A 113,090-nucleotide genomic window follows, 5' to 3' on the forward strand; every position below is an offset into this window, starting at 1 on the left:
GGTCGGCGGGCCCGCGCCGGTACCGTTCCGGCGCGCGGGGCGCGCCGGGGCGGCGGGCTCAGCGGCGCCCGCCCGGTCAGCTGCGCCAGGGCCGCCGTCACCTCGGTGAACTCAGCCAAGTGCCGCGCGCACGGACCGCACCGCGCGACATGCTCCGCGCAGCACAGTGCGTCGTACGGCTCCAGCACGCCCAGCGCGTAGGCGCCCACAGCGTCGTGCCGCTCCGCCGGTGCCATCGGTCGTTTCCCTCGCTCCCGTAATCGCCCCCTCGCCCCCTCCTCCGACCCGTACGTACCGTGACCGCTTCTCGCTCAAAGGGCGCCCGCCTACACTCCGCACCATGCTGCGCGTACTGGCCGTCGACGACGAAGAGCCCGCCCTGGAGGAGCTGCTCTACCTGCTGCGCTCCGACCGTCGCGTCCGCAGCGCGGAGGGGGCCACCGACGCGACGGAGGCGCTGCGCCGCATCGGCCGCGCCCTGGAGGCGGGCCCCGACGGCGAGGACGCCATCGACGTCGTCTTCCTGGACATCCACATGGCGGGGCTGACCGGGCTGGACGTCGCCCGGCTGCTGGCCGGGTTCGCCAAGCCGCCGCTCGTCGTGTTCGTCACCGCCCACGAGGGCTTCGCCGTGCAGGCGTTCGACCTGAAGGCGGTCGACTACGTCCTCAAGCCCGTCCGCAAGGAGCGCCTCGCGGAGGCGGTCGGCCGGGTCAGCGACCTGGCCGAGCCCGCGCCCGCCGGCACGGTCGCCGAGCAGATCCCCGTCGAGCTCGGCGGCGTCACCCGGTTCGTGCCGGTCGACGACATCGCGTACGTCGAGGCGCAGGGCGACTACGCGCGCCTGCACACCGACGGGGGCAGCCACCTCGTCCGTATCCCGTTGTCCACGCTGGAGGAGCGGTGGGCGGCGCGCGGCTTCGTACGGATCCACCGCCGCCACCTCGTCGCACTCGGCCGCATCGACGAACTCCGGCTGGACGGCGGCGCCACCACCGTCCGGGTCGGCAGCGCCGAACTGTCCGTCAGCCGCCGCCACGCCCGCCAACTGCGCGAGCTGCTCATGCGGAACGTCGGAAGCTGACCGTTCGACGCGCTGGAGCGTGAGCCGCGCACCCTGCGCGCCCTTTCCGGGCCTGGCCGAGCCGGCCCGGAGGAGGTCGCCGCACCGCCGGGCGCTGGGCCGACGTCCTGCACGAGATCCGCGAGGCCGCCCACGGCCTCGTCGGGCCGCGCACCGCGGCCGCCCCGGAGCCGGCGTTCCGCATGGCCGAGGAGTCGTACGTCGAGCTGGAGATCGCGCTGAGCGGCGCCCCGCGCACGGAGTGAGCCACCCCCCGCACCATCGGCGAGCCACCCCTATCACCAGGACGACAATCGGCCTATCTCTGGGCGGGGTATCTGCGTAAACTCCACCACCCGAGCCACCAGAGCCCCCTCACCACCGGACACCGATGTCTCCCGAGCCGCCGCCCACGCGCCGCCCCCGGCGCCAGACCGTCACCGGAGTGCCACGCTCCGGCCGCCGGCCGCCGGGCCACGCGCCCGCCCGCTCGGAGATCAGCGAGCAGACCACCCTCGGCCACACCTACGTCCGGTCACTGATGCGCAGCCAACTGCGCGCCGCGCTCTCCGCGCTCGCCACCCTCGCTCTGCTCGTCGGCTCCCTGCCGCTGCTCCTCACCCTGCCCGGGGCGCTCGCCCCGGACGGCCCGGCCCTGTCGCCGGAGCCGTTCGTCTGGGCCGCCCTCGGCGTCGCCGTCCACCCCGTCATGTGGCTCATCGCCCGCTGGTACGTACGCCGGGCCGAGCGCAACGAGCGCGAATTCACCGGCCTCGTCGAAGGCAGGTGAGCCACGCCGGTGAACCAGACCTACGCGGTGGCGGCGGTCACCGTCGTCGTCCTCGCCACCGTCCTCATCGGCTCCCTCGGCCTGCGCATCTCCCGCACGACCTCCGACTTCTACGTCGCCTCACGCACGGTCAAGCCCGCCCTCAACGCCGCCGCGATCAGCGGCGAGTACCTCTCCGCCGCCTCCTTCCTCGGCATCGCGGGCCTCGTCCTCCTCCAGGGCCCCGACATGCTCTGGTATCCCGTCGGCTACACCGCCGGATACCTCGTCCTCCTGGTCCTCGTCGCGGCCCCGCTGCGCCGCTCCGGCGCGTACACCCTCTCCGACTTCGCCGAGGCCCGCCTGGAGTCGCAGCAGGTCCGCCGCCTCGCCAGCCTCCTCGTCGTCGGCATCGGCTGGCTCTACCTGCTGCCCCAGCTCCAGGGCGCCGGGCTCACCCTGGAGATCCTCACCGGCGCCCCCGGCTGGGTCGGCGGCCTCCTCGTCGCCCTCGTCGTGACCGGGGCCGTCGCCGCGGGCGGCATGCGCAGCATCACCTTCGTCCAGGCGTTCCAGTACTGGCTCAAGCTGACCGCGCTGCTGGTCCCCGCCCTGTTCCTGGTCACCGCCTGGCTCGCGGACGACGCGCCGCGGGCCCGGTTCGACGCGCCCGCCCTCTTCCGCGAGCACACCGCCGTACGCGTCGACGACACGGTCCGCGTAGCGATCGACGCACCGCTGACCCTGACGGTCTCCGGCCGCGTCGACGCGACCGCGTACGACGGGGATCGGGTGACACTCGGCGAGGGCCTCCACCGCGTCGAGGCCGGCACGACCCTCGGCTTCCCGCCCGGCGCCCATGTGCCGGAGCGCGCCGCCGAGGCCGGCGACCCGCTCGGCTGGTCCCGCTCCCTGGCGGGCGGCCACGACGGACACCGGCTGTACGCCACGTACGGGCTGATCCTCGCGACGTTCCTCGGCACCATGGGGCTGCCGCACGTCGCCGTACGCTTCTACACCAGCCCCAACGGCCGCGCCGCTCGCCGCACCACGCTCGTCGTCCTCGGCCTGGTCGGCGCGTTCTACCTGCTGCCTCCCGTGTACGGCGCGCTCGGGCGGATCTACGCCCCCGAACTGGCCCTGACCGGCGCCTCCGACGCGGCCGTGCTCGTCCTCCCGGACCGGGTCGTGGGCGGGCTCGCCGGCGAGCTGCTGGGTGCGCTGCTGGCGGGCGGCGCGTTCGCCGCGTTCCTGTCGACGGCGTCCGGGCTGACCATGTCGGTCGCCGGCGTGCTCACGCAGGACGTGCTGCCCTCGCGTGGGGTGCGCCACTTCCGGCTGGCCACCCCGATCGCCATGGCCGTGCCGCTGGCGCTGAGCGTCGTGGCCACGAAGGTGCCGGTAGCGGACGCGGTGGGGCTGGCGTTCGCGGTGTCGGCGTCGTCGTTCTGCCCGCTGCTCGTACTGGGCATCTGGTGGCGCGGGCTCACCCCGCCGGGCGCCGTCGCGGGGCTCCTCACGGGCGGGGGCGCCGCGCTCACGGCCGTCATGGCCACCCGGGCGGGGCTCGCCCCCGACGGCTGGCCGCACACCCTCATGGCGTGGCCCGCCGTGTGGTCGGTGCCGCTCGCCTTCCTCACCATGATCGTCGTCTCCCTGGCCACCCGCCGCCACATCCCACCCGGCACCCCGGCCATCCTCGCCCGCCTGCACCTTCCCGAAGACCTGATGACCACCCGCCTCCACCCGGAAGGAGCCGAACGATGAGGCCCCGCAGGAGGAGGCCGGGCCCGCTCAGGCCGGGTACGGCGACGAAGCCCGCGGTGGCACCCGGCGCGGTGCCGTGGCACGGCGGGACGGCGGTCGGCGGGGTGCGGGCCGGTGCGACGGTGCCCGGTACCGCATCGCCCGGCGCGTGGGGCGGGGGGCCGTGGTGAGTGGGACGCTGCTGGCCGCGCTGGCCGCTACCGGGACGTTGTTGCTCGCCGCCGGGTTCGCGCTCGGGCGGCTGGCCGGGCGGCGCGGCGGGCGCGACGGGCTCGACTTCGGGACGCCCGTCGAGCGGGCGACGTTCCACACGCTGCACACCGCGTCCCTCGCCGCCCCGCCCCTGCGCGCGGGGCTCACCGAGGAGACCGCCCGGAAGGCCGCCCGCAGGCTGCGCCCCCTCCTCGGTACCGAGGCGCTCGCGCTCACCGACCGGACGGCCGTGCTCGCCTGGGACGGGCCGGGCGGCGCCCACCACACCGAGCAGGTCATGGAGCGGGTCGCCGAGGTCCTCGACTCCGGCCGGGGGCAGAGCGTACGGGCCGAGTGCGCCGCCCCCGGCTGCCCCCTGCGCTGGGCCGTCATCGCCCCGCTGACCGGCGAGGAGGGCGTCCTCGGCGCGCTCGTCGCCCACGGGTCCCACGAGTCGGCCGTCCTCGTGCGCGCCGCGACCGAGGTGGCCCGCTGGGTCTCCGTACAGCTGGAGCTGGCCGAGCTGGACCGGTCCCGCACCCGCCTCATCGAGGCGGAGATCCGCGCTCTGCGCGCCCAGATCTCGCCGCACTTCATCTACAACTCGCTCGCCGCGATCGCCTCGTTCGTCCGCACCGACCCGGAGCGGGCCCGTGAGCTCCTCCTCGAGTTCGCCGACTTCACGCGCTACTCGTTCCGCAGGCACGGCGACTTCGCGCAGCTCGCCGACGAACTGCGCTCCATCGAGCAGTATCTGGCCCTCGCAGGGGCCCGCTTCGGCGACCGGCTGCAGGTGACGCTGCAGATCGCGCCGGAGGTGCTGCCGGTCACGCTGCCGTTCCTGTGCCTCCAGCCACTGGTCGAGAACGCCGTCAAACATGGTCTGGAGGACTCCCGGAAGACCTGCCGCATCACCATCGCCGCCCAGGACGCGGGCGCCGAGGCGGTCGTCACCATCGAGGACGACGGCGTCGGCATGGACCCGGACGCCCTGCGCTCCGTACTCGCGGGTGAGCGCCCCCGTTCCTCCGGCATCGGGCTGCCCAACGTCGACGAACGGCTGCGCCAGGTGTACGGCGACGACTACGGCCTGGTCGTCGAGACGGGCGTCGACGCGGGTATGAAGGTCACCGTCCGCGTCCCCAAGTACCGCGCGGGCGTTCACCGCGACACTCCCTAGCACCGCGCGGGCAACGGCGCTACAGCGTCGTCCAGGGCGTGTCGGGCGCGGCGCGGCGGCGCTGCCGGTCGGCGCCCGTGCCATGGGCGAGCACCCGGTCCGCCAGGGCCCGTACCTCCTCCTCGTCACCGCTCGCCTCCAGCGCCGGCCGTACCCGGCCGAGCAGGGCGCGCACCGCCTCGGCAGCCGGGACGCGCGAGCCTGTCAGCGGGTGGACGGCCGGGCCGCGCAGCCCGTAGCGGGCCGCGGTCCACAGCGCGGCGCCCGCCACGTGGTCGGGCAGCCGGGGCGCCGGGCGGCCGGCGGCGACAGCGCCGAGGGCGGAGGCGACCAGGGCGCGGGTGAGCCCGGCCTGGAGGACGGCCTCGTCCACGCTGGGTGCGACGTCGGCGACGCGGACCTCGACGGTCGGCAGATGGTTCGACGGGCGGGCGAACCAGTACGCGTTGGTGGCCCGGCCCGGCAGGACGCCCGTGCGGCGCAGCCCGGCGACCGTACGGTCGTAGTGCTCGGCGGACTCGAAGTAAGGCGGGATCTGGTGGGTCGGCCAGCGCGACAGCACGAGCGTGCGCCAGCTGGCGTGCCCGGTGTCCGCGCCCTGGTGGTAGGGGGAGTTGGCGGACAGCGCGAGCAGGACCGGTAACCAGGGCCGCAGATGGTTGAGCACCGCCACGGCCGACTGCCGGTCGGGCACCCCGATGTGCACATGGCAGCCGCAGGTCTCCGTCTCGTCCGTCAGCCGCCCGTACAGCCTGGCCATCTGCCGGTAGTGCGGTGTGGGCGTGACCTGCCGGGCGGGCGCGGCCATCGGCGCCGTACCGCTGGCGAGCGCGCGGACCCCGGCCTTGCGGGCCGCCTGGTCCAGCCGGGCCCGGGACGCGGCCAGTTCGGCGCGCAGGGCCGCCAGGTCGGTGCACACGGCGGTGGCCGTCTCGACCATGGTCGACAGCAGTTCGCGCTGGAACTCCCGCGCGGACTCCGGCGCGGATTCCCGCCCCGGCCCGCTCTCCGGCCGGTGCCTTCGGCGGTCGGCGTCCAGGACGTCGTCGCAGCCGCCCACCGGAACGCCGTCGACCGCGTCGACCAGGAGGAACTCCTCCTCGACGCCCATGGTCACCTCACGTCCCACGGGCACTGCGACCATCAGGACCACCACCACTCCCGCCCCAGCCGTCCGGATACGCGCTCGGTGCGGCGCCGGCGGGTGCCGGCAGCCCCCCTCAGGATGACCGGCACGATCGGTCGCGGCAACCGTACGATTCCGGCCCCGCGCGACGGTCCGTCGGCGGTACCCGCCGACGGGGCCGCTCAGTACAGGTGCAGCGTCAAGTGCCCGAGAGGAAGGCCCAGTTGCCAGGACGGCAGCCACACCTGCGCGGACTCGTCCACCACGATCGGGGCCGCGGGCGACGCCGGAAGCGCCCCCAGGTCCGTGGCCAGCAGCAGGGTCTCCTCCAGCAGCCGCAAGGTCTCCAGCGCCAGGGCCACGCCCGGTTCGCCGTCGCCGTCGCGGGCCCGCCGCGCGGTGAGCCGCTCCCGCACCCAGTCCTGCCAGGGGTGGTCGTGCGAGGTGCGGTCGAGCCATTCGTCGAGCTGTTCCTCGGGTACCGCGCCGTCGCTCAGATAGATCGTCAGCGCGAGTGTCCGGCGGCCCGCCACGTACTCCAGCGAGCCGGTCTCCACCAGCCCGCCCGTCCGCAGCAGCTCATCGGCCAGGTACTCGGCACACAGCCAGTCCATCGGGACGGCCAGGCCGCCCCCGCCGGTGCCGTTCGTGCTCTCGGGCCGCAACGTTCCCACCTTCTCCCGGACGTACTTCCGCGCGTAACTCGGCCACGCACCCCTAGACGACGAGCCTCCACCGAAAGGCGGGGCCGGCGGCCGCTCTTTGCGCAACTTGACGGTGTGGTTTCGCATACGTTCCCGTCCGTGCCGTCACGCACGGGAAAAAACGCATCTGGAGGGACCTCAGAGACGGGCGGGCTCAGGCACCGGCGGGCGGCTGTACCCGGGCAGGCACCGGCCGAGGGCCCGCAGCGCGTAGTACGAGCGCGACTTCACCGTCCCGGCCGGTATACCCAGCTCCTGCGCCGCCTCGTTCACGGTCAGCCCGTCGAAGTAGATCCGCTCCAGCACGGCCCGGTGCGCGGGGCTCAGCTCCCGCACCGCGGCCCGCACGTCCAGTGCGGCGACCGCCGACTCCGTGGCGTCGGCCGGGTCGGGCGTGGAGGCGAGCACCCCGTCACCGATCTCCGTCGGGCGCGCCATCCGGGACCGCCGTGCGTCGATCGCCAGCCGCCGGCCGACCGTGAACAGCCACGGCCGCATCGACTCGTACGGACCCTCGAACGCCTCCGGGTGCTGCCAGGCCCGGACCAGGGTCTCCTGGAGAAGATCCTCGGCGCGCTGCTGGTCCCCGTACGTGAGACCGAGCAGGAAGCTCAGCAGCGCCGCTCCGTGCTCCCGCTGGACCTCCGCCAAGGCGCGCTCGTCGGTGGTCGTCATGGCCGTCGTCATCGTTCACATCCCTTCCCGCCGGCTCCAGGACCCTCGAGGCGTATCCGAACGCATTCGGGCCCTCCGGGACAGGCGACGCACCGAGGTGTGCGGCGAGCGGTCGCACCGAGCGGCGAATGGTGCGGCGAACGGTCGACCGAAGAGGATGACGCCAATTCGGTTAATTTGTCGTATTGTCTAGCTTTGATGATTGACTGGGGCGTATGCCCCCTGTGGATTCGGGAGGTCCCCTCAACCTGCCCCGACCCCAGGGAGCACCCCGATGACCCTCCCGATCCGGCGGACGGCGGTCGCCGCGGCCAATGTCCTCCTCGGCGCGGCCGCGGCCGCCTGCACCGCGGGCCAGCCGTTCAGCAGCCCCGCACCGCCCGGACCCTCGTCGGCGGGCGACGCGTCCCCGGCCGTCCGGCCCTTCACGCTGGCCGCCACCGGCGACGTCCTCCCGCACGATTCGCTCATCCGGCAGGCCCACGCCGACGCGGGCGGCGACGGCTACGACTTCCGCCCCATGCTCGCCGGCGCGGAGCCGGTCATCTCCGCCGCCGACCTCGCCATCTGCCATATGGAGACCGTGTACGGCAAGGGCGGCGGCCCCTTCACCGGCTACCCGTCCTTCAGGTCCCCGCCCCAGATCGCGGCCGCCCTCCGCGCCACCGGCTACGACTCCTGCTCCACCGCCTCCAACCACACCCTCGACGACGGCCCCGAGGGCATCCGCCGCACCCTCGACCACCTCGACAAGGCGGGTATCGGACACGCCGGATCGGCCCGCACCGCCGAAGAAGCGGGAACGCCCACCCTGCTGAAGGCGGGCGGTGCCCAGGTCGCCCACCTCGCCTACACCTACGGGACCAACGGCATCCCCGTCCCCATGGACCGCCCCTGGTCGGTCAACCTCATCGACGAGAGCCGCATTCTCAGCGACGCCCGCGCCGCCCGGGAAGCGGGAGCCGACGTCGTCGTGGTCAGCCTCCACTGGGGCACCGAGTGGCAGACCGCCCCCGACCGGAGGCAACTCGCCCTCGGTCGCGCGCTCACCGCGTCCACCACCGACGGGCGCCCCGACATCGACCTGATCCTCGGTACGCACGCGCACGTCCCACAGGCGTACGAGAAGGTCAACGGCACCTGGATCGTCTACGGCATGGGCGATCAGATCGCCGGCGCCATGGTCGACCACTCCGGCACTCACGACCCACGCGGCAACGAGAGCACCATCGGCCGCTTCACCTTCACGCCGCCCGCCACCCCCGGCGCCCGCTGGCAGGTCACGCGCGCGGAGTTCCTCCCCCGGTGGTTCAACACGGCCACCAACCGGGTCGTCGACCTGGACACCGCCATCGCCGCGGGCGACACGGCCCTCACCTCCGTACGCGACCGCATCAGGAGCGCGGCCCTCAGCCGCGGCGCGGCGGCGGACGGCCTGGTGATGGCCGGGCCGCAGGGCACCCCGTCCGGGTAGCAGGGCGCCTCGTCCGGCACCTCGCGCGCCCGCCCGCGTCCGACAGGCGCGCCGCAGGGTCGCCAACGCGGTGCCGCCGAACGGCGGCACCGCGTTGGGCATCGGCGTCGACCGGCTGGTCATGTTCCGCCCGTCCGCGGTCACTGACCGGCTCCCGTGGCGGCCGACCACCCGGCCGGGCCGCTCGTCCCATCGGGTGCTTTCGCCCCCGGCATCGGTGTTGTGCGCCCGATCCGCACGTCGCCCGTGCGGAGCATTGGTCATGAAAAAAGACCAGATGCCTTCGGGGCGGCGGATGGTGCTGCGCATCGCCGCCGCACTCGGGGCCACCACCACCGTCGGCCTGTTCAGCGTGGACCGGCCGGGAACATCCGGCGGCACCACCGCGGCCCCCGCGCACCCGACCCCGTCGCTGCCGCCGCCCACGGGGAAGCCCCCCGGCGCCCCCGGCCCCGCCGCGGGACCCGCCGTGAACCGGGGCACGGCGTCCTCCTCGTACCGGCTCCAGCCCATGACCGCGTACGCGCCACCCCGCTTCCGGCGTGCCCGGCCGCCCGTACGGCAGCGGCCCTTCCTGCGGGTCGCCGGGGCCGGCAACACGATGGTCCTCACCTTCGACGACGGACCCGACCCCCGCTACACCCCGGCCATCCTGCGCACCCTGCGCCGCCACGACGTACGCGCCATGTTCTTCGTGTGCGGCGAGATGGTCGCTCAGCACCCGGATCTCCTGCGGCAGATGACCGAGGACGGGCACGTCGTGGGCAACCACTCGTGGTCCCACCCGCTCATCCCGACGCTGCCGCCCTCCCGGATCCGACAGGAGCTGAGCGCCACCAGCGACGTGATCGAGCGCTCGGCGGGCGCCGCCCCGCTGTGGTACCGCGCCCCGTTCGGCGCCTGGAACCGACTGTCCTTCGAGATCGGCGCCGAACTCGGCATGGAGCCGCTCGCCTGGACCGTCGACACCCTGGACTGGAAGGAGCCGGGCACGGGGACCATCGTGCGCCGCGTCCTGGACGGGGCGGGCCCCGGCGTCGTCGTGCTGTCCCACGACGCTGGCGGCGACCGCTCGCAGAGCGTGCGTGCCCTGGAGACCTATCTGCCGCGGCTGCTGGACGAGGGATACCACATCACCGTGCCACGCCGATGAGGCCCGGAACAGGTGCCCGCGACGGCCGACCGGGCCCCGCGGGCACCGCCGTTCGGGCACCGCCGTCCCCGGCCGGCGCCGTTCGGGCACCGCCGTCAGCGGGTGGCGACCATCCGGGCGAAGACCACCACGTTGCCGTCGTAGCCGCCCGCCCGTGAGTAGCCGCCGCCGCAGGTGATCACCCGCAGCTCCGGGTGCCCGGTGTCGCCGTACACGCGTACGCCGGGGAAGTCGCCCTTCGAGAACACCTCGACGCCGTACACCTGGAAGACGGCCACCCGGCCGTCGTACCGCGTCACCTCGACGCGCCGGCCCGGCTCGAGCGCGCCCAGCGAGTAGAAGACCGCCGGCCCCGACTCGTTGTCGACGTGCCCGACGATGACCGCCGTACCGGGCTGCCCCGGCGAGATGCCGTTCTGGTACCAGCCCGCGAGGTTCCGGTCCTGCGGCGGCGGCGCGCTGATCCAGCCCTCCTGGTCCAGGCCCACGTCGATGACTGGCGCGTCGACCTTGAGCGCCGGGATGCGCACCCGGGAGGCGGGGGCGTACGCCAGCGGCCGCAGCCCGGCCGACGGCGTGGGCGCGGCCATGGTCTGCCCCGCCTGCGGGGACGTCGCGGCGGCCGGCTGGGGCGGCCCCGGGGCGACGTCCACCCCGTTCCGCATAATCGCGAGGCCGCTGAGCATGACGAGCGCCAGCGCACCCCACGGCCGCCGTCCTCTGATCACGTCCCAGGCACTTCGGTCCCCGATGCCTCTGCGCTCCAGGCCCATGCCTCTCCCTTCGTGGCCTCTTCCCGCACGGTAAGGGCGTCCGGCCCGCCCGGCGATCAGAGAGCGGCGAACGGGTGGCGGCGTGGCAGACGGGTGATGACCCATCCGAGTCAATGCCCGCGGCTGACCGACGGTCCGTGACCTGCGGCTCCGTCGAACACGGCCCCGGTGCCCCGGGCGTGTCGCCTCACCGGGGTGGCGGAGCGCCAAAATGCGACGATACGACTCCATGGTGAGGGTTTGTCATGGGAGGCGCATCCGTCGAATACCCGGAGCACCGCTTTGGGGCGTCTTCCGCTGGAGGTTCAACGATGCGTGCTTCACGCGCCCTCGCGGTGGCCGCCACCGCCTGTGCGGCCGTCGGGCTCTCGGCCCCGCTCGCCGCCGCCACCAATGGTCCGACGAACGTCACGGTCTCTCCGACGCAGGTGCACCAGGGCGGCAGCCTGGCGGTCAGCGCCATGGGGTGCGGCCACGGCGGCACCGTGACGTCCAACGCGTTCCCCAAGACGGCCCTCACGGTCAACCCCTCGGGCCACTCCGCCGCCACACCACGGATCTACGACCACGCCACACCGGGGCGATACAACCTCGCCGTCCGGTGCAGCGACAGCCCGAGAGTCGTCACCCGCTCCTTCACGGTCCTCCGCGGTCGTGGCGCACAGGGCGGCCTGGGCGGCTCCATGGAGCCCAGCTCCACCGAGATGGCCGTCGGCGCGGCGCTCGTCGGCACCGCGGCCATCGGCGGCGGTGTGTTCATCAGCCGCCGTCGCCGCCTGAGCGGCGGAAGGGTCTGACCGGCCGAACCTCCCGGTCGGCCGCGCATGCCCGTCGCCCCGAGTCCTGGCCAGGACTCGGGGCGACGGGCTTTGCCGGTACGGGATCGTTCGTGGTCGGCGGGTTCGTTCCGACGGTTCAGTGGCGGTGGTTCTCCGCCCGGCGGCGCACCATGTAGATGGCGCCCGTGGCCGCCGCGACCACCAGGGCCGTGCCGGCCGCCAGCTCACCGGCGTTCCAGCCGCCCACACTGCCGCCCAGGCCGCCCCGTACACCCGACGGCGCGGCGGTCACCGTCGCCGTCCGCGTCACGGTGGGCACGGCGGTCGAACTGGTCGTCGGCGCCCTGGCGATGGTCAGCTGTGCCGTGCCGGGGGCACCTCCGGCACAGGTGAAGGACACCGTGTAGACGGCGCCACGCCGGGCGTCGAAGTCGACGGTGGCCGTGGCCGCACCGCCGGCCGGGATGGTGACAGTGTCGAAGATCCCGGACGACGCCATCGCGGTCCCCGCGCAGCCGGGCGCGGAGAGCGTGACTCTGCCGCCCGGGTCGACGGTCGACGGCGAGATGACGAACGGATCCACCGCCGCGGCGGTGGGAGCGGTGAGAGCGAGAGCCGCGGCTCCGAGCAGAGCGGCGGAAGCGGCACCTATCGCGCGCATGACTTGAGCCTCCGGTCCCGAGGGGCAGCCGCGGAACCGACTTCCGCAGCGCATGGGAAATGACCCTCTATGCCCGGAACGCTAGGAGGCCCATACCACACCCGCGAGCCCGGTCGGGCGAATGGGGCATCCGATCACCCGGACGGCCCACACGCCCGCCCGGCTCAGCCGCCGAGCTGCGGGAAGGCGTTCAGGAACGGCTCCGTCGTCGCCGCGACCCCCCGTCCGAACGGCGCGTCGATGGCCCAGATCAGGAAGAGCAGGAACGCGATCAGCGCGCTGTACAGACCGGCCAGCAGCAGTTCCCGGAAGGTCCGGCGGATCTGCAGCGTGAAGATCAGCCCCACCGCGATCAGCGCCCCGGTGATCAGCCCGAACCACACCACGCCCGGCATGGTCTCGCCCGCCGTGTCCGCCCGGATGCTGCGCGCGTCGTCGGCCACCGCCACCTGGTCGACCAGCGGCTGGTACGCCTCGGCCTCGTGCTCGTCGGCGGGGCGGTAGTCGCTGACCGACCGGCGCACCTCGTGCAGCAGTTCGGTGCCCTTCGCGGTCAGCTCGCCCCGGTCGGCCATGGCCTCCCACTCGGGGCCCGTCACATGCTTCACATACGCGTCGACGTCGCCGGTGATCCGCCGGTGCACATCGGCCGGCCACACCTCGGACCGCACCACCACCTCGTGCAGCGCCTGGGCCTCCTGACGGACGCTCTCCTGGGCGGCGCCACGGCCCTCCCAGACTCCGGCGATCGCCAGGCCCAGGACGATCGCGTAGACCACGCCGATCATCATCGTCATGTACTCGATGACGTCCGGCGTCTCGGACGGGTCGTCGTCCTCACCGACCCGGCGGTGGTTGATGACGACGATGGTGAGGACGACCGCGCACGCGGCGGCCATCGCAAGGGTCAGGACAAGCCATTGCGACACGGCAGTTCCCTCTTGGTCAGCGGGAGGAGCGGGGGCGGAGGACCGCCGCGGCGAACACCGCGGGCAGCGTGAGCAGCAGCATCACCGACACCATGGACGGGCCCGGCTTCGGTTTCGGCCGTTGTGCGGCCTTGTAGGCGGACAGCGGAAGCGGCGGCGGGGACGGCGGTACCGACCGGACCGGCGGCGAGGGTGACGGCGGCGAAGGAGGGGCCGGCGCAGGGCGCTCCGGCGCCGGGGGAGCGGGCGGCGGAGGCGGCGGCGGGGGCGGCGCCGGTGGCCGTACCGGCGGCGGAGGCGCGGGCGCCGCGCTGACCGGTGGCGGGTCCGGCTCCGGAGGAGGGGGAGGCGGCGGTGGTGTCGGCTGCGGACTCGGCGGGGGAGGGGGAGGCGGCGGCGGTGCCGGTGTCGGAGGCGGAGTCGGCGACGGTACGGGGGTGGGGGACGGCGTACAGGTCGAGCCGCCCGCGACGGCCACCGCGTCGGTGCCACCCGGGCCGATGGAGGCGTAGGCGCAGCTGTCCGCGGCCGCGGGCGACGAGAACGCGGGGGAGAGCGCGAGCGGCCAGGCGAGCGCGGCGCTCGCCAGCACTCGCGCGACAAGGGATCCATACACGCCCAAGAGCATGATCGGACCAACGACCCCGCAAGCGGCGCGGAGCGGCCATTCCCCTGATGGAGGGTTCCGCTCGAACGTCCGTGTCCGCTCCGCCACGGAATTCTTCCGCAATCTTCCGCCACCGTTGAACACTTCTCGCCCCCACGCCCGTACCTAGGGCCATGAACGGCGCACCGCGGACGCCGGGAACGAGATCAATACAACGGGAGTTGAGATGAAGAACTGGCGCAACACCGCGCTCGTGGCGACTGCGGCCGCGGCCGCACTCACCCTCACGGCCTGCGGGCAGGACCAGGGTGACCGTATCGGCGGCCAGTCCGTAGGCGCGGCGGCACCCGCCGGAGCCCCCGGCCAGGGCGGCGACGGCTACGGCGGCGCTTACGGTTCCGACGCAGGCGCCTCAGCCGCCGCGCCCACCTCGGTGGCCGGACAGCTCGCCGTGTGGAAGAGCGGCGAACTCGGGGATGTCCTCACCGACGCCGAGGGCCGCACCCTCTACCGGTTCGACAAGGACACCCCCAACCCCCCGAAGTCCGCCTGCGAGGGCGACTGCGCCAAGACCTGGCCCGTGGTCACCGCCGACGGCGCCAAGCCGCCGGCCGGCGTAGACGCGACACTCCTGGGTGTCCTCACCCGCCCCGACGGCACCAAGCAGCTCACCGTCGACGGCTGGCCGATGTACCGGTACGCCAAGGACGCCAAGGCCGGTGACGCCAAGGGCCAGGGTGTCGGCGGCACCTGGTTCGCCTCGGCGCCCGACGGCAAGAAGGCCGCACCCGGCGAGTCCTCCTCAGCCGGTGAACCGGCCGGTGAACCGGCCGGCTCCCAGGGCGGCGACGGCTCCGGTGACGCCGCCGGCGGCCAGGAGCAGGCGCCCGCCGATCGCGCCGGCCTCTCCGTCCGCAAGGACCCCAAGCTCGGCGAAGTCGTCGTCGACGCCAAGGGCATGACGGTCTACCGGTTCACCAAGGACTCGGCCTGGCCCATGAAGACCGCCTGCACCGGCGCCTGCCTCGACAAGTGGCCGATCGTCGCGCCCGTCGACAAGAACGACACCGAAGGCATCACCACCAAGGGGTATGTGACGTTCAAGCGGCCCGACGGCAAGGAGCAGCAGACCATCGACTGCTGGCCTCTCTACACCTTCGCCGGCGACAAGAAGCCCGGTGACACCAACGGGCAGGGTGTGGGCGGCACCTGGTACGCCGTCACGCCCGACGGAAAGCTGGTCGGAGCGCCCAAGTAGATTCCCCCACGCGCGTTTCCGGCCCGGTCGGCCCGCCGTCTCCCTCCCCTCGCGGGAACGGCGGGCCGCCCGTTTTCGCGTGCACGTGCCAGCGGCTTGTGACCAAGAACGGATCGTATTTTTCCGTTTCCCCTCGCCCTCCCGCCGGGCGATCAGTAGCCTCGGCTCGAACACTGGCCATGAACATGGCCCCATCACCGTGGCGACTGTTGGAGATTCGATGGACCGTCCCGCCTGGGCCCCGCCGGGCATCGACCTTTCGGTGCCGAGCGTGTCCCGCATCTACGACTACTACCTGGGCGGCTCCCACAACTTCGAGGTCGATCGTGAAGCCGCCCGCAAGGCCATGGAATTCATACCGGGCCTCCCCAAGATCATGCAGGCCAACCGGGCGTTCATGCGTCGCGCCGTGCACCACGCCGTCACCGAGGGCGTCACCCAGTTCCTCGACATAGGCTCCGGCATACCGACGTTCGGCAACGTCCACGAGGTCGCCCAGCAGGCCAGCCCCGACGCACGGGTGGTGTACGTCGACCACGACCCGGTCGCCGTCGCTCACAGCCGCTCCGTACTCGACGGCAACGACCGCGCCGACATCGTCGCCGCCGACCTGCGCAAGCCGCAGGACATCCTCCGCAGCCCCGAGGTGTCCCGGCTCCTCGACCTGGACCGGCCCGTGGCGCTGCTCCTCGTCGCCGTCCTGCACTTCCTGGAGGACTCCGACGAGCCCCACCGGGCCGTCGCCGAACTGCGCGACGCCATGGCGCCCGGCAGCCTCCTGATCCTCACGCACGCGTCCTTCGAGGGCATGCCCGTGCCGCAGGAACGGGCGGGCGGGACCGTCGGCGTCTACCGCGACATCCGCAACCCCCTGGTGATGCGCTCCCGCGACGAGGTCACCCGGTTCTTCGACGGCTACGAGATGGTCGACCCCGGTCTGGTGTCCATGCCGCGCTGGCGGCCCGACACCCCGCCCGAGCAGGAGGATCCGTACGCCTTCTCGGGCTTCGCCGGGGTGGGGCGCAAGGGGTGAGCGTGCCGGCGCAGGCGTCCGGCTCCGCGGCGGAGCCGGACGGCCTGGAGGACAGACTCCAGCGGTTCGCGACTATTTGGAGCCGGGCCATCTTCCCGGTCACCGCCACGTCGATGACCCGCACCGAGTTCGAACAGCACCTGCTGCCGCTGGCCCGGCGGCTCTGCGCCGCCCTGCACGCCCGGCCCTTCGACCCGGGCCCCGCCCAGGACGTCGGCGCCGCCCTGGTGTCCGCGCACTGCACCGATCCGGACGCGCTCAGCCGTACGCTCGGTGTCGTCGACTCGTACCTGGTGCTGTACTGCGGCACCGGGCGCGACACCTCCGCCGAGGACCTGCGAGCCCGCTGCGCCAGGCTCCAGCACGGGCTGGCCGCCGGGTTCGCCCGTGCGCTGCGCGAGCGGACCCTCAGCGAGCAGGAGGCCATCGCCCGCTCCGCGCTCTCCGCCCGGGCCTTGGCCGAGCAGGCGCTCCACGACACCGAGGCCCGCTTCCGCGCCGTCTTCGAGGAGGCGGCCATCGGCATCGGCATCGCCGACCTGGAGGGCAACGTCCTCGATGTCAACGAGGCCCTCACCCGTATGTTCGGCGGCCTGGAGCAGGTCGTACGGGGCCGCAAGGTCACCGACTGGGTGCACCCCGAGGACGCCCCGCACGTCTGGCGGCTCTACGGCGAGCTGGTGCGCGGCGAACGCGACCACTTCCGCGTCGAGAAGCCGTTCTACCGCTCCGACGGCACCGTCCTGTGGACCAATCTGACGGTGTCGCTGCTGCGCGACGCCGAGGGCCGCCCCCAGTACCAGCTGGCTCTCATGGAGGACACCACCGAGCGACGCCTGCTCAATCTGCGGCTCCGCTACGAGGCCACCCATGACGCGCTGACCGGGCTGCCCAACCGGAGCCTGTTCTTCGAACGTCTGGACAAGGCCCTCGCGGCGGGCGACGGCTCCCGATTCGGCCTCTGCTACCTCGACCTGGACGGTTTCAAGGCCATCAACGACAGCCTCGGCCACGCGGCCGGCGACCGCCTCCTCGTCGAGGTCGCCGACCGGCTGGAGGGCTGCGCCACCGCGCCCGGCGAGATGGTCGCACGGCTCGGCGGAGACGAGTTCGTGGCCCTCACCACCGGTCCGGACGTCACCCCCGAGGAGACCGAGGACCTCGCCCGGCGCATCCTGAACGCTCTCGCAACGCCGATCGGCCTGGACGGCCGCGACATCACCGTGCGCGGCAGCATCGGCATCGTCGAGGGCCATGCCCGTGAGCACGGCTGCGCGGAGGTGCTGCGCAGCGCCGACATCACCATGTACCGGGCCAAGTCGGCGGGCGGCAACCGCTACGAGCGGGCCGACCCGGAGGCCGACGCCCGCGCCATCACCCGGCACGGTCTGACCACCGCGCTGCCCGCCGCCCTGGACCGGGGCGAGTTCTTCATCGAGTACCAGCCGCTCGTCCACCTCGGCGACGGCACCGTGCACGGCGCGGAGGCCCTGGTCCGCTGGTGCCACCCGCAGCACGGCGTGCTCGGCCCGGACCGGTTCATCCCGCTCGCCGAGCACACCGGCCTCATCGTGCCGCTCGGCCGCTGGGTGCTGGAGGAGGCGGTCCGGCAGGCCAGGTTCTGGAAGCACCGCCACACCGACGGCGGCCCGCTCCGCATCAACGTCAACCTGTCGCCCACCCAGCTCCACCACCCGGGTCTGGTCACCGACATCACCGACGTCCTGGAGCGCTCGGGCCTGGAGCCCGGGGCGCTCTGCCTGGAGGTCACCGAGTCGGCCCTGATCGGAGCCGAGGAAGACCTGCTCAAACCCCTGCGCCAACTGGCCGAGATGGGCGTCGACATCGCCCTCGACGACTTCGGGACCGGCTACTCGAACCTGGCCAACCTCCGCCGTCTCCCCGTGAGCATCCTCAAACTCGACCGCTCCTTCACCCGGGGCATGCAGCAACACCCCGCCGACCCCGTCGACCTGAAGATCGTGGAGGGCATCGTCTCCCTGGCCCACAGCCTGGAACTGGCGGTCACCGTGGAAGGGGTCGAAACAGCCGCCCAGGCCCGACAACTCCGTGCCATCGGCTGCGACACGGCCCAGGGCTGGTACTACGCCCGCCCAGGCGCCCCGGACCGTATCCACACCCTGGTCATGGCCGACGCGGTGTGAGCCCTGTGGAACGCCTGCCCGCAGCCGGCCGCCCGCCCGCAGCCGGCCATGCGGCTCAGCCCCCTCCGGGCCCGGACCGCAGCAGCACCCGCTGCAACTCCCGAGCGGCCCGCGGCGGCGCGACGTCACTCCGGTGCGCGAGCGCGATGGTCCGCCGCAACCCCGGCGACGCCAGCGCCGTGACCCGCAAGTCCCGCCCCGCCCGCGCCGCCACCATCCGGGGCACCACCGCCACCCCCAGTCCCGCGCGCACGAACCCCAGCACCGCGTCCATCTCCCCGCCCTCCACCGTGAACGACGGCTCGAACCCCTCCGCCCGGCACGCCGCCACCGTCAGCTCCCGCAAGTCGTACCCGTGCCGGAACATCACCATCGCCCGCCCCTCCAGGTCCGCGATCCGCACGGGCCGCCGCGGCGCCGGATCCGCCGCGGACGACACCACGACCAGGTCCTCCTGAAGCAGCTCCACCGTCGTCAGCGCCGGCGACGGCGTCGGCAGCGGCAGCACCACCAGCGCCAGGTCCAGCGTCCCGCGGGCCAGCTCCCGTACGAGGTCGTGCGAGCCGCCCTCCTCGATGAGCAGCCTGATCCCCGGGTACAGGTCGTGGAAGGCCCGCAGCACGTCGGGCAGCAGCCCGGTGCACAGGCTCGGCGTCGCCCCCAGCCGCACCCGCCCCCGCCGCAGCCGGGCCAGCTCCTGCACCTCCTGCCGCGCCGTGTCCGCGTCGGCCAGGATGCGCCGGGCCAGCGGCAGCAGCGCCTCGCCCGCGTCGGTCAGCGCGATATTGCCGCGCGCCCGGCTGAACAGCTCGGTGCCCAGCTCCTTCTCCAGGGCCCGGATCTGCTGCGACAGGGACGGCTGGGAGACATGGACCCGTTCGGCGGCCCGGGTGAAGTGCCGGGTCTCGGCGACGGCCACGAAATACACGAGCTGCTGGAACTGCATACGCCCACGATAAGCGGCCATGATAGAGATCGTCTATCAAGATGAGCCGTACCATGTCTTGGACCTCTGAGGACCTACGGCCCTACCGTCCGATGCCATGGCTCTGGCAACGCGGACGCGACCACCGAAAACGGCGCGACAACCATCCCCTCGGCGTACCCTCCTCGGATCGACCGTCGGCAAGAAGGCGGTCATGGCCGTCAGCGGCCTGATCCTCCTCGGCTATCTCGTCGCCCATGTCATGGGCAACCTCAAGGTCTTCTTCGGCCCCGACGAGTTCAACGCCTACGGCCACTGGCTGCGCACCATGGGCGCCCCCGTCCTGCACCACGAGTGGGCCCTGTGGATCGTCCGTGTGGTGCTGCTCACCGCCGTGGTCGCGCACGGAGTCTCGGCGTACCGGCTCAGCAGGCTCGACCGGAGGGCCCGCCCCACCCGGTACGTGCACAAGCGCCGGCGCGCGAGCTACGCGACCCGCACGATGCGCTGGGGCGGCGTCATCATCGCCCTGTTCGTCGCCTGGCACCTGCTCGACCTGACGACGCTCACCGTGAACGAGAACGCCCAGCCGGGCCATCCGTACGAGAACGTCGTCGCGACCTTCTCGACCTGGTACGGCAATGTGATCTACATCGTCGCGATGCTCGCCGTCGGCCTGCACGTCCGGCACGGCTTCTGGGCCGCCGCCCAGACGCTCGGCGTGGGCAGCGCCCGCCGCGACCGGGCCCTCAGGGCCACCGCCGACACACTCGCCGTGGTCCTCACCGCGGGCTTCGTCGCCGTACCCGTCGCCGTCATGACCGGAGTGGTGAGCTGACATGAGCTCGTACGTCTCGTACGCCACCGGCGCCCCGATCGCCGACACCAAGGCCCCGGACGGGCCGATCGCGGAGCGCTGGGACCGGCGCCGCTTCGAGGCGAAGCTGGTCAACCCGGCCAACCGCCGCAAGCACACCGTCATCGTCGTCGGCACCGGACTCGCGGGCGGCTCCGCCGGCGCGACCCTCGCCGAACAGGGCTACCACGTCGTCCAGTTCTGCTACCAGGACTCGCCGCGCCGCGCCCACTCGATCGCCGCCCAGGGCGGTATCAACGCCGCGAAGAACTACCGCAACGACGGCGACTCCGTCCACCGCCTCTTCTACGACACCGTCAAGGGCGGCGACTTCCGGGCCCGCGAGTCCAATGTCCACCGGCTCGCCCAGATCTCCGTCGAGATCATCGACCAGTGCGTTGCCCAGGGCGTCCCGTTCGCCCGCGAGTACGGCGGCCTCCTGGACACCCGCTCCTTCGGCGGCGTCCAGGTGTCCCGCACCTTCTACGCCCGCGGCCAGACGGGCCAGCAGCTCCTGCTCGGCGCCTACCAGGCGCTGTCCCGGCAAGTCGCCGCCGGCAATGTCGAACTGCACCCGCGCACCGAGATGCTCGACCTCATCGTCGTCGACGGGCGGGCCCGCGGCATCGTCGCCCGCGACCTGGTCACAGGGCGCGTCGACACATACTTCGCGGACGCCGTCGTCCTCGCCACCGGCGGCTACGGCAACGTCTTCTACCTGTCGACCAACGCCATGAACTCCAACGCCACCGCCGTGTGGCGGGCGCACCGGCGCGGCGCGTACTTCGCCAATCCCTGCTTCACCCAGATCCACCCCACCTGTATCCCGCGCACCGGCGACCACCAGTCGAAGCTGACCCTGATGAGCGAGTCGCTGCGCAACGACGGCCGCATCTGGGTCCCGAAGGCCAAGGGCGACACACGCCCGCCGCACGAGATCCCGGAGGACGAGCGCGACTACTACCTGGAGCGGATCTACCCGTCCTTCGGCAACCTCGTCCCCCGCGACATCGCGTCCCGCGCGGCCAAGAACGTCTGCGACGAGGGCAGGGGAGTGGGCCCCGGCGGCCAGGGCGTCTATCTGGACTTCGCGGACGCGATCCGCCGGATGGGCCGTGCGAAGGTCGAGGAGAAGTACGGCAACCTCTTCGACATGTACGAGCGGATCACCGCGGAGAACCCGTACGAGGCGCCGATGCGGATCTACCCCGCCGTTCACTACACGATGGGCGGCCTGTGGGTCGACTACGACCTCCAGACCACCGTGCCCGGCCTGTTCGCCGTCGGCGAGGCCAACTTCTCCGACCACGGCGCCAACCGGCTGGGCGCGTCCGCCCTGATGCAGGGTCTCGCCGACGGCTACTTCGTCCTGCCGTCCACCGTCAACGACTACCTGGCGAGAGCCCCGAAGCCGGACCCGCTCACAGCCCGCCACCCGGCCGTTGCGGAGGTCGTCGGCGAGACCGAGGACCGGCTGCGCCGCCTCCTCGCCGTGAACGGCGACCGCACCCCGGACTCGTTCCACCGGGAGCTGGGCGAGCTGATGTGGGACCACTGCGGCATGGCCCGCACCGACGAGGGGCTGCGCAGGGCCCTCGACCGGATCCCGGAGATCCGCGAGGAGTTCTGGCGCCGTATCAAGGTGCCCGGCACCGGCGAGGAGTTCAACCAGTCCCTGGAGCGGGCGAACCGAATCGTCGACTACCTGGAGCTAGCCGAGCTGATGTGCCTCGACGCGCTGCATCGCACCGAGTCCTGCGGCGGTCACTTCCGCGAGGAGTCCCAGACCCCGGACGGCGAGGCGGCCCGCGGGGACGAGGAGTTCTCGTACGCCGCCGCCTGGGAGTTCCGCGGAAGCGGCGAGCCGCCCGTCCTCCACAAGGAGGACCTGGTCTTCGAGTACGTCCACCCCACCCAGCGGAGCTACGCATGAGGCTCACCCTGCGCGTCTGGCGCCAGAAGAACGCCGACGCCCCCGGCGCGATGGCCACGTACGAGGTCGACGGCATCTCCCCGGACATGTCCTTCCTGGAGATGCTGGACACCCTCAACGAGGAGCTGACCCTGCGGGGCGAGGAGCCGGTCGCGTTCGACCACGACTGCCGCGAGGGCATCTGCGGCGCCTGCAGCCTGGTCGTCAACGGTGACGCGCACGGCCCGGAGCGCACCACCACGTGCCAGCTCCACATGCGTTCGTTCCGGGACGGCGACACGATCGACGTCGAGCCGTGGCGGGCCGCCGCGTTCCCCGTCGTCAAGGACCTGGTGGTGGACCGGTCGGCGTTCGACCGGATCATCCAGGCCGGCGGCTACATCAGCGCCCCGACCGGCTCCGCGCCAGAGGCCCACGCCACGCCCGTGCCGAAGGCCGACGCCGACCACGCCTTCGAGCACGCCGAGTGCATCGGCTGCGGTGCCTGTGTCGCGGCCTGCCCCAACGGTTCGGCGATGCTCTTCACCTCGGCGAAGATCAACCACCTCAATGTGCTGCCGCAGGGAGCACCCGAGCGGGAGAGCCGGGTGCTCGACATGGTGGCGCGGATGGACGAGGAGGGCTTCGGGGGCTGCACGCTGACCGGTGAGTGCGCCACGGCGTGTCCGAAGGGCATCCCGCTGCCGTCGATCGCGGCCATGAACAAGGAGTGGCTGCGGGCTTCGCGGCGCCGGGCGGTTTAAGGACACCTTTCCACTGTGGCACCCGTCACAGCGCGCACCCCGGGGCGAAAGAATCTTCACGGGATGATCACTTTCCGTGCAGGACTTCGCCTCGGGGTGTGGTCGTCGAGGCCCCCAACAGCAAGATCGACTTCGTTCAACTCTTCACTATTGATGCGGAGTTGTCCCTTTTTGAGTCCTCCCTGATCGGGAAATTTCCCCCCCGTGGCGCAGGCCCGGTAGGCATATGCCCTGCCGGGGCTGCCGACCACAGCCCCGGGTGCATCTGACCACTGCACTCACTTGGGGGTTTCTCTCATGTCAAGTATCAGCCGCCGCGCCGCCCTGGGAGCCGCCGTCGGCGCCGCCGCCGGCCTCGCCGCGGCCGCCCCGGCGCTCGCCACCGCCCTGACCGACCAGCCGGGCCCCGTGGGCGAGCCCGACTGGGAACTGCACGGCGCCGGGGGCGGGCACGGGCACGGCACAGGCATACCCGGAAGCGCCGGCCCCGGCCCGTTCGACGAGGTGTACGAGGGCCGCCGTATCCAGGGCCGCCCCACCAACGGTGGCGGCCACCACGGCGGCGGCGCACACGGTGGCTACACCGTCCACATCGACGGCCGGGAACTGCATCTGATGCGGAACGCCGACGGCACCTGGATCAGCGTGATCAACCACTACGAGCAGCTCCACTCGCCGCGCGCCGCGGCCCGTACCGCCGTCCTGGAACTCCAGGGCGCGCCGCTCGTCCCCCTCGTCACCACCTGATCCGGAGCCGCACCGCCATGACCGTACGCAAGAACCAGGCGACGCTCACCGCCGAGGAGAAGGGCCGCTTCGTCGCCGCCCTCCTGGAGCTCAAGCGCACCGGGAAGTACGACCCGTTCGTCCACACGCACAACGAGTTCATCATGAGCGACACCGACTACGGCGACCGGGTCGGCCACCGCTCACCGTCGTTCCTGCCCTGGCACCGCAGATTCCTCCTGGAGTTCGAGCAGGCCCTCCAAGCCGTCGACCCGGATGTCGCCCTGCCCTACTGGGACTGGACAGCCGACCGCACCCCGGCCTCCTCCCTGTGGGCCCCGGACTTCCTCGGCGGCACCGGCCGCAGCCGGGACGGCCGAGTCCTGGACGGGCCGTTCGCCCGCTCCGCCGGCGGCTGGACCATCGGCGTCCGCGTCGACGGCCGCGACTTCCTGCGCCGCTCCCTCGGCGGAGGCGGCCGAAGCCTGCCGACCCGCGCCGAGGTCGACACGGTCCTCGCCATGGAGACGTACGACGCCCCGCCGTGGAACAGCGCTTCCGACGGCTTCCGCAACCATCTCGAGGGCTGGCGCGGCATCAACCTCCACAACCGCGTCCATGTCTGGGTGGGCGGCCAGATGGCCACCGGAGTCTCCCCGAACGACCCGGTGTTCTGGCTCCACCACGCCTTCGTCGACAAACTGTGGGCCGAGTGGCAGGCCCGGCATCCCCGCTCCACGTACCTGCCGACCGGCCCCACACGGAATGTGGTGGACCTGAACAAGCCGATGCGCCCGTGGAACGACGTGACCCCGGCGGACCTCCTCGACCACACCCGCTTCTACACGTTCGACACCGACACCGACGCGGCCCCGGCCGACCGGACCCGGCCCGCCGCCTAGGTGTATTGCCCTGTGAGGTTGGGGACGCGGCTGGCGGGTGGTTTGCCCGCGAGCGAAGGCATCAGCCAGCTGTAGCTGGTCGGCTCTGGCCGGATGACGCGCCCGCCAGGACCGTCGGCGCCGACCCGGCCACGCCCGGCACGCCGTGGTGCTCGGCCACCCGGAAACGGTGGAAGCCCAGCTCCTCGGCCTCCCGGGCGAGGCCGAAGGTGTCCCGCAGAGCCCGCGGGCCGTCATCGCCCTCCCGGACACGCGAGCGGTCCAGAACGGACAGGCGGCTTGGGAGCGGGGCGGCGGCGATCGGCCTCACGCCGGTTCAACACCTCCGGCGCACGAGGATTCACTACGCTGACGATGTGATGAGCGACAGCAGCAGACCCGTGGCCGTGTTCGACCTGGACAACACCCTCTCCGACGCCCGGCACCGGCAGCACGTCCTGGAGCGCACCCCGCGCGACTGGGGCGCGTTCTTCGACGCGGCCCCGCAGGACCCGCCGCTCCCGCCGGGCATCGCCCTCTGCCTGGAAGCGGCCCGTCAGTGCGAGATCCGTTACCTCACCGGCCGCCCCGAGCGGTGCCGCCAGGACAGCCTGGACTGGCTGGCCGCCCACGGCCTGCCCGACGGCCGACTCCATATGCGCCGTAACGCCGACCGCCGCCCGGCCCGGCTGACCAAGCTGGAGGTCCTGCGCCGGATCAGCCGCAGCCGCGAGGTCCGGATGCTCGTGGACGACGACGCACTCGTCTGCGCCGCGGCCGCGAAGGAGGGCTTCCACGTCGTGCGGGCCGACTGGGCGCTCAGCTCCCCGATGCTTCGACAGGCCCAGGAGAAGGAGGGCCGCACCTGACGCGGCCGTGTTTTCACTCCTCGCCGGCGTCCGGCCCGTCGAGCCGGAAACCCACCTTCATTCCCACCTGGTAGTGCGCCACCTGCCCGTTCTCCAGATGCCCGCGGATCTGCGTCACCTCGAACCAGTCCAGGTTGTGCAGCGTCTGCGCTGCCCGCGCGATCCCGTTGCGGATCGCCTCGTCCACGCCGTTGTGCGAGGTCCCGACGATCTCGGTGACGCGATACGTGTGGTGTGACATGGCGGCCTCCTCGTCGCCGTCGTGCGCCGCGCCCGCCGGCGCTTCCTTTCCACGGTGCCCCAGCCCGCCCCGGTCCGCGAGGCGGGCGCGGGGACTTGACCCGCCCATTGGTCCATACCAAAATCCAGCCATCCGCCCGTGCGAACACGTTCGCTCCCCCCACGTCGGGTCCGTCCTCCTGCAGAGAACGCAAAAGGTGACCTACGTGAAGAAACGCCTGCTCGCCCGCCCCATCGCACTCGTGTCCATCCTCGCCCTGACCGGTTGCGGCGCCCTCCCCGGCCAGGACGCCGGAACCCGCACCGTCACGGTCTGGCTGATGAAGGGCAGCGCGTCCGACGACTTCCTCAAGCGGTTCACCAGCGCGTACGAGCAGGAGAACCCCGGTATCCGGCTGGAGGTCGCCCTCCAGGAGTGGACCGGCATCGGCAAGAAGGTCATGGCCGCCCTGGAGAGCGAGAACGCACCGGACGTCATCGAGGTCGGCAACACCCAGGTGGCCCAGTACGCCGACACGGAGCTCCTGTACGACCTGACGCTCGAGTCCGTACGCGACCTCGGCCATGAGGAGTGGCTGCCCGGCCTCGCCGAACCCGGCAGCATCGACGGCAGCCAGTTCGGCATCCCCTGGTACGCGGCCAACCGGGTCGTCGTCTACCACAAGGACCTCTTCGAGCGGGCCGGCATAGAAGAGCCGCCCAAGACCCGCGAGCAGTGGCTGGAGGACACCGAGAAGATCAACCGCACCGGTGCGCAGGGCATCTACCTCGCGGGCCAGGACTGGTACACCCTCTCCGGATTCATCTGGGACGAGGGCGGCGACCTCGCCGTCGAGAGGAACGGCGAATGGGTCGGCGTGCTCGACACACCCGCCGCGCTCAGGGGCATGGCCTTCTACAAGAAGCTCCAGGCCCTCGGCTCAGGCCCGAGGGACGCCGACGAGGAGAACCCCCCGCAGGCCGGGGTCTTCGCCCAGGGCGAGGTCGCCCAGATCATCGCCACGCCCGGAGCCGCGGCCGCCATCGAGGAGCGGAACCCGGCCCTCGCCTCCCGGCTCGGCTTCTTCCCAATCCCCGGCAAGAGCGCCGACAAGCCGTGCGCGGTCTTCACCGGAGGCTCAGACCTCGTCGTCCCCGTGAACGCCCGGGAACGCGCCGCCGCCATCGACGTCGTCAAGGCCCTCGCGGGCGAGAAGTGGCAGACCGACCTGGCCCGCACCATGAACTACGTGCCCAACAAGACCTCCCTGGCCTCCGTCGTCGAGGGCCAGGAGGCCACCGCGGCCATGGCCGCCGGCGCGGCACGCGGCAGGGCCACCCCCAACTCGCCGAAGTGGGCGGACGTCGAAGCGGACAACCCCATCAAGCCGTACATGACGGCGGTCCTCCAGGGCCGCGATCCCGAGGCGGAGGCCCGCGCCGCCTCCGAGCTGATCACCGGCGCGCTGGCGGGCTGACACCGGGGCGGGGCGCGAACCGGGCATTCAGCCGCCGCACACCCCCGCTCCGCCGGGCGGTCACGTCGAATCCAGCCGGTGACGGGAGAAGTAGGGGTACGGGCCACCGCACCCCTCCGGCCCGCCCCGCCGTCCGGCCAAGGAGCCCCCATGCCCACACTGTCCGCAGCCACCCTGGACGAGGCACCCACCCGGCAGCAGCCCCGCTACCGGGTCTCGATCGCCCGGGAGCAGAACGAGGTACGGGCCGCCCAGCGGCTGCGGTACCTGGTGTTCTCCGGGGAACTCGGCGCGCGGCTCGACGGGCCCGAGCCGGGGCTCGACAGCGACGCGTTCGACGCGTACTGCGACCACCTGCTCGTACGCGACGAGTCCACCGGCGACGTCGTCGGCACCTACCGGCTCCTGCCGCCCGACCGCGCCCGCATAGCCGGACGCCTCTACTCCGACGGCGAGTTCGACCTCTCCCGCCTCACCCCCATCCGCGACGACCTCGTCGAGGTCGGCCGCTCCTGTGTGCACCCCGCGCACCGCAACGGCGCCGTCATCTCCCTCATCTGGGCCGGCATCGCCCACTACATGACCCGCACCGGCCACAACTGGCTGGCCGGCTGCTGCTCCCTCCCGCTCGCCGACGGCGGCACCCTCGCCGCCGCCACCTGGGACACCGTCAAGGACAGGCACCTCGCGCCCGAGGAATACCGGGTCACCCCGCACCGCCTCTGGAACGCCGACGGCGTCCCCCGCCCCGCCGGGCGCACCGAACTCCCGCCGCTGCTGCGCGGCTACCTCCGCCTCGGCGCCCGGGTGTGCGGCGCACCCGCCCACGACCCGGACTTCGGCGTCGCCGACCTGTACGTACTGCTCTCGCTGCGCCGCACCAACCCCCGCTACCTGCGGCACTTCCTCTCGCTCGGCGTGCAGTGATGAGCGCCTGGCTGCCCACCGCACCCTGCCGACCCGGGCTCTGCGCCACCCCGGCGGGCCCCGAGGCCGGCCATGTCCGCGCCGTCCTGCGGCTCACCGCGGGGCTGCTCGCCATACTCGCCGGGGTGGCCCTCGCGCCGCTCACCACGCCCCTCACCCCGGCCGCCCGCCGGTCCCTCACCCGTCTGTGGTGCCGTACCGTCCTCCGCGCGTTCGGGCTCCGCGTACGGATCACCGGCACCCCGCCGCCCGGCCCGCACCTCGTCGTCGCCAACCACGTCTCCTGGCTCGACATACCGCTCGTCGCGGCGGTCCTCCCCGGCCGGATGGTCGCCAAGCGCGAGGTGCGGTCCTGGCCGCTGGTCGGCCCCCTCGCCGCCCTCGGCGGCACCCTGTTCCTCGACCGCGACCGCCTGCGCGCCCTCCCCGGCGCGGTCCGCGACATCGCCCGCACCCTCGCCGCCGGGCACCGCGTCGTGGTCTTCCCCGAGGGCTCCACGTGGTGCGGACGGGCCCAGGGCCGGTTCCGCCCGGCGGCCTTCCAGGCGGCACTCGACGCGGGCGTCGCCGTCCAGCCCGTACGGATCACCTACCGGCCAATCGGCCCGGCCGCGTTCGTCGGCGACGACCCGCTGACCGCGTCGCTGAGGCGGATCGCGGCGGCCGGCCGGCTCACCGCCGAGATCCGGGTCCTCGCCCCGATCCCGCCCGGCCGCCACCCGGACCGCCGCGCCCTGGCCCGCGCCGCGCAAGCGGCGGTCGCCGTCGCCGTGTCCTCTCAGACCGCCGTGGCCAGCGACAGCGCGAACCACCCCTTCTCGTCGGTCCACCACCGCGACAACTCCAGTCCGGCGGCCGCCAGTTCCTTCGCGACGCCCTCCTGACGGAACTTCGCCGACACCTCCGTCCGCAACTCCTCACCCGCCGCGAACGGCACTTCCAGGTCCAGCTCCGGGATCTTCACGGTCAGCGCGCGCCGCGCCCGCAGCCGCATCTCGATCCACTCGTTCTCCCGGTCCCACACGGCCACATGGCCGAAGTCGTCCGGATCGGCGTCCGCGCCCAGCTCCCGGGCCAGCACCGACAGTACGTTCTTGTTGAACGCCGCCGTCACCCCCGAGGCGTCGTCGTACGCCGCCACCAGCGTCGCCTCGTCCTTCACCAGATCGGTGCCGAGCAGCAGCGCGTCCCCGGGCTCCAGCAGCCCCCGAACCGAGCGCAGGAACGCGGCCCGCTGCCCGGGCAGCAGATTGCCGAGCGTGCCCCCCAGGAACGCCACGAGCCGCGGCCCCGGCGTGCCCGGCAGGGCCAGCCCCCGCGTGAAGTCGGCGACCAGCGCGTGCACCCGCAGCCCGGGCAGCTCCGCGGTGAGCGCCCCGGCCGCTCCGGTCAGCGCCGACTCGCTCACATCGACCGGCACATAGCCCTCCAGGCCGGGCCGCATGGCCCGCAGCAGGTGCCTGGTCTTCTCCGACGAGCCCGACCCCAGCTCCACCAGGGTGCGGGCGCCGGTCGCCGCGGCTATCTCCGGTGCCCGGGCGATCAGGATCTCCCGCTCCGCCCGGGTCGGGTAGTACTCGGGCAGCCGGGTGATCTCCTCGAACAGCTCGCTGCCCCGCGCGTCGTAGAACCACTTGGGAGGCAGCTCCTTCGGCATGCGGGTCAGGCCGTACAGCACGTCGGCGCGCAGATCGGCGCCTGCGGTGTCCTCGGGCAGGGTGCGGGTCAGCAGGAACGGGCTCACGCGGGGGACTCCTCGAGCGGGTCGGCCGAAGCACGGGGGACGTGCGGCGAGAGAGGGGAGGGAGATGAGGCGAGCGGCGGCGACACGGGCAGCGGACCGAGCGTCACCCCGTCCGCCGTGGCGGTGAGCAGCGTCCGGTCCGGCACCTCGCACCAGGCGGGATCGTCGTCGTACGGCTCCGAGGCCACGACCGCGCGGCGGCCGGGGCCCGGCGGCCCGGCCAGGTACCAGAGCGTGTCGCCCCACGCGGTGGCGGCGACTGTCGTGCCGTCCGTGAGCAGCAGGTTCAGCCGCGACGCGGGCGAGGCCGTGGCCACGTCGCGGACCACGCGGGCCAGGGCGTCCGCCAGGGTGTCGCCGTGCCGCAGCCGGTGCAGCACCAGCGCCCACACCAGCGCCGAGTCGTTACGGGCCTCCAGCGCCAGCAGCTCCGTCGGCGGCAGCCCCGCGGTGAGCGCGGCGACCGTGTCGGGCCAGCCCGCCACCGCGCCGTTGTGGCTGAACAGCCACGGCCCGGACGCGAACGGCGCCGCGGCCGCCTCCCCGTCGGCGCCGGGCAGGGTCGCGTCCCGGACGGCGGCCAGCGCCGCACGTGACCGCACCACCCGCGCCAGGTCGGCGAACGACGGGTCCGCCCACACGGGCCCCGCCCTCCGGTAGCGGGCCGGCACCGGGTCGCCCGGCGCGTACCACCCGACCCCGAAGCCGTCCGCGTTGACCGTCCCGTACCGCTGGCGGCGAGGCGCCCACGACTGCCGGTACAGGCCGTGAGCGGGCGCCACGAGGAGCTCCCCGAGCGGCACCGCGTCGGCGCCCGCCCAGGCGATATGACGGCACATCAGCCCGTCACCCCCGCGTCCCGCGCCGTACGGAACCCGGCGAAGATCTGCCGCCGCACGGGCAGGTCCCAGTTCCGGAACGTCCCCCGGCACGCCACCGGCGCGACCGCGAACGAACCGCCCCGCAGCACCTTGTGCCCGGGCCCGAAGAAGACCTCCGAGTACTCGCGGTACGGGAACGCCACGAACCCCGGGTACGGCAGGAAGTCACTGGCCGTCCACTCCCACACGTCCCCGATCAGCTGCCGTACGCCCAGCGGGGACGCCCCCGTCGGGTAGCTGCCCACCGGAGCCGGGCGCAGATGCCGCTGCCCCAGGTTGGCGCGGTCCGGCGTCGCCTCGGCGTCACCCCACGGGTAGCGCCGCGACCGCCCCGACACCGGGTCGTACCGGGCGGCCTTCTCCCACTCGGCCTCCGTCGGCAGCCTGCGGCCGGCCCAGCGCGCGTAGGCGTCGGCCTCGTACCAGCTGACGTGCAGCACCGGCTCGTCGTCCGGCACCGGCTCGACGACCCCGAAGCGCCGCCGCAGCCACTGCCCGCCCTCGTGGCCCCAGAACAGCGGCGCGCCGATGCCGTGCCGCCGGATCTGCGCCCAGCCCTCGGGCGCCCACCAGCGCTCTTCGCGGTAGCCGCCGTCGTCGACGAAGTGCCGGTACGCGCCGCACGTCACAGGCACCGTGTCGATGAAGAACTCCGGGACGACCCGCATATGGCCCGGCCGTTCGTTGTCCAGCGCCCACGGCTCCTCCTCGGACGAGGTGCCCATCGTGAACGCGCCGCCCGGTACCCGCGTCTCGGCCGGGAGCCGCGCCGCGTCCTCGGCCGGTGGCGGGGGCGCGGGCGCGGTGAGCGCGGCGGGACCGCGGCGGAGCTGGTGGGTGATCAGCATGGTCTCGTCGTGCTGCTGCTCGTGCTGGGCGACCATCCCGAACGCGAACGCCGCGTCCAGCAGCGGATCGCCTTCCAGCCGGGCGCGGTCGAGGACGTCGAGGACCCGGCCGCGCACCTCGGCCGCGTACGCCCGTGCCTCGGTCGGCGGCAGCAGCGGCAGGGAGGGCCGGGTGGCCCGGGGGTGCTCGAACGCGTCGTACAGCGGGTCGATCTCGGGACGCAGCGCCTCCCGCCCGCCGACGGCGCGCAGGAGCCACTGCTCCTCCTGGTTGGCGATATGGGCCAGGTCCCACACCAGCGGGGACATCAACGGCGAGTGCTGGGCGGTCAGCTCGCCGTCGTCGACACAGTCGGTGAGCAGGGCCGTACGCGCCCGGGCGGCAGCCAGTGCGTCGCACGCCTGCCGCCGGAGGATCTCGGGGGAGGCGGAAACGGTCATGAACGGGGGTCCTTCGCGGAGTCGGGGCCGGTGCCGGGGCCGAGGCCGGAAGAGGAGGCGGGGGGAGCGGGGCGCCCGGGAGGACCCGGAGGAGCCGAGGCCGGGACGGCGGGGGAGAGCGGGGCGAGGCGCCGGTCGTCGGCCGGGCAGCGGCGCCGCAGCACGAACCGGTCCTGGAACGCGGCGACCGCGTCCAGCACCCCGGTGGGCGCGCCGGAGCGGACCAGAGCCTGGAGGGCGAGGCCGAAGCACGCCACGGCCGCCCGGTGCAGGGCGAGCGCGTCCGGACCGTCCCGGATGGCGGCCCGCCAGTGCGCGTCGTTCGGCGGGCGCAGCGGTCCGGCCGTCTCCGCCAGCGGCAGCAGAACCCGGTACGCCGCGTCGGCGGCCTCCGGGTCGTCGAACAGGGCGCTGGTCACGGCGAGGGGCACGATCCAGCCGTCGTCGCCCGGCTGCGCGTCGAGCATGCGCAGCTCCAGATGGCTCCCGCGGGGCCGGACCGGCGGGAACAGTGTCGTCAGGTGGTAGTCGAGATCGGCCCGGGTCGGGGCCCTGAGCGTTCCGGACCGCAGCCACTCACGGAACGTGAGGCCCTCCGGCACCGCCCAGGGTCCCTCGGCGGCGCGGACACACATCACGGGCACCTCCAGCACATGCGCCGCCCAGGCGGACCGGGGTTCGCGTCCGGTGGGCGGGGACAGGCCCCGTACCGGGTCGATCGCCGCCCACAGCGACTGCCGCGTGGACCGCAGGCCGGTGGGTCTGCCGTGCAGCGTGGGGGAGTTGGCGAACGAGGCGACCAGGACCGGGCCGAGGAGGTGGGCCAGCCGCCAGCGCCGCTCGAAGCCGAGCGGGCCGGGCTCCTCGTGCCCCGAGTCCACGCAGATCTGTACGGACGCCGAGTCGCGCATCATGAACCGGCCGGCCGGGCCCCAGCGGTCGAGATAGCGCTCCATGGCGTCGTAGCGGGGCTCGCGCAGGAGGCGTTCCCGGGTGGCGAGCCACGGGTCCGTACCGGAGCCGGTGAGGGTGAGTCCGAGCGGGGTGAGCACGGCGCGCACGGCGGAGAGGTCCGCCGAGACGGTGGCGACGCACTCGGTGAGCGACGCGGCGGGCGGCGAGCTGAGCTCCAGCTGTCCGCCGGGCTCCAGGGTGAGCGAGGACCCCAGGCCGAGGGTGCGCAGGGTGGTGAAGGCGGTGTGCAGACGATCGCCGGGGACGGGCAGATACGGGCGGTGCAGATCGTGGACGAACCATTCCAGTTCGACCCCGACCGCGCGGGGAGGACCGGTCTTGAAACAGATGCACCGCAGCAGATCCTCCGCCTCGTCCTCGGACAGCGGCTCTCCGCTCTCCGGGAAGTCGGTCGACGGCATGGTGGCTCCTCCTGTCGAAGGCGTACCGTCCCACCTAAGCCACCGCCGACGGCCCGCACAAGAGTGCCCCCGTGAACGGCACATGCCGGAAATCCCGTTGCCCGCCGCCCGCATGATCGCGGACGATGCCGGGTATGAGCGCACGACTGCGGGACATCGCACGCCGGACCGAGGAGATCGTCGCGGCGGGCCGTTACCGGACCGAGGACGGCCGCGAGATCAGCATCGCCGAGGACCTGGCCCGCGCCCTCGCCGGGACGACCCTGCACGGTCCCGGCCCCGTACCCTTCCCCGCCACGTCGGACGCCGGTTCGGGCGCAGGTTCGGACATCGGCCGTACGGCCAGGATCGAGGTCACCGGCGAGTCCAGTACCGAGGCGGCGCGCCGGCTCACCACAGCCGTACCGGACGCCCCGGTCGCCGTCCTCAACTTCGCCTCCGCGCGCAACCCCGGAGGCGGCTACCTCAACGGCGCACAGGCCCAGGAAGAGGCCGTCTGCCGCGCGTCCGCCCTGTACGCCACGCTGCTGCGGGCCCCCGCCTACTACGAGCACCACCGCGCCGACCGCGACCCCTTCTACACGGACCGGGTCATCCACTCGCCCGGCGTCCCGGTGTTCCGGGACGACCGGGGCCGGCTTCTCGACCGGCCCTACACGGTGGGGTTCCTGACCTCACCGGCGCCCAACGCGGGCGTCATCCGCCGCCGCACGCCCGAACTGGCCGCCCGCATCCCGGCCGCCCTGGCGTCCCGCGCCGAGCGCGTCCTGGAGACCGCCGCGGCCCACGGCTACGGGCGGCTCGTGCTGGGCGCCTGGGGCTGCGGCGTCTTCCGCAACGACCCGGCCGAGGTGGCGGGCGCGTTCCGGGCGCTCCTCACCGGCGACGGGCGGTTCGCGGGCCGGTTCGAGGAGGTCGTCTTCGCGATCCTGGACCGCACGCGCGACGCGGGCACGCTCGCGGCGTTCCGCGAGGCGTTCCCGGCCGCCTAGCGGGGAACGCCCGTACGCGGAGCGGTCAGCTCCAGCCGTAACGCCCGGCCAGCCGCGTCACGACCAGATCGAACCGCGGCCGGTCCAGCGCGCAGGCCTCGCGCCGCATCCCGTCCTCGTGGACCCTCAGCACCCGGTCCAGGTCGACCCAGGACTCACGCCCGGCCCGGTCCCACGGCCCGACGCCTATCGGCACCCACTCGTGGTCGTGGTCGTGCCGTCTGCTCGACAGCTGCACGGCGAGCAGCGTGCCGGCCGCCTCCCGGGCGACCACCAGGACGGGGCGGTCCTTGCCGCGCCCGTCGTTCTCCTCGTACGGCACCCACGTCCAGACGATCTCACCGGGATCGGGGGCGTTGTCGCGGTCGGGGGCGTAGGAGGTGCGGACCGGCCCGACCGCGTGGGGTTCGGCTTCGGTGGTCGCGGTCGGCCCGTACCGGCCGGGGAGGTCGTCGAGGCCGTCAGGGGAGCCGCTTGAGCGGAAGTGCGTCGTCACGACGGCACACCGTAGAGCCTCACGGCCGGTAACCGCACCCCTGGCCGCCTCCGCGGGCGTCCGTCGTCGGTCGGTCGGTCGGTCGGTCGGCGGCGTCGGTGTCGGTCGGCGAGGGTCGGCGGCCGTCGCCTGACGTGCGCGTCGCGCCGTACGTCCTTAGCGTCACGAGCATGAGCACACATCCGCAGCGCTTCGAGATCCTGGTCGTGCCGCAGCACGCTGAGGGGCGCGATGTCGCGCACCTCGCCGAGGTGGCGATCCGCTCGGCCGTGGTGGAGGCCACCGGCGAGACGGGCGCCTCGGGATACCCGCGGTACTCCGGGGGCGGCATGGTCGCCGATATCGACCCGGAGACCCGCACGGTGGAGGCGCTGCTGGTGGACGGCTTCGAGCTGGACTACGGTCTGTCGGCGCGGGTGACGGCCCCGGCTGACGGCTGACGGCTGACGGCTGACGGCTGACGGCTGACGGCTCGGCGGCTGACGGCTCGGCGGCCGTTGACACCGACCGCTCCGGCGCCGGAGACTCGCCACGTCGGTAGTGAACGCCCGTTCACCATACGCGTGCGCGAATGCGCGCACGCACGAGGCCGTGGGAGAGAGACCCGATGAGTATCCGCGACGTCTACATCGTCGACGCCGTCCGCACGCCGATCGGCAAGTTCGGCGGCGCCCTCTCCTCCGTACGCCCCGACGACCTCGCCGCGCATGTCGTGCGGTCGCTGGTCGACCGCACCCCCGCCCTGGACCCGGCCAGGATCGACGACGTCTACTTCGGCGACGCCAACGGCGCCGGCGAGGACAACCGCGACGTGGCCCGTATGGCGGTGCTCCTCGCGGGTCTGCCGGTCACCGTGCCCGGGGTGACCGTCAACCGCCTGTGCGGCTCGGGTCTGGAAGCGGTCGTGCAGGCCGCCCGCGCCATCGCCCTCGGCGACGCCTCGGTCGTCCTCGCGGGTGGCGTCGAGTCGATGTCCCGCGCCCCGTGGGTCCTTCAGAAGCCCGAACGGGCCTTCCCGGCCGGACACCAGCAGCTGCACTCGACGACGCTCGGCTGGCGGATGACCAACCCGAGGATGCTGGCCGAGTGGACCGTGTCCCTCGGGGAGGGCGCGGAGCTCATCGCCGACAAGCACGCGATCAGCCGCGAGCAGCAGGACGCCTTCGCCCTCGACAGCCACCGCAAGGCCGCCCGGGCGTGGGCCGACGGCCTGTACGACGGGGAGGTCGTTCCGTACGAGGGCGTGGACCTGGCGCGCGACGAGTGCGTCCGCGACGCGACGTCCATGGAGGCTCTGGCCAAGCTGAAGCCGTCGTTCCGCGCCGACGGCACCGTGACCGCCGGTAATGCCTCACCGCTGAACGACGGCGCCGCCGCGCTGCTCCTCGTCGACGAGGACGGCCTGCGCGCCTGCGGCCGCGAGCCGCTGGCCCGTATCTGCGCGTCGGCGGTGACCGGCATCGAGCCCCAGCTGTTCGGCCTGGGCCCGGTCGAGGCGGTCCAGCGGGCGCTGCGGAAGGCGGACCGCACGCCGGCCGACCTTGCCGTGCTGGAGCTGAACGAGGCGTTCGCCGCGCAGGCGCTCGGCTGTCTCGCCGAGTGGCCCGACCTGGACCCGGCGGTCGTCAACCCGCGCGGCGGCGCCATCGCCATCGGCCACCCCCTCGGCGCCTCCGGTGCCCGCCTCGCGGGCTCCGTCGCCCACCAGCTGGCCGCGGCCGGCTCGGGTACGGGCATGGCGGCGCTGTGCATCGGAGTGGGCCAGGGCATCGCGGTGGTCCTGGAACGCTAGCCCCCGATCCCGGGAGGCGCCGCAGGGTCGGCCCCGACGTCGGGAGCCCCTGCGGCGCCGGCGTGCCGCAGGGCCGGCCGGGCTAGCCCTGCGCCCCGGCCTGCGCCTCGTCGATCGCCTTCCGCACGGCGTCCATGTCAAGCTCACGAGCCTGCCCGATCACGTCCTCGAGGGCGGGCTCGGGCAGGGCCCCGGGCTGGGCGAACACGGCCACGTTCTCGCGGACGATCATCAGGGTGGGGATCGACCGGATGTCGAACGCCGCCGCCAGCTCCTGCTGCGCCTCCGTGTCGACCTTGGCGAAGACCAGGTCCGTGTGGCGCTCGGACGCCTTCTCGTACACGGGAGCGAACCGCAGACAGGGCCCGCACCAGGACGCCCAGAAATCGATCAGGACGAAGTCGTTGTCCGACACGACCTGGTCGAAGTTCTCCTTGGTCAGCTCGATCGTGCTCATGCCGTCCGCCTCTCGGGTGTCCGTCGGTGCCCCGCACAACGGTGCCCGGGGCCATCGCTATTCCGCCTGCCCTTCGTGGGCGGCGCTACGCCCCCGCCATCCTCTAGGTTGGGCGCCATGAGCAATCTCGACCGCCAGGCCACGCCGTCCCTCTGCGGTGGCAGGGGTTTCGTCGTAGCGGAGCCGGTGAGGGAACTACTCAGCCCGCGCCGCGTCCTTCTGGGCGAGGCCACCGAGGTCCGCCGACTGCTTCCCAACCTGGGCCGCCGCATGGTCGGCGCGTGGGCCTTCGTCGACCACTACGGCCCCGACGACATCGCCGACGAGCCCGGAATGCAGGTCCCGCCGCATCCGCACATGGGCCTGCAGACGGTCAGCTGGCTCCACGAGGGCGAAGTCCTGCACCGCGACAGCACGGGCAGCCTCCAACTGGTCCGCCCGCGCGAACTGGGCCTGATGACCTCCGGGCGGGCGATCGCCCACTCCGAGGAGAGCCCTCGCACCCACGCCCGCTATCTGCACGGCGCCCAGCTCTGGGTAGCCCTCCCGGACGCCCACCGCCACGCGCCCCCGCACTTCGAGCACCACGCCGCCCTCCCGCACGTCACGGCCCGGGGACTGACGGCCACGGTCATCCTGGGCACCCTCGACGGCACGACGTCCCCGGGCACCACGTACACCCCGCTGGTCGGCGCCGACCTGACCCTCACCCGGGGCACGGAGGCCCGCCTCCCCCTGGACCCCGACTTCGAGTACGCGGTCCTCGCCATGTCCGGCGAGACCCATGTCGACGGCGTCCCCGTCCTCCCCGGCTCGATGCTCTACCTCGGCTGCGGCCGCTCCGAGCTCCCCCTCCGCGCCGAGTCGGACGCGACCGTGATGCTCCTGGGCGGCGAACCGTTCGCGGAGGAGATCATCATGTGGTGGAACCTCATCGGCCGCACTCACGACGAGATCGCCCAGGCCCGCGAGGACTGGATGCGCGGCACCCGCTTCGGGAAGGTGGAAGGCTACGCAGGCGACCCCCTCCCGGCCCCCGAACTCCCGCCGGGTCCGCTCAAGCCACGCGGAAGGGTCCGCTGACCTGTGATGACGCGACGGGGACGAGTCACCCGACCAGCGACGGGGGCCCCGTGCCGAGGACATGCTCAGCGCGAAGGCCCGCGGGGGCGTGGGGTCCGCCGATAAGGGTAAAAAGTAGTACAAAGGGTGAATCATCTACCTGGGCCTTCATGGAGCCGCAGCGGCCGGGAGGGTGCAATGGATCTTTGGCTGATCTGGTTGATCGCCGCGGGAGTGCTGGCGGTGGCGGAGATCTTCACTCTCACTGCCGCGCTCGGGATCCTGGGTGCGGCTGCGTTGGTCACGGCGGGGGCCGCCGCGTTGGGACTTCCGTTGCCCGCGCAGTTCTTGATCTTCACTGTCCTGGCTGCGGTCAGTCTGTTCTTCGTACGCCCCATCGCGGCGCGCCACCTGTTCAAGCCTCAGCCTGAGCGGTTCGGCGTCGACGCACTGGTGGGCAGGTCCGCCTATGTCGTCTCGGAGGTGACGGGCCTGGGTGGCAGGGTCCGCATCGGTGGCGAGGAATGGACGGCTCGCGCCTATGACGAAACGCTGGTGATTCCTCCGGGAGCGACCGTCGACGTCATGGAAATCAATGGCGCCACCGCCCTCGTCTATCCCCGGGAGTGAACCATGGAAGTCTCGGCGTTGCTCATAGCCGGCGTGATTGTCGCGCTCATCGCCGTATTCACCGTGGTGCGGGCGGTCCGCATCGTTCCACAAGCGCGCGCTCGCAATGTCGAACGCCTCGGCCGCTACCGTCGCACGCTGAGGCCGGGGCTCAACCTCGTCATCCCCTACATCGACCGGGTCTATCCGGTGATCGATCTGCGGGAACAGGTCGTCTCGTTCAGGCCGCAGCCGGTCATCACCGAGGACAATCTGGTCGTCGAGATCGATACGGTCCTGTACTTCCAGGTCACGGATCCACGTGCGGCCGCCTATGAGATCGCCGATTTCCTGCAGGGCGTCGAACAGCTCACCGTGACCACCCTGCGCAACGTCGTGGGCTCCATGGACCTGGAGAAGACCCTCACCTCGCGCGACACCATCAACAACCAGCTCCGTGGCGTGCTGGACGAGGCCACCGGCAAGTGGGGGCTGAGAGTCAACCGGGTGGAGATCAAGGCCATCGACCCGCCGCAGTCCATCAAGGACGCGATGGAGAAGCAGATGCGTGCCGAGCGCGACAAGCGGGCGGCGATTCTCGGGGCCGAGGGGCAACGGCAGTCACAGATCCTCACCGCCGAAGGCGACAAGCAGTCCGCTGTCCTCCGGGCGGAGGGCAACCGTACCGCTGAGATCCTCAAGGCCGAGGGGCAGTCCCGGGCCATCGACGAGGTGTTCCAGGCCGTGCACCGCAACGACCCCGACCCCAAGCTGCTCGCCTACCAGTACATGCAGATGCTGCCGCAGCTCGCCCAAGGACCGGGCAGTACCTTCTGGGTGATCCCCAGCGAGGTCACCTCCGCTCTTCAGGGGGTGTCCCGCGCCTTCAGCGAGGTGCTGCCCCAGTCGCCGGCCACGCGTGAGACATCCTCCGAGGACGGGGCGGCCGCCCAGGCCGCCGACGATGCGGCGCAGGCCGCGCAAGCCGCCGCCGAGGCCCTCGCCGACGCGGCCCAGGCCGACGCCCGCCCACCCCGCCCCCTCGCAGACGGCCGGCACCAACCACCGGACGCGGCATAGCCGTCGGCATTCCCTGGCGGACTCATGTCCGCCACGCTCACGCCGACCGCGCACTTCGGCCACGTCAGGGGGTGGTGCGGAAATGAGGGTTCGTGGTGAGCGCGCTGTATCTGGGCGGTTACCCTGACAGGCGTACCCCAGGGGGTATTCCTGAGGGTGGAATGTGCGCGCCGGAGCGACTGCCTCGCCCTGCGCGAGTACCCGGTGGGGTATAGAGAATTCAGTTGTTCCGCACCAGCTGGGAGTGTCCGTGCCCTACGACCGCACCGTCCGCCTCGGCGCCGACTTCGCCACCGCCGTCACCGCCGTACGCAATGCCCTGGCCGACCAGGGCTTCGGCATCCTCACGGAGATCGACGTCAAGGCCACCTTGAAGGCCAAGCTGGGTTACGACATGGAGGACTACCTGATTCTCGGCGCCTGCAACCCGCCGCTCGCCCACAAGGCCCTTGAGATCGACCGCAACATCGGCCTCCTCCTGCCCTGCAACGTCGTCGTCCGGCGCGACGGCGACATGACAGTCGTCCAGGCCCTCGACCCTGGCGTCATGGTCACCCTGACCGGCCTGCCCGACCTCCGGCCCATCGCCACCGACGCCACGGCCCGGCTGGACACCGCCTTGGCCTCCCTCACCTGACCCGGACGCGGACCGGCGGCGGTTCGAGCTGCTCGCCGATCTCTGGGTGGCGCGCTCGGCGGCCGCAGCCTCGGGATCGGCAGGGCCGGCCAGGGCGACGCCTCGTGGACGTGCCTGGCCGACCCGGAGGGCCATGAGTTCCGCGTCCTCGCCCCGTCCTGACGCGGAGCCTTGACGACACCCCGACACGTGAGCCTCGTGTGCTCATGCGCCATGACCCCGAGTGGGGCGCGCTGCGGCGTCCCGGTCCATACGGGCGGCGGAGCTTGCGTGTAGGGGGGGGCGAGATCGGCTCGCTCGCCGGCGGCTCGGCGATGATCCCGACTTGACCTGTCGCAGGGAAGGCTGAGCGCTTCTCATCGAAGTTCGAGCGCCGAGCCGTCTGGTTGTGTTCACGAGGCGGGCCGGGGGGCGGCAGCCGAACGGGGAGGCGGAGTCGCGGTGACGGTTTCGGTGGGAGGGGGGCCGGTGCTGTGCGGTGTGCGTCCTCAGACCTGCCGAGCTCGTCATAGATTGTGGCCAGGCTGTTGCCGAAGACGGGGAACTCGGGGTGCTCGGTCCCATGGTGGTCGTGGCGATGTCCCTCGAACCCGCCGTACGGGATCACATGCGTCCAGAACAGTGGGGACGGCCGTGACCGGCTCGTCAGGGCTCGTCGCGGACGAGGCCGCGGCGGGCGCGGACCCGGAGGGCGGCTCGGTCAGGGCGCGGCGGGTGCTCACGGCTCCAGTTCGACGGCGATCTCCGGTGGCTGCCTCAGCGTGTTGTGGACCGTGCAGTGCGAGGCGACGGCGAGCAGGGCCGGGCGGCGCTCATCGGGCAGTCCCGGTGGCGGTTTGATCGTGATGCTCATCGATGCGACGCGGGCCGGCAGGTCGCGAGCCATGGTGAACTCCAGGCGCACGCGCAGCCCCGTGCGTTCCAGGCCGTGCCGATGAAGGTAGCGGCCGGCGTAGAAGGCGACGCACGTGCCCAGGGACGCCGCGAACAGCTCGGTGGGGGTGGGTGCGGTGTCCGTGCCACCGGCGTCCTCGGGCTGGTCGACCAGGAGCCGGTGGTCGCGGATGTCGACGGCGTACACGTCTCCGTCGCTATGGGCGATGTCCAGCCGGTGCACCTCGGCCGTCGGCTGCTGTCCGGTGATGGTCTTCCGTGCGGTGTCGCTCATGGCCGGGCCTCCTTCGGCGAGGGTGGCCGCTTCGCTCACCTCCAGTGGAACCCGGGCGGTGCGGCGGTGCGATGGGCCGACGGGAGCGGGTTCGGGGCCGTTCGGCCCTGCCGGGACGCGGCCGAAGGACCCGGCGGGTATCCGGCCGGTCAGCGTCCGGCCCGCGGCCTGCCGGCCTCGGCCGACCTCGCGGCCCAGCGCCGCCGGACGGTGTCCTCGTGCTCGGACTGTTCCAGGGCCAGATCGGCCCGGTCGAGTGCCTCTCGCAGGCGGGGGATCCAGTGGCGCCGGAGGGCACGGACCCGGTGCCGGGTGCTGACGACCTCCGCGCCCACCATCTCGGCGGCGGCGTGGGCGGCCGCGTACTCGGCGGCGGCCCGCACGGCACGGCCGTAGGCCGCCTCGGCGTGCACCAGGGCGGTGTTGGAGGGAGCGGCGGCGGTGGACGGCCGGTCGGGCACGGACGTGGAGACCGTCGCCGGGTGGCGTACCCCCATGGAGACGGTCCAGTGGACGGTGACGTCGGCCGGGCCGAGGCCCTCGGCGGCCGAGTCGAGGGCCTGCTGCCCGCCCAGGAGCAGCCCCCGCAGCAGCCAGGTCTCCGCCTCGGACAGCAGGTCCCGCCAGGCCCGGGCGGCCGACTCCTCCGCGCGCAGCAGCCGCCGGTGCTCGGAGCGGAGGATACGGAGTTTCCGTTCCAGCAGGTCGGCTCCGCGCTCGGCGACATCGAGGCTGTGCCGCAGGCGCAACCGTCCGGCACGACCGGGCGGCGTACGACGGCGGGCGCCGGTCATCGGGACGCCTCCTCGCCGGGATCGTCGAGGTCCTTCGCCCCGTGGGCGTCGAGGAGCCGGGCGGGAAGCATGGAAAGCTGACCGCGGGGCAGGGTGAGCAGGGCCCGCCAGCCGCGTTCCAGCGAGGCGTCGAGGTCGCGTGGTTCGTCGCTGCGCTGGTCGGCGAAGTCCCGCAGGAACGCCTCCTCGTAGTCGAGGTAGCGGCGGTCGGTGGGGCTCAGGGCCTCCTGGCCGACCAGGTCGGCGAGGTCGCGGACCTGGCGGGCACGGGCCAGGGAGGCCAGAAGCTGGGCCGCGACGTCGAGGTGGTCGTCGCGGGTGCGGCCGGGACCGGCTCCCTTGCGCATCAGCCGGGAGAGGGAGGACAGGGCGTCCAGCGGCGGGTAGACGCCCCGCGCGTGCGTCTCGCGCGAGAGCACGATCTGGCCCTCGGTGATGTACCCGGTGAGGTCCGGCACGGGGTGGGTGATGTCGCCCGCGGGCATGGTGAGCACCGGCAGCACGGTGACCGAGCCGCCGCGGCCCCCGATACGCCCGCAGCGTTCGTACAGGGAGGCCAGGTCGCTGTAGAGATAGCCGGGGTAGGCGCGGCGGGCGGGGATCTCCCCGCGGGCGGCGGAGACTTCGCGCAGGGCCTCGGCGTACGTGGTCATGTCGGTCATCACCACGAGGACGTGCCGTCCCTCGGTGAAGGCCAGGTGTTCGGCCACCGTGAGCGCGATCCGCGGGGTGAGGATTCGTTCGATCACGGGGTCGTCGGCGGTGTTGAGCAGCAGCACCAGCTCCCCGGCGGCGGACCGCTCCTCCAGCGCGTCGCGCACGAACGAGGCGTCGGCGTGTGTGAGGCCCATCCCCGCGAAGACGACGCTGAACGCCTCCCCCTCGACGGTGGCCTGGGCGGCGATCTGGGCGGCCAGTTCCAGATGCGGCAGCCCCGCCAGCGAGAACACCGGCAGTTTCTGTCCGCGTACCAGGGTGGTCAGGGCGTCGACGGCGCCGACCCCGGTGAGTACCGGCTCGGACGGCGGCTCGCGCCACACCGGGTTGATGGGGGCGCCGCCCACCTCCGCGGTGCGGGAACCGATGACGGGCGGGCCGCCGTCGAGGGGGGCGCCGCGGCCGTTGCAGACACGGCCGAGCCAGTCCGTCCCGACCGGGACCCGCAGGGGGCTGCCCGAGAAGGCCGCCCGGACCCCCGCCGGGTCCATGCCCGAAGTCCCCTCCAGCACCTGGACCACCGCCAGGTCGCGGTCGGAGTCCAGGACCAAGCCGTGGCGCCGTTCCCCCGAAGCGAGGGTGATGTGTACGTACGTGTCCCAGCCGATCCCCGAGACGCCTTCCACGATCGCGAGCGGCCCTCGGAGTTCGCGCACCGCCGTGTACTCGATCTCCCCGGACGCGCTCATGGGCGTACCTCCGCCAGCTTGGCGAGCATCGCGTCCCGCCGCGCGGCCACCCCGGCGGCGTCGTGCGGGCCGGTGTCCTCGCGGGCGCGCAGCAGCGGACCGAAATCGGCCTCCTCGACCGAGGCGGCCGGGACGCCGGAGTCGACCAGTTCGCGGCAGCGGTCGGCGACCGTGAGGACGGCGTCGGCCAGTGCCGCCGTCTTCTCCGGCCCGCAGTACGCGTCCTGCTCGGACAGCGCGCTCTGCTGCAGCACTCCCTCGCGGACCAACCGTCCTGCCAGCACGCTGACACGTTCCCTCGCGGGGAGGGCGGCGATACCGATAAGGTCCACCAGATCGGCCAGCCGGTCCGCCTCCGCCAGCACCGCTCCCACCCGTTCGCGGCGCCGTGCCCACTCCGGGTCGCCGCCCGCGCGGTATCCGGCGGCCAGGCGCGGTACGTCCCGGGAGAACGAGCCCGCCCAGGAGATCGCCGGGTAGTGGCGGGCGTAGGCGAGGTCGCGGTCGAGTGTCCACAGGCAGCGGACGAAGCGTTCGGTGTGCGCCGTCACCGGTTCGGTCATGTCCCCGCCCGGCGGCGACACCGCGCCGATCACGGTCACCGATCCGCGGCCGCCGCCGAGGGCGGTCACGGCGGCGGCCCGCTCGTAGAAGGCCGCGACGGCGGAGGCCAGCCCGGCCGGGTAGCCCTCCTCCGCGGGCAGCGCGCCGGTGCGGGAGGCGAACTCGCGCAGCGCCTCGGCCCACCGGGAGGTCGAGTCGGCGATGACGACCACGTCCAGTCCCATGTCCCGGAAGTACTCGGCGACCGTCATCCCGGTGTACACGCTCGCCTCGCGGGCCATCATCGGCATGTTGGAGGTGTTGGCGATCGTCACGGTGCGGTCCGCGAGGCGTCCGCCCGTGCGCGGGTCCTGGAGCTCCGCCAGTTCGCGGATGACATCGGCCATCTCGTTGCCGCGCTCCCCGCAGCCGACGTAGACGATGACGTCCGCGTCGCACCACTTGGCGATCTGCTGCAGCAGCACCGTCTTGCCGGTCCCGAAACCGCCCGGCACCGCCACCGTGCTGCCGCGGGCCACGGGGAAGAGCAGGTCGACCACGCGCTGGCCGGTGTTCAGCGGCCGGTGGGTGTCGACCCGCTCCCGCACCGGGCGTGCGCGGCGCACCGGCCACAGGGCGCCGATCGTCACATCCGTTCCGCCCACCACACCCACCACAGCCTCGTCGGGACGGTCCCCGGCCGCGGCGAGCTCCCGCACCCTTCCCCCGCCGCCGGGCGGCACGAGGACCTTCACCCGTACCGGCCCGGCGTCGCGGATCTCCCCGAGGGCCTGTCCCTCGGCCACCGTCTCCCCCTCGGCCACCGACGGGGAGAACGACCAGCTGCGTTCCTCGGCGGCGTCCCCCAGCTCGCCGGGCCACAGCCACTCGCCGGCACCGGCCAGGGGGCGCAGCAGACCGTCGAAGATCCCGCCCAGCAGATGAGGCCCGAGCCGCACCGACAGGGGACGGCCGCGGGGCAGCGCCGTCTGCCCCGGAGCCAGCCCGCCGGTGTACTCGTACGCCTGGACGGTGACCACGTCCTCCTTGATGGCGACGACCTCCCCGGGCAGCGCCGCGGGGCCGATCGAGACCAGGTCGTGCATCGCGACGCCGCCCACGTATTCCATCTCGACCAGCGGTCCGGTGACGCGCAGGATCCGGGAGACCGGCTGCCGGGCCGCCGGCCGCCGGCTCCCTCCGGAGGATTCCGTCACGGCTCCCACAGGCTCCGCACCTCCGCTCCCATGCGGTCCAGCGCGCGGTCGGCCAGCGCGGCGGGCGAGAGGTCGACCCGCCGCCCCGGGGCCCGGGCCTCCACGCCGCCCTCGGGGAGCGCGGTCACCTCGCTGTCGGGGCCGAGAAGAACACGGGCCCGGTGCTCCAGCCGCGCCCGCAGGGACGCATGGCCGTCGCCCCGGCACAGGGCCCCGACCTGTTCGGCGGCCTGGCGACGCAGCTCCTCGTACGATTCCCGGCGGGCGGCGAGCGTGCGGGACCTCGCCTCCCGCCGGGCCCTGACGAGGCGGTCACGGGCAGCGGCCGAGCCGTCTGCCTCGCCTTGCCGCCGGGCCTCGTCGAGGGTCGTCCGGGCGTCGGCGCGGGCGCGGTCCAGCACCGCGGCGGCCTCCGCCTCGGTACGGGCGAGGAGCGCCTCCGCGTCGGTCCGAGCGGCTCGAACGAGCTCCGCCCGTACCGGCGCGAGCACATCCGTCGTCCGCTGGGCGGCGGGGTCCCTCATGGCGGCATCACGGCGGTCAGCACGCGGCGGCCCCGGGGCGCCGCCGAATCGGCTTCCAGCGCCTCGGCCGCGGCGGGGGTGAGGATCACCAGGTCGACGCCGTCCGGCAGAGTCCGCCAGGCCCGGCGTACGGCGTCGGAGTCCTCGGCGACGAGGGCGATCGCTCCGGCCAGGGCCAGACCGGCCACCCGGCGCCGTTCTCCGATGGCGGCGACGCGGCCCATCATGCCTTCCCGATGAGGATGATCGCGACGACCAGGCCGTAGATGGCGATGCCCTCGGCCAGACCGACGATGACCATGGCCCGGCCGAAGAGTTCCGGACGTTCGCTGAGCGCCGCGAGGGCCGCCGCACCGGTGTAGGCGACGGCGATGCTCGCCCCGATCGTCGCCCCGGCCACCGCGATCGCGGCACCGATGAGGGCGGCGGAGCTGGAGCCGGAATCCTGCGCCGTCACACTCGCGGCCTGCGCGGCGCCGCCGCCGAGCGCCAGGGTGAGCACCACGGTGGCGGCCACCAGGAGCACGGCGTCGGCACCGACCGTCCACCAGAGGGCCGCCCGGCGGGAACGCCGCAGCAGGAGCCGTACGGCTACGAATCCCGCCGCGATGACGGGCAGGGCCAGGAACCAGGTGCTCACGATTTCTCCTCCCTCGCCGGGCCGCGCCGGACGGCCGCGCCATCCGGGAGGCCCACCACTGCGGGCGGCCCGGGGGCGACGGGCGGCCCCGGGATGTGCTGAACCGGCAGGTGCCAGGGCCGGAAGGGGCGTCCTTCGCCCTGGAAGAGCCGGGAGAACAGTTCGTAGAACTCCAGACGCAGCGCCTGGACGCCCGCCACCAGCGCCTCCAGCGAGAAGGCCACGGCGTTGCCCAGGAGAAACACCGGCAGTGCGGCGGCCACCCCGAGGACACCTCGGCCCGCCAGCGCCGTCGTGCCGTCCCAGATGATGGAACCCAGCGCCGCATGAGTGAGGCCGAAGGCCGCGAGCCGGGCGAAGGACACGACGTTGGAGCCGATCCGCACCACCACGTCGAAGAGCTGGACACCGGTCTGCGCGACGCCGCCCGGACCGCCCGCCGTGGACGCGTACACCCCCGCTCCGGCCAGCGCCAGCCCGGCGACGGCGATCGTGGCGCCCACGGCGCCGTACGCCGGCCGGCCGAGCCACACGTACCCCGCCACGGCGAGGAGACCGAGGTAGAGCGCAGCCCCGGCGATGCCGGACGTCGCGTACACGGCCGCCGTCGGTCCGCCTTCCCGCCAGCGGTTGACGGTCCCCGCGACATAGGCCGCCGCGAGCAGTACTGCCCCGAGCACGACGGCCACGGCCAGCAGCCGCATGGGCTCCTCCAGCGGCTCCAGCCACAGCACGGGCAGGACGCCGGTCGGGCCGAAGAACTCGCCGTACGCCACCCCGGCCAGCGTCGCGGCCAGCCCGGCCCCCGCGACGAAGGGCCACAGCGGGCGCAGCGCCGCGGCCCGGCGCGGGCGGCCGGCCCGCAGCAGGAGTGCGAGGGCGACCAGCAGCAGCCCGTGCCCGGCGTCGCCGAACATCAGGCCGAACATCACCACGTAGACGATCCCGGCGGGCAGGGTCGGGTCGACGTCGGCATACGGCACGGTTCCGTACGTGGTGACCAGGGGCGTGAAGGAACGGCGCACGGTCCGCGCCCTGTGCGGCCGGGGAGCCGTGTCCGCTCCGGTCAGCAGGGTCGGCGGATCGACACCTCGCGGGGCTCGCAGCGGTACCAGCGCGCCACCGGCACCGGCGATGTGCTCCGCCATGGCGCCCAGTCGCGCCTCGGGGCACCAGCCGGCCAGCGCCGCGACCGTGCCGTGCCGGACCGCGCTGCCGAGTCGCTCCTCCAGCTGCGCCTCGCCCGCCAGCAGGTCCGTCCGCCCCTCGCGCTCCAGGGCGTCGAGGTCGGGGGGAGCCGCGCTGAGAGCGGCCTGTGCGGGCTCGGCGCGCAGCCGCTGCAGACGCGACGCCGCCGGCCCGCGGATGTCCGGCCCGCCGTCCCGGGCGAGGTCGATCTCGACGCAGCCCGCCTCGGCGACCCGCACCAGGGCCGCTCGCAGCGCGGTCTCGGGGGCCACGACGGCCACCCGGCGCATCCGGACCGGAACCATGGCCTCACCCCGGGGCATCGAGCACCTCCGCCGGCCCGTTGCCCGCGCCGCCGCCCCGGGCGGCCAGTTCCAGCGCGCCGCGGGTCCGCCACGCGTCGGCGGACAGCAGCGCTACGGCTCCCACCACCGGCTGCGGGCCGAAGCGGGACCGGCGCAGCAGTTCCCGGCCGTCCCGCTCGACCGCGTCCCACCAACGTGCCTCCGCCCGCCACAGGTCCGTCGCGGTGTCGATGTCTTCCAGCAGCCACCTGGCGACTTCCGGCAGCGCCTGCCGGAACTCGGCGTACGACCCCGCGCCCACCGCCCGGAGGCCCAGCAGACGGGCCGCCCGATGGGCGGAGACATCCGGCACCCGGCGCCCGACGACGAACACCTCGCGGCCCAGCAGCAGGGCGAGCCTGGCAGCGGCCCAGCGCGCCGCGTCGGGGACGGCGGTGGCGAGCCGTACGGCGGCGGCGATCCGCATGCCCGTGGCGACCGCCGCCGGGGAGTCGGCCCCCGGGTCGCCCCAGACGGAGGCCGCCAGCGCGAGGCGCAGCTCCGACGGCGTACGGGTGCGGGCGAGCCGTGTCCAGGCGATCGCCAGCGCGCCCAGCCGGTAGGGCGGGGGGCGGCGGCCCGCGCCCGGGCCTGGCTCGTCGCTCGAAGCGGGTGTCGGCCCCTCGGCCGACAGCGCACGCAGATGGTGCTCGGTGTTGGAGATCTCGAATCCGGCTGCGAGCGCCCGGACGGCATCGGCGCCGGTGGCCGGCAGCCAGCCGGCGAGGACGCGGAGGTGCCACAGCAGCGCCGCCGAGACCGCCCGCTCGGCCTCGGCCGGGGTGACGCCCGGGGTGACGTCCCGGCGGTACGCGGTCGCCGCCAGGTAGCGCAGGGCCTCGTCGAGCGTCCGGGAGGCGGCCACCTCCCCGACTCCCTCGGCGCCGAGGCGCCTCGTCCCCAAGGCCCGTGCCCTGGTCACTCCGGCCACCCATCCCGCGCCCATCAGGGACCGCCTTCCTGTGGCCTGTCCCGGAGGCCGGGCGAGCGCCGGCCGTCAGGGGGTGCGGGTGGTGCCTCGTCGGCCCTCAGATCCTCCCGTACCAGCGCGAGCACACGCTCGACCAGCACCGGCGTACGGGCCCGGCCACGATCCCGTACCGCGAGCGCCTCGCGTTCGGCTGCGGCGAGCAGCGCCGACGCCTCGTCCTGGGCCGCACGCAGCACCCGCTCGGCGGTGCGCGTCCGGACCCGGCGGGCTTCCTCACGCGCCTCGGCCGCGATCGCCTCGGCCTGTCGCTCGGCTTCGTGGCGGAGTGACGCGGCGGCGGCATCGGCGCGTTCGCGTATGGCCCGAGCCTCCGCCTCCGCCTGCTCCAGCCGGCTCAGGGGCGGTGCGAGTTCCGCACGGAGTTCGGCGGAGCGGTCCGTGGGCACGCCACCCGGCGCTGCCCGGCCCGGCGAGGCAGCAGGCCGGAAACGTGCCAGGAAGTCCCGGAAACCCGTCAAGAACTCTCCTCCAAGGTGGGCCCAGGCCCCGCTTCCCAGTCTCCCCGCCCGGCGGTGACATGTCGCGCCGCGGTCCCGGAGCCGGGGGCCGCCCGCCTCTCGCGTGCCCCGCATCGCTCGGTGCGCGGCCCGGGTGCCCATGGTCACGGACCGTCCGGGGTGAGGGGGTGGCGTCGAACCGGGATCACGGCCGGACGGGTGGTGGTGCCGCCGCGCCGATCAGTGACAGCCAGCCGGTCAGCCCGGCAGGGTCGGTCGTCCCGCTCCGGAAACCGACATGCCCGTCCGGACGGACGGCCACCAGCCCACGACCAGGGCTGTTGGCCAGCCGCAGGACGCTGACCAGGGGACCGGGCACCGCGTCGGGCAGCGGGTCGGCGTCGCGCTGCAGCAGCAGGTGCACACCCGGCCGGTCCAGCAGTCGATGCAGCCGCTCGGGAGGCCCTCCGACGCTGACGGTCGCGTCGGGCAGGCGGTCTCCGGGACGAGGAGCGCCACGCAGGCGCGGTGTTCCCTCCACCGACAGGGGGCTGCCCCGGTAGTTCACCCGCAGCTGGGAGATGATGCGGACGGCCTCGGCGACCAGCCGTCGCCGGTTCAGGAGGGCGGGTACGGCCGGGGCCGCGCGCGGAGCGGCAACCGCGCGCAGCCATGAGGGGATCCGTCCGGTCGACGCCTCCGCCCAGAACGCCGTGTGAGTGAGGATCACCCGGCGGTGGGCAGCCGCCCTGCGCTCCCCGTCGTAGGAGTCGAGCAGTACGTCGGCACCGGGCCACTCCGTGGACTCGCCTCTGGAGCCGCCCGCCGCGAAGCCGAGCTTCCAGCCGAGGTTCACCGCGTCCTGGATACCGGCGTTCATGCCCTGGCCGGTGGCCGGTGAGTAGTTGTGAGCCGCGTCCCCCGCGAGGAAGAGCCGCCCCCGGCGGAACGGCCGGGCGAGACGGCACTGCAGCGGCACCCGCGCGGACCAGGCGAGACGCTCGATCCGCGCCTGAAGGCCCGCGTCGCTCAGAAGGCTCTGGAGTTCGGCTGCCGGGACGGCGGACCCCGGCTGGCCGAAGTCCCGCCCGGACTCGCCGGCGGACGCCCGCGTGGCCAGCAGTCGCCAGGTGGCCTGCTCTCCGAGCGGGAAGAGGAACAACAGCCCTTGGCGCCCCGCGAACACCTGAGCACCGGAAGGACCGGAGAGCTCATCGAGGGCGCCGAGGCCGAGGCCGGAGTCCAGGTCCAGGTCGGCGAGGACCACCTCTACGGCGTAGGGCCTGCCGTGCCAACCGATGCCTGCACAGCCCCGCACGGTACTGGCCGGGCCGTCGCAGCCCACGACGAAGGGACAGCGGACTTCCTCAAGGCCCTGCCGCGACCGCAGCACGGCCGATGCGCTGTGCCCGTCGTCGCGGGCCGCGATCAGCTCGGTTCCTCGTTCCACCGTCACCCCGCGGTCGGCGAGCGCCTGCGTCAGCACTCTTTCCACGTCCATCTGCCGCAGGAGCGACAGATGAGGGAACGCCGTGTCGGACAGCGCGAGGTCCGCGAGCCCGGTTTCGACGACGCGCGAGCCCAGATGCAGGCGGGCCGTCGGGGCGTTGTCCGCCGACTCCAGCAGGGCGTCCGTAACGCCGAGCGGGTAAAGGACTTCCAGGGTGCGCGGGTGCAGGATGAGCGCACGGGAGGGGCGGAACGGATCGGTACGCCGCTCGACGACCCGGACCCGTGCTCCGTGGGCGTGGGCCTGTAGCGCGAGGGTGAGGCCGGTCGTGCCGGCCCCGACGACCAGGACGTCCATGGCTGTCCTCACATCCCCGCCCGGATGCGCCACCAGGCCGCGGGATCGTGCGGCGCATGCCGCTCGACCAGCTCCGGGTCTGCGATCATGTCGTCGCGGCGCAGTCCGGGCACGACGGCATAGCCGATCGAACCGGGTACGCTGACCAGCGCCAGAACCCGCCACAGAGAACGCGCGTAGCGTTCGGCGAGCCGAGGGTCGTTCCACTCGTACACGCCGCGGTAGCGGTCGCGCTCGTCGTCGGCCAGCCACAGCTTCGAGGCGAAACCGGGGAAGCCGACGAACAGCGGGGTGTTCAGCAGGCTCTCCGCACGGAACAGCGCGTGCGCTGGCCCGCGTACCAGGCGCAGGCGGAATGTGACCACCAGCGTGCACGGGCTCTTCGCCAAGCCGGAGCCCAGACGGGTCTCCCGGTACACCCGGGCCGAGGTGCCGTCGGCGAAGCCGAGCCGATTTCCCACGCGTTCTTTCGGCAGGCGGACCCGGTGCCGGGCGAGCAGCGGGAACGTGGTGAGGAAACACGCGGCTACGGCCCGCCATGCCTGCACACGAGCGAGCGGTCCCTGTTCACCCATGGTGGCCTCCTCCTGAGGAGCCGTTGTGGGCGCAGGCTGCCCGGTCCTGCCTTGCCTGCCGGGCCCGGACTGTCCCGTACAACCCACCATGAGGGAAGCGGCCACGTCCCGCGAAACATCGGGCGCGGGCCCGGCGGTCAGCGGGCGTCTCCGCTTCCGCCGCCGGCCCCGGACGTCGCCGCGGCCGGGCGCGAGTCGCGCGACGGCGCACACGGTCCCGGCTCGGGCGAGTCCCGGCCGCCTGGTGCACGGCTTCGCCGGAGGGCTGGGGAGTCGTCGACGGGGTGAGGCGCGTCCCGGGCTTCGTGGGGAGGGGACGCGGACTCTCGACGGTACGCCGGTGACAGCCGCGCGGAACCCAGCCGGCCGCCGGGAAGGCCGGTGTGGACGTCCATGCGACGCCAGGTGCGCAAGGGCCCCTGACGCCGGTGTGCGATGCCCTGTCCGGATACCTGCCCCGGAACAACACTGTGCTGTCAGCCGGTATCGGACGGCGACAGTGCGCGTTCCCGGGTGCGTATCCGGACGAGCGCCACGCCGTAGCCGGTCAGCGCGAGGAGGCGGAAGGCCTCCCACCAGATCGGGAGCTCACCTGGGCTGTTGGAATTGATCCAGTTGCTCAGAGCGTGCAGAAGAGCCAGCGGCCAGATCGAGACGGTATGGAGGCGCAACGCCGCCAGCAGGAATCCGAAGACGGAGGCGTGCAGCACCTGGAACGCCATGTACTCGGGCGACCGGCCGAAGACCAGCCCGGAGAGGACATGCCCGAGGCCGAACAGCAGGCCGACCCAGAGGGTTAGTCGCCATGGTGACATCGCGCGCAGAAGCTCCTGCATGACGCCGCGCGAGTACAGTTCTTCGCTGATCCCGACGGACAGCATCAGCAGCGCACTTGCCGCCAGCGCACTCGCCGGGCCGACGACGCCCCGTGTCAGCTCCAGGCAGACCACGACGTATGCCGGTAGCAGGAGCCCTGGGCGACGTGGCCACACAGTCGCCAGCCAGGGGGACCGCCACCATCGGAAGCGCATCACCACCGCCAACGGGACGACGCAGGCGGCCAGGTTGACCAGGACCGGACCGGCGAAACCGATCGAAGGGAGGGTGAACGCAACGGCGAACAGAGCCAGATGCCACCCTACGTTCACGCTGATGGCGGCCAAGAGGGGGAACCGCACCGGAAAGTTGTCTGCTGAGGCCACGAGGGGACAGTGTGCCTCACTCGTTCGGCCTGGCAAGACGGTGGGCACCTCTGCCAGGTGCTTGCCGAACGTGTCAGGCCGTCGTCCGACGAGCGGACTCGTGGGAGCCGTCTGTCACGGAGGGCCGGACGGGTGAGCGCCGGGGAGCCGTCACCTGCGCCGGCCGCGCAGGAACAGCGCCCCGCACAGCCCGCCGATCACGAACATGGCGATGAGAGCCACGTACAGCGGCATCGTGACGACGGGCACGAGCAGCCGGATCTCCACCTGGCCGGTGTTCTCGGCGATGAAGATGACGGCGAGCGCGGCCAGCACCAACGCGATGATCCGGTTCGGTGTCATCAGCCCGCCGGGACCGGACGTCTTCCGTGTGCCGGCCCTCTTGGTGCCGCCGGCCGGACGTCGGCTGTCTCTTGAGCTCATGGCACCAGGATTCGCCGGTTCGCCCGGTGACGCTCCGGTGGACTGCGTCATCCGGGTGATCCGGGTCGGCCGTGCAGTGGCTCTGCGGTGGTGTGCTCGCCCTGTACGACCGTGTCGGTGACGTCGCGGTCGTGAAGGCCGGCCGTCGGCGAAGGTGCCGGCCAGGCCCGCACGGCCCCGGGCCCGGCCGGAGGGGATCGGCCCGAGTACCCGTGCCGAGTGACGTCACGGGTGCCCCTCGGGCCGCCAGGGTGCGGCGGCCGTGTCCGTCGGGGACGCTGGGCGGGACTCGTACAGCACCGTGTGGAAGCGTCCCGCCGACTCGCGTCCTTCGGGGTCGGCCCCCAGCGCGCGGACCGCTTCGATTGCGTACTGCCGTTCGCGCGCGTCCGTGAACAGCCGTTGCGGGTAGGTGCGGGTGGGGTCGGAGGTGGTGCGAAGGCCGTGTGCGGCGAGTGCGTCGGCGATGTCCGCGTACGACACGGTGCGCAGCACGAACGCGCTCACCCACAGCGGCCTCCGGGCCGCGCCCAGCAGCGCGTCGAAGGTGCGGCGGGTGAGGTAGCTGCCGCCGCCGGTGATGGTGATGAGGCCGACGTCCGCCATGGCACGGCCCAGGCCGGGGCCGGGGGAGGGTTCCTGTTCGAGGTTGTCGGTGAAGGCGGCGTCGAGCAGCCCTACCGCCCGGGCGTAGCGCACGGCCCGTGCCGCGACGTCCAGGCCGATGACCGGGGCGGCGTCCGGGCGGCGGTGCTCGGCGTAGAAGGCTTTGTCCCAGGCCGTCAGTTCCCCGGTCGACAGCCGCCGCGCCTCTGGGCTCGTGTAGTGCGCGTACAGGTCGGCCAGGGTGAGGTCGTGGTTGAGCAGGGCGGCGTTGATGCCGTAGGAGCAGCAGGCGTCCAGTACGACGGGCGACCCCTCGGCGCCGTCGGTGGTGGCTGCGCGTTCGGCGGCGGCGCGCCGGAAGACGGCCTGCGCGTGGTGTGGGATCTCGTACTCCAGCGGGGAGAGGCGCGCGTAGTACGCCCTCGGGTCCGGCTGGTCGTATATGTCGTCGAACCGCGACTTGCCACTCGCGGTCGAGTCGGGACCGTCCGTGCCGGCGGGCATGGCGTCTTCCTCTCGCTCGGTGACAACTCATGGCCTCCCCACCATGATGTCCACGGCCGACCCGCCCACGTCCAGGGCGCCCCCGGCCCGCCTCCGGGGCCCGGACATTCGGGGCGCGGGCCCCGGCAGGCGGCCGGGAGCCGCGAGGTCAGACTGTGACATTGCGGACAGAGCCTTGGTCTCTGCCGTGTACGTCCGCATATGCTCGCCGCGGCGGGCGGGCTCAGGCGGAGCCGCCCACGACGGAGCGTGGTTCCCATGAGTCAGCAGCACGTACACGTGCGTGTACGCCGGGACATGGCCGTATCGGACGACGGCGAGCTGGTCGAGCGGTACGCCTGCCGGTGCGGTGCCTCCTGGACGAAGACGTACGGGGCTCCCCCCGGGCCGGAGTGACAGCCAACCCGCGGGCCCGGGGCCGTACCTGCGCGGTCAGGCCGTTTCGTCGCCCTCGGTCTTCCGGTGCTTCCCGATCTCGATCTTGCGGCGCTTACTCTCCTCGCTCTTCGGGATGCGTACGGTGAGGATGCCGTCTGTCAGGTCGGCGTCGATCTTGTCGCTGTCGACCGCCGACGGCAGCGTGCTCCGGTAGGAGAAGTGCCCGGTTCGCCGGCTCAGCACCTTGCCCCGGCGCTCCTCGCTCAGCTCGCCGCTGATGAACAGCTCGTTGCCCTCGACCTCGATGTCGATGTTCTCCGCGGGTACGCCGGGCAGCTCCGCCCGCACCACGTACGCGTTCTCCTCTTCCTTTTCCTCCGCCATGGGCATCCAGGCCCCGGCGGTGGCAGCGGGGGCGGCGGCTCGCTCCAGGAGCCTGCCCATCTCGTTCCACATGTTCTCGAACTCGCCGAAGGGGTCCAACGCCCCGAACAGCGGCCGGCGGCCTTCCTCCAGGGCGCCACTACGGCGTATCGGCAGAGCCATGGGTGTCCTCCCATCACTGTGTGTGCTGTCTGGCGGGCGAGATGCCTGCTCTCGTCGGGTTACCGAGGGCGGCTCGGCTATTCAGCGATGCCGGGCAGGGCCGGGTCCGGGTCAGGACGTCCGGTCGTCCGGGTCGGTCGGGGCGGCGGTACGTCGACGCTGTCGGGGGCTTCGGGGGCTTCGGGGGCTTCGGGGGCTTCGGGCTTCGGCCGCACGGCCTCGGGGCATGAGTGGGTCAAGTGAGCACACACGACTACGGAGGCGAGAGTGAACCCCGAGGACGTCCCCATGGCAGCGCCGACGGGCGAGGTCGGTGGTGTCCGGGTGAAGGAGCTGGAGAGCAAGATCGCCCAACTGGAGCAGGCCGTCGTCTCCCACGCCGTGATCGACCAGGCGATCGGGGTGGTCGTGACGGTGGGACGCATGTCCCCGTCCGAGGCATGGGACGTCCTGCGGGAGGTCTCGATGTGCACCAACATCAAGCTCCGCCACGTCGCCGAACTCGTCGTCCACTGGGGTCGGACCGGGGTCTGCGCGGCCGACATCCGCGGGGAACTGGTCCGAAGGATCGCCAGTCCCGGCTGAACAGACCCGAGTCCCCGGCGACGGTGCCGCGCCCTTCCGGCCGGGACGTGTGAGGCGCCCCGGGCGAGGGGCGCAGACGGAGCGTTTATGTTCAAACAATAATTGACCTTGCTTTGCTCTTCCTTGTTCCCGCCTTGTCTCTGTGCTGGTCAAGGAGGTCGAAGAGTGGAGGCCGACACCCAGCGGGTGGCGAGCCACCCGATCAGACGACCTCCACGAGGTGGAAAACAAGCATGTCCTCGCGTCTCATACGCATGGCCGCGATAGCCGGCGTCACCGCCCTCACCGCCTTGACGGCCACGTCCTGCGCCGACGGAGGCGGCGGCGCGGACGCGAAGAGCTCACCGGCCGTTGCCGCCTCGCCCCAGTCCGACGGGAAGGGCGAGAAGGCCGGTAAGAAGGAGGGTGTCCACTGGGGGTACGAGGGAGTCGGCGGCCCGGCGAACTGGGCCACCCTCGCCGAGGACTTCGAGGCGTGTGAGGCCGGGCACGAACAATCCCCGATCGACCTGGACGACGAGAAGGTGGCCGAGGCCCCGGTCGACAAGGCGATCACGATCGACTACAAGCCCGTCACCGCGGAACCGGTGAACAACGGCCACACCGTCCAGGTGAACGTTTCCGCCGGCAGCAGGATCGTCATCGACGGCATCCCGTACGACCTCAAGCAGTTCCACTTCCACCTCCCGAGCGAGCACACGGAGGACGGCGAGCACAGTGCGATGGAGTTGCACTTGGTGCACGCGGACAAGAACGGCAATCCGGCCGTGGTGGGTGTGCTCATGGACGAGAAGGCCGGCACGTCCGCCTTCGCGGGCCTCTTCAAGAAGCTGCCGCCCGAGGAGGGTGCCACGGCGGAGATCACCGAGCCCCTCGACCTCACCGCGTTCCTGCCCGGTGACCGCGACCAGTACCAGTACGAGGGCTCACTGACGACGCCGCCCTGCACCGAGGGTGTCAAGTGGACCGTTCTCAAGGACCCGGTCCAGGTGGCTCCGGAAGGGGTGGCCGCGTACAAGGCGCTGTTCCCGAAGAGCAATCGGCCGACGCAGCCGCTGAACGAGCGTGAGCTCACCGCCGTAAACAAGTAGCCCCGCACCCCGCTCCTCGTCCCTCGCGGACGGCGCGGACAGCGCGGACGGGTGGCGTCAGCCCCTCTCCGGGGGCCTCCACGACCGTGCGGTGTCATGAATGTCATGGCTCTGTCGCGATGTCGGCCGCGTGGGTGCCGGTCGCCGCGGCGGTCTCTGTACTCTCCGGCCAGTTCGACGACTTGGGGGAACACCATGCGCATCAGAGCACTGTCCGCAGTGCGGGCCGCCGTGGCGGCGGTGGCCGGCGCCCTGCTGGCCACCGCCGCCGGCGCGCCGCCCGCGCGGGCCGACAGCCACGACCTGACCCCGCCCGAGATTCTCAGTGGCTCGGTCCACGGAGGCCGCACCATCGTTCTCGGGCCGAACCAGTCCCTGACGTTTCAGGCGACCGTCACCGCCAGGGCCGCCGCCGGCATCGACCCCTTCGGCGTGGAGATCATCCTTTTCGGGCCTCAAGGACAGGAGCTCCGCGGCATCGACGACCCGTGGCCGAGGTGCTCGCCCGTCAACTCCACCACCTCGGTGTGCACCGAGTGGTTCCGCATCGAGACGGGCAGTCCCTCGGTGACCAACGGGTACGCCGGCGACTGGAGGATGCGGGCGCTGGTGGCGAGCAACAACCTCGACCGGCATCCGGAGAGCAGTATCACCGTCGACCCGAACCTGAGCACGGTGCCCGTGCGGCGCAAGTCCAAGCTCACCTTCGTCGCCGCCCCCAACCCCGTCCGCCGGGGGCGCGACCTCGGCTTGCTCGGCCGCCTGACCGTCGCCGACTGGGAGGCGAATGGTTTCACCAGCGCGCCCGGGGAGTCCGTCGGACTCGAATTCTGTGCCGACCCGTGCCGGACCGTCGAGTCACCGCGCTCCCTGCGCACCGGGACGTACGGACTGACCGGGACGACCTTTCCGGCCACCCGCGACGGGTCGTGGTGGCTGAGGTACCGGGGGAGCACGGCGTTCGCCGCGACCTACTCACCGGGGGTGTGGGTCGATGTGCAGGAGAGCTGACCGGGCGGGAACCGGCCGGCTCCTTGGGCGTGACACGCGCGTTCCGGCGCTCAGGACGCCTCGCCCGGGCGGGACGGAGAGATGAGCGCCAGGCCGATCCCGGGCCGGAACGTCTTCCGCAGGACCGTCGGGCTGCTGCGGAGGACGACCTCCAGGGTCGGCCAGACCCGCGCCTCCAGCAGGTGGCCGCCCCGGGTACTGCCGTCGGCGAGTCCGAGCACGGTGTGCACATGGGCCGTCGGTCCTTGCTCGTCCTCGGCGACATCGCCGATCAGGGACAGCACCTCGCACTGCTCGTCGACCCGAATCCGGCGGTAGTCCTTCGCCGCCCGGTCGAACCAGCCGACCACCGCCGTCTCGAACGCTCCGACCGCGGTGATCTGTGCCGCGCCCACCCCCCGGTCCCTGGCGAAGCCGTTCAGGCAGACCACGGGGTCCTCACCCGGGTCCAGGACGAGCACGTGCGTCGCGCCGGAGCGCCCTTCTTCGAGCCGCTGCCACTGCATGGCCGCCGGGTACCCATCGGCGCGGCGCCGCAACACGTCACCGGCACCCCGATGCCGCTCGGGCCCGCGCCTCATGGGGCCCATCTGCCCCGCCATGCCCCCTCACACGAGTGGGGGATGCCGCGCGCCCGTTTGCACCGCGGCGACGCGGGTCACCCAGAGAGCAACCGAGAGGGGTCATATCAGGGAGGTCCGATGGCTACGGTCGCCGACCCGGCGCCCGGTCACACGACCGGCGGCCTGCTCTTCGACGGAGTGGCGACGCCCGAAGGGGGCCGTCTGCGGCCCGACACCGGGTGGCCGGGGCTCGGTCCGGAGCTCAGGTGGGCCGACGCGGAGCCGTACCGGGTGTACGGCTCCCCACAGGTGCGACGAGCGGGACGAAGGGGAGTGCGCAGCCGATGACGCAGCCATGGCGACGCCGCACGCGCGACGTGCCGGCCAGGACCCGTCCGGACGTCGCGGGGCCTCCACGGGCCCGCGACACCCTGGACCTGCGAGGACTGGAGCGCGCCCTGCGCAAGGCGGTGGAGGGGGAGGTACGCTTCGACGCCGGCTCCCTCGCGCTGTACGCCAACGACGCGTCCAACTTCCGGCAGGTGCCGGTCGGCGTGGTCATTCCGCGCACACTCGACGACGTGGTCGCCGTGCACCGGGTGTGCCACCGGTTCGGGGCGCCGGTCCTCAACCGCGGCGGCGGTACGAGCCTGTCCGGCGAGACGGTCAACGAGGCCGTGGTCGTCGACCACTCCAAGTACCTGACGCGCATCGGGGAGATCGATCCGGAGCGCGGCCTGGTGACATGCGAGCCCGGGGTGATCAACGATGAGCTGAACCGGCGGACGGGCGCGCACGGCCTGGTCTTCGGCCCCGACCCGTCCTCGCACTCGCGGTGCGTCATCGGCGGCAACATCGGAAACAACTCCTGCGGCATCCACTCGGTGCAGTCGCAGCTGTACGGACCCGGCCCCCGCACCTCCGACAACGTGCACGCACTGGAGGTCGTCACCTACGACGGGGCGCGCTTCCGGGTGGGGGTCGACGAGGAGGGCGACCTGGACCGCATCGTCGCCGAGGGCGGCCGCAAGGGGGAGATCTACGCGGCGCTGAGGGACCTGCGGGACCGTTACGCGGACGCCATCCGCGGCGGTTTCCCGCCGGTCGACGAGGTCCCGCGCCGGGTGTCCGGCTACAACCTCGACGAGCTTCTGCCCGAGCGCGGCTTCAACGTGGCCCGTGCCCTGGTGGGTACGGAGAGCACCTGCGTCACGGTGCTGCAAGCCGTGCTGATGCTCACCCCCGCCATGCTTCGACGCAGCATGGTGGTTGTCGCCTACGACGGACTCGCGGAAGCCGCCGAGCACTGCGCGGAGATCGTCGAACGCTGGCGGCCCATCGCGCTGGAGGCCCTCGACGATGTGATCATCGGGAACCGGCGGCTGCAGCACATGAACGTCGAGGAGATCCAGCGGCTGCCGCGTCTGCACGGCGGAGGGGCATGGCTGATGGTGCAGTTCGGCGCGGACGCGGCCGAGGAGGCCGACGCACAGGCCGAGGCGTTCGTGTCCTGGCTCACCGGGGAGGAGGGGTACGCGGAGGATCGCGTCCTCGTCGCCAAGAGCGCCGAGGAGGGCGGCATCGGCGCACAGCTGTGGGCCATCCGCGAGAGCGGCCTCGGCTCCACGGCCTTCCCGCCGGACGGCCCGGACCACTGGCCCGGCTGGGAGGACTCCGCCGTACCCCCCACCAGGATCGGCGACTACGTCCGCGACCTGCGCCGACTCCTGGACGACCACGGACTGACGGGCGCCATGTACGGCCACTTCGGCCAGGGCTGCGTCCACAGCCGCATCAGCTTCGACCTGCGCCACGCCGACGGCCTCGCCACATACCGGACGTTCATGGAGCAGGCCGCCGACCTCGTCGCCTCCTACGGTGGCTCTCTCTCCGGTGAGCACGGCGACGGCCAGCAGCGCGCCGAGCTCCTGGAGCGGCAGTACGGGCGCGAACTGGTCCAGGCCATGCGGGAGTTCAAGGCCGTCTGGGACCCGGAAGGGAAGATGAACCCGGGCAAGGTCGTCGACGCGTACCGCCTCGACGAGAACCTCAGGCTCGGCACCGAGTACAACCCGCCGCGCCCGAAGACGAGATTCGCCTACCCAGAGGACGGCGGCGACTTCGCCCACGCCACGCTGCGCTGCATCGGCGTGGGCAAGTGCCGGGAACCGGAGGCCCAGGGGACCATGTGTCCCAGTTTCCAGGTCACGCGGGAGGAGAAGCACACGACCCGCGGCCGGGCCCGGCTGCTGGACGAGATGCTGCGCGGCGAGGTCATCACCGACGGCTGGCAGTCCCAGGAGGTCGCCGAGGCCCTGGACCTGTGCCTGGCGTGCAAGGGCTGCACCAACGACTGCCCGGTGAACGTCGACATGCCCACGTACAAAGCGGAGTTCCTCCACCACCACTACCGCTCACTGCGCCGCCGGCGTCCCCGCCACGCGTATGCCTTCGGATTCGTCGACCGCGCCGCCCGGGCGGCCTCCCTCGTCCCCGAGCTGGCGAACCTCGCCACACACACCCCGGGAGCGGCGCTCCTGGCGAAGCTCGTCGCCGGTGTCGACCGGCACCGGACTCTGCCCAGGTTCGCGCCGATGACGCTGCAGCGGTGGTTCGCCCGGCGCGGCGGCACGGCCAACCCGTACGGCCGTCCGGTGGTGTTGTTCCCGGACACGTTCAACAACCACTTCCACACGCAGGTGGGTGTGGCCTGCGTGGAGGCCGTGGAGGCCGCCGGCTGGCAGGTCGTCATGCCGCAGGGACATGTCTGCTGCGGGCGCCCGCTGTACGACTACGGCTTCCTGGACGCGGCGGAGCACTACCTGCGGCGCGTGCTGGACGTGCTGCGCCCGCACCTGCGCGCCGGGACACCGGTGGTCGGTATGGAACCGAGCTGCCTGGCCGTCTTCAAGGACGAACTGGGCAGGCTGCTGCCCCACGACGACGACGCCGCCCGGCTGACGCGCGGCGCCTTCCACTTCGCGGAGTTCTTCGACGCCTTCGACATCCGGCCGCCCCGGCTCGACGCCGGCGGCACCGCACTGCTGTGGGGCCACTGCCATCACCGTGCCACCGGGGGGACGGGCCCGGACCGGCGCCTCCTGGAGCGCATGGGGCTGGAGGTCGCCGACCTGAAGGGCGGGTGCTGCGGCCTGGCCGGTTCCTGGGGGTACGAACCGGGGAAGTACGGCATCTCCATGGACTGCGGGGAGCAGGCACTGCTCCCGGCGGTCCGAGGGGCGGACCCCGGCACACTGGTCGTGGCGGACGGATTCTCCTGCAAGACCCAGATCGAGCACGCGGGCACCGGGCGGTACGCGCTGCACGTCGCGGAGGTGATGAAACTGGCCCGCGACGGTGCCGCCCTCGACGGCTCGCTCCAGCGCATCGAGCGGGACGCGGCCCGATCACACCCCGCGCCGCCCCTGCGCGAGCGGGCGCTGCGACTGACGGCCGCCTGCGCTGCGGGAGCCGGCCTCACAGCCCTGACCCGACGCGCCCTCCGCGGCTGAGGATCAGCTCCCGGTCGGCCGGTCAGCCGGTCCCGGGCTCGCCGCACGCCCGTCCGCCGCCGGTCAGCGCGGGCGTACGCCGGCCTCGAGCTGCTGCGCGGACCGGGCCAGGCCGTCCGCCGCCGTGGCACAGCGGTCGGCCAGGGCATCGATCAGCCACCGGAACGCCTCGGCCTGCGGGCCCTTCCAGTCGAGCGCGACGGCACCGGCCCGCAGACGCCCCGCGTGCTCCCGCAGAGTGGCGGAGTGCGCGCGCAGGCTCTCCGCCGGCGCGTTCCGCCGCTGCTCCGCACGCGGCGGGGGAATGGTGCTCACAGGCTCCTCCAGGGGGCGAAGGCGTTGGTCACGCCGTCCAGGGCCGGGGCCAGTTCGGGGTGGTGCCGCAGCAGTACGGAGACCATGGTGTTCCGGTCCACCCACTCCAGGCCCTCCGCCGTGTAGATCTCGGGCCGGTAGTCGGTGGTGAAGAACCGGTCGCTCTTCAGACGCCGGCTCGCCATCAGGACGAAGATACGGAACAGGGAGTCGCTGAAACCGAAGCCGGCCGGCCGCGGCTCGACGAGATTCCCGACGAGCGTGTCGACCCGGTCGAGCCTCCCCTCGTACAGCTCCCTCAGCAGTGGCGTGTCGGCCGGGTGCCCGCCGGTCAGTTCCTCGAAGGAGGTGACCGGGCGCTTGCGCAGCATCTGCCGGTAGGCGTTGTACCGGGGGATGCCCCGCTCGCGGTCGCGCAGGATGTCCACCGTGCCCAGGTCGATGTGCTCGCCGGTGAGCCGGGACAGGTTGCGCAGGGCGTCGGGGTGGTTGTGCAGCACGAGGGCGCCGGGATGGGCGGTTCCGAAGCTGTACAGGAGGTCGCTCATCCCGTACGTGTCGACGGCCTTGCGGGTCGTCGCGCCCTGCATGTCGTCGAAGCCGATCGTCTCGACCGCCGAGCCCGCACGGTGGTCCCGGACGGTCAACTCGTCGGGGATCAGCGGGTGCAGCCGGTACGCGGAGACGAACTCCTCCGTCATCGAGAACGGCGCCGCGTGGTGATCGGTCGGGGAGCCGAGGATGCCGCTGAGCATCTCGCCCCTGCCCACTCGCCCGTAGGTCCGCCGGACCCAACGCGGAAGCACTCCGTACCAGTTGGCGTCCATGGCGTGCTTGAGGACCGGCGTGTCGAGGATGCCGGGCGTCCACTCCACAGTGTGGATCTTGGCCATGAGCGCGGTGTTGACCAGCCGGGCGGTGTGGAAGAGCCGCTCGTCGTCCCAGGTCGGACGGTGGCCGCGCAGATAGTCGCAGATCGCGTTGTGCTCCTTGGCGAAGAGCGTGTGCAGCAGCGACAGGCCCGCCCAGTAGTCGCTGTTCATGCCCGTCCGGTCCAGGCAGGACATGCCGGGCCGGGGATCGGCGGGCAGCCGGCCGTCCTCGACGATGAGCCGCCCGTGCTCCCCCGTGCGCAGCGAGCGGCAGCGTTCCTCGTCGGAGCCGTAGATCTGCGAGCCGTCCCACCAGTGCGTGACGGTGTTCTCGTACGTCGGCGGCGCGCCCGGGGCGGTGTGGGCGACCGGGTCGGGGCGGGTGCGGTGGACGCGCATCGGGCACGTGCCACCCCGCTCGGCCCAGTCGTCGTCCTCGGCGAGCGGGACGGTGAAGGGCTCGGCCTCCTCGTTGTCCCCGTGGTTCGCCCAGCCGTGGTTCTCGAACTGGATCCAGGCCGCCGCCAGCAGGTTGAGCGAGGGGGCGGGTACGAAGCCCTTGCGGGCCAGCAGCTGCCTGCTGATCTCGCGTGGGCTGGGCGACATCAGCTTGTCGTCGGGGTCCGGGAAGACCAGGTGCAGCGGGGCGTTGCGGTCGAGCCGGGTACCCACCCTGCCCATGTCCTCGTCGTACGGGTCGTAGCCCGAGCCGTCGTACGAGCGGTAGGGCGCGAGGGAGGCGGTCCTGCGGCGACGGCGCTCGCCGCCCGCGCCGTACGTGTCGTACAGGTTCTCGCGGCGCAGGTCGTCGCGGAGCACCCGGAGGTTCAGGAGCCCGAGGGGGAGCGGGAGCTCATGCCACTCGCGGGTCCGGTTGATACGGGCGAACGCGGCCGATCCGAGGCGTTCGAGGAGGCCGGGAGGGCTTTGGTGCGACATGCCCCGGGCGGGGTCGGCGGCCCGCTGCGCGGGGATGTCCCGCACCCCCGGCGCCGGCTCGGTCCCCTCCTTCTCCTCCGGGTCCGTGTTCCGCTCGGTGGGGGTGGTGTCGGTCATGGTGTTCTCCTCAGCGGTCGTAGAGCCTGAAGCAGCGGGAGGCGGTCACCCGGCCCCGGAAGGGCGCGAGTTCCGCGTCCACGTGCGCGCTCGCCGCGGGCACATCGTGCTCGAGGTTGTGCGCGTACCGCTCGGCGGCGTGGCACAGCGGGAAGGCGTGGGTGTCGTCGGTCCAGGTGAACTCGGTAAACTGGTCCGGGAGCGCGTACGGCGAGACCGAGGAGCGGCCCTCGAGGCTGGGCACCACATCGTGTTCGTTGACGAGCGAGCACACGGTGGTACGCGGGTCCGCCGGACGCTTGCCGTCGATGGGGGAGCCGATCGCGATGACCCGCGTGACCTGGTAGATCTCGCAGAAGTCCCGGTCCGCGGCCAGGTTCATGGCGGTGATCCCGCCCAGGCTGTGGCCCACCAGCGCCAGCTCCGAGCCCGAGGGGACCATCTGGCGCAGCGCCTTGGAGACCGCCCTGGAGTACGGTGTGGCGGGCCTCGCCACGGCGTGGACGGCGCCCAGCAGGTCCTGTGGGCTCTCTCCGCGCACTCCGGCCATACCGGCCAGCTGGACGACGTACCGCCGTACCCCGTCGGGGCCCACCACCTCCTGGACCAGCAGCGTGCCGCCGGTGCCCACCATGCCGATGTTGCGTACGTACCCGGCGATCGTGCCGGAGGTGTCGAGGCGTTCGGTGAGGCCGGGGTCGGGGACGAGCGGTTCGGCGCGGCCGGGGCCGCGGTCGAGAAAGGCCCAGACCCGGGCGCCGATGCCCAGGATCGGTTCGGCGCCGGTCAGGGTGCGGCCGGTGGCCACCTCCCAGCCCGCTCCGTCGTTGAGGGGGTTCTCGTCGGTGAGCGCGTTCCACGCCAGGATGTCGGCGAAGGACGGGGCGAGGAGGGCGAAGGCGCGCTCGGCACCCTTGTTGCCGAGGATGGACCGGAAGACCCCGACCGCCTCCCGCTGGCGGTCCTCCTCGACGGCCCTGAGCACCCGGGCGGTGTCGGGGTCGCCGAGCAGCTCGGGGTGGGTGACGGCGGCGGCCCGGATGCGGGCTTTGAGGCCCGTCACGGCCAAGGTGACCGCGAGGCTCTCCCGGCTGGTGAACACCCCGGCGAGCCGGCCGATCCGCGCGAGACCGCGGCCTCGTGGGGCCCAGCCCAGACCGCTGCGGTCGGTGATAGTCCGCAGCAGGGTCAGCCGGGCGGCCATCGGCAGCCGGGTGCCGAGGGCGAGTTCGGACGCGTACCGGGCGGCTTCGCCCACGTCGTGCGCCGCGTCGGCGAGCAGACGGCACATGTGGTGCAGGGAGGAGATCTCCGGTTCTTGCCCGGTGGCGGCGGCGGTCATGGCGTCGGACTTGGCATCGGTCATGCGGGCTCCGGGCATACGGGGACGGGGTGCGGAGAGGAGGAACAGGGGGCTGGGAGCTGGGAGCTGGGAGCTGGGATGCGGGGATGCGGGGATATGGCGACGCGGTGACATGGAGCGGGTGGCGCGGGTGCCGCCGGGGCGCCCGCACCCCGCCCGCCCGGTTCAGCGGCCGGTGAGGGTGAGTCGGATGCCCGCCGAGGGGAGAATGCCGGGCAGCGGGCCGGCGGGGTCGAGGACCGGACGGCCACCCGTCACCCGATTGCCCCGCAGAACCGCCGCGGTCAGCTCGGCCGCCATCAGGAGCCCCAGGTGCTCACCGGGACAGCGCCCGCCGCCGTGGCTGAAGGGCGCCAGCCGGGTGTCCCGCGCCGCGCCGGGCCGCAGCCAGCGACCGGGCGCGAACTGGTGGGCCGCCGGGACGTGTTCGGGATCCCGCTGATGGAACAGGACGGGTACCAGCACGGCTGTGCCCGCCGGATAGTGCACCCCGCGCCACACGGTCTCGGCGCGGGTGACCCGTACCAGGTCCGGCACGATCGGGTAGAGCCGCAGTGCCTCCTGTACGCAGGCCCGCAGCCGGGGCAGTTCCGCGTGCCCGGAGTCCTCGGAGTCCTCGGAGTCCTCGGAGTCCCCGGAGTCCTCGGAGTCCTCGGAGTCCCCGGAGTTACCGGCGCGCCCGGAGTCCCCGGCGTCCGCCTCGGCCAGGGCCGCCTCCTGCTCGGCCGGATGCGCGGCGAGCAGCAGCAGCGTACGGGCCACCGTCGGGCCGACCGTGTCGAGCGCGAGCAGCCAGTGGTGGGCCTGGCCGACCGCGTCCAGAGCGGCGGCGTCGGGGCCCGCGGCGGCCGGGTGGCTGCGGGCGAGCGCGGCCAGGGTGTGCGGCTCGGCTTGGGCGGCGTACTCCTCGACGCGCGCCGCGGCCCTCGCGTACAGCGCCTCGGCGGCCGCGGCCCGCCCCTGGCGCATCCGCATCCAGTTCGCCTCCTCGCGGAGCGCGAGCAGCCACCCGGCGAGTTCCTCGTCGCCCGAGGCCGCCTCGCCGAGCACCATCCGGCGCCCGATCCGGGACACCGCGTGGCGCAGCCGGGGCAGGTCCAGCTCGCCGCCGCGGACGAGGGCGGACACCTCCTCGGCGATCAGGGACCGGAACTCCCGGCACGAGGGGTGCACCGGCCGGCCGGCGGCGAGCACGTCGTCGTTGACCCGTCGGCGTTCCTCGCGCAGATCGCCGTGGGAGCAGATGACGCCCGTGGGCTCGACCAGGGACAGCCCCTTGTGCTTGTCGGGCGCGTCCATGGCCAGGGTGCGCACCGGCAGCTCGTAGAACCGCCGGATGTCGCGCTGGTCCAGCAGGACCAGCAGCCGACCGGACAGACCGCGCACCTCCACCGGCGCCCCGCCGTGCCGGGCGCGCAGGGCCCGCAGGGTCGCGGCCGACCAGCTCTGCTGGCCGAGGGCGGAGTACGCCGCCACGATCCTGGTCCGCAGGTGGAAGGCCCCGCGGACGAAGGCGGGGAGCGTGTGAGTGGCGGCGAAGCGGACGGTCTCGGCGCGTCCCGCACGCGCGGGACGGGGCACAGGGAGGGAGGGCGCCGCCGTCGTGGCGTCGCTCCTGCCTGTCATGTCCGTCATACCTCCACGACCTTGCCGGGGTTGAGGAGGTTCTTCGGGTCGAAGAGCCGCTTGAGTCCGCGCTGCAGCTCCAGGCCGACCGGGTCGAGCTCGCGCGTCAGCCAGTCGCGCTTGAGGGTGCCGATGCCGTGCTCGCCGGTGCTGGTGCCGCCGAGAGCCAGGCCCGCGGCCATGATGTCGTCGTACGCGGTCCGCGCACGGCGGAGCTCGTCCGCGTCCGACTCGTCGAAGACGACGGTCGGGTGGAGGTTGCCGTCCCCCGCGTGACCGAGGGTGAAGATCCGCAACCGGTGCCGCAGGGCGATGTCCTCGATGGTGCCCATGAACTTGGCCAGTTCGGAGCGCGGCACCGCCACGTCCTCGATGAAGGCGGTCGGCCTGCCGCCGAGCGTGGCCGCGAAGGCCCCGATGGCCGGGGTGACCAGCCGCCGGGCCTCGATGACCTGCCGGGACTCCTCGGGCGTGGTGGCGGTGACCACGTTCTGCGCGCCGCTCTGTTTGCACAGCATCTCCATCGCCGTCAGTTCGCGGCCGGGGCCGACGTGGCTGTCGCTGTCGCTCTCGACGATGAGGGTGGCGGCGGCGTCCGCGGCCAGCATCGAGTGGCCGCGGTCGGCGACCGCCTGGGAGGTGGCCCGGTCGAGGAGTTCGAGGGCGGAGGGCACGAGGCCGGCCGCGGTGATCGCGGCGACGGCGTCCCCGGCCGCCGTCAGGCTCGGGAACTGGGCGAGCAGGGAGAGCGCGGGCGACCGGACCGGCCGGAGCGAGAGCGTCGCGCCGACGACGACGGCGAGAGTGCCCTCGGAACCGACGAGGAGACGGGTCAGGTCGTAGCCGGCGACGCCCTTGGCGGTGTCGCGTCCGGTGCGCATCCGCCGCCCGTCGGGGAGCACGACGTCCAGGCCGCGGACGTAGTCGGCGGTGACGCCGTACTTGACACAGCAGATGCCGCCCGCGCCGGTGGCGATGTTCCCGCCGATCGTGCAGCTCTCCCAGGAGGCCGGGTCCGGCGGGTAGGTGAGGCCGTGTTCGGCGACCGCGTCGTTCAGGTGCTTGGTGACGACGCCCGGCTCGCAGCGTACGAGCCGGTTGGCCGGGTCGATCTCGAGGACGCGGTTCATCCGGGCGGTGCTCAGCACGACGCACCCGTCGATCGCGTTCGCGGCGCCCGCCAGGCCGGTGCGGGCGCCCTGCGGGACGACGGGGACGCCGAGTTCGTACGCGGTGCGCATGACGTGCTGGACCTGCTCGGCGCTGCGGGGGAGGGCGACGACGGCCGGGGTGCCCGCCTCGGAGAAGGGCGCCGCGTCGCGGGAGTGGGCGGCGAGGATCTCGGGGTCGGTGTGCAGGACGTCCGCGTCGGACGGGTCGGCGAGGACGGCGCGCAGGCGGGACAGGAGGGGGGTGTCGGGGGACATACCGGCCTTCCGGAGGTCGTGGCGGCGGCTGGCCGCGGGCTTCGGGGAGTCGGGCGCTTCAGGGAGTCGGACGCTTCAGGAAGCGGATGCTTCCGCGAGTCGGACCCTTCAGAGAGGAGGGAGCTCGGTGGTGATCGGTACGTCGATGAGCACCGGACCGTCCTGCTGGGCGGCGGAGTCCCGCACGAGCTTGGTGAGTTCACCGGCGTCCTGCGCCCGGTGCGTGCGTACGCCGTAGCCATCGGCGATCGTGGCGATGTCGAGGCCTGGGATGTCGAGCCCGGGGGCGCCCTGCGCGTGCTCCAGCTGCGCGAACCACTGGAGGATCGCGTAGCGGGCGTTGCTCAGGACGACGAAGGTGACGGGGGCCCTGTAGGCGGCGGCGGTCCACAGGGCCTGCACGGCGTAGTGGACGGACCCGTCACCGATGACACAGACCACGGGCCGGTCGGGTGCGCCGAGCTGGGCGCCGACGGCCGCCGCCGCCCCGAAGCCGAGTCCGCCGCCCGCGGAGAACAGATAGGAACCGGGGGCACTGATGCGGGTGGCCTCGTGGAACTGCGGGACGTTGGACGGCGATTCGTTGACCCACAGGGTGTTCTCCGGGGCGCCCTGTGCGATGGCGGTCATCGCGGCGAAGGGCGTCAGGACGCCGTCGCCGCCCTCCGGGAAGCGCACCTGCTCGTGCGGAAGGGGAGCGGGCCCGCCTGCCGGGAGCCGCTCCGCGAGGGCCCGTACGGTCAGCGTGAGGTCCGCGACGACGGCGTCCCCGACGGGCGCCTTGGCCGCCTCCTCGGCGTCCCTGGTGAGCAGGACCAGCTCGGCGCCCTCGGGAAGGCAGGAGCCCGGCATGTACGGGTAGTAGCGGAAGACGGGCGCACCGATGACGACGACCAGGTCGTGCCCCGACAACTGCCGGCCGAGCGGCCCGATCGCCGGGACGAGCTCCCCGCGGAACTGCGGGTGGTCGCGCGGGAAGGACACGCGGGCCGAGACGGGCGCCGCCCAGACGGGCAGCCCGGTCCGCTCGGCGAACTCGACGACCGCTTCCCAGGCACCGGAGGCGTCGACGTCGTCGCCCACGACGAGAACCGCGGAGCGGGCGCCCGCGATCCGTTCGGCGAGTGCGGCGACCGCGTCCGGGGCGGGCCCCGCGGTATGTGTGATCCGGCGGTCGGCGGCCGCCTGACCGGCCCGGTCCTCCGCCTCGGTCAGCTCCACGTCGAAGTCGTCCATCGGGAGGGAGACGAACACCGGCCCGCAGGGCGGGGTTTCGGCGACCTGGACGGCCCGGGCGAGCGCGGGCGCGACATCGGCGGGACGCGGCGGCTCGTACGCCCACTTGACGGCCGGCTGGGGGAGAAGTGTGGCCTGCGGGTTGGCGAGCAGGGCCTCCATGGTGAGCATGGCCCGCACCTGCTGGCCGGCGGTGACGACCATCGGGGTCCGGTTCGCGCGGGCGTTGAGGACGGCGCCCATGGCGTTGCCGGTGCCGGGGCCGGTGTGCAGATTGACCAGAGCGGTGGTTCCGGAGGCGAGTGCGAAGCCGTCGGCCATGCCGACCACGACGGCCTCCTGCAGCCCGAGCACATACCGGAAGTCGTCCGGGAACTGTTTGAGCATCGGCAGCTCCGTCGAGCCGGGATTGCCGAAGACGGTGGTCATGCCCCTTGCTCGCAGAACGTCCAGGACCGATTCACGAACCGTGCGCATGGGGGATCCTTCCGCGCAGCCGGGGGCACTGTCGGTAATGAATCCAGCACACTGAGTGGACCTTTGTAAAAGGTGCGTTCTAAACCCCCGGGGCCGCTGTGCGGCCTTCAGCCCCCGGTCCGGCCATATGAACGCCCGCCCACGCGGTTGACGCCGCGTCCATGGGACGCGGCGGATGTCCCCCGCAGGTGTGGGGCGGCGGCGTGGCTCCCAGCGGGCTGACAGAGGAGAACTGCTCCGGCCGTACCGCGACTTCCTCAAGGCACGCTCACCCGTGGGGCGTGCCCCAGGACGACCCGGCAGCGTATCCGCCGCCGACGGCCCACGCCTGTCACGGCGGGGCGGTGACGACGACGGCGTAACTGCCGACGCCGAGCAGCCGGCCGCCCGGAATGCGTTCCTCCTCGGTCAGCAGGTGGCTGACGAGGCCGGTCTGCTCGTCGAACTCGATGTCCAGTACGGCTCCCCTGTTGTGCCCTGTCTCGGTCAGTACGGCCTTCCCGACGGGGTCGTGTGTGGCGTGGGCGTGGTCGGCGGGAGCGATCTCCTTCTCGTCGCGGATCCGGCCGCTGTCCTCCACGACGACCGCGTCGGGGCCGAACGACCGGATGTTCTGCCAGTCGAGTGTGTGGTGGGTGCGGCCCCTGGTCTTGAGACGTACGCCGGCGATACGCGCCGGGGACGGTGCGACCGTGCAGGTGGCGACGGTCCCGACCGTCTCGGCCGTCGTGAGGTCCATGACCGCCCGGCCGTGGGCGTCGGTGAACAGCATCGGTCAGTCCTCCTGAGGGTGCTCCTGGAGGTGGCGACGCAGGCCCTCGGCGGCCGCGCCGAACCCTTCCAGGTCGCCCGAGCTGTGCTGGGCGGTGGCGTCGGGGACGAGTACCCGCTCGGCCGAGACGGTGACGGGGCCGCCCACCGGGACCAGGATGCGGTGGCGCTCGGCGGTGTCGATCTCGTAGCCGGCGACCGCGGGCGTCCTGCCCGTCGCGAGGACGGCGTCCGTGATGGTTCCCAGCCGCGTGCCGCTTTGCGTCGTCAACGCGGTACCCAGCACGTCGCCCCCGCCCGAGCCCTTCCCACGCCTGCGGGCGGCCGCTGCGTCCTCCTCCAGCGCGTTCGCGTCGCGCACCATGACCGCGTCCGGTCCCAGGGAATGGACGTTGCCCCACGGCAGGGCCAGGTGGAGCGGGCCCGCCAGCAGGCCACGCCCGGCGAGCGTGAAGCAGCGGATGTTCCCCTGGACGGCGTCGAAGACGATGTCCTTCACCTGCGCGATGTCGTCCCCGGCCAGGGTGACCACCGGCATCTTGGTGATCTCGCCTGCCCGTATGTAAGTGGTCATGCTTCTCACCGCCGTTTCCTGCCGCGGGGCCGGCCCCGGCCCTGGGCGATGACCCCACCTGAGCGGCGCCGTGCCTGCAGGGACAGGGCCCCGGCGGCGAGCGCCACGACGATCGCGACAATGATGACCAGCCAGATCCACCAGTCCATCTCCGGTCCCCTTCGCTGGACGCTTCGAGATGTGTTCCTTCTTCCAGGGTCGGGCATCCGCCGCCCCGGTGGCGACCGGAGGCGGTGAGGCCGGCCCGTGGTCGGTCAGGGAGCGGGGACGGTGAGGGTGCCCTCGTCGTAGTCGATGACGATCGACCCGAAGTCGCTGAGCACGTCCGAGCCGAGCAGCCCTTGGATGTCACCGGCTCCCCGCGCCGGGCCGAGGTCGATGACCGCGACCCGTCCCGGGTCGAGCGGGACGTCACCCACCTTCCACTCGTTCACCCTCGCCACGGGGACCCTCCCGCTGCCGAGGATTCCGCTGACCGGAGCGCTCTCGCCGGTGAGCCGCAGGCCCGCCTCGTCGGCGACGTCGTCGTCGACGACGCTGGCGGAGGCGCCCGTGTCCAGGGCGAACATGAAGGGCCCCTCCCCGGCGATGGTCACCGGGACGAACGCCAGCGCCCGCCCGCCCTGCTCCACGACCCTGAGCGGTACTTCGCGGGCCGCCCCCGGAGAGGCCGGCCCGTCGGTCGAGTCGTCGTACACGACGCAGCCCGCGAGGAGCAGCGCGGCAAGCAGCACCACGGCGAGTCGGTCCTTCCGCCCACACCGCCTGTCGGGCACTCGGCCGTCCGGCGCAACCATGTGGGCCGGGGTTCCCCCTCGATCGCTTCGCAAACCCGTGTGACCAGCACCCGATCGGCTCCCCGTGCCGCGTGGTGACGGCTCTTCTCGCCGAGGTGCGGACATGATGGTGCGCGGCCCGGCACCCACTGCGCTGATCCGCATGTGTCAGTTCGCTCCCGCCCGGGCACCCGGCCATCCGTTGCCGAGCGTGCGGCATGTGGGGCACTGCACCGACGGGGTGCCCGTGCGCGCCCGGAGAAGGGGCGAGGAGGGGAGAGCGGCGCGTTGCTGTACCTGCTGGCCGCCCACGCGGGCGTCGCGCTGGTTCTCCCGTGGTGGGGCCGGCGGCTGGGGCGGGGCGTGTGGTTCCTGGCCGCGCTGGTGCCCCTGGCGACCGTCGCGTGGGCCGGTGCCCAGGCGGCCGGAGTCCTCGGCGGCGTACCGGTGCGGGAGTCGGTGCAGTGGGCCCCGACCCTCGGGCTGACGGTCGATCTGCGCCTGGACGCGCTCGCCCTGCTGATGCTGTGGATCGTCGGGGGAGTGGGGGCACTGGTTCTGCTCTACTCGCACCACTACGTGGTGGAGGACCACGCCCGGGAGGCCGCGCTCCTGGTGGCCTTCGCCGGGGCGATGTCCGGACTGGTCCTCGCGGACAACCTGTTCGTGCTCTACGTCTTCTGGGAACTGACGACCGTCGTGTCGTTCCTGCTCATCGCCGGCCGTGGCATGGAGCGGCCCCGCAGGTGGGCGGCTCGGCAGGCGCTCCTGGTGACCGCGGCGGGCGGTCTGGCGATGCTCCTGGGCTTCGTCCTGCTCGGCCAGGCCGCCGGCACGTACCGCATCTCCGCGATCCTGGCGGACCCGCCTCGGGGCGCCACCGTGGCCGCGGCGGTGGCTCTCGTCCTCGTCGGCGCCTTCGCCAAGTCGGCCCAGATGCCGCTGCACGGCTGGCTGCCCGCCGCGATGGTCGCGCCGACTCCGGTCAGCGCCTACCTGCACGCCGCCGCCATGGTCAAGGCCGGTGTCTACCTGGTCGCCAGGCTCGCGCCCGGACTGGCCGACGCCGGACCGTGGCGTCCCATGGTCCTCGCGGTCGGACTGACCACCATGGTCCTCGCGGCATGGCGCGCCCTCACCGAGACCGACCTCAAACGGCTGCTGGCCTACGGCACCGTGAGCGAGCTCGGCATGCTGATCGCCCTGCTCGGCGCCGGCACCCGCACGGCGGCCGTGGCCGGCACGGTGATGCTCGCCGCCCACGCCGCCTTCAAGGCCGCCCTCTTCCTCACCGTCGGAATCGTCGACCACCGGACCGGAACGCGTGACCTGCGCGAACTGTCCGGGCTCGGCCGCCGGGAGCCCGCCCTCTACGCGGTCGCCGCCCTGGCCGCGGCTTCCATGGCCGGGCTGCCGCCGCTGCTCGGGTACCTCGGCAAGGAGGCCGCCTACGAGGCGTTCCTGCACCCCCCGATGCCGGGCGGGGGGTGGCTCCTCATGGGCCTCGTCACCGGTTCCGTACTGACGGTGGCCTACTCGGCACGCTTCCTCGCCGGTGCGTTCGGCGGCGACCCGCCGGAAGGCGGCACGTCGCCCACGGCCGGGCGGCTCCCGCCCGGCTTCGTGGCACCCGCGGCCGCGCTGTCGGTGGCCGGTCTCGTGCTGGGCGTCTACTACCCGGCGATGGCGACCGTCGCGCGGGCGTACGCCGACGGTTACCCCACCGGACCGGACGGCGGGTACGACATCGCCCTGTGGCACGGCCTTACGCCCGTCCTCGGGCTGTCCGCCCTCACCGTCGCCGCCGGTGCGCTCGTGTACGCGGGGACGCGGGGCCGTCTCGGGGAAGCCGTCGGCCGGCTCCTCGCCCTTCCCGGCCGCGTCCGGGCCGAGAACGGGTTCGAGCGGGCCCGGAGCGCGCTCGACGCCGTCGCCCTCTGGCTGACCGGACGCACCCAGGTGGGCTCACTGCCGGTCTACCTGACGGTGATCCTCCTCACCCTGGCCTTCGTCCCCGGCACGGCCCTGGCCGCCATGGGGCCGTCCCTCGGCGGGCCACGGCTGTGGCGCTCGCTCATCGAGATCCCCCTGGCCCTCGGGGTGCTTGCCACGACCTTCGCGGTCGTCCGCACGCGTTACCGGCTGACCGGGGTCCTGATGGCCGGAGCGGTGGGTTACGGAGTCGCGGGACTCTTCCTGCTGCAGGGCGCCCCGGACCTGGCACTCACCCAGTTCCTCGTCGAGACCATGACCCTCGTCGTGATCGTGCTCGTGCTGCGCCGGATGCCCGCTCGGTTCACCCCGGGGCGTACGACCCGGCCCGTACGCCTGGCGCGCGCCACGGTGGCGGCTCTCGTCGGGGTGTTCGCCGCCACGCTCGCCCTGGTGACCACCTCCGTGGAACACCCGCCCGCGGTCTCGGTGGAGCAGCTGCGCCTCCTCCCCGAGACGGGAGCCCATAACGCGGTGAACGCGATCATCGTCGACTTCCGTGCCCTGGACACCATGGGGGAGATCGCGGTCCTGCTGGTGACGGCGATCGGGGTGGTCAGCCTCATCCGTGTGTGGACGGACGGCCGACCACGGACGCCGACGGAGCGAGAACGGGAACGGCAACGAGAACAGAAGCGAGAGCGGGAGCGGGAACGGGAGACCCCCACCCGTGCCGCGCACTGGGACGAGCCGCAGGAGAAGTGGCTGCCGGGAGCGGACGAACGCCCCGGGGAGGAACGGTCCGTGCTCCTGGAGGTCGTCACCAGGCTGCTCTTCCCGTCCGCGCTGGTTCTCGCCCTGTTCCTGCTGTTCTCCGGGCACGACCGGCCGGGCGGCGGCTTCGCCGGCGGACTGGTGGCCAGCCAGGCGCTCGTCCTGCGCTACCTGGTGGGCGGAAGGGCCGACCTCGGTGTGGCCATCCCCGTCGGGCCGGGCGCCGTCGCGGGTACCGGGTTCGCCGTCGCGGCGGGGACAGGGCTGCTGCCCGTGGCCTACGGCGAGGCGCCGCTCACCAGCACGGTGCTCACCACGCACCTACCGGTGGTCGGCACGGTGAAGTTCGCCACCAGCCTGTTCTTCGACATCGGCGTCTACCTGCTCGTCATCGGCGTCACGCTGAAACTTCTCTCCGGAGTCGGCGTGTCGCTCGCCAACGAGGACGGCGCCGACCGCGAACAGCGGGACGAGCCCGCGGCGGAGCACCGGCGGGAGGGCGCGTGACCACCCTCGACCTCACCATGGCCGTCGTCGTCGGCACGCTCTTCTCCGTCGGCTTCTACCTGATGCTGCAACGGTCGCTGATGCGTATCGTGCTCGGCTTCATCCTGCTGGGACACGGCACCAACCTGCTGCTGCTCGTGTCCGGCGGCGCGCCGGGAAAGCCGCCGATCATCACGGAGGGCGACACGGACGCGGCCGGGGTGGCCGACCCGCTGCCCCAGGCCATGGCCCTCACGTCGATCGTCATCACCTTCGGCCTGACGACGTTCCTGGTCGCGCTCGCCTACCGCTCCTGGCGGCTGTCCGGCCACGACGAGGTACGGGACGACGTGGAGGACCGGCGCATCGGCGAGGTCGGCGACCGGGCCGGGGAGAAGAAGCCGAAGGCGGGCCCAGGGGAGGAGCGATCATGAACACGCTGACCGCCCTTCCCGTACTCCTCCCGTTCATCGCCGCCGGCGTCTCCCTGTTCGGTCTGCCGCCATGGGCCGAACGGGCCGTCAGCACCACCACGCTGGCCGTCGTCCTCGCGGCGGCCACGGCTCTGCTCGCGCTCTCCCACGCCCGGGGTCCGCTCGTCGTCCACGTCGGCGGATGGCCGGCCCCCGCCGGTATCGCCCTGGTCGCCGACCGGCTGTCCACGCTGCTTCTCACGGTCTCGGCGCTGGTGGCCCTCGCGGTGCTGCTGTTCGCCATCGGACAGGGCACCGCCGAGGAGCGGCCCGGAGCGGCGGCCGTACTGCACCCCGCCTATCTCGTCCTCGTCAGCGGTGTGTCACTCGCCTATCTCTCGGGCGACCTGTTCAACCTCTTCGTGGCGTTCGAGGTGATGCTCGGGGCCTCCTACGTACTCATCACCCTGGACGCGCGGGAGTCCCGCACACGCGCAGGCATGACGTACACGATCGTCAGTCTGACCTCGTCGCTGCTCTTCCTCTCCGCCGTCGCGTTCACCTACGCCGCCACCGGCACTGTGACGCTGGCTCAGCTCACCGCACGCGTCGCCGCCCTCCCCGAGGGGCTGCGGACGGTGCTGGGACTTCTGCTGCTCACCGTCTTCGGCATCAAGGCGGCGCTCGTCCCGCTGCACTTCTGGCTGCCCGACAGCTATCCGACCGCGCCCGCGCCGATCACGGCCGTCTTCGCCGCCCTCCTCACCAAGGTGGGCCTTTACGCGCTGCTGCGTACCCAGACACTGATCTTCCCCCGCGACGGGGCGTGGGTCCTGCTGGCGGCGGTGGCCGTCACCACCATGCTGGTCGGCATCCTCGGGGCCATCGCGCAGGACGACATCCACCGGCTGCTCTCGTTCACGCTGGTGAGCCATATCGGGTTCATGCTGTTCGGGCTCGCCCTCTTCGACACCGCCGGGCTGACCGGGACGATCCTCTACATGGTTCACCACATCGTCGTCATGGCGGCGCTCTTCCTCACCGCCGGCCTGGTGGTCCGGCGGACCGGGACCGCGGCACTGCACCGGATGAAGGGCCTGGGAGCCCCCTCCACCCGGATCGCCGTCCTCTTCGCCCTTCCGGCCCTGAGTATCTCCGGTGTGCCGCCCTTCTCCGGATTCGTGGCGAAGGTCGCCCTGCTGCGGGCCGGGATCTCCGAGGCGGGGCCGACCGGGTACGCGCTCGCCGCGGCGGCCGTGTTCACCAGTCTGCTGACCCTCTACGCCATGGCGAAGGTGTGGAACGCGGCGTTCTGGGGCGAGCCCGACGAGGTCCGCGGTACCCCCGTGGCCGACTCCGGCGACTGGACCGGCCAGCCGCGAGGGACACGGCGGGGCGCTGTGCTGATGCTCGGCTCGACAGCCGCCATGGCGGTCACCGGTGTGCTGCTCGCGGTGTCCGCGGGCCCCCTCGCCCGGGTGGCGGAAGAAGCGGCCCAGGACCTCGTCCATCCCCAGCCCTACCGGTCCGCCGTGCTCACCGAGGAGGAACCATGAGTTCTGCCGCGCGCAGTCTCACCGTCGGCCACGCCCCCACGATCGGCTGGCTGTGGCTGCTGTGGGTGCTGCTGTGGGGCTCCCTCAGCGCCCCGGTCCTGATCAGCGGCATCGCCGTGGCGGTCGGGGTGGTCGTGATGTTCCCGCTGCCCCCGCTGGCGTCCCATGTAGCCCTGCGTCCCGTACGATCCGTGCGGCTCGTCGGTCTCCTCGTGGCCGACGTCCTCGCCTCGGCCGTCACGGTCGGCTGGGAAGCCGTCCGCCACGGCCCCAAGACCTCCGCCGCCGTCATCGAGGTCCCGCTCCGTGCCGACACGGACCTGATGGTGACCGCGGTGGCCAACCTGACGACGCTGACCCCCGGGACGCTCGTCCTGGAGATCGACCGCCGCCGCCGGCTGCTGTACGTCCACGCCCTCCCGGTCCGAGACCGCGCGGACGTCGAGCACCGCCGGCGCGAGGTGCAGTCGGCCGACCGGCGCGTCGTGGCGGCGCTCGCCACCGGCCCGCCCGCACCGAACGACGGCCGGCGCGAGGAGGACGCCCGGCGTGAGGAGGACGGCCGATGACCGTCGTACTGCACCTGTGCCTGGCCATGGTGGCGACGGCCGCCCTGCTGACCCTGCTGCGTCTTCTCCGGGGCCCCGCCGCCCTGGACCGGATCGTCGCCCTGGACGTAATCGTTACGATGATCATCGCCGGGGCCGCGGTGCACATGGCGCTGCACGGCGAGGCGACCCTGCTGCCCGTCCTGCTCGTCCTGTCCCTGCTCGTCTTCATCGGATCGGTGACCGCGGCGCACCTGGTCGAGAGGCGGGAGGGCATGCGGTGAACATCCTGCGCGATGTCGCGGCGGCGGCTCTGATTCTGGCCGGCAGCGGCTTCTGCCTGCTCGCCGCACTGGGGCTGCTGCGCTTCCCGGACACGGTGACCCGCCTGCACGCCTCGGCCAAGGCCCAGTCCGCGGGGCTGCTCCTCGTACTCGTCGGCGCGAGTGTGCGCATGCCGGTGGCCGTCGCCCCGACACTGCTGCTGATCGCGCTGTTCCAGCTGGTCACGGCGCCGGTGACGGGCCAGATCGTCGGGCGCGTCGCCTATCGCACCCGCTCCGTCGACCGGCGGATCCTGGTGCGCGACGAGCTCAGGGAGCGGCTGTTCCCGCAGGACACATCGGGTGGCGGCACGGAGACACCGTCCGAGGACGACGGTCGTTAGGGCCTCGCCTTCCCGCGTGCGGAGGCCACTCGGGTGGTGGGGCCCGGCGGCCCGTTCCGCCGGGCGGACGGCATGGAATCGATGATCTACGGCTGCCGAGCCCGCAATCGAGCTGTCCAGACACGACGAGGAGCACACTGATCATGGCGCATGGCGGAAATGTCATCCAGGAACTGACCGCGGACCACCGTGAGGTGGAGAACCTCTTCGGGCGGATCCGGTCGATGCCCGAAGGAGATGCCGGCCGTCGCGAGGTGGCCGACCAGCTCACCATGGAGCTGGTCCGGCACATGGTCGCCGAGGAGGAGTACCTGTACCCCTCGGTGCGCCGGTACGTCGACGGCGGGGACGACCTCGCCGACAAGGAGATCGCCGACCACGGCGAAATGGAGCGCATGCTCAAGGAACTGGAGGCGTGCGAGCCAGGCGACCGCCGGTTCGACGGCCTGATCTCCCGGCTGGAGACGGCCGTCACCACGCACGTCAACGACGAGGAGAGCCGTCTGTTCCCGCTCCTCGCCGAGTCCTGCCCCGCCGGAACCCTGGACGAGCTGGGCGACAAGGTGCGCTTCGCCAAGAAGACGGCCCCCACCCGCCCCCACCCCGCGGCCCCCGACACGCCGCCCGCCGACAAGCTCCTCGCCCCGGGGATCGGCATGGTGGACCGGTTCCGGGACATGCTCAGCGGCCGCGGCCGGGGCTGAACCCGAGGGAGGGACCGCCGACGGCTAGGTCGTGTCCGGCGGAGCATGCCTGGGCCGCGGGGTCTGGCACGCGCATCTGCGGCGTTGTCGTCGGTTGTCGACTCCCCCAAGCTCTCGACTCCGCTCGAGCAGGGGGGAGCCCCACGCATCGACACCCTCCTCCGCCTTGCACCTGCACGCACCAGACCCCGCTCACCAGCAGGACAAGGGCGCCCGGCTCGGATGTCGGCATGATCCGCCGGACACTCCCTAAGTGGCGCGGATCACCGGCACCCGGCGCGGTGCCCGGAACGAGAGCAGGCCCAGCATGTCGGGCCTGCCGTCGTCGAGGAGCCGTACGCCGGGCAGGACCCGGGCCGCCGTCCGCAGAGCGATCTCCGCCTCGGTGCGCGCCAGGAGAGCTCCCGGGCACCGGTGCCGTCCGGCGCCGAAGGAGAGATGGCGGCGGGTGTTCTCCCGGTGCGGGCAGAGCCGCTCCGGCTCGGGGAAGACCGACGGGTCGGATCCCGTACCCATCAGCATCAGCAGCAGCTCCGCCCCGGCCGGCACCGGGACACCGGACAGTTCCGTGTCGTGCGCCGCCACCCGCCGCCATGTGGTGACGGGCGGCTCGCGGCGCAGCACCTCGTCCACCCAGGTACGCGCGAAATCGTCGTCCTGGGAGGCCCGCGCCCATGCCGAGGGGTCGGCGCAGGTGGTCCGCAGGACCGTGGAGATCAGCTGGCCGGTGGTCGACTGCCCGGCGATGAAGACGAAGAAGCAGACCGCCACCGCGGTCGGCACGTCCAGCGCCGAACCGTCCGGCAGCCGATGGCTCCGCAGACTGCCGATCAGGCCCTCCGCGCCGGCGCCGTCGGTGACCTGCGAGGTCAGCCACCGGTGGAAGTCGCCGACCAGCCCGGCCAGCACGACCTGGCGCTCCGCGCCGGGCCTTCCGTAGAACAGCTCCAGTGCGGCGTCGCTCCACTCGACCAGGGTGTCCGGGGCGATCCCCTCGACGCCCAGCAGCCGCATCATCACCCGGCACGGCAGGAGCCGGGCGAAGTCGGCGGTGAGGTCGTACGTGCCCGTCGCGTCCAGCTCGTCACCGGCGCCCGCCAGCAGCTCCCGCGCCGTCCGCTCGACGAGCGGGACCGAGGCGGTCACCTGCGCGGCGCTGAAGAACCGCGTGACGAGACGGCGCAGACCCGCGTGTGACGGACCGCCGTTGTTGGCGAGGGCCGGCGGCAGGCCGAAGCCCGCCCTGGCGAGCACCCGGAGCGCCGGGACGGGCAGCCGCGTCACGGCGTGCTGCGCGTTGTCGGGCAGGAAGCCGGCCGGGTCGAGCAGGACCCGCTCGACGTCCTCGTAGCGGCTGACCAGCCACAGCCCTGTCGCGGGATCGTGGTGGGCCGGCGAGGACCGCCGCAGCGCGGCGAACACCGGATACGGGTCGGCGACGAATCCCTCGCCGAACAGGTCGAGGCCCGCCAGAGCGTCCTCGTCCGTCACCGGGACCGTCCCGCCTGCCATGAAGCCCTCCCCGCGGCGGCGCAAGCCGTTCCCGCACACCGAATCCGACCCGGCCAGTATGCACACGGCCGCGCGCGGCCCGGCCGCCGGGCAGGCGGAAGGGCACCGGCGGGCTCCTGCGACGGGTGTGCCCCACGGCGGGCAGGGCCGTTCGGCGCGGGTGCGGGGGTCACCCCGCACGGCGAGCGAGGAGCGTCCGCCTCGATGCCCACTTCCGGTTCCGGCGCCCGGCCGCCGACGATCGCCGGTGCGTTCGAGCGGCATCGCCGACGCGAGTACGAGCACCGGCAGCAGGCCCCGCGTGACGGGCGACGTACCTCCCGGCGGCAGCCGGCGTCTCGGTGGACTCCCGTCCGGCCCGCGTACCCGTCCGTGTCCCGGTCCGTGTCGGTGCGGAACAGACCGACAGAGTACGCGGCGTATCGTCCGGGGCGCGGTGGTCCCCCGAAGGTGAGGCGGCTGTTGCTCACCTCCGACACCCGTCTGCCACCCGCGCCGGAGGTCTTCCGCCCGCACTACTGGCCCAGGCCGAACAGGGCGCGCACGCGGCGCGCACGCGGCGCCTCATCGGCGGACAAGGCGACAACGACGGTCCGGAGCCTCACGGGTGGGACACGACCGCCCCCGGCGGGCTGCGATCGCTGAACCCGGGCTCCCCGACCGACCGGAGGCGCGAGCCGCACCACACCCGCATGACAGCCGTCCCGGCGGACGGACAGCTGCGCGAGGTCCGACTCGCCCGGCCGCCGCCCGCTGACCCGCACCGGCCCGGCCGCCGCTACAGGACCCCGGGCACCCGCGCGGCGGACAGCGGCTGTTCGGTCCAGATGGTCTTGCCGTCGCGCTTGTAACGGGTGCCCCACCGCTCGGTGAGCTGGGCCACCAGGAAGAGACCGCGACCGCCCTCGTCGGTGGTGCGGGCCCGGCGCAGGTGCGGTGAGGTGCTGCTGGTGTCGGACACCTCGCAGATGAGGCGGCGGTCACGGATGAGTCGCAGGGTGATCGGCCCCTCCCCGTACCGGTAGGCGTTGGTGACCAGCTCGCTGACGATCAGCTCGGTGGTGAACGCCATCTCCTCCAGGCCCCACTCGGTCAGCTGGGACGCCGTCAGCGTACGGGCGTCGGCGGCCGCTGTGGCCTCGACGGGCAGCTCCCATGTGACGACCTTCTCCGCCGCCAGGACCCGGGTGCGGGCGACGAGCAGCGCCACGTCGTCGGCGACCTCGTCGGTGGCGCGGTCGCGCAGCAGCGTGCCCTCCACCACCGCGCAGGTCTCCTCCAGCGACCGGGTGGGCACGGTCAGCGCCTCGCACAGGTCCGCCAGGCTCTGCTCGACGTCCCGCTTGCGGGCCTGGATGAGGCCGTCGGTGTACAGGGCCAGCAGGCTGCCCTCGTCCAGCGTCAGTTCGGCGGACTCGAACGGCAGCCCGCCGAGGCCCAGCGGCGGACCGGCGGGCAGTTCGAGGACCCGCACCCGCCCGTCCGGGGTCACCACCGCGGGCGGTGGGTGACCGGCGCGGGCGAGCGCGCAGCTCCGGGAGACCGGGTCGTACACGGCGTACAGACAGGTGGCGCCCACGACCTGGGGGGAGTGCTCGTCGGTCGGCTCCTGCTCGGTGGCCAGCCGGTCCACGAGATCGTCGAGATGGGAGAGGACCTCGTCCGGCGTCAGATCGAGGTTCGCCAGGGTGTGTACGGCGGTCCGCAGTCGCCCCATCATGGCCGCCGCGTGGATGCCGTGGCCGACCACGTCGCCGACGACCAGGGCGACGCGAAGCCCGGACAGCGGGATGACGTCGAACCAGTCACCCCCGACGCCGGACGCGGCGTCGGCCGGCAGATAGCGGTGGGCGACCTCGACCGCCGGATGCCCCGGAACCTCGTGCGGCAGCAGGCTGTGCTGCAGGGTGAGCGCCGCCTCGTGCTGCTGGGTGTAACGCCGGGCGTTGTCGATGCAGAGGGCGGCCCGCGAGGCGAACTCCTCGGCGACCTTGAGGTCGTCCTCCTCGAACGGCTCCAGCCGGCGCGGCCGCCACAGACTGAGCAGCCCGAGTACGAGCCCCCGCGCGACCAGCGGCACCACCATCAGCGAGTGGGTGCCCAGGTGCAGGGCGCGTTCCGTCCGCTCCGGGTCCAGGAACCACCCGGCGGTCTCCCCCAGCCGGCCGTCCAGGAGGGGACGCCGCTCGGCCAGACACCGTGCCTGCAGGCTTTCGGCCGGGACGTGGATCGTATGGCCCACCGGGTACATCACGTCCGCCCCTTCGGCCTCGTCCGGCAGGGGGCCGCGGACCGCCGTCCGGCAGAGCGGCCCCGGCATCTCCTGCACCGGCTCCGCACCTCGGATCACCGGCGCCAGCAGGTCCACGGAGACGTAGTCGGCGAGTTCCGGCGCAGCCACCTCGGCCAGCTCCCGTGCGGTCCTCGCCACGTCCAGCGTGGTCCCGATGCGCGCACCGGCCTCGTTGAGGAGGGCGAGGCGACGGCGGGCCTTGTAACGCTCGGTCACGTCCTCGATGGTCTGGGTCACACCGAGGATTCGCCCGGACGGGTCCTCCATCCGGAAACCCGACACCGACACGACCAGCTCACGGCCCGGGTCCCGGTTCAGCCGGCAGGGAAGCTCGGTGGCGATCGAGGACCGGCCCGTCTCCAGTACGTCCCGCAGCTGGCGCTCCACGGTGTCGGTGTCCAGCTGGATCAGGAAGTCCCCGGTGTGCAGCCCCCGGTGCTGCTCGACCGGCATGTGGGTGAACTTCGTGATCGCCCGGTTCACCCGCAGGATGCTCAGGTCCGGGGCGTGCACGGCCAGACCGATGGGGGAGCGGCGGAACAGCCCGTCCAGGACCGACCGGTCCGTCTCCCACTGGATCACCTCGTCGGCGGGCGAGCAGACGCAGAACCACTCACTGGGGGAGCCATCGCCCCTCGTGATCTCCCGGATCCGGCACCCCAGCTCCACCCGTCGCCCGTCCCGGTCCCGTACGGGCACGACTCCGAACCATCCCCCGTCGCGTACGCAGACCGCCGCCGCGTCCACGACGACGTCATGGTCCCGGGGGTCGACGAGAAGCCCGACCGCCAGCCGGCCGAGCGCCTCCTCGGCCGCGTATCCGAGCAGCGCTTCGGCCCGCATGCTCCAGCCGACGATCCGCCCCCGGCCGTCCAGCACCGCCGAGGCCGCGCGGCGCACCGCGAACGGGTCCTCCGGGCCTTCGCTGAGCTTCGTCACCGGTGTGTCCATCCCTACGCTCCTTGCACCTTCGGGGCGGGACGTGGAGTTCTGGCGAGGAGCAGGGCTACGTCGTCCTGCGCCGTGGCGGGCAGCAGCCGGCTGAGGATGCGGTCACAGATGTCCTCCAACGGGTGGTCGAGCCTCCGCAGCGCCTGGGCGAGCTGGTGCAGGCCGTGGTCGAGGTCCCGGTCGCGGGCCTCTATGAGACCGTCGGTGTACAGCACCAGCAGACTTCCGGGGGGCAGGGGCACCCGCTCGGTCCGGAAGTCGTCTCCGTCCGCTCCCAAGGGCGTACCCGAGTGGCCGTCGAGGAACACGACCCTCCCCCCGGGACCGGCCACGGCCGGCGGCGGATGCCCGGCCCTGGCGACCAGGCAGCCGCCGACGGCCGGGTCGTGGACCGCGTAGACACACGTCGCCATCTCGTCCTCACCCAGGTCCGCGACGGCGGCGTCCAGGTGACGCATCAGCCGGTCCGGCGGGATGTCCTGGCGCGCCAGCGTGCGCACCGCCGTACGCAGCTGGCCCATGACGGCGGCGGCGTGGATGCCGTGCCCCATGACGTCCCCGATGACCAGCCCGGTCCTGCTACCGGGCAGGGCGATGACGTCGAACCAGTCACCGCCGACCTCGTGGTCGCTGGCCGGGAGGTAGCGCCCGGTCAGTTCGAGGCCGGTCACCTCCGGCAGGGCGGTGCTCGTCAGGCTGCGCTGCAGGGTGAGGGCCGCCTTCCGCTGGCTGGTGTACATACGCGCGTTGTCGATGTTCAGGGCCGCCCTGGCGACCAGCTCGTCGATCAGCACGAGGTCCTGCTCGTCGAACCGCTCACGGTCGCGGACCCGTGTCACCACCACGGCGCCCAGTACCTTGCCCCGGGCGACCAGCGGGACGAGCCGCGAGGAGCCCACACGGGTGCTGAGGTACGTACGCAGCCGCTCGGCCCGGGGATCGTCGATCAGCGCCGGGACGTCGGCCCGGTAGAGGTTCATGGGCCGCCCCTCGGCGATGACCTGCTCGTACACCGAGCCGAGCGGGACCTGGAAGGTCAGCCCCACCGCCAGGTCCTCGACGGGCGCCGCGGGATCGGGGAACGCGGCCGCCACCCGGCGCACCACACCCTGGGTGGACGCGGCGGCCTCATCCGGTTCGAGCACCTCCTCCAGCAGCTGCACGTCCGCCGAGTCGGCCAGCTGGGGGACCAGCACCTCCACCACCTCCTCGGCGGTACGGCGCAGATCCAGGGTGGTCCCGATACGTGTACCGGCCTCGGCCAGCAGGGCGAAGCGGTGCCGCGCCCGCTCCGCCTCGACCTGCGCCTGCTGCCCCTCGGTGATGTCGATCAGCGAAGCGATCAATCCCAGCCGCCGGCCGGCGTTGTCGACCAGCGGGGCGTACGAGCACGACCAGATCCGGTCGTGTTCGGGATCCGCGGCGGTCCGGCCGGTGCGGCGGACGTCGACGACCGCCTCACCCCGGTCGAGGACCTGCCGCATCACCGTCTCCAGCGCCGCGGCGTTGACCCCCGGCGCGACCTCGGCCGGCCGCTTGCCGATGTGCTCGGCCGCGGACACCCCGTTCATCCGCGCCAGCGCGTCGTTCACGCGCACAAAGCGCAGATCGGGGCCGAGTACGGCCAGCCCGATCGGAGACTGGGTGAAGAGCCCTTCCAGAGCCGCCGACGAGTCCCGCATGGCCAGGACCGCGGAGGTCTCCACGGCGATGGTCAGGATGCCCGTCCCGCCCTGCGGATCGGCGACGGGACAGATCCACATCTCCATCCGCACGTGATGCCCGTCGCGGTGCCGCACGGGCAGCGTTCCGGCAACCGCCTCACCCGCCAGCACCCTCCGCGTCAGCCGGCCGGCCGGCTCCCGGTCGGTCTCCGGGAGCAGCACCTGGGCCGCGTCCCGCCCCAGCAGCTGCTCCGGACGGTGGCCGAGGAGCTCCTGCGCCGCGAGGGACCACTCGACGATGCGCCCCCGTGCGTCGGTCCTCCAGAGCGCGATCGGAAGGAGGCCGCGGAGCACACCCGCGTATCCCACCGCCGACGGGGGTGGACCCGGCACCTCATCTGGCGACTCGTGTGCGTCCACGCAGCGACCTAACCCCGGGGCGTGGCTCCTCGCGACCACTCCCCGGCGATCTTTCGACCGAGGGCCGCCGACGCGTCATCGGCAGCGTCCCCGGATACTGGGATAATCGTATCCGAGCCTGCGTCACACCACCTGGAAGCGCATCATGGAGCTGTGCGGACCGAGGCCCGGACGCGAACCGGCGGGCCGTACGGGCGGAGGACCGGTGCCGTGGATCTCACCGACTGGCTCCTGACGCCCGGGGAGCGCGGGAACGCCGCGACTCGCCTGGACAGCCGTCGGCCGGACGGAACAGCGTGGTCGGCCGGGAACGACGTGCGGCCGCTGGTCCACGGCGCCAGGTACTTCCGGGAACTCCTCGCCGCCATCCGCGCGCAGCGGGCCGGCGACCTGCTCCTGTTCACCGACTGGCGCGGCGATCCCGACGAGCGGCTCGGCGGCGACGACGGCAGCGAGGTCGGCCAGGTCCTGGGCGAGGCGGCCGAGCGCGGTGTGATCGTCAAAGGGCTGGTCTGGCGCTCGCATCTCGACCGCTTCCACTTCAGCCAGGAGCAGAACCGGCACCTCGGCGAGGAGATCGAGGCCGCGGGCGGCGAGTGCCTCCTCGACATGCGGGTACGCCCGGGCGGCTCCCACCACCAGAAGCTCGTCGTGCTCCGGCACCCCGGCAGGCCCGAGCGGGACATCGCGTTCGCCGGCGGAATCGACCTGTGCCACAGCCGCCACGACACCGCCGCCCACCTCGGTGACCCGCAGCCGGTGCCCTTCGCCGCCGAGTACGGACCGCGTCCGCCCTGGCACGACGTCCAGCTCGCGATCCGCGGACCGGCCGTCGGCGACATCGAGGCCACCTTCCGCGAGCGCTGGGACGACCCGGCCCCGCTGAGCCGCAGCCCCGTGACCCGGCTGCGCGGGCTCATGCACGGCGAGGACACCCACGCGAACCCACTGCCGCCCCAGCTGCCGGACCCGCCGCCCGCCGGTACGCACACCGTGCAGGTGCTGCGCACCTACCCCAACCGCCTCGGGAATGGTTACGGGTTCGCCCACGACGGGGAGCGGAGCGTCGCGCGCGGCTATCTGAAAGCGCTCCGGCGCGCCAGGGCGCTCATCTATCTGGAGGACCAGTACCTGTGGTCGCCGCATGTGATGGAGTCCTTCGCCGAGGCGCTGGCCGCAAACCGGGACCTGCGCCTGATCGCGGTCATTCCGTCCGTCCCCGAGTGGACCGGCCGGTTCACCCTGCCGATGCACCTGGTCGGCAGGATCGCCGCCCTGGAGAAGCTGCGCGCCGGGGGCGGCGGGCGCGTGGCGGTGTACGGACTGGAGAACCACGCCGTGACCCCGGTGTACGTGCATGCCAAGGTGTGCGTGATCGACGACGTATGGGCCTCCGTCGGATCCGACAACATCAACCTCCGCTCCTGGACGCACGACTCGGAACTCGCCTGCGCCGTCCTGGACGAGCGCCCCGACCCGCGCGAGCCCCGCGACCCCGGCGGGCTCGGCGACGGCGCACGCGTATACGCGAGGGACCTACGGCTCGGGCTCTCCCGTGAACACCTGGACACGGACCCGCCCGAGCACCCGCGGGCGCCCGACGGCCTCTGCGACCCGGTGACGGCCTTCGACGCCTTCGCGGCGTGCGCGGCGGCCCTCGACGCCTGGCACGAGAGCGGTCACCGCGGCCCCAGGCCACCCGGGCGGCTGCGCGCCTACCGCCCGCCGGACCTGTCCCCCATGGCGAAGAGGCTCTCCCTGCCCCTGTACCGCCTTCTCGTCGACCCGGACGGCCGACCGTTCAGCCTGCGGCACCACAACACGTACTGATATGCGGGTTGCGCACCGTTGTTGCGGGGCACGACTGTTGACATTCATGGCAACCGCCCGCGTACGACGGAGAACCGGACGTGACGTGACACGCGGACGTAGAAGGGGATGGGGGACAAGTGGCAACGGGGGAACCACAGGCCCGGATTCCGGCCTATCCGGGCGTCGAGCGCTTCGTCGACGCCTTCGACAAGCTCGTGGTGCAGCCACGCCGCAGCCGCAGCCGTGTACCGGTGGTGCTGCTGAGCGAGCCGGGCGACGGCACGGCCGGACGCCGCATCGCCGCCGGGCTCCGCTCCCGGCTGACCGGCCGCGACGAGCGGCTCGCACCGCACGCCTATCTGACCGAGGCCGCCAGCGACCCGCCGCTCGAACTCTACGAGCAGATCGCCTACCAGCTCGGCGAGTCGATGCCCCGGGGCAGCGGCAGCCTGCGGCTGCCCTCCTACCGGCTGCTGCGCGCCGTCGTCACGGCCCCCGCCGCCGGCGGCCTGATGGAACGCCGGCCGGGTGAGCTGCGCGACCACTGCTACGCCCAGCACCGGCAGGTCTCGGCGCCGGCCCGGGGCCTGTGGTGGCTCGGCGGCCGGGACCAGGCGAATGGCGGCACCCTGCTCGAACTGCTCTGGAACTTCATCGCGGGCCCGCTCTTCCAGCGGCTGCCGCGCGCCCTGTACGGCCGGCGGGCCAACCGCCGGATGCTGGGCCGCCACCGCTCCGGCACCCGGCGCTGGTACGCCGAGTGGGTACGGCAGCAGCAGGGCACCCCGCCCGCCGACTTCTTCCGCTCCGCCCTGGACCTCGTCGGCGGCGGCCCGGACGGCGACCCCGAGCAGCTCGACCGCATCCTGGTCCACGCCCTGCTCGCCGACCTGGAGGGGGCGAGCCGCAAGCGGTGGTACGACCCGTGGCGCCGCCGCCGGGTCAGCCGCTTCGTGATCCTGGTCGAGGAGGCGGGCCCGGCCGATTCCCGCATCCAGCGGTTCCTCCGCGAACTCCGGGCCGCCATGGAGGACCTGAGATGCACCGCCGTGGTGGCGGTGGCCGCAGGGGTACGGACCCTCGCCAGCCGCATCCCCGACATCGAGATGCCCGGACTCTCCGCGGCCGGTGCCGATCTCGCCAACATCGCCCAGCACGGCAACCCGCCAGGACGCCCCTCGGGCATGGTCGTCCCGGTCGCCGACGGCCCGGAGGACGACCAGGCCGCGACGTACTGGCTCGGCCGCTGGCCCACCCTCGCGCCGCCCGCCCACCGCTGGGGCCCGGGCACCGAGGTGGCCGGCGCCCTCGGCGCGGGCGTGCTGGCCCTCGCGGTGACCGCCGGCCTGGTGGTCGGCGTGCCGTTCACCAAGGTGGGCCCCGACCCGTGCCTCGGCTCGACGTTCCTCGGCACGGACGGACAGTGCGTCGGCGTCGCGGAGGGCGCCGCCTCCTTCGGCACCGGCGACAGCGAACAGGCCGTACGTCATGTGCTCCAGCGCATCGAGCGGCAGAACGAGGAGGTGGAGACGGAGCTTTCCGGCCGGGCCGCCGACGATCCGCGGCCCGACGCCCGCACCGTCGTCTACTTCGGCGCCCTCAGCGGCGGCAAGGACGCCGAGGACCCGGTGCGCGGCGGCACACTCGCGGAGCTACGCGGCCTCGCACTCGCCCAGGCGTACATCAACGGACAGGCACTCCGGTCCGGCGAACGGGTGCCGCTGCGGGTCCTCGCCGCGAACGCCGGCGACCGCTTCAAGGACGCCCCGGCGGTCGCCGAGCGCGTCGTCGACCTCGCCGACAAGGACCGCACCATCGTCGGCGTCGTCGGCTTCGGACAGAGCCGCCGCCGCACGTTCGAGGCGATGGGCGTCTTCGACAGGGCGGGGCTGCCGATGGTCGGCACCTCGGGCACCGCCGACGAACTGCTGCGCCAGGGCGGGCACTACTACCAGACGGCATCGACCGACACCCGGGCAGGACAGGTGATGGCCGCGTTCGCCGGACACGCCCCCATGGTGGAGGGCAAGCCGGCCCTGCGGGTACGGCTGGTCGCCGATCCGGCGGACGCCTACAGCGCGAGCCTCGCGTCCGCCTTCCGCGCGGCGTACGGGGAGCAGCGCACCGACACCCTGCTGTACACGCCGACGGACGCGCCCGAGCCGTCCCCGGTGCCCGGCGCGCTCTCCGGTACCCCGGTCGCGACCATCGACGACCTGGCGCGCGAGGTCTGCCGCGCGGTGGCCGCCGAGCCGCGTACGGCCGTGGTGTGGGCCGGCCGGGGAAGCCTCTTCCAGATGTTCCTCGGCGAACTGACCCGGTACGCGCGGAACTGCCCGCGGGTGAGCGTGCTCGGCGGCGACGACGTCACCAACGCGCTGACGGAGGAACGCCGCCCGTGGGAGGTCTTCGCCGGACTGACGCTGTACTACGTCTCCCACGGCCGGGCACCGGCGCTCGCGGGGGGCGGCGGCGAGGCGGCCGCCTTCCTCGCCGCGTACGACCGCACCTACGCCAAGGACCACGGCAGCCGTACGGGCGCGATGCGGGAGGACGCCCATGTGGCGCTCGCCTGGGACGCGATGCGCTACCTCGCGGAGGGCGTCGACCAGGCGTGGCGGGGCACGGGCGGACACGACGGCCGCCTCGACCGGCGGCTGCTCCAGGCGGTGCTCTACCAGGGGCTCGGCGGCGGCGGCTTCGAGGGCGCGACCGGATGGATCGACGCGCACGGGGCCGCCGGCGGTGGTCGGCTGACGGAGGAGAAGCTGATAGCCGTGGAGCGCGGCGGCGCCAAGGGGGCGCGGACCGTGCTGCTGTGCGGGACGGTGGCACGGGGCGATGTGCGTGCCACGTGGGGGGACCGGAAGCATCCCTGCCCCTGACGAGCGGAGCCCGCGGTCGGCCCCGGTCCGGGCGCGGCGGCCGGCGTCGCACGCCGGGCCGCCCGGACCACGACGCGTCCCTGCACCGCCGGGCGCCCGTCGGGCGGTCTCACTGGAGGGCGTGTACGGCCGCCGCGAACAGCAGGGGCATACGGGCGGCCGCCGGTACGATCAGGCGGGCCCCCTCCCGTCGGCAACTGGCCCGGAGCAGCGCCTCCGTCAGCAACCGGTGACGCCGCGACATCCGCCGCCAGGCCGCGTCGTACTCCTGCGGCCGTCCGGCGCGCAGGCACCGCACCGCCGCCTCGGCCGACGCCAGCGCGAGCGCGATGCCCTCGCCGGTGAGCGCGTCGACGTAGCCGGCCGCGTCGCCCACGAGCAGGACCCGGCCGGCCACCCTGCCACGCACCCGCTGCCGCATGGGCCCGGCACCGCGTACGCCGCTCACCGCCGTCCCGTCCCGGAGCCGGTCGGCCAGCTCGGGGAAGTGGTCCAGGTACGTGTCGTAGGTGCGCCGCGCCGTGCTCAGCACGGCCACCCCGACCAGGCCGTCGGCGACCGGGGTCACGTACGCCTCGCCCTCCCGCGACCAGTGCACTTCCACGAAGTCCGACCAGGGCGGTAGGCGATAGTGCCGTCGCAGGCCGTAGCGCCGGGGCCCGCGGCCGGGCAGGTCCAGGCCGAGTTCGCGGCGGACGGGGGAGTGCAGGCCGTCCGCCGCGACCAGCCAGCGGGCCCGCAGGCCCGCCGCCGTCACCCCGTCCGGGTCCTGCCGCACCTCGCCGACCCTGCCGGGCAGCACCCGGACGCCCAGTCCGGCCGCCCGCCGGGCCAGCGCGGCGCTCAGTTCGGTACGGCGTACACCCAGGCCCGTGCCGTCACGGAAGACGGCCTCCGCCAGGTGCGGGCCGTCCACGTACCGGATGCCGCGAAGCTCAAGGCCGGCCGGGGCGACGCCGAGCGCGCGCAGGGACCGCACTCCGCCGGGCATGACGCCTTCGCCGCACGCCTTGTCCACCGGGTTCGGGCGCGGCTCCACCACGACGGCCTCCATCCCGGCCAGCGTGGCGTGGATCGCCGTGGCCAGACCGGCGGGACCACCGCCCGCGACCAGCACGTCGATCACCGTGGCACGCCCCCGGAGCCGGTCGTGGCCGTGCCGCCGGCCGGTGCGGAGACGTCGGGAGCGCTCGGGGTGTTCGAGGCGCCCGGGCCGCCCGGGATGTCCGCAGCGCCCGCGGTGTTCCCGGTGTCCGGAGCATTCGAGATGTCCGGCGCCGACACCGCCAGGTCGAGCGCCGCCCGCTCACACCGGATCCGTACGACGAGCAGTGCGGCGTTGCACACGGCGAAGAGCGCGGCCGTCAGCCACGCCCCGTGGACCAGCGGCAGGGCGAGCCCCTCGGCCACCACCGCCACGTAGTTCGGGTGACGCAGCCACCGGTACGGCCCGCCGGACACCAGCGGCAGGCCGGGCACCACCAGCACGCGAGTGTTCCAGCGCGGCCCCAGAGTCCCCACGCACCACCAGCGCAGCGCCTGCGCCGCGACGACCACGGCCAGCATCGGCCAGCCGAGCGCGGGCAGGAACGGCCGCCCCGCCAGCCACACCTCCGCCAGGCAGCCGACGAGGAGGCCCGTGTGGAGGACCACCATCGGCGGATAGTGCCGCCGCCCGTACTCCACGGCGCCGCGCGCCAGACTCCAGCGGGTGTGACGGCGGGCCACCACCAGCTCGACGCCGCGCTCCAGACCGACCGTCAGCACCAACAGCGTGTACCAGATCAACCGTCTCTCCCGTCCCTACCAGCGCAGCAAGACCAGTTCGGTGCAGAAACCCGGCCCTATGGCGAGCAGCAGGCCCGGAGTCCCCGCAGGCGGCCGGGGGCCGGCCGTCAGGGTGTCGCGCAGGATGTGCAGGACGGACGCGGACGACAGATTGCCGACCTCCGCGAGCGAGCGCCGGCTGACGTCGAGCGCGCTGTCCGGCAGGTCGAGCGCCTCCGCGACCGCGTCGAGCACCTTCGGCCCGCCGGCGTGGCTCACCCATGCCGTCACATCGCCCCGGCCGAGGCCGTGGTCCGAGAGGAAGCCGTCGACGTCGCCGGCGAGGTTCTTGCGCACCACCTCGGGTACGGCCGGGTCCAGGACGACACGGAAGCCGGACGAGGTGATGTCCCAGCCCAGCAGCCGCTCGGTGTCCGGGTAGAGACGGCTGCGGCTCGCCACCACGGTCGGTCCGGCCGCCGCCGTGCCCGCCGCCGCTGCCGGGTTCCTCCGGGCACCGCAGGCGACGACGGCGGCGGCTCCGTCGCCGAACAGCGCGGTCGCGATCAGATTGGCCGGAGAGGCGTCGGACCGCTGGAACGTCAGCGAGCACAGTTCCACGGAGAGCAGCACGGCGACCTGGTCGGGCCACCCCCGCAGATAGTCGTGCAGCCGGGCGATACCGGTCGCGCCCGCCACACAGCCCAGCCCGAAGACGGGCAGCCGCCGGACGTCCGGCCGCAGCCCGAGCCGCCCGACGAGCCGGGCGTCCACGGACGGCGCGGCGATACCCGTCACGGACGTGAACAGCAGCAGGTCCACGTCCCGCGGGGAGAGCCCCGCCGCACGCAGCGCCCCGGAGACCGCCTCGGCACCGAGGTCGACGGCACCCGAGATGTAGATGTCGTTGACCGCGCCGAAGTCGTCCTGTCCGCCGTACCGGTCCAGCGGCAGCGCCATGTGACGGCTCCGCACCCGCGCGCTGCTGTGCAGGCGGTCGAGGACGCGTCGGTCGGCACCGGCGGGCAGACAGTTGCGGGCCACCATGTCGGTGATCTCGTGCTGGGCGTACCGGTGAGGTGCCAGGACTCCGTGAACGGCTGCGATCCGGGTCATCAAGGCTCCATGTCGGGGGCGTCGTGAGCCATGTGTGCCCCCGTGCCGCGTGGTCGTACCAGTGATCGCCCGTTGAGCGCCTACGATCGCCGCGTGGACGCCACAGACCGAGCCACCACGGGGATGCCGGACGCCGGCACGGTGGCCGACGCCACCGCTGCCCGCGCACGTTCCCGGCCGCCTCTCCACGGCCTGGTGACGGCCTGTCACCCCGTTCCGGCCGTGGCCGTCACGCTGCTGACGACGGTGCTGGCGGCGTCGGCCGGCCAGGACGCGCGGGGATGCGCGCTGGTCGCCGCCGCGGTGCTGGCCGGCCAGCTCTCGGTGGGCTGGTGCAACGACGCCGTCGACGCCCGGCGCGACCGCGCGGCCGGCCGGTACGGCAAACCCGTGGTGTCCGGCGCGGTCGGCGTCACGACCGTACGGGCGGCGAGCCTCGTGGCCCTGGCGCTCAGCGTGCCGCTCTCCCTGGCCTGCGGGGCACTCGCCGGAACCGTCCACCTCCTCGGTGTCGGCGCCGCGTGGGCGTACAACCTGGGCGTGAAGGCGACGGTCCTGTCCTGGCTGCCGTACGCGATCGGCTTCGCCGCCCTGCCCGCGTTCGTCGCACTGGGCCTGCCCGGCAGCCCGTGGCCGGCGACGTGGGTCGTCGCCGCCGGGGCGCTGCTCGGCGTGGGCGCGCACCTGGGCAACGTACTGCCGGACATCGCGTCAGACCGCGCCACGGGTGTACGGGGCTGGCCCCAGCGGCTCGGCCCGGCACGCGTACGGCTGCTGATGCCGGTCCCCCTGGTCATGGCCTCCGCGGTGCTCGCCCTCGGCGGGCCGGGCCCCCGCGGAGTCGTCGGCCCGGCCGCCCTGGCGGTGGCCGCGCTGACGGCGGTGGGCGGGGCGCTCGCCGGCCGCCGCCGCGCCGGGGTGCCGTTCCTCGCGTCGATCGTCGTGGCGGGCATCGACGTGGCCATGCTGGTGTGGCGAGGGGCCGCACTCACCTGACGGGCGCGGCGGCGCGGCTCCAAGGGCAGGGCCCGGAGGAGGCATCCGGGGAGCCGGCCCGGGTACCCGCCGTCCGACGGACCGCACCACGGAGACGGAGGACAGACCGACGTGAGCGTGCCCGAGGAGGACCGGCCGAAGACGGAGACGACGGACGACGTCGTCGAGCGGGGCGAGACCTCCGAACAGGAGAAGAAGACGCCCACGCCCCAGGCATCCGGCCGGACCATGCGCGAGGCGGTGGAAGAGGCCGGAGTCAGGGCGGACGACTACGAGTAGCGGCTGCCACCGGCTAGGAGCCGCCGGTGGACCGGCTCGCCGTCATGTACGAGGACCACACACGCAGCGGCAGCTCGTCGTCGCGCTCCGAGCCGGGCCCACCCGCTCCGCCCAGCGGCAGCAGGCCCTGCCCGCCGGGGCGGGTGCGGAACGCCGTCACCGCCGTCGACAGGTCCTCGCCGTAGCCGACGAACCACGCGGCCGGCGACCGGTCATCGCCGCCCGTACGGCCCGCCGCGATGGGGCCCAGTGCGTTGAGGGTGCCCGGATCGACGGCGTCCACGGCCACGTCCCGCAGGCCCCGGGACACCTCGCGGGCCACTTCCCGGTCCAGCACCTGCCGGCCGGCGGGGCGTTCCAGGCCCTCCAGACGGGCGCCCCGGTAGGTCACCGCGGTCACCGAGTACGGCTCGGCGCGCCGCCCGTCGGCGGCGAACGTGGCGTACGCGCCGGCCATCCGGATGGCGCTCGGCGTCGACGTGCCCAGCGGGAACGACGGCTCCAGCGTCGCCATGCTGCCCGGCAGCAGCCCGGCGTCGACCGCCACATCACGCACCCGCGACAGGCCCACGCCCGCGCCCAGCAGCCGGAAGACGTCCTGGTCGCCCCGGACCAGCGCCCGGCGCAGGGCGAGCGCGCTCCGCGAGGCGGCCCCTCCCGAGGCGGTGGCGCCGTACGGGCCGGGAGCGCCGCCGGTGCCGACGCCGACCACGTCGTACGGCATGCCCCCGTCCCAGCCGCCCGTCCCGTCGTCCCCGTTGTCCTCCTCGCCTCCGGCGGCGTCCTGGAGCGCCGCCGCCAGGACGAACGGCGTGAACGCCGACCCCACCGGCACCCCCGCCGTGTCGGCGTTGCTCGTGAAGTGCCGGGTCGCGTCCGGACCCCCGTACAGCGCCAGCAGCGCCCCGTCATCCGGCCGGACCGACGCCGCCCCGAACTGCAGGTCCCGGTCGGCCCCCACCCCCGCCGCGCCCTCCACGGCCTGCCGCAGCCGCTCCACCGCCGTCTTGTCGAACGTGGTGCGGATCCGGTAGCCGCCGCGCCCCAGGTCCTCCGCCGTCAGCCCGGTCCGGTTCCGGAGGTCCTTGTTCGCCGCGTCCACCAGGTAACCGGTCTGCCCCGAGAGTCCGCCGGCCACCGACCGCGGCCGGGGCGACGGGAACACGGTGTACGCCGCCCGCTCCTCCCGCGTCATGAAACCGAGCTCCACCTGCCGGTCCAGGACATATCGCCAGCGCGCCTCCGCCCGGCGGCGGTGCTCCGGGCCCAGCGACGGGTCGTACAGGTCGCCGCCCTTGAGCAGCGCAGCCAGCATGGCGCTGCGCGAGGGGTCGAGGTTCCGGGCGTCCGTGCCGTAGTACGCGACCGACGCCGCCTGCACCCCGTACGCGTTCCGGCCGAACCAGCTGGTGTTGAGGTACCCCTGGAGAATCTCCTTCTTGGACAGCGACCTCGACAGCTTGACCGCCAGGCACAGCTCGCGCACCTTGCGGGACGCCGTCTGCTCCTGCGACAGATACGTGTTCTTCACATACTGCTGTGTGATCGTGGAGCCGCCCTGGACCTCCCCGCCCCGCGCCATGTTCACCACGGCCCGCGCCAGTCCGCGGACGGAGAACCCCGGGTCGCTGTAGAAGGTGGCGTTCTCCGTGGCGATCACCGCGTTCTGGAGGGGGAGCGGGATGTCGGAGAGCGGGACGTTCTGCCGGTTGACCGCTCCGACGCTCACCATCTGCGTGCCGTCAGCCCAGTAGTAGACGGTCGCCTCCGAACGCGCCTCGGCGTTCACGTCCGGGATGGGCGTTGTGGCGTACACCCAGCCCCCGAGTCCCACGACCCCCGCCAGCGCCAGGAAGACGAGGCCGAGCAGTTGTCGCCAGGACGGCAGGAACCGCGTCGGGCCGCGGCGCCCCCGGCGCGGATAGTCGACACGGACACGCATCACGGTGGAGGGCTCCCTTCGTACGTCGAAGCATGTGCCCCCTCTCCTACGAGGCGAGGAGCCCGCCCGTTCAGGACGGGCCCGCCAGCCAGGACGCGACGGCCCGCGCGATGGGCTGTCCCGTCGCCAGCTCCACGAATCCGAACTGGCCGCCCTGGTTGCACTCCAGGAACCACCACACGCCGTCCGTGTCCTCCGCGTCCTCGGCGAAGTCGAACGCGGCGTACGCGAGGCCCGCCGCCTCCGTGTAGGCGCGCACCGCGCGGGCGATACGGTCCGGGACCTCGGCCGGCTCCCACGCGTGGCCGGTGTCCCCGTACCGGCCGTCGACCTGGCCGGGCGCGGAGACCTTCCGCGCGGCGAACAGCCGCCCGCCCACGGACGTCAGCCGGATGTCGGCCGTCTTCGGGACGTACCGCTGGAGCAGGGTGGGGCCGAGGGCCACGTCGGTGAAGTCCGCTTCCGGGCCGACGAGCGCGGTCGGCATCTCCATCCGTGTCGCCCCGTCGCGCGGCGGCCCGGACAGGGTCTTGACCACGACCCGCCGGTACCGCGCCGTGAACTCCTCGGCCACCCGCGGAAAGGTCGTGACCACGGTGGGCGGTACGGCGAAGCCGCTGCGGTGCGCCAGGCGCAGCTGCCACGGCTTGTACCGGGCCTGTTCCGCCGCAGCCGGATGATTCATCCACCGCGCGCCCGTGGAGTACAGCACTCCGTACAGGGCCTGCCGGGTCTCGGCCGTCAGCCACTCCGACGCCTCCGGGGACCCGGCCGCGGGCGCGCCAGGTCTGCGTACCCACACGCTGCGCAGGGCGGCGGTGCTCACCATCCTTTCGTCCACCGACAGGAAGCCGTGGAAGTCGCCGCGGGCGTACTCGGCCGACAGGGCGGCACGGCCCGGCAGATCGGCCGGGTCGAGACGGATCAGCGGGACGTTCAGGGCCCCCAGCTCGGCCACCACCAGGTCAGCCGTGACGTCCTGGTCGCACGTCAGGATCAGCACGGTCATCGTGGCAACCGGGCCGGTCAGTCGTCGAAGTGCGTCTGGGAGCCGGCCTTCGACGTCGTCGTACCCGTCGCCAGCAGAACCTCCCGGTCCGCGATGGCCGGCCGCCCGTCGGGCAGCACGTTCAACTGGAGCGCCGCGTCGTACACATACGGAATCGTTGCGTCCGCGCCCTCGGCGGGTACGGCGTACTGAAACGCGAACGGTCTTCTCATGGCTCTCCCTCGATCCCTCGTGAACCACCGGTGCACAACCGGCAGTACGGACCGACCCCGTAGGGATCTCACCACGTTCCGTCACAGGGTCCCCGCCGCGCACCGGCCCGAGCCGTACGTCGGGCAAGATGCGCGGCGGAGCCGCCCGGCGCCTAGAAGGTCAGGCTCCAGGCGTCGATCCGTCCTGTGTCCTGAGACGCGCCGTCCCGCACGCGTAGTTGCCACGTTCCGGCAGCGATCTCGGCCGACGCGTCCACCGTGTATGTCTTGGCGACGTTGTCGGCGCTGTCACCGTTCGGGAAGTCCTCCAGCAGGTAGACCGTGCCGTCGGGCGCCACCAGGGAGATGACGAGGTCGCCGCGGTAGGTGTGCTTGATGTCGACACCGACCTTCAGGGCGGCGGGCGCCCTGCCGCTCACGCCGGTGACCGTGAGGGGGCTCTGCACCGTGGAGTTGTCGGTGATGGCCACGTCGTCGAGGTTCTCGAAGTACGTGCCCGGCGTCGGTGTCGTACCGCCGTCGACCGCCTTCAGCGCGTCGACCTGGCCCTCGCCGAAGAATGCGTTCTTCGCGGTCGTGCCCGTGCAGCGGCTGTCCGAGGGGCAGGCGGTGTCCGAAGCCTGGGACGCCAGCCGGGCGCGGAGGTCCGCCGGGGTGTACGACGGGTCGGCACTGGCCAGCAGCGCGGCGACACCCGCCACGTGCGGCGCGGCCATGGACGTGCCGTTCTTGTTGCCGTACCGGCCGCCCGGCAGCGTCGAGTACACGCCGGACGAGCCGTCACCGCCCGGGGCAGCGATGTCGACGACGTCCCGGCCGAAGTTGGAGTACGAAGCCTTGACGTTGCCGCGGCCCATGGCGGAGACCGTCACGACGCCCGGAAGTTCGGCGGGGATGTCGATGCAGGCGTTGGTGATGGTGCGGCGAACCGGCGTCGAGTCGTCGGGGCTCGACGCGTCGGTGGTCTTGTTCGCCAGGTCGTAGTCGGAGTTGCCCGCGGCGGCGACCTGGAGGGAGCCCTTGCTCTCGGCGTACGCCTGGGCCCGGCTCACGCCCTCGATGATGGCGGCCTGGTCGGCGTCGTCCGGGCAGTTGAACATCCACGGGTCGGTGTAGTAGCTGTTGTTGGTGACCTTGAAGCCTCGGTCACCCGCCCACATGAAGCCGCAGATGGTGTTCTCGGCGTAGAACATCGCGGTGTCCGGCTCCGCGATGCGGACCGAGGAGATCTTCACGCCCGGGGCGACGCCGATGACGCCCTTGCCGTTCTTCGCGGCGGCGATGGTGCCGGCGACGTGTGTGCCGTGGGTGTCGACGTCACGCCAGGCACCCGGCCGGGTGTCGGCCTTGCCGTAGGCGCAGGAGACGGAGTCCGCGGCGTTGAAGTTGGGCGCGATGTCCTGGTGCAGGTCGTCGACGCCGGTGTCCAGGACACCCACCTTGACGGCGGCGGAACCGGTGGTCACGGCCCACGCCTGATCGGCCTTGATCTGCGTCATGTCCCACCGGTTGGACTCGGTGAGCGTCGTGGGCGTCTGCGCCGGGGCGGGCGGCAACGCCGGGTCGTAGGCATCGGCGGGCACGTCCGTGGTGCGGGTGGCGCCGACCTGCTGGACGCCGTTCACTCCCCGCATGGACGGGGCGAAGGACGTGGACGTCGAGTGGGCGACGACGACGCCTATCGCGTCGTAGTGGGCGAAGACCGTGCCGCCGTTGGTCGTGACGGCGGCTCGTACGGCCGAGGTGTCGCCCGGTGCCGTGATCACCAGATACGCGCGGGTTCCGGCGGCCCAGCCGGCGGTGGGGGCCACGGCGGCCGAGGCCGCCGTCGGTGCCGCGGGCGCGGCCGCGGCGGGGGCCGCGGGAGCCGCCAGGGCGACGGCCGCGCCGAGTGCTGCGGCGACGGTCGAGCGCCTCAGCACGGCGGATATGTGGGGAAGCATGTGTCCTCCGAAGGCCCGGCGACACGGGTGGTGTCGGCCGGGCCGGATGAAAAGTGGTCGACGCGCAAGATCTCAGATACAGGCCGGTCAAGGGAAGTACCCCATGGCCACCGGCTGTTCGGCGGACAACCGGACGCGCCCGCTCCAACGTCCCGGCAGCGGGCGGCTGTTGGCCTCTGCCGGAGTGCGGTGAGGGTGGTCGGGCTTCCTGCTGAGGCACGGGGGCAGCGCACCGTGCCCCGGCGCACGCGACGGACCCACGGCGCACGGCTCACGACCCGTCAGCCCTCCGGGTCACGGTCGTCCGCCTTCCCGGCTCACGCCCCGTCAGCCGACCCGCCCCATCTCGCCCCATCCCGCCCCACACCAGCCTCCACCCGTCACCCGTACGCGGTGCCCCGGATCGCCCCCGCCCCCGGCCGCCGCTAGCGTCCGGAAGAGACCGACGAAGCGGCCGCCGCGGAGGCCGCGAACACCTGCGTCCCGACCCTCCGCCGAGGGCGCCGGCCCCGGAGGGAGCGGACATTGGGTACGCCATCGGAGCACCCGGACCCCGGGGCGGTGCGGGTCGTCCGTCACCCGTCGCCGCCGGGCGACGGCGTCACATGGGAGCCGAGCGAACGCTGGGTGCGCGCGACCAAGGGGGAGACCACCGTCGTCGACAGCCGGCGGCCGGTCCTCGTGTGGGAGCCCGGCAGGCCGGTGCCGCTCTACGCGTTCCCCGAGGACGACGTCCGCATGGACCTGCTGCGCCCGGCCGGACGGCCCCCCTCCGGCCGTCACCCGGGTGCGACGGCCTACCACGACCTGGTGGTGGACGACGAGGTCACCGCCAACGCGGCGTGGTCCCCGCCCGGCGACGACCTGGCCGGACACATCGTCTTCGAATGGTTCGGCCGCAGTGCCCTCGACCACTGGTACGAGGAGGACACCGAGATCTTCGTCCACCCGCGTGACCCGCACAAGCGGGTCGACGCGCTACCCAGCAGCAGGCACGTCCGCGTCGAGATCGACGGCACCACCGTCGCCGAGACACGCGGCCCGGTGCTCCTGTTCGAGACGGGCCTGCCGGTGCGCTACTACTTCCCCCGCGAGGACATCCGCTTCGGCCTGCTCAGGCCCACCGGCCACAACAGCCGGTGCCCGTACAAGGGCGTGGCGACGGAGTACTGGTCGTGGACCGGCGGCGGGCGCATTCCGCCGAACGTGGCATGGAGCTACCCCGACCCCCTCCCGGCGGTACGCGAGATCGCGGGCCGGGTGGCCTTCTACAACGAGTTCGTCGACCTGATCGTCGACGGAGAACGGCTCGAACGCCCGGTCACCTACTTCAGCAGGCTCCGGACGACCTCCTGACCACCCCGAGCCGGGTGCGCCGTGTGCTCGACCGCCGGGTCAGTGCCCCGCGTCGGCGACCTGGGCGTCCAGGGCCGCGCGGAGCCAGTCGTCGGAGGCGCCGAACGTGGGGGCCGACGAGGTGGTCAGTTCCGCGGTGAGCTGCCAGAAGCGGTCGATGTGCGGGTGGGCGATCTCGGTGAGGTAGGCGCTGAGCCGGCGGCGGAAGGCGGGCGTGTCCCGGGCGCCGCGTGAGCGGGCGTGGGCGGCGACGAAGCAGTCGAGCGCCTCACCCTCGTACGGCGGCCGCCGGGCCCGTACATCGGACGCGATCAGGGCGTACGCCTCCCTCAGACCGTCGTAGAGCACGGCCGGGCGGCACGTGTCCCCGGGGACACCCGGGGCCGGGCGGCACACGCTGACGGTGGCGAGCCGGTCGGTGGCCAGCGCGTGGAGCTGGGCGAACGCCAGTACCTGGGCGGGAGTCGGGTCCGCGGGCGGCTGCGGGACGGCCGCCTCGGTGAGGGTGGAGAACAGCCGGACCGGCAGCCGCGCCGGCAGCACGCGTCGCCAGAACAGCGCCAGCGTGGCCGTGCTCGGCGGCGTGGTCACGGCACCGATCAGACGCAGCCGGTCGGCGCGCTCCTCGGCCGTACAGTCCTGGAGCAGCCGCAGGGCCGCCTCCCGCCAGCGCAGGGCCGCCAGCTGCGAGCCCAGCTCCCGCAGATGCGCCGCGACAAGGTCCTCCAGCACGTCGTCCCGCTCCAGGGCACGGCCCACCTCCGCGACCGGCAGGTCGAGACCGCGCAGCGAGCGGATCAGCCGCAGCCGGCCGAGCGCCTCCGGACCGTACCGGCGATGGCCCCCGGCACTGCGGGCGGCCTCCGGCAGCAGACCGCGGTCCGAGTAGAAACGGACCGTCTTCACGGTGACGCCCGCGCGCTCGGCGAGCTCTCCGATGCTCCATGTGGCGTCAGCGGACACAGTGTTGAGCCTCCCCCTCGGCGCCTGCTCCCACAGTACCGGCGGACGCCTCGGCCCGGACGCGACGGCGGTGGGCAGGGGGGCGCCGGAAATCGAGCCCCTCCGGCGTTCGAGGAGCGGGGGTTCGGGGGCAGAGCCCCCGATTCGGAAAGGGCGGGAGTGGGAAGGCCCGAACAGCACCAGTCCCTCAGTCGTCGACGGCGCCGGCGGGACCCGTGCGGCACGAAGTCGATGCTGTGGTGGGCGGGTCGAGTGAGGCGGGTGATCAGGCGCCGGAGCTCGGGGACGCTGGTGTCGAGTCCGGCGGCCCGGATGACGGTCAGGAAGGCGTGGGCGGCCATCGCGAGTGTGATGTGGCGGTGCCGGCCCTGGTAGCGGCGAACTCCGATGCGAGGTCCGGCCAGGATCCGTAGGTGTCCGCCATTCGGTGCGTTCGGTAGCGTCTTCAGAACGATGGGTGACCGGCGGGGTTACTGTGGCGGCCGCTGTTGTTGTGATCACGGGCCGCCCTGTCCGCTCAGGGCTCGCTGTGCGGCCCTCCACGATCGGACAGGTACGCCTCTATGCGCCTTGCTTCCCCTCGTCCTCGCCGCCTAGTCAGGGCCGCCGCGGCGGCGTGCGTGCTGTCGGCGCCGCTCGCCCCGGCCGCCACCGCGGGAACGCCCGCCGAGGGCGACGACCGCCACCGGACCGGCGAAGTCATCACCGTGACCACCACCAGGGTCGGTGACCCCGGGAACCCGTCGGTGGGTGTGGTCCCCTTCACGGACGCCGTCTATCCGGACTGCGCCGAGGCCCCCGAGACATCGAGCGGTTGTCTGACGGTCGGCAGGGTCGACCACCCGTACGAGATCGGCAAGCTCGAGATCACCGTTGCGCAGTGGGTGGCGTTTCTGAACACCGCCGACCCCGACGGACGCGACCGCTTCGACCTCTATGAGGAGAACGAAAGCGGCTCGGCCTGGCCCAAGTACGGCCAGGTCGACTTCTCGGAGGACGCCCGCTGGGGCCGTCACTATTCGTTGGCCCATCCGGAGTGGGCGGACAAGCCGTACGGCTTCGCGGACTTCCTCGACGCGGCCCGTTTCGTGAACTCCCTCGTCAACGGCCGCCTCCTCGCCAAGGAGACGCACACCGAGGGCGCCTTCACCTACGTCACCTACAAGGTCCGCCTCTCGCCGCGGACCGAGCGCGGGATGTACGACCTCGACCGCCCGGACGCGACGCGGACCAAGGACTCCGGCTTCGTCGTACCGAGCCAGAACGAGTGGATCAAGGCGGCCTACTACGACCCGAGCGGCGGCGGTACGCACTCGTACTGGAAGTACCCCACCAACGCGGGGGTCTTCGGCGACGGCGACGCGACCGCCCCCAGCCCCACCGTGCTCAACCCCACCACCGGCGACGTCACCAACGCTTCGACACAGCCGCTCGCCTCGTACCACGCCTCCGGACAGCCGGCGCCCACTTGGTGCCCCACGCTGCCCGAGGTCTGCTCCTCCGTCAACCCGATCGGACTGGACCCCATCACCTACGCGGACGTCTACCAGGGCAGCCTCGGCACGACCGGACAGGCCCGCACCACCTCCCCGTGGGGCACCCTCGACCAAGGCGGCAACGCGGTCGAATGGACCGACACGATCACCCCGCCCCCGACCGGCCAGGACTTCGGCCGCGTCTGGCGTCGGCTCCACGGCGGGGTGTCCAACGCACCGGCCTTCCAGATGTGGCCCTCCGCGGTCGGACTCCAGCCCCAGGACAACCTCTTCTACCACCACACCTATCCATGGCTGGGAATCCGGATCGGAGTGATCGGGGAACTCGAGCCGGAGGAGCGCTGAAGCGACGGATACGCCGGCGCGGACTCACGCGGGCTCCGCACGGGCAGACCGGTGCACGAGCCGCTACGCGGTCGCAGTGCCGGTGGTCCCTGCCGTCGGACGGGGTGAGGGTGGTGAGGCCGCGGTGGTGTCCGCGGCGGCGGCGACAGGTTCGGCGAGGTGGTCCGCGGCGGTGGTCCGGGCCGAGAGGCCCAGGCCGTCGGCGGAGTCGGTGTGTGCCGTGAACGACGGCCCGAGCATGAGACCGCCGCCCATGGCCAGGACAGCGGTGATGCGCCGCCCGCCGATGTGCGTGCTGGTGTCCGCCATGTGCGTAGCTCCTCTCCGACCGCCGCGGCTGTGCCGCGCATGTCCACCGGACAGGCTCACAGCCGCGGAGCGCTCGCGTCTGGAGTTTCGGCCCCGGCTCCCTCGGATGGGCTATGTGGGACCGGTGTGCGCGGGCGCGCGCCGGGCCTCCCGTGGGGAGGGCCGGGAGGGCGGCGCGGCCACGCCCTGTCGGGGGATGCAGGGCGTGGCCGGGTGCGCGTTTCCCACCCGCCGACGGCGGAGTGGTACGCGACGCCAGCATGGCACCACTTCAGGCCATCCGGCAGGGGTGTGACTGAAAAATGGTGTACGCGCGGCGGGTGGGCGGACCGGGCGCTCACTCCAGACGGTCTTCGGGTACGAGCGGCAGCAGTGCCCGCAGTGTCTCTTCGGGGCGGGGGACGGACGCGGCCAGCCGACGGAACGGCGCCCCGCGACGCAGTTCGACGCAGAGCACCGGCCGGTCCGCCCGGACGGCCACGAAGTCGTTCCCGTCAGGCAGATGCCGGGTGCCCACGCACCGTCCCGGGTTCCAGACCCCCTCGCCGGGCTCGCCCCGCAGTGCCCGCCACCAGTCCGGCTCGATGTGCGCCAGGCGCAGCGCGGACACCGGGACCCGTACTTCGCGGCGGCGTGCCGCCAGCCTCTCCCACCAGGCCAGACGGACGACGATGTCCTGGTCTTCCACCACTATCCGGGCCATCGGTCTCCTCCACTGAGCAGTGCGCATACGCGACGGTGCGCCGCGTATGCCGCCGTCGGCTCTCCAGGGACGGGTACCACGGTCCGCCCGGTTCGTGCGTCGCCCGCGGACACCGGCGGACTCTCCCGGCCGACCGCTGCCCCCGCGAAGATCTGGCGCTGGAGTGCGAGGACGGGGGAGTACCGGTGCTGATCGTCATGGACGGGACGGACATGCCGTGGGCCGCTGGGCGCCCAGGGCGCGCCCGAGCCCGGGGACTGACGGGTTGGTGCGGCAAATGAGTTGAGGGCCTCCACCTGTGGCCTCTAGCCTCGGCACCCTTCGACGTGTAGCTCAGCAGGAGAGCGCCGGGCTCGGGACCCGGAGGGCGCAGGGGCGGAACCTGCCACGTCGGCTTATGGACGACAACGCTGACCAGCAGCTTCCCACCATCGACCCGGCGTATGCGGCCGGGCGGCTGTCGAAGGCACTCGCCACGGCCCGTACCCATGAGGACGGGGCGACCCGCGACCGTGCCGAGGCCAGGGCCGCCCGGTGGCGCGAAGTCCTCGCGGGCATCGCCGACGGGCGGCTCACCATCGGCTCGCGCACCCCGGTGGCGGGCCTTCCCGCCTGGGTCACCCCCGAGGTCCTCCACGGCGGCTTCGCGACGGGCGCGCCGAGCGCCGGCGGTCCGCTGCTGCCGTACGAGACGGAGGCGGCACGGCGCGCCGGGGTGCCGGCGGAACGGCGGGCCCTGTTCGCCCACTTCCTGTCCGAGCGGGGTCTCACCGAGCTGTGGGACCTCCTCGACGGCGGGCATTACGAGGTGGCTCTGCCCGAGGAGGCGGCGCTGCTGACCGTGGCGTGGCTGGTGCGCTCCGGGCAGCTGGACGCGGCAGCCGGGCTCGTGCGGGAACTGGAGCCGTTCGCCGACCGGTTGAGGTTCGCACCGCGCCCCTGCGCTCAGGCGGCCGAGCCCGGCACCGCGGCCGTGCACCGGTACACCGTCGCGGATGTGGACGGAGCTCTGGCCCGGCGGCGGCCGCACCGGGCGGTGGAGGCCCAGCGCGAGGCGCTCACGGTCTGGGCGCCGTTCGGTGACGAGTTGCTCGTCCACTGGCTCGCGACCGCCGACCCCGACGGCATCCGGGTGCTGGGCAGCGAACCGGACGACGCGTGGTATGCGCGCGGCACCGAACTCCTGCGGCGCTACCGCCTGCTGGCCGAGTCCCATCCACTCTGCGGCAAGCACCGCGACCCCAAGGCCAACCTGGGCATCCTGCGAGGCGCTCTGGAGGAGGCCGTGGCGGGCCGCCCCCTGGACGCCCGCCGCCTCGGGCTGCTGCGGCACGCCGTCGCCTCCATGGTCCGGCGGCGCGGCCTGCCCGGCTCCACGCCGCACACCGCGCTGCGCCGCAAGCAGGCGGAACAGGTGGCCGGGGCGTCGCACCAGGCGATGGCCGAGCTGGTCCGGCAGCGGCTGGCCGGGCTGCCGCGGCACACGGGCGTGACGGATCTCGCGCCGCTCGTCGCCCCGGTGACCCCGCACGAGCAGACCACGACGGGACTGCCCGCCGGGGCGGGGGTGCCGACGTCGATCCGGCACGTGGTCGAGGCCGCGCTCAGCGCGCCCGTCGGGACGCTCCTGGAGCGCGGTGTCGTCCCGTCGGCCGAGGTGCTGGCCGGACTGGTGCCGCAACTCGTCGCGGCGACGACCGCCCACGCGTACACCGATCCGGCGCTGCGGCGGCTGATGGCCGCGCACTACCGCGCGTTCCGCAACCGCCGTTCGCTGCTGCTGCTCGGTCTGGAGCGGCAGGTCCGGGTGGAGGAGCTGCCGTGGGTGGCTGCCGTAGCCCGGCAGCGCGGTGCCGACGCGGGCAGCGACGCCGCGCACACGCTGCTCCGGGAGCTGGGCGAGCTGGCGGTGCGGAGCTTCCCGGGCACCCTCCTGCCCAATCCCCTCGTCCGTGAGCTGTCGGTGCTCGTCCGGCAGGCCGATCTGCGGGCCCCGCTGGTCGAGGAGCTGGCCGCGGACATCTTCACGGGCACGTTCAGCCCCAAGTTCCTCAACGCCGCGCGCGTCGCGGCCGAGTTGCTCTCCGGGTCGCTGTACGAGCGCTACTACGGAATCGACTACGCCGCCGTGCGGAACCTCGCGATCATCGAGGCGAGCGAGGCGCTGAGCCGGCCCTCCGGGGTCCGCACCTCTCCCGGGTTCGCCCGGCTGTGCGCGGAGCGGGCGGGGGTGCCGACCCGCTCGTGGTCGGTGGCGGCGAACGGCAAGGTGATCGAGCAGGCGCAGATCCTCACCACGCACAACCTGGCCACCCTGGTGCACCTGGTCGGCGTCCGCCCCGCGTCCGGCTGGGCGGATGTCGCGCGGGGCTGCTTCACAACGGCGTGCCGGCTCATGGCCCGTGCGCACCGCCTGCCGTACCCCCTGCCGACGATCAAGGACGCGGCGTACGCCTGGCGGCAGATGCTGTTCCACCTGTCCCTGTGCACACCGGACGAGCAGACGGCCGTACGGGCCGCCATGGACGAGGAGCTGGGCCGGCACCCCGCGCGCATCGGCTCCGCGCTGGGCCCGGCGCTGGCGGGGCTGGACCTGGTCATCGCAGGCGGTTCCTTCGGCCGGGACGGTACTGCGGACGGGGCCAGGGCCCGCCGGTTCCTCGGCTGGACGACGAACGGCCACTGGCCGCACCCGAGGGGGAGCGGACGCACCGGCTCCTGTTCCTGCCCCGCGTAGGACTCCGCGGAAGGGCGAGGCCGTTTCCCACCGCCGGCCGAGGAGGGCCCGGCACTCCCACAACCTCGGCACCGCCGGTGGCATGACCACCCGGAAGGCCGTCCGGCGGGCCCTCGACGTCCTTCGGCCGGGGCGATCAACAGATGCACGTCGGCTCGCCGGACGGTCGGGGCGAGGTCCTCGACGACCGGGCGCCGCCGCGGATCAGCGACGTCGTCCGCTCCCGCGGCTACGAGATCGGCGACCTGAGCACCCTGCTGACCACACCCGCCCCACAGCGCGACAAGCGGCGGGTCACGCGCTCACCGTCGCCGCCCCGCGCGCCGTCCGGCAACTCCCTTACGCGCCGTCGCCTTGCCGGGCACGGAGCGCCCCCGGCGTGCGCCGCGCCACGGTGCCCCGACCCCCGGGGGCGCGGCACGGGGCACCTCCTTCGGTGTCCCGGTCAATTTCCCTGCCAGTCAAGGGCGTTGGCCGCTCCGTCAGGCCCTCGCGCGGTCGGAGCGCCGCCCGATGCCGGCATGCCGTCGATCGTGAGACGAACGAACCGGGCGAAATATCGCTTTCGCATATGCCTTTTCGGATATTCGTCCGGCAAATGCACGTGGCCATCCGGAGGCGTCTGTTCGAATTATATTGACAGTGCTGTCAGGGGTACGGGTTAATGGATTTGAATGGCTTCAAAGCGCGGCTTTGCGTTCCCGTACGGGTGGGGAATGCAGATGTTCTGTGACCTGAGTGAGTTCACGTAAGCCGCGGTGCCGCAGTGCCGCGGCTACGGGGATCAAATCCGGCCGTAGGCCACGAGGCGTGTGAGCGGGGAATGGCGGAACCGGATTTCCTCTGGAGGGAGATCAAATGCCCCATCTCGACCCTTTCACCATACCGGAGTTTCACCTTCCTTTTGATGACTTCAAGGATCCGAGCGCCGATCGGGCCAACGCCGAGGCGACCGCGTGGGCCGTCGACCGGGGCCTGATCGACGCCGCGGCCGAGCAGTTCGCCGGCATCGGGTTCGGGCATCTGGCGGCCCGCGTGAGCCGCGGCGCGTCCTACCAGGACATCGTGCTGCTCGCCGAATGGATGGCCTGGTCCTTCGTCCTCGACGACCAGCACGATCTGCTCATCAGGTCGGGGCGGCTCGACGGGTGGCGGCCCGTCTCCGAGGCCATCACCCGATATGTGACCGACGGACGGACCGACAAGACGGCGGCCTGCCGGAACCTCCTGGTGGACGGCTTCGTCGAGCTGTGCGACCGCATCCTGGCCGGGATGCCCCCCGGCACCGGCGACCGCTACCGTGCCCATGTCCCGCGTATGCTGCGCTCCCTGGACGAGGAGGCGGCCAACAGGCGGCCGGGCCGACTGCCGGCGATCGACGACTACGTCCTCACCCGCCGGCACAGCTCCCAACTCCTGCCCATGATGGACATGGTGGAAGCCGCGCTCGGCATCGACGTGCCCGCCGAGGTCCATGCGAGCCCCGCGTTCCAGGAACTCACCTGGAGCGCCATAGACGTCATCTCGTGGGGCAACGACGTCTTCTCACTCCCCAAGGAGTACTCCTGCGGCGACACCAACAACCTCGCCGCGCTCATCGCCGCATGGCACGGCTGGTCGCTCCCCAAGGCCGTGGAGGCCGTCGAGGAGCGCATCCACGCACGCGTCGACGACTTCATGGCCGGCGTGCGGGGGCTTCCGCGGGTGCTGGACGCGCTCGGCGTGACCGACCCCGCCGCACGTACCGCGGCCGCGCGCTCCGTCCGCTGCTACGAGGACTGGATGATCGGCGCCGACCTCTGGCAGCGTTACGACTGCACGCGGTACCGGGACGAGCGGTTCGCCGCGGGACTCGAAGCCGCGTACACACGCCCGGACCTAGTCTCAGCGGCATGAGGGGAAACCTGCCATGACCCGTACGCGGCACCGCTCCCGACCCGACGGCTCCGGCACCACCGGCAAGGCCCCGTCGGCGCCCGGCAGGCTGCCCGTCGTCGGCCACGCGATCCAGCTGTGGCGGGGGCCGATCGAGTTCTTCGAATCCCTGCGGGGCGTCGGCGACGTCGTCCGCGTGGACCTCGGCACCTGGCCGGTCCACGTTCTCACCACCCCCGAGCACGTCCACACGGTGCTCGTCGGCGACGGCCGCGGCTTCGGGCGCGGCCGGATCTTCGACCGGCTGCGCCCCCTGTTCGGCAACGGCATCGTCACGACCGACGGCCGCTTCCACCGCCGCCAGCGCCGGCTCATCCAGCCGGCGTTCCACCGCGACCACATCGCCGAGTACACACGGCTGATGTCGGGCCAGGCGGAGGCCATGTGCCGGACGTGGACCGAGGGCCGCGAGATCTCGGTGCTCCACGAGATGCGGCGGCTCGCGCTCGACGCGGTCGCCGAGATGACCTTCTCGGGAGACCTCGGGAAACCCGCCGCCGCCGAGGTGCACCGCTCGCTGCCCGTCATCCTGGAGGGCATGCTGCTGCGGGCCGTCATGCCGAAGGTCCTCGACCCGCTGCCGATACCCGCCAACCGGCGGTTCGACACCGCCGCCGCCCGCCTCCGCCGCATCATCGACCAGGTCATCGCGGAGTACGGCACCGAGCACGAGGACCGCGGCGACCTGCTCGCCCTGCTGCTGGCCGCCCGCGACGCCGAGACCGGTGAGACCATGGGCCCCGACCAGGTGCGCGACGAGCTCATCGCCATCATGTTCGCCGGCACGGAGACCTCGGCCACGACCCTGTCGTGGATCTTCCACGAACTCGGCCGCCACCCGGAGGCCGAGAAGCGCCTCCACGCCGAGGTGGACGAGGTGGTCGGCGACGGCCCCGTACGGCCGGAGCACCTTCCCCGCCTCACGTACACCGACAACGTCTTCCAGGAGGCGCTGCGGCTGCACTCGCCCCTCCTGTTCACCCGGCGCGCCCTCGCACCCGCCACCCTCGGCGGAGTCCGGATCCCCGAAGGAGCCGAAGTCGCCTACAGCCCCTACGCGCTCCACCGCGACCCGGCCGTGTATCCCGACCCGACGTCGTTCGACCCGGACCGGTGGAACGACGGATCCCCGGGACGCCTTCCGCGCGCCCACAGCTATATTCCCTTCGGAGCGGGTCAGCACAAGTGCATCGGCGATTCCTTCGCGGTCGCGGAAATCCTCATCGCGGTTGCCACAGTGGCCTCGCGGTGGCGTCTGGTGCACACCCCGGGAACCGTCGTGCGGGAGCTGCCCGCGGGTATTCCACAGCCCAGTACCCTGCCCATGATTCCACTGGCTCGAACCTGATGGATTCTGCCCGCTTCTGACCCTTTGAGAGCGTTTTCGAGTGGCTGTTCCCGTGTTCTGGCAGGGCGTCAGCGGAGGATACCGCATCGCCCTCGTACGAGTGGCGATGTTCCCGGAAAACGGTCGCCGGAAGCGGCATTCCGTCTCCTTGGTCCTACACTCGGCGGCACGCGCCGGAGGGGGCAAATGATGACACAGACGGTGGAACAGCGCGGGCGAGACCCTCGCCCGCTCCTCGAAAGGGAATCCGAACTCCTCGCGATCCAGCGGGCCTTGGAAGCACTGTGCGGCACCACCGGCCGCGGCACGACCGCACGGCGGGGCGGCGTGCTGTCCTTCGCCGGCCCGGCGGGCGTCGGCAAGACCACGCTCCTCGGCGAGCTGCGCAGGTCCGCCGCGGCCCGCGGCTGCACGGTGCTGTCCGGCCGCGGCGGCGAGCAGGAGAGGCAGGTGCCCTTCCATGTGATGCGGCAGTTGATCCAGCCCGTGTTCGCGGCCATGAGCGAGGAAGAACGCCGCGAGATCCTCGGAAACTGGTACGGCATCGTGGCATCCGCCATCGGCCTCGCCGCCCCCGACGGCCCCTCCAACCCCGACCCCCAGGGCGTCCGCGACGGCCTGGACTGGGTCATCACCAACCTCTCGGTACGCAGTGGCCCCGTCGTGATGGTCCTCGACGACGCGCACTGGGCCGACGCCGAGACCCTGGCCTGGCTCACCGCCTTCGCCGCCCGCGCCGAGGAACTCGGCATGCTCATCGTGGTGGCGTGCCGCCCCGACGAACTGCCGCCCGACGCCGTCGCGTTGCACACCCTGGCCGACCGCCACGGCTCACGGCCGCACGAACTGGCACCGCTCACCGCGGCCGCCGTGGCGAGCATCGTGCGCGCCGCCCTCGGCGACCAGGCGGACGACATGTTCTGCCGCGAGTGCTGGGCCATCACCGGCGGCAACCCCTTCGAGGTCGTCGAACTGGCGGAGAAGGGCCGTGACCGTGGCCTCGAGCCGCGGGAGGACGCCATCCCGCAGCTCCGCGACCTCGCCTCCGCGGTCAAGGGCAGCGGACTCATAGAACGGCTCGAGCAGCTCGGACCCTCCACCGTCCGGCTCGCCTGGGCCGCCGCGGTGCTGGGCGCCCGGATCCCGACGGGCGTCCTGGGCGGCGTCTGCGCGCTCGGCGAGGCCCAGG

General features: G+C 73.0%; 101 protein-coding genes, 1 tRNA gene and 5 pseudogenes (1 of these 107 running past the window's edge). 51 read left to right on the forward strand and 56 right to left on the reverse strand.

Annotated elements, in window-relative coordinates; genetic code table 11:
• Nucleotides 1-236 (reverse strand): annotated as a pseudogene (locus FVS66_RS04435) (zf-HC2 domain-containing protein); the annotation flags it as partial.
• 104 nt (nt 237-340) lie between these two features.
• On the opposite strand from FVS66_RS04435, the gene FVS66_RS04440 reads away from it, so the two are divergent.
• From FVS66_RS04440 to FVS66_RS04455, 4 genes are all read left to right on the forward strand, one after another.
• Nucleotides 341-1,084: a LytTR family DNA-binding domain-containing protein gene (locus FVS66_RS04440; protein ID WP_149179662.1), complete on the forward strand. Its 744-nt coding sequence runs from the start codon at nt 341-343 to the stop codon at nt 1,082-1,084.
• 370 nt (nt 1,085-1,454) lie between these two features.
• Nucleotides 1,455-1,853 carry a hypothetical protein gene (locus FVS66_RS04445; RefSeq protein WP_149179663.1) on the forward strand — a complete coding sequence of 133 codons (399 nt, stop codon included), beginning with the start codon at nt 1,455-1,457 and terminating at the stop codon, nt 1,851-1,853.
• Between the two features lie 9 nt (nt 1,854-1,862).
• Complete coding sequence (locus FVS66_RS04450) at nt 1,863-3,599, forward strand: cation acetate symporter (RefSeq protein ID WP_149179664.1); 1,737 nt, start codon at nt 1,863-1,865, stop codon at nt 3,597-3,599.
• Between the two features lie 166 nt (nt 3,600-3,765).
• Nucleotides 3,766-4,971 carry a sensor histidine kinase gene (locus FVS66_RS04455; protein WP_149179665.1) on the forward strand — a complete coding sequence of 402 codons (1,206 nt, stop codon included), beginning with the start codon at nt 3,766-3,768 and terminating at the stop codon, nt 4,969-4,971.
• 19 nt (nt 4,972-4,990) lie between these two features.
• On the opposite strand, the gene FVS66_RS04460 is transcribed toward FVS66_RS04455, so the two are convergent.
• The 3 genes from FVS66_RS04460 to FVS66_RS04470 all read right to left on the reverse strand — a co-directional run bounded on the left by FVS66_RS04460 (nt 4,991) and on the right by FVS66_RS04470 (nt 7,488).
• Entirely contained in the window at nt 4,991-6,115 is a 1,125-nt protein-coding gene (locus tag FVS66_RS04460; RefSeq protein WP_149179666.1) for a glutamate--cysteine ligase, read from the reverse strand.
• A gap of 164 nt (nt 6,116-6,279) precedes the next feature.
• Nucleotides 6,280-6,762, reverse strand: a complete 483-nt coding sequence (locus tag FVS66_RS04465) for a hypothetical protein (protein WP_149179667.1) — start codon at nt 6,760-6,762, stop codon at nt 6,280-6,282.
• Nucleotides 6,763-6,939: 177 nt separating this feature from the next.
• Nucleotides 6,940-7,488 (reverse strand): sigma-70 family RNA polymerase sigma factor, encoded by a 549-nt coding sequence (locus tag FVS66_RS04470; protein WP_149179668.1) that lies wholly within the window; start codon nt 7,486-7,488, stop codon nt 6,940-6,942.
• 262 nt (nt 7,489-7,750) lie between these two features.
• On the opposite strand from FVS66_RS04470, the gene FVS66_RS04475 reads away from it, so the two are divergent.
• Nucleotides 7,751-8,950, forward strand: coding sequence for a CapA family protein (locus FVS66_RS04475; protein ID WP_149179669.1), 1,200 nt, complete (start codon nt 7,751-7,753; stop codon nt 8,948-8,950).
• A gap of 262 nt (nt 8,951-9,212) precedes the next feature.
• Nucleotides 9,213-10,103 carry a polysaccharide deacetylase family protein gene (locus FVS66_RS04480; protein ID WP_262386807.1) on the forward strand — a complete coding sequence of 297 codons (891 nt, stop codon included), beginning with the start codon at nt 9,213-9,215 and terminating at the stop codon, nt 10,101-10,103.
• A 95-nt stretch (nt 10,104-10,198) separates the two neighbouring features.
• Here the strand turns inward: FVS66_RS04480 and FVS66_RS04485 are convergent, their stop codons facing one another.
• Nucleotides 10,199-10,876 (reverse strand): class F sortase, encoded by a 678-nt coding sequence (locus tag FVS66_RS04485; RefSeq protein ID WP_149179670.1) that lies wholly within the window; start codon nt 10,874-10,876, stop codon nt 10,199-10,201.
• Nucleotides 10,877-11,187: 311 nt separating this feature from the next.
• Here FVS66_RS04485 and FVS66_RS04490 point away from each other — a divergent pair, with 311 nt between their 5' ends.
• On the forward strand, nt 11,188-11,673 hold the full coding sequence (locus FVS66_RS04490; protein WP_149179671.1) for a hypothetical protein: 486 nt from the start codon (nt 11,188-11,190) through the stop codon (nt 11,671-11,673).
• 118 nt (nt 11,674-11,791) lie between these two features.
• Here FVS66_RS04490 and FVS66_RS04495 read toward each other — a convergent pair whose 3' ends face one another.
• On the reverse strand, nt 11,792-12,316 hold the full coding sequence (locus FVS66_RS04495) for a hypothetical protein (protein WP_149179672.1): 525 nt from the start codon (nt 12,314-12,316) through the stop codon (nt 11,792-11,794).
• Nucleotides 12,317-12,480: 164 nt separating this feature from the next.
• Nucleotides 12,481-13,245 (reverse strand): DUF4239 domain-containing protein, encoded by a 765-nt coding sequence (locus FVS66_RS04500; protein ID WP_149179673.1) that lies wholly within the window; start codon nt 13,243-13,245, stop codon nt 12,481-12,483.
• 833 nt (nt 13,246-14,078) lie between these two features.
• On the opposite strand from FVS66_RS04500, the gene FVS66_RS04510 reads away from it, so the two are divergent.
• The 3 genes from FVS66_RS04510 (at nt 14,079) to FVS66_RS04520 (ending at nt 18,308) form a co-directional block, all read left to right on the forward strand.
• Complete coding sequence (locus tag FVS66_RS04510) at nt 14,079-15,110, forward strand: SCO0930 family lipoprotein (protein ID WP_149179674.1); 1,032 nt, start codon at nt 14,079-14,081, stop codon at nt 15,108-15,110.
• 220 nt (nt 15,111-15,330) lie between these two features.
• Nucleotides 15,331-16,143 (forward strand): SAM-dependent methyltransferase, encoded by an 813-nt coding sequence (locus FVS66_RS04515; RefSeq protein ID WP_149179675.1) that lies wholly within the window; start codon nt 15,331-15,333, stop codon nt 16,141-16,143.
• A complete protein-coding gene (locus FVS66_RS04520) occupies nt 16,140-18,308 on the forward strand; it encodes an EAL domain-containing protein (protein ID WP_149179676.1) in 2,169 nt (722 codons plus the stop codon). The genes FVS66_RS04515 and FVS66_RS04520 overlap by 4 nt, the downstream gene beginning before the upstream one ends.
• Nucleotides 18,309-18,363: 55 nt before the next feature.
• Here the strand turns inward: FVS66_RS04520 and FVS66_RS04525 are convergent, their stop codons facing one another.
• Nucleotides 18,364-19,254, reverse strand: a complete 891-nt coding sequence (locus tag FVS66_RS04525; protein ID WP_149179757.1) for a LysR family transcriptional regulator — start codon at nt 19,252-19,254, stop codon at nt 18,364-18,366.
• 97 nt (nt 19,255-19,351) lie between these two features.
• On the opposite strand from FVS66_RS04525, the gene FVS66_RS04530 reads away from it, so the two are divergent.
• The 5 genes from FVS66_RS04530 (at nt 19,352) to FVS66_RS04550 (ending at nt 24,393) form a co-directional block, all read left to right on the forward strand.
• Nucleotides 19,352-20,071 carry a succinate dehydrogenase cytochrome b subunit gene (locus FVS66_RS04530; protein WP_149179677.1) on the forward strand — a complete coding sequence of 240 codons (720 nt, stop codon included), beginning with the start codon at nt 19,352-19,354 and terminating at the stop codon, nt 20,069-20,071.
• A gap of 1 nt (nt 20,072) precedes the next feature.
• The gene (locus FVS66_RS04535; protein WP_149179678.1) at nt 20,073-22,022 is read left to right on the forward strand and encodes a fumarate reductase/succinate dehydrogenase flavoprotein subunit; all 1,950 of its coding nucleotides are present in this window, start codon (nt 20,073-20,075) and stop codon (nt 22,020-22,022) included.
• Entirely contained in the window at nt 22,019-22,765 is a 747-nt protein-coding gene (locus tag FVS66_RS04540) for a succinate dehydrogenase/fumarate reductase iron-sulfur subunit (RefSeq protein WP_149179679.1), read from the forward strand. Before FVS66_RS04535 ends, FVS66_RS04540 begins: the two co-directional genes overlap by 4 nt.
• 297 nt (nt 22,766-23,062) lie before the next feature.
• Complete coding sequence (locus FVS66_RS04545; protein ID WP_149179680.1) at nt 23,063-23,512, forward strand: apotyrosinase chaperone MelC1; 450 nt, start codon at nt 23,063-23,065, stop codon at nt 23,510-23,512.
• A gap of 17 nt (nt 23,513-23,529) precedes the next feature.
• The gene (locus FVS66_RS04550; RefSeq protein ID WP_149179681.1) at nt 23,530-24,393 is read left to right on the forward strand and encodes a tyrosinase MelC2; all 864 of its coding nucleotides are present in this window, start codon (nt 23,530-23,532) and stop codon (nt 24,391-24,393) included.
• Between the two features lie 64 nt (nt 24,394-24,457).
• Here FVS66_RS04550 and FVS66_RS04555 read toward each other — a convergent pair.
• Nucleotides 24,458-24,694: pseudogene (locus FVS66_RS04555) on the reverse strand (LLM class flavin-dependent oxidoreductase); the annotation flags it as partial.
• 58 nt (nt 24,695-24,752) lie between these two features.
• Between FVS66_RS04555 and FVS66_RS04560 the strand changes: the two are divergent.
• A complete protein-coding gene (locus FVS66_RS04560) occupies nt 24,753-25,241 on the forward strand; it encodes a hypothetical protein (RefSeq protein ID WP_149179682.1) in 489 nt (162 codons plus the stop codon).
• A 13-nt stretch (nt 25,242-25,254) separates the two neighbouring features.
• Here FVS66_RS04560 and FVS66_RS04565 read toward each other — a convergent pair whose 3' ends face one another.
• On the reverse strand, nt 25,255-25,482 hold the full coding sequence (locus tag FVS66_RS04565) for a dodecin (RefSeq protein WP_149179683.1): 228 nt from the start codon (nt 25,480-25,482) through the stop codon (nt 25,255-25,257).
• Nucleotides 25,483-25,687: 205 nt separating this feature from the next.
• Here FVS66_RS04565 and FVS66_RS04570 point away from each other — a divergent pair, with 205 nt between their 5' ends.
• The 3 genes from FVS66_RS04570 to FVS66_RS04580 all read left to right on the forward strand — a co-directional run bounded on the left by FVS66_RS04570 (nt 25,688) and on the right by FVS66_RS04580 (nt 28,749).
• A complete protein-coding gene (locus tag FVS66_RS04570; protein ID WP_149179684.1) occupies nt 25,688-26,938 on the forward strand; it encodes an extracellular solute-binding protein in 1,251 nt (416 codons plus the stop codon).
• 150 nt (nt 26,939-27,088) lie between these two features.
• On the forward strand, nt 27,089-27,865 hold the full coding sequence (locus tag FVS66_RS04575) for a GNAT family N-acyltransferase (protein WP_149179685.1): 777 nt from the start codon (nt 27,089-27,091) through the stop codon (nt 27,863-27,865).
• Complete coding sequence (locus FVS66_RS04580) at nt 27,865-28,749, forward strand: lysophospholipid acyltransferase family protein (protein ID WP_149179686.1); 885 nt, start codon at nt 27,865-27,867, stop codon at nt 28,747-28,749. The genes FVS66_RS04575 and FVS66_RS04580 overlap by 1 nt, the downstream gene beginning before the upstream one ends.
• Here the strand turns inward: FVS66_RS04580 and egtD are convergent.
• Genes egtD through egtA form a run of 4 tightly spaced genes read right to left on the reverse strand, consistent with a single transcriptional unit; the run spans nt 28,644 to nt 33,155 of the window.
• On the reverse strand, nt 28,644-29,609 hold the full coding sequence (gene egtD / locus FVS66_RS04585) for an L-histidine N(alpha)-methyltransferase (protein WP_149179687.1): 966 nt from the start codon (nt 29,607-29,609) through the stop codon (nt 28,644-28,646). The two genes, FVS66_RS04580 and egtD, sit on opposite strands and share 106 nt — an antisense overlap.
• The gene (egtC, locus tag FVS66_RS04590; protein WP_149179688.1) at nt 29,606-30,448 is read right to left on the reverse strand and encodes an ergothioneine biosynthesis protein EgtC; all 843 of its coding nucleotides are present in this window, start codon (nt 30,446-30,448) and stop codon (nt 29,606-29,608) included. Before egtC ends, egtD begins: the two co-directional genes overlap by 4 nt.
• A complete protein-coding gene (gene egtB, locus FVS66_RS04595; protein WP_149179689.1) occupies nt 30,448-31,779 on the reverse strand; it encodes an ergothioneine biosynthesis protein EgtB in 1,332 nt (443 codons plus the stop codon). The genes egtC and egtB overlap by 1 nt, the downstream gene beginning before the upstream one ends.
• Nucleotides 31,776-33,155 carry an ergothioneine biosynthesis glutamate--cysteine ligase EgtA gene (gene egtA, locus FVS66_RS04600; protein WP_149179690.1) on the reverse strand — a complete coding sequence of 460 codons (1,380 nt, stop codon included), beginning with the start codon at nt 33,153-33,155 and terminating at the stop codon, nt 31,776-31,778. Before egtA ends, egtB begins: the two co-directional genes overlap by 4 nt.
• 134 nt (nt 33,156-33,289) lie before the next feature.
• Between egtA and FVS66_RS04605 the strand changes: the two genes are divergently transcribed.
• Entirely contained in the window at nt 33,290-34,147 is an 858-nt protein-coding gene (locus FVS66_RS04605; RefSeq protein WP_149179691.1) for a TIGR02452 family protein, read from the forward strand.
• 25 nt (nt 34,148-34,172) lie between these two features.
• On the opposite strand, the gene FVS66_RS04610 is transcribed toward FVS66_RS04605, so the two are convergent.
• Nucleotides 34,173-34,643, reverse strand: a complete 471-nt coding sequence (locus FVS66_RS04610; protein WP_149179692.1) for a type II toxin-antitoxin system PemK/MazF family toxin — start codon at nt 34,641-34,643, stop codon at nt 34,173-34,175.
• Between the two features lie 170 nt (nt 34,644-34,813).
• Here FVS66_RS04610 and FVS66_RS04615 point away from each other — a divergent pair, with 170 nt between their 5' ends.
• Together FVS66_RS04615 and FVS66_RS04620 are read left to right on the forward strand one after the other, a co-directional pair.
• Nucleotides 34,814-35,083 carry a hypothetical protein gene (locus FVS66_RS04615; RefSeq protein ID WP_149179693.1) on the forward strand — a complete coding sequence of 90 codons (270 nt, stop codon included), beginning with the start codon at nt 34,814-34,816 and terminating at the stop codon, nt 35,081-35,083.
• Nucleotides 35,084-35,250: 167 nt separating this feature from the next.
• Nucleotides 35,251-36,435, forward strand: coding sequence for a thiolase family protein (locus tag FVS66_RS04620; protein WP_149179694.1), 1,185 nt, complete (start codon nt 35,251-35,253; stop codon nt 36,433-36,435).
• A gap of 82 nt (nt 36,436-36,517) precedes the next feature.
• Here the strand turns inward: FVS66_RS04620 and trxA are convergent, their stop codons facing one another.
• The gene (gene trxA / locus FVS66_RS04625) at nt 36,518-36,892 is read right to left on the reverse strand and encodes a thioredoxin (protein WP_149179695.1); all 375 of its coding nucleotides are present in this window, start codon (nt 36,890-36,892) and stop codon (nt 36,518-36,520) included.
• A gap of 117 nt (nt 36,893-37,009) precedes the next feature.
• On the opposite strand from trxA, the gene FVS66_RS04630 reads away from it, so the two are divergent.
• From FVS66_RS04630 to FVS66_RS35685, 5 genes and pseudogenes are all read left to right on the forward strand, one after another.
• Complete coding sequence (locus tag FVS66_RS04630; protein WP_149179696.1) at nt 37,010-37,975, forward strand: pirin family protein; 966 nt, start codon at nt 37,010-37,012, stop codon at nt 37,973-37,975.
• Between the two features lie 177 nt (nt 37,976-38,152).
• A complete protein-coding gene (locus FVS66_RS04635) occupies nt 38,153-38,584 on the forward strand; it encodes an NfeD family protein (protein ID WP_149179697.1) in 432 nt (143 codons plus the stop codon).
• Between the two features lie 3 nt (nt 38,585-38,587).
• Nucleotides 38,588-39,643 carry an SPFH domain-containing protein gene (locus FVS66_RS04640; RefSeq protein ID WP_149179698.1) on the forward strand — a complete coding sequence of 352 codons (1,056 nt, stop codon included), beginning with the start codon at nt 38,588-38,590 and terminating at the stop codon, nt 39,641-39,643.
• 250 nt (nt 39,644-39,893) lie between these two features.
• Nucleotides 39,894-40,280, forward strand: a complete 387-nt coding sequence (locus FVS66_RS04645) for a DUF302 domain-containing protein (RefSeq protein ID WP_149179699.1) — start codon at nt 39,894-39,896, stop codon at nt 40,278-40,280.
• Nucleotides 40,281-40,331: 51 nt separating this feature from the next.
• Nucleotides 40,332-40,442, forward strand: a pseudogene (locus FVS66_RS35685) (VOC family protein); the annotation flags it as partial.
• A 556-nt stretch (nt 40,443-40,998) separates the two neighbouring features.
• Here FVS66_RS35685 and FVS66_RS04655 read toward each other — a convergent pair.
• The 15 genes from FVS66_RS04655 to FVS66_RS04725 form a co-directional block, all read right to left on the reverse strand.
• Nucleotides 40,999-41,448, reverse strand: a complete 450-nt coding sequence (locus FVS66_RS04655; protein ID WP_149179700.1) for an OsmC family protein — start codon at nt 41,446-41,448, stop codon at nt 40,999-41,001.
• 149 nt (nt 41,449-41,597) lie between these two features.
• Nucleotides 41,598-42,242 carry a V-type ATP synthase subunit D gene (locus FVS66_RS04660; protein ID WP_187645379.1) on the reverse strand — a complete coding sequence of 215 codons (645 nt, stop codon included), beginning with the start codon at nt 42,240-42,242 and terminating at the stop codon, nt 41,598-41,600.
• Nucleotides 42,239-43,648: a V-type ATP synthase subunit B gene (locus FVS66_RS04665; RefSeq protein ID WP_149179701.1), complete on the reverse strand. Its 1,410-nt coding sequence runs from the start codon at nt 43,646-43,648 to the stop codon at nt 42,239-42,241. Before FVS66_RS04665 ends, FVS66_RS04660 begins: the two co-directional genes overlap by 4 nt.
• Nucleotides 43,645-45,408 (reverse strand): V-type ATP synthase subunit A, encoded by a 1,764-nt coding sequence (locus FVS66_RS04670; protein ID WP_262386808.1) that lies wholly within the window; start codon nt 45,406-45,408, stop codon nt 43,645-43,647. The genes FVS66_RS04665 and FVS66_RS04670 overlap by 4 nt, the downstream gene beginning before the upstream one ends.
• Nucleotides 45,405-45,932 carry a hypothetical protein gene (locus tag FVS66_RS04675; protein ID WP_149179703.1) on the reverse strand — a complete coding sequence of 176 codons (528 nt, stop codon included), beginning with the start codon at nt 45,930-45,932 and terminating at the stop codon, nt 45,405-45,407. Before FVS66_RS04675 ends, FVS66_RS04670 begins: the two co-directional genes overlap by 4 nt.
• On the reverse strand, nt 45,929-46,159 hold the full coding sequence (locus FVS66_RS04680) for a hypothetical protein (RefSeq protein ID WP_262386809.1): 231 nt from the start codon (nt 46,157-46,159) through the stop codon (nt 45,929-45,931). The genes FVS66_RS04675 and FVS66_RS04680 overlap by 4 nt, the downstream gene beginning before the upstream one ends.
• The gene (locus tag FVS66_RS04685; protein ID WP_149179704.1) at nt 46,156-46,572 is read right to left on the reverse strand and encodes an ATP synthase subunit C; all 417 of its coding nucleotides are present in this window, start codon (nt 46,570-46,572) and stop codon (nt 46,156-46,158) included. The genes FVS66_RS04680 and FVS66_RS04685 overlap by 4 nt, the downstream gene beginning before the upstream one ends.
• On the reverse strand, nt 46,569-48,083 hold the full coding sequence (locus FVS66_RS04690) for a V-type ATPase 116kDa subunit family protein (protein ID WP_187645380.1): 1,515 nt from the start codon (nt 48,081-48,083) through the stop codon (nt 46,569-46,571). The genes FVS66_RS04685 and FVS66_RS04690 overlap by 4 nt, the downstream gene beginning before the upstream one ends.
• Nucleotides 48,070-49,050 (reverse strand): V-type ATPase subunit, encoded by a 981-nt coding sequence (locus tag FVS66_RS04695; RefSeq protein ID WP_149179705.1) that lies wholly within the window; start codon nt 49,048-49,050, stop codon nt 48,070-48,072. Before FVS66_RS04695 ends, FVS66_RS04690 begins: the two co-directional genes overlap by 14 nt.
• Entirely contained in the window at nt 49,050-49,553 is a 504-nt protein-coding gene (locus FVS66_RS04700) for a hypothetical protein (RefSeq protein ID WP_149179706.1), read from the reverse strand. Before FVS66_RS04700 ends, FVS66_RS04695 begins: the two co-directional genes overlap by 1 nt.
• A gap of 184 nt (nt 49,554-49,737) precedes the next feature.
• Nucleotides 49,738-51,339 (reverse strand): FAD-dependent monooxygenase, encoded by a 1,602-nt coding sequence (locus tag FVS66_RS04705; RefSeq protein ID WP_149179707.1) that lies wholly within the window; start codon nt 51,337-51,339, stop codon nt 49,738-49,740.
• An 8-nt stretch (nt 51,340-51,347) separates the two neighbouring features.
• On the reverse strand, nt 51,348-51,914 hold the full coding sequence (locus FVS66_RS04710) for a hypothetical protein (RefSeq protein WP_149179708.1): 567 nt from the start codon (nt 51,912-51,914) through the stop codon (nt 51,348-51,350).
• A 476-nt stretch (nt 51,915-52,390) separates the two neighbouring features.
• On the reverse strand, nt 52,391-53,116 hold the full coding sequence (locus FVS66_RS04715; protein WP_149179709.1) for a CPBP family intramembrane glutamic endopeptidase: 726 nt from the start codon (nt 53,114-53,116) through the stop codon (nt 52,391-52,393).
• Nucleotides 53,117-53,266: 150 nt separating this feature from the next.
• The gene (locus FVS66_RS04720) at nt 53,267-53,539 is read right to left on the reverse strand and encodes a LapA family protein (RefSeq protein WP_149179710.1); all 273 of its coding nucleotides are present in this window, start codon (nt 53,537-53,539) and stop codon (nt 53,267-53,269) included.
• A gap of 225 nt (nt 53,540-53,764) precedes the next feature.
• Nucleotides 53,765-54,649 (reverse strand): hypothetical protein, encoded by an 885-nt coding sequence (locus FVS66_RS04725; protein ID WP_149179711.1) that lies wholly within the window; start codon nt 54,647-54,649, stop codon nt 53,765-53,767.
• A gap of 258 nt (nt 54,650-54,907) precedes the next feature.
• Between FVS66_RS04725 and FVS66_RS34800 the strand changes: the two genes are divergently transcribed.
• The gene (locus tag FVS66_RS34800) at nt 54,908-55,045 is read left to right on the forward strand and encodes a hypothetical protein (RefSeq protein WP_187645381.1); all 138 of its coding nucleotides are present in this window, start codon (nt 54,908-54,910) and stop codon (nt 55,043-55,045) included.
• Between the two features lie 36 nt (nt 55,046-55,081).
• Here FVS66_RS34800 and FVS66_RS04730 read toward each other — a convergent pair whose 3' ends face one another.
• Complete coding sequence (locus FVS66_RS04730; RefSeq protein ID WP_149179712.1) at nt 55,082-55,573, reverse strand: Hsp20/alpha crystallin family protein; 492 nt, start codon at nt 55,571-55,573, stop codon at nt 55,082-55,084.
• 288 nt (nt 55,574-55,861) lie between these two features.
• On the opposite strand from FVS66_RS04730, the gene FVS66_RS04735 reads away from it, so the two are divergent.
• The 3 genes from FVS66_RS04735 (at nt 55,862) to FVS66_RS04745 (ending at nt 58,260) form a co-directional block, all read left to right on the forward strand.
• Nucleotides 55,862-56,158, forward strand: coding sequence for an ANTAR domain-containing protein (locus tag FVS66_RS04735; protein WP_149179713.1), 297 nt, complete (start codon nt 55,862-55,864; stop codon nt 56,156-56,158).
• A gap of 233 nt (nt 56,159-56,391) precedes the next feature.
• The gene (locus FVS66_RS04740) at nt 56,392-57,249 is read left to right on the forward strand and encodes a carbonic anhydrase family protein (protein ID WP_149179714.1); all 858 of its coding nucleotides are present in this window, start codon (nt 56,392-56,394) and stop codon (nt 57,247-57,249) included.
• A 195-nt stretch (nt 57,250-57,444) separates the two neighbouring features.
• Nucleotides 57,445-58,260 (forward strand): hypothetical protein, encoded by an 816-nt coding sequence (locus tag FVS66_RS04745; protein WP_149179715.1) that lies wholly within the window; start codon nt 57,445-57,447, stop codon nt 58,258-58,260.
• A gap of 50 nt (nt 58,261-58,310) precedes the next feature.
• Here FVS66_RS04745 and FVS66_RS04750 read toward each other — a convergent pair whose 3' ends face one another.
• Complete coding sequence (locus FVS66_RS04750) at nt 58,311-58,766, reverse strand: PPC domain-containing DNA-binding protein (RefSeq protein ID WP_149179716.1); 456 nt, start codon at nt 58,764-58,766, stop codon at nt 58,311-58,313.
• A 401-nt stretch (nt 58,767-59,167) separates the two neighbouring features.
• Here FVS66_RS04750 and FVS66_RS04760 point away from each other — a divergent pair, with 401 nt between their 5' ends.
• Nucleotides 59,168-62,335, forward strand: a complete 3,168-nt coding sequence (locus FVS66_RS04760) for an FAD-binding and (Fe-S)-binding domain-containing protein (RefSeq protein WP_149179718.1) — start codon at nt 59,168-59,170, stop codon at nt 62,333-62,335.
• A gap of 63 nt (nt 62,336-62,398) precedes the next feature.
• Here the strand turns inward: FVS66_RS04760 and FVS66_RS04765 are convergent, their stop codons facing one another.
• From FVS66_RS04765 to FVS66_RS04805, 10 genes are all read right to left on the reverse strand, one after another.
• The gene (locus FVS66_RS04765) at nt 62,399-62,650 is read right to left on the reverse strand and encodes a hypothetical protein (RefSeq protein ID WP_149179719.1); all 252 of its coding nucleotides are present in this window, start codon (nt 62,648-62,650) and stop codon (nt 62,399-62,401) included.
• On the reverse strand, nt 62,647-64,578 hold the full coding sequence (locus FVS66_RS04770; RefSeq protein WP_262386811.1) for a peroxidase family protein: 1,932 nt from the start codon (nt 64,576-64,578) through the stop codon (nt 62,647-62,649). Before FVS66_RS04770 ends, FVS66_RS04765 begins: the two co-directional genes overlap by 4 nt.
• 10 nt (nt 64,579-64,588) lie before the next feature.
• The gene (locus FVS66_RS04775; RefSeq protein ID WP_262386812.1) at nt 64,589-65,944 is read right to left on the reverse strand and encodes a lipase family protein; all 1,356 of its coding nucleotides are present in this window, start codon (nt 65,942-65,944) and stop codon (nt 64,589-64,591) included.
• A gap of 162 nt (nt 65,945-66,106) precedes the next feature.
• The gene (locus FVS66_RS04780) at nt 66,107-67,576 is read right to left on the reverse strand and encodes a cytochrome P450 (protein ID WP_149179720.1); all 1,470 of its coding nucleotides are present in this window, start codon (nt 67,574-67,576) and stop codon (nt 66,107-66,109) included.
• A complete protein-coding gene (locus tag FVS66_RS04785) occupies nt 67,573-68,994 on the reverse strand; it encodes an FAD-binding oxidoreductase (RefSeq protein WP_149179721.1) in 1,422 nt (473 codons plus the stop codon). Before FVS66_RS04785 ends, FVS66_RS04780 begins: the two co-directional genes overlap by 4 nt.
• 108 nt (nt 68,995-69,102) lie before the next feature.
• Complete coding sequence (gene mdlC, locus FVS66_RS04790; RefSeq protein WP_149179722.1) at nt 69,103-70,707, reverse strand: benzoylformate decarboxylase; 1,605 nt, start codon at nt 70,705-70,707, stop codon at nt 69,103-69,105.
• 331 nt (nt 70,708-71,038) lie between these two features.
• Nucleotides 71,039-71,479 (reverse strand): PRC-barrel domain-containing protein, encoded by a 441-nt coding sequence (locus FVS66_RS04795; RefSeq protein WP_149179723.1) that lies wholly within the window; start codon nt 71,477-71,479, stop codon nt 71,039-71,041.
• 3 nt (nt 71,480-71,482) lie between these two features.
• On the reverse strand, nt 71,483-72,052 hold the full coding sequence (locus FVS66_RS04800) for a PRC-barrel domain-containing protein (RefSeq protein ID WP_149179724.1): 570 nt from the start codon (nt 72,050-72,052) through the stop codon (nt 71,483-71,485).
• 5 nt (nt 72,053-72,057) lie between these two features.
• Nucleotides 72,058-72,201, reverse strand: a complete 144-nt coding sequence (locus FVS66_RS34805; RefSeq protein WP_187645382.1) for a hypothetical protein — start codon at nt 72,199-72,201, stop codon at nt 72,058-72,060.
• Between the two features lie 105 nt (nt 72,202-72,306).
• Nucleotides 72,307-72,789, reverse strand: a complete 483-nt coding sequence (locus FVS66_RS04805) for a retropepsin-like aspartic protease (protein ID WP_187645383.1) — start codon at nt 72,787-72,789, stop codon at nt 72,307-72,309.
• 327 nt (nt 72,790-73,116) lie between these two features.
• On the opposite strand from FVS66_RS04805, the gene FVS66_RS04810 reads away from it, so the two are divergent.
• From FVS66_RS04810 to FVS66_RS04840, 7 genes are all read left to right on the forward strand, one after another.
• A complete protein-coding gene (locus tag FVS66_RS04810; protein ID WP_149179726.1) occupies nt 73,117-76,041 on the forward strand; it encodes a Na+/H+ antiporter subunit A in 2,925 nt (974 codons plus the stop codon).
• Nucleotides 76,038-76,454, forward strand: coding sequence for a Na(+)/H(+) antiporter subunit C (locus FVS66_RS04815; protein ID WP_222946894.1), 417 nt, complete (start codon nt 76,038-76,040; stop codon nt 76,452-76,454). Before FVS66_RS04810 ends, FVS66_RS04815 begins: the two co-directional genes overlap by 4 nt.
• Entirely contained in the window at nt 76,451-77,989 is a 1,539-nt protein-coding gene (locus FVS66_RS04820; RefSeq protein ID WP_187645384.1) for a Na+/H+ antiporter subunit D, read from the forward strand. Before FVS66_RS04815 ends, FVS66_RS04820 begins: the two co-directional genes overlap by 4 nt.
• Nucleotides 77,986-78,558 carry a Na+/H+ antiporter subunit E gene (locus tag FVS66_RS04825; RefSeq protein ID WP_149179728.1) on the forward strand — a complete coding sequence of 191 codons (573 nt, stop codon included), beginning with the start codon at nt 77,986-77,988 and terminating at the stop codon, nt 78,556-78,558. The genes FVS66_RS04820 and FVS66_RS04825 overlap by 4 nt, the downstream gene beginning before the upstream one ends.
• Nucleotides 78,555-78,821, forward strand: coding sequence for a monovalent cation/H+ antiporter complex subunit F (locus tag FVS66_RS04830; RefSeq protein WP_149179729.1), 267 nt, complete (start codon nt 78,555-78,557; stop codon nt 78,819-78,821). Before FVS66_RS04825 ends, FVS66_RS04830 begins: the two co-directional genes overlap by 4 nt.
• Complete coding sequence (gene mnhG, locus FVS66_RS04835) at nt 78,818-79,204, forward strand: monovalent cation/H(+) antiporter subunit G (protein ID WP_149179730.1); 387 nt, start codon at nt 78,818-78,820, stop codon at nt 79,202-79,204. The genes FVS66_RS04830 and mnhG overlap by 4 nt, the downstream gene beginning before the upstream one ends.
• Nucleotides 79,205-79,347: 143 nt before the next feature.
• Entirely contained in the window at nt 79,348-79,908 is a 561-nt protein-coding gene (locus FVS66_RS04840; RefSeq protein ID WP_149179731.1) for a hemerythrin domain-containing protein, read from the forward strand.
• Between the two features lie 249 nt (nt 79,909-80,157).
• Here the strand turns inward: FVS66_RS04840 and FVS66_RS04845 are convergent, their stop codons facing one another.
• Nucleotides 80,158-81,420 (reverse strand): cytochrome P450, encoded by a 1,263-nt coding sequence (locus FVS66_RS04845; RefSeq protein ID WP_149179732.1) that lies wholly within the window; start codon nt 81,418-81,420, stop codon nt 80,158-80,160.
• A gap of 450 nt (nt 81,421-81,870) precedes the next feature.
• On the opposite strand from FVS66_RS04845, the pseudogene FVS66_RS36735 reads away from it, so the two are divergent.
• Nucleotides 81,871-82,175: pseudogene (locus tag FVS66_RS36735) on the forward strand (YfcE family phosphodiesterase); the annotation flags it as partial.
• 23 nt (nt 82,176-82,198) lie between these two features.
• On the opposite strand, the gene FVS66_RS04855 reads toward FVS66_RS36735, so the two are convergent.
• Both FVS66_RS04855 and FVS66_RS04860 read right to left on the reverse strand, forming a co-directional pair.
• Entirely contained in the window at nt 82,199-84,664 is a 2,466-nt protein-coding gene (locus FVS66_RS04855; protein ID WP_149179733.1) for a SpoIIE family protein phosphatase, read from the reverse strand.
• Nucleotides 84,665-84,666: 2 nt separating this feature from the next.
• A complete protein-coding gene (locus tag FVS66_RS04860; protein WP_149179734.1) occupies nt 84,667-86,748 on the reverse strand; it encodes a SpoIIE family protein phosphatase in 2,082 nt (693 codons plus the stop codon).
• A gap of 210 nt (nt 86,749-86,958) precedes the next feature.
• On the opposite strand from FVS66_RS04860, the gene FVS66_RS04865 reads away from it, so the two are divergent.
• Together FVS66_RS04865 and FVS66_RS04870 are read left to right on the forward strand one after the other, a co-directional pair.
• The gene (locus FVS66_RS04865) at nt 86,959-88,578 is read left to right on the forward strand and encodes a phospholipase D-like domain-containing protein (protein ID WP_149179735.1); all 1,620 of its coding nucleotides are present in this window, start codon (nt 86,959-86,961) and stop codon (nt 88,576-88,578) included.
• Between the two features lie 119 nt (nt 88,579-88,697).
• Complete coding sequence (locus tag FVS66_RS04870; protein ID WP_262386813.1) at nt 88,698-91,445, forward strand: ABC transporter substrate-binding protein; 2,748 nt, start codon at nt 88,698-88,700, stop codon at nt 91,443-91,445.
• Between the two features lie 109 nt (nt 91,446-91,554).
• Here the strand turns inward: FVS66_RS04870 and FVS66_RS04875 are convergent, their stop codons facing one another.
• The 3 genes and pseudogenes from FVS66_RS04875 to FVS66_RS04885 all read right to left on the reverse strand — a co-directional run bounded on the left by FVS66_RS04875 (nt 91,555) and on the right by FVS66_RS04885 (nt 94,328).
• Nucleotides 91,555-92,571: an NAD(P)/FAD-dependent oxidoreductase gene (locus FVS66_RS04875; protein ID WP_149179736.1), complete on the reverse strand. Its 1,017-nt coding sequence runs from the start codon at nt 92,569-92,571 to the stop codon at nt 91,555-91,557.
• A gap of 167 nt (nt 92,572-92,738) precedes the next feature.
• A pseudogene (locus FVS66_RS04880) lies at nt 92,739-93,233 on the reverse strand (isoprenylcysteine carboxyl methyltransferase family protein); the annotation flags it as partial.
• A 15-nt stretch (nt 93,234-93,248) separates the two neighbouring features.
• A complete protein-coding gene (locus FVS66_RS04885; RefSeq protein WP_149179738.1) occupies nt 93,249-94,328 on the reverse strand; it encodes a 3-oxoacyl-[acyl-carrier-protein] synthase III C-terminal domain-containing protein in 1,080 nt (359 codons plus the stop codon).
• 93 nt (nt 94,329-94,421) lie between these two features.
• Here FVS66_RS04885 and FVS66_RS04890 point away from each other — a divergent pair, with 93 nt between their 5' ends.
• Nucleotides 94,422-95,324: a UbiA family prenyltransferase gene (locus FVS66_RS04890; protein ID WP_262386814.1), complete on the forward strand. Its 903-nt coding sequence runs from the start codon at nt 94,422-94,424 to the stop codon at nt 95,322-95,324.
• A 111-nt stretch (nt 95,325-95,435) separates the two neighbouring features.
• Nucleotides 95,436-95,603: a hypothetical protein gene (locus tag FVS66_RS34810; RefSeq protein WP_187645385.1), complete on the forward strand. Its 168-nt coding sequence runs from the start codon at nt 95,436-95,438 to the stop codon at nt 95,601-95,603.
• Nucleotides 95,604-95,616: 13 nt separating this feature from the next.
• On the opposite strand, the gene FVS66_RS04895 is transcribed toward FVS66_RS34810, so the two are convergent.
• The 4 genes from FVS66_RS04895 to FVS66_RS04910 all read right to left on the reverse strand — a co-directional run bounded on the left by FVS66_RS04895 (nt 95,617) and on the right by FVS66_RS04910 (nt 100,709).
• Nucleotides 95,617-97,545, reverse strand: coding sequence for a transglycosylase domain-containing protein (locus FVS66_RS04895; protein ID WP_149179766.1), 1,929 nt, complete (start codon nt 97,543-97,545; stop codon nt 95,617-95,619).
• 70 nt (nt 97,546-97,615) lie between these two features.
• Entirely contained in the window at nt 97,616-98,554 is a 939-nt protein-coding gene (gene tgmB, locus FVS66_RS04900) for an ATP-grasp ribosomal peptide maturase (RefSeq protein WP_149179739.1), read from the reverse strand.
• Between the two features lie 17 nt (nt 98,555-98,571).
• Nucleotides 98,572-98,766, reverse strand: coding sequence for a putative ATP-grasp-modified RiPP (gene tgmA / locus FVS66_RS04905; RefSeq protein ID WP_149179740.1), 195 nt, complete (start codon nt 98,764-98,766; stop codon nt 98,572-98,574).
• 152 nt (nt 98,767-98,918) lie between these two features.
• A complete protein-coding gene (locus FVS66_RS04910) occupies nt 98,919-100,709 on the reverse strand; it encodes a S8 family serine peptidase (protein ID WP_149179741.1) in 1,791 nt (596 codons plus the stop codon).
• A 561-nt stretch (nt 100,710-101,270) separates the two neighbouring features.
• On the opposite strand from FVS66_RS04910, the gene FVS66_RS04915 reads away from it, so the two are divergent.
• Complete coding sequence (locus tag FVS66_RS04915; RefSeq protein ID WP_149179767.1) at nt 101,271-102,065, forward strand: DUF427 domain-containing protein; 795 nt, start codon at nt 101,271-101,273, stop codon at nt 102,063-102,065.
• A 39-nt stretch (nt 102,066-102,104) separates the two neighbouring features.
• Here FVS66_RS04915 and FVS66_RS04920 read toward each other — a convergent pair whose 3' ends face one another.
• The gene (locus tag FVS66_RS04920) at nt 102,105-103,028 is read right to left on the reverse strand and encodes a MerR family transcriptional regulator (RefSeq protein WP_149179742.1); all 924 of its coding nucleotides are present in this window, start codon (nt 103,026-103,028) and stop codon (nt 102,105-102,107) included.
• A 563-nt stretch (nt 103,029-103,591) separates the two neighbouring features.
• Between FVS66_RS04920 and FVS66_RS04925 the strand changes: the two genes are divergently transcribed.
• A complete protein-coding gene (locus FVS66_RS04925) occupies nt 103,592-104,869 on the forward strand; it encodes a hypothetical protein (RefSeq protein WP_149179743.1) in 1,278 nt (425 codons plus the stop codon).
• Between the two features lie 63 nt (nt 104,870-104,932).
• Here the strand turns inward: FVS66_RS04925 and FVS66_RS04930 are convergent, their stop codons facing one another.
• Complete coding sequence (locus FVS66_RS04930) at nt 104,933-105,178, reverse strand: hypothetical protein (RefSeq protein WP_149179744.1); 246 nt, start codon at nt 105,176-105,178, stop codon at nt 104,933-104,935.
• A gap of 337 nt (nt 105,179-105,515) precedes the next feature.
• Nucleotides 105,516-105,881: a hypothetical protein gene (locus tag FVS66_RS04935; protein ID WP_149179745.1), complete on the reverse strand. Its 366-nt coding sequence runs from the start codon at nt 105,879-105,881 to the stop codon at nt 105,516-105,518.
• 322 nt (nt 105,882-106,203) lie between these two features.
• Between FVS66_RS04935 and FVS66_RS04940 the strand changes: the two genes are divergently transcribed.
• From FVS66_RS04940 to FVS66_RS04960, 5 genes are all read left to right on the forward strand, one after another.
• A tRNA-Pro gene (locus FVS66_RS04940) sits at nt 106,204-106,275 on the forward strand.
• A gap of 3 nt (nt 106,276-106,278) precedes the next feature.
• A complete protein-coding gene (locus tag FVS66_RS04945; RefSeq protein WP_149179746.1) occupies nt 106,279-108,618 on the forward strand; it encodes a hypothetical protein in 2,340 nt (779 codons plus the stop codon).
• Nucleotides 108,619-109,476: 858 nt separating this feature from the next.
• A complete protein-coding gene (locus tag FVS66_RS04950) occupies nt 109,477-110,514 on the forward strand; it encodes a terpene synthase family protein (protein WP_149179747.1) in 1,038 nt (345 codons plus the stop codon).
• Nucleotides 110,515-110,527: 13 nt separating this feature from the next.
• Nucleotides 110,528-111,901 carry a cytochrome P450 gene (locus tag FVS66_RS04955; RefSeq protein ID WP_149179748.1) on the forward strand — a complete coding sequence of 458 codons (1,374 nt, stop codon included), beginning with the start codon at nt 110,528-110,530 and terminating at the stop codon, nt 111,899-111,901.
• A 189-nt stretch (nt 111,902-112,090) separates the two neighbouring features.
• Nucleotides 112,091-113,090: the 5' portion of an AAA family ATPase gene (locus FVS66_RS04960; protein ID WP_149179768.1), read on the forward strand. The gene runs 1,898 nt beyond the window's last position; only the first 1,000 of its 2,898 coding nucleotides appear in the window; the start codon lies at nt 112,091-112,093; its stop codon lies off the right edge, out of view.

Source organism: Streptomyces sp. TRM49041 (assembly GCF_008271805.1).
Classification (GTDB): domain Bacteria; phylum Actinomycetota; class Actinomycetes; order Streptomycetales; family Streptomycetaceae; genus Streptomyces.

What these genes read in the sequence shown, in the direction of transcription:
- FVS66_RS04440 (WP_149179662.1), top strand. Translation starts at nt 341, where the DNA reads ATGCTGCGCGTACTGGCCGTCGACGACGAAGAGCCCGCCCTGGAGGAG.
- FVS66_RS04445 (WP_149179663.1), top strand. Translation starts at nt 1,455, where the DNA reads ATGTCTCCCGAGCCGCCGCCCACGCGCCGCCCCCGGCGCCAGACCGTC.
- FVS66_RS04460 (WP_149179666.1), bottom strand. Translation starts at nt 6,115, where the DNA reads ATGGTCGCAGTGCCCGTGGGACGTGAGGTGACCATGGGCGTCGAGGAG.
- FVS66_RS04470 (WP_149179668.1), bottom strand. Translation starts at nt 7,488, where the DNA reads ATGACGACGGCCATGACGACCACCGACGAGCGCGCCTTGGCGGAGGTC.
- FVS66_RS04475 (WP_149179669.1), top strand. Translation starts at nt 7,751, where the DNA reads ATGACCCTCCCGATCCGGCGGACGGCGGTCGCCGCGGCCAATGTCCTC.
- FVS66_RS04480 (WP_262386807.1), top strand. Translation starts at nt 9,213, where the DNA reads ATGAAAAAAGACCAGATGCCTTCGGGGCGGCGGATGGTGCTGCGCATC.
- FVS66_RS04485 (WP_149179670.1), bottom strand. Translation starts at nt 10,876, where the DNA reads ATGGGCCTGGAGCGCAGAGGCATCGGGGACCGAAGTGCCTGGGACGTG.
- FVS66_RS04490 (WP_149179671.1), top strand. Translation starts at nt 11,188, where the DNA reads ATGCGTGCTTCACGCGCCCTCGCGGTGGCCGCCACCGCCTGTGCGGCC.
- FVS66_RS04495 (WP_149179672.1), bottom strand. Translation starts at nt 12,316, where the DNA reads ATGCGCGCGATAGGTGCCGCTTCCGCCGCTCTGCTCGGAGCCGCGGCT.
- FVS66_RS04510 (WP_149179674.1), top strand. Translation starts at nt 14,079, where the DNA reads ATGAAGAACTGGCGCAACACCGCGCTCGTGGCGACTGCGGCCGCGGCC.
- FVS66_RS04515 (WP_149179675.1), top strand. Translation starts at nt 15,331, where the DNA reads ATGGACCGTCCCGCCTGGGCCCCGCCGGGCATCGACCTTTCGGTGCCG.
- FVS66_RS04525 (WP_149179757.1), bottom strand. Translation starts at nt 19,254, where the DNA reads ATGCAGTTCCAGCAGCTCGTGTATTTCGTGGCCGTCGCCGAGACCCGG.
- FVS66_RS04530 (WP_149179677.1), top strand. Translation starts at nt 19,352, where the DNA reads ATGGCTCTGGCAACGCGGACGCGACCACCGAAAACGGCGCGACAACCA.
- FVS66_RS04535 (WP_149179678.1), top strand. Translation starts at nt 20,073, where the DNA reads ATGAGCTCGTACGTCTCGTACGCCACCGGCGCCCCGATCGCCGACACC.
- FVS66_RS04540 (WP_149179679.1), top strand. Translation starts at nt 22,019, where the DNA reads ATGAGGCTCACCCTGCGCGTCTGGCGCCAGAAGAACGCCGACGCCCCC.
- FVS66_RS04545 (WP_149179680.1), top strand. Translation starts at nt 23,063, where the DNA reads ATGTCAAGTATCAGCCGCCGCGCCGCCCTGGGAGCCGCCGTCGGCGCC.
- FVS66_RS04550 (WP_149179681.1), top strand. Translation starts at nt 23,530, where the DNA reads ATGACCGTACGCAAGAACCAGGCGACGCTCACCGCCGAGGAGAAGGGC.
- FVS66_RS04560 (WP_149179682.1), top strand. Translation starts at nt 24,753, where the DNA reads ATGAGCGACAGCAGCAGACCCGTGGCCGTGTTCGACCTGGACAACACC.
- FVS66_RS04565 (WP_149179683.1), bottom strand. Translation starts at nt 25,482, where the DNA reads ATGTCACACCACACGTATCGCGTCACCGAGATCGTCGGGACCTCGCAC.
- FVS66_RS04575 (WP_149179685.1), top strand. Translation starts at nt 27,089, where the DNA reads ATGCCCACACTGTCCGCAGCCACCCTGGACGAGGCACCCACCCGGCAG.
- FVS66_RS04580 (WP_149179686.1), top strand. Translation starts at nt 27,865, where the DNA reads ATGAGCGCCTGGCTGCCCACCGCACCCTGCCGACCCGGGCTCTGCGCC.
- egtC (WP_149179688.1), bottom strand. Translation starts at nt 30,448, where the DNA reads ATGTGCCGTCATATCGCCTGGGCGGGCGCCGACGCGGTGCCGCTCGGG.
- egtB (WP_149179689.1), bottom strand. Translation starts at nt 31,779, where the DNA reads ATGACCGTTTCCGCCTCCCCCGAGATCCTCCGGCGGCAGGCGTGCGAC.
- egtA (WP_149179690.1), bottom strand. Translation starts at nt 33,155, where the DNA reads ATGCCGTCGACCGACTTCCCGGAGAGCGGAGAGCCGCTGTCCGAGGAC.
- FVS66_RS04605 (WP_149179691.1), top strand. Translation starts at nt 33,290, where the DNA reads ATGAGCGCACGACTGCGGGACATCGCACGCCGGACCGAGGAGATCGTC.
- FVS66_RS04615 (WP_149179693.1), top strand. Translation starts at nt 34,814, where the DNA reads ATGAGCACACATCCGCAGCGCTTCGAGATCCTGGTCGTGCCGCAGCAC.
- FVS66_RS04620 (WP_149179694.1), top strand. Translation starts at nt 35,251, where the DNA reads ATGAGTATCCGCGACGTCTACATCGTCGACGCCGTCCGCACGCCGATC.
- trxA (WP_149179695.1), bottom strand. Translation starts at nt 36,892, where the DNA reads ATGAGCACGATCGAGCTGACCAAGGAGAACTTCGACCAGGTCGTGTCG.
- FVS66_RS04630 (WP_149179696.1), top strand. Translation starts at nt 37,010, where the DNA reads ATGAGCAATCTCGACCGCCAGGCCACGCCGTCCCTCTGCGGTGGCAGG.
- FVS66_RS04635 (WP_149179697.1), top strand. Translation starts at nt 38,153, where the DNA reads ATGGATCTTTGGCTGATCTGGTTGATCGCCGCGGGAGTGCTGGCGGTG.
- FVS66_RS04640 (WP_149179698.1), top strand. Translation starts at nt 38,588, where the DNA reads ATGGAAGTCTCGGCGTTGCTCATAGCCGGCGTGATTGTCGCGCTCATC.
- FVS66_RS04655 (WP_149179700.1), bottom strand. Translation starts at nt 41,448, where the DNA reads ATGAGCGACACCGCACGGAAGACCATCACCGGACAGCAGCCGACGGCC.
- FVS66_RS04660 (WP_187645379.1), bottom strand. Translation starts at nt 42,242, where the DNA reads ATGACCGGCGCCCGCCGTCGTACGCCGCCCGGTCGTGCCGGACGGTTG.
- FVS66_RS04665 (WP_149179701.1), bottom strand. Translation starts at nt 43,648, where the DNA reads ATGAGCGCGTCCGGGGAGATCGAGTACACGGCGGTGCGCGAACTCCGA.
- FVS66_RS04675 (WP_149179703.1), bottom strand. Translation starts at nt 45,932, where the DNA reads ATGAGGGACCCCGCCGCCCAGCGGACGACGGATGTGCTCGCGCCGGTA.
- FVS66_RS04680 (WP_262386809.1), bottom strand. Translation starts at nt 46,159, where the DNA reads ATGATGGGCCGCGTCGCCGCCATCGGAGAACGGCGCCGGGTGGCCGGT.
- FVS66_RS04690 (WP_187645380.1), bottom strand. Translation starts at nt 48,083, where the DNA reads ATGCCCCGGGGTGAGGCCATGGTTCCGGTCCGGATGCGCCGGGTGGCC.
- FVS66_RS04695 (WP_149179705.1), bottom strand. Translation starts at nt 49,050, where the DNA reads ATGGGCGCGGGATGGGTGGCCGGAGTGACCAGGGCACGGGCCTTGGGG.
- FVS66_RS04705 (WP_149179707.1), bottom strand. Translation starts at nt 51,339, where the DNA reads ATGGACGTCCTGGTCGTCGGGGCCGGCACGACCGGCCTCACCCTCGCG.
- FVS66_RS04710 (WP_149179708.1), bottom strand. Translation starts at nt 51,914, where the DNA reads ATGGGTGAACAGGGACCGCTCGCTCGTGTGCAGGCATGGCGGGCCGTA.
- FVS66_RS04720 (WP_149179710.1), bottom strand. Translation starts at nt 53,539, where the DNA reads ATGAGCTCAAGAGACAGCCGACGTCCGGCCGGCGGCACCAAGAGGGCC.
- FVS66_RS04725 (WP_149179711.1), bottom strand. Translation starts at nt 54,649, where the DNA reads ATGCCCGCCGGCACGGACGGTCCCGACTCGACCGCGAGTGGCAAGTCG.
- FVS66_RS34800 (WP_187645381.1), top strand. Translation starts at nt 54,908, where the DNA reads ATGAGTCAGCAGCACGTACACGTGCGTGTACGCCGGGACATGGCCGTA.
- FVS66_RS04730 (WP_149179712.1), bottom strand. Translation starts at nt 55,573, where the DNA reads ATGGCTCTGCCGATACGCCGTAGTGGCGCCCTGGAGGAAGGCCGCCGG.
- FVS66_RS04735 (WP_149179713.1), top strand. Translation starts at nt 55,862, where the DNA reads ATGGCAGCGCCGACGGGCGAGGTCGGTGGTGTCCGGGTGAAGGAGCTG.
- FVS66_RS04740 (WP_149179714.1), top strand. Translation starts at nt 56,392, where the DNA reads ATGTCCTCGCGTCTCATACGCATGGCCGCGATAGCCGGCGTCACCGCC.
- FVS66_RS04745 (WP_149179715.1), top strand. Translation starts at nt 57,445, where the DNA reads ATGCGCATCAGAGCACTGTCCGCAGTGCGGGCCGCCGTGGCGGCGGTG.
- FVS66_RS04750 (WP_149179716.1), bottom strand. Translation starts at nt 58,766, where the DNA reads ATGCAGTGGCAGCGGCTCGAAGAAGGGCGCTCCGGCGCGACGCACGTG.
- FVS66_RS04760 (WP_149179718.1), top strand. Translation starts at nt 59,168, where the DNA reads ATGACGCAGCCATGGCGACGCCGCACGCGCGACGTGCCGGCCAGGACC.
- FVS66_RS04770 (WP_262386811.1), bottom strand. Translation starts at nt 64,578, where the DNA reads ATGACCGACACCACCCCCACCGAGCGGAACACGGACCCGGAGGAGAAG.
- FVS66_RS04775 (WP_262386812.1), bottom strand. Translation starts at nt 65,944, where the DNA reads ATGACCGATGCCAAGTCCGACGCCATGACCGCCGCCGCCACCGGGCAA.
- FVS66_RS04780 (WP_149179720.1), bottom strand. Translation starts at nt 67,576, where the DNA reads ATGACGGACATGACAGGCAGGAGCGACGCCACGACGGCGGCGCCCTCC.
- FVS66_RS04785 (WP_149179721.1), bottom strand. Translation starts at nt 68,994, where the DNA reads ATGTCCCCCGACACCCCCCTCCTGTCCCGCCTGCGCGCCGTCCTCGCC.
- mdlC (WP_149179722.1), bottom strand. Translation starts at nt 70,707, where the DNA reads ATGCGCACGGTTCGTGAATCGGTCCTGGACGTTCTGCGAGCAAGGGGC.
- FVS66_RS04795 (WP_149179723.1), bottom strand. Translation starts at nt 71,479, where the DNA reads ATGCTGTTCACCGACGCCCACGGCCGGGCGGTCATGGACCTCACGACG.
- FVS66_RS04800 (WP_149179724.1), bottom strand. Translation starts at nt 72,052, where the DNA reads ATGACCACTTACATACGGGCAGGCGAGATCACCAAGATGCCGGTGGTC.
- FVS66_RS34805 (WP_187645382.1), bottom strand. Translation starts at nt 72,201, where the DNA reads ATGGACTGGTGGATCTGGCTGGTCATCATTGTCGCGATCGTCGTGGCG.
- FVS66_RS04820 (WP_187645384.1), top strand. Translation starts at nt 76,451, where the DNA reads ATGAACACGCTGACCGCCCTTCCCGTACTCCTCCCGTTCATCGCCGCC.
- FVS66_RS04825 (WP_149179728.1), top strand. Translation starts at nt 77,986, where the DNA reads ATGAGTTCTGCCGCGCGCAGTCTCACCGTCGGCCACGCCCCCACGATC.
- FVS66_RS04830 (WP_149179729.1), top strand. Translation starts at nt 78,555, where the DNA reads ATGACCGTCGTACTGCACCTGTGCCTGGCCATGGTGGCGACGGCCGCC.
- FVS66_RS04840 (WP_149179731.1), top strand. Translation starts at nt 79,348, where the DNA reads ATGGCGCATGGCGGAAATGTCATCCAGGAACTGACCGCGGACCACCGT.
- FVS66_RS04845 (WP_149179732.1), bottom strand. Translation starts at nt 81,420, where the DNA reads ATGGCAGGCGGGACGGTCCCGGTGACGGACGAGGACGCTCTGGCGGGC.
- FVS66_RS04855 (WP_149179733.1), bottom strand. Translation starts at nt 84,664, where the DNA reads ATGGACACACCGGTGACGAAGCTCAGCGAAGGCCCGGAGGACCCGTTC.
- FVS66_RS04885 (WP_149179738.1), bottom strand. Translation starts at nt 94,328, where the DNA reads ATGACCCGGATCGCAGCCGTTCACGGAGTCCTGGCACCTCACCGGTAC.
- FVS66_RS04895 (WP_149179766.1), bottom strand. Translation starts at nt 97,545, where the DNA reads ATGCGTGTCCGTGTCGACTATCCGCGCCGGGGGCGCCGCGGCCCGACG.
- tgmB (WP_149179739.1), bottom strand. Translation starts at nt 98,554, where the DNA reads ATGACCGTGCTGATCCTGACGTGCGACCAGGACGTCACGGCTGACCTG.
- tgmA (WP_149179740.1), bottom strand. Translation starts at nt 98,766, where the DNA reads ATGAGAAGACCGTTCGCGTTTCAGTACGCCGTACCCGCCGAGGGCGCG.
- FVS66_RS04910 (WP_149179741.1), bottom strand. Translation starts at nt 100,709, where the DNA reads ATGCTTCCCCACATATCCGCCGTGCTGAGGCGCTCGACCGTCGCCGCA.
- FVS66_RS04925 (WP_149179743.1), top strand. Translation starts at nt 103,592, where the DNA reads ATGCGCCTTGCTTCCCCTCGTCCTCGCCGCCTAGTCAGGGCCGCCGCG.
- FVS66_RS04930 (WP_149179744.1), bottom strand. Translation starts at nt 105,178, where the DNA reads ATGGCGGACACCAGCACGCACATCGGCGGGCGGCGCATCACCGCTGTC.
- FVS66_RS04935 (WP_149179745.1), bottom strand. Translation starts at nt 105,881, where the DNA reads ATGGCCCGGATAGTGGTGGAAGACCAGGACATCGTCGTCCGTCTGGCC.
- FVS66_RS04945 (WP_149179746.1), top strand. Translation starts at nt 106,279, where the DNA reads ATGGACGACAACGCTGACCAGCAGCTTCCCACCATCGACCCGGCGTAT.
- FVS66_RS04950 (WP_149179747.1), top strand. Translation starts at nt 109,477, where the DNA reads ATGCCCCATCTCGACCCTTTCACCATACCGGAGTTTCACCTTCCTTTT.
- FVS66_RS04955 (WP_149179748.1), top strand. Translation starts at nt 110,528, where the DNA reads ATGACCCGTACGCGGCACCGCTCCCGACCCGACGGCTCCGGCACCACC.